General features: G+C 67.2%; 95 protein-coding genes, 5 tRNA genes, 1 pseudogene and 1 riboswitch (2 of these 102 cut by a window edge). Of the genes and pseudogenes, 56 read left to right on the forward strand and 45 right to left on the reverse strand.

Going from position 1 to position 115343, the window contains the following annotated elements; genetic code table 11:
• On the reverse strand, positions 1-1365 hold the 5' portion of the coding sequence (yczR, locus tag AC50X6_RS01630) for a MocR-like transcription factor YczR (protein ID WP_494964574.1). It extends 141 nt beyond the left edge of the window; the window shows 1365 of its 1506 coding nt (coding positions 1-1365); the start codon lies at positions 1363-1365; its stop codon lies beyond the left edge, outside the window.
• Between the two features lie 61 nt (positions 1366-1426).
• Here yczR and yczE point away from each other — a divergent pair, with 61 nt between their 5' ends.
• Entirely contained in the window at positions 1427-2065 is a 639-nt protein-coding gene (yczE, locus tag AC50X6_RS01635) for a membrane protein YczE (protein ID WP_494964575.1), read from the forward strand.
• A 128-nt stretch (positions 2066-2193) separates the two neighbouring features.
• Here yczE and AC50X6_RS01640 read toward each other — a convergent pair whose 3' ends face one another.
• The 6 genes from AC50X6_RS01640 to AC50X6_RS01665 all read right to left on the reverse strand — a co-directional run bounded on the left by AC50X6_RS01640 (position 2194) and on the right by AC50X6_RS01665 (position 11904).
• Entirely contained in the window at positions 2194-3123 is a 930-nt protein-coding gene (locus AC50X6_RS01640) for an Fpg/Nei family DNA glycosylase (protein ID WP_494964576.1), read from the reverse strand.
• Positions 3116-8311 (reverse strand): Lhr family helicase, encoded by a 5196-nt coding sequence (locus AC50X6_RS01645; RefSeq protein ID WP_494964577.1) that lies wholly within the window; start codon positions 8309-8311, stop codon positions 3116-3118. The genes AC50X6_RS01640 and AC50X6_RS01645 overlap by 8 nt, the downstream gene beginning before the upstream one ends.
• Before the next feature lie 195 nt (positions 8312-8506).
• Entirely contained in the window at positions 8507-9184 is a 678-nt protein-coding gene (locus AC50X6_RS01650; protein ID WP_494964578.1) for a DUF4232 domain-containing protein, read from the reverse strand.
• Between the two features lie 101 nt (positions 9185-9285).
• The gene (locus tag AC50X6_RS01655) at positions 9286-10029 is read right to left on the reverse strand and encodes a YcnI family copper-binding membrane protein (protein ID WP_494964677.1); all 744 of its coding nucleotides are present in this window, start codon (positions 10027-10029) and stop codon (positions 9286-9288) included.
• Positions 10030-10223: 194 nt separating this feature from the next.
• On the reverse strand, positions 10224-10838 hold the full coding sequence (locus tag AC50X6_RS01660; protein ID WP_494964579.1) for a hypothetical protein: 615 nt from the start codon (positions 10836-10838) through the stop codon (positions 10224-10226).
• A gap of 160 nt (positions 10839-10998) precedes the next feature.
• Positions 10999-11904: a MurR/RpiR family transcriptional regulator gene (locus AC50X6_RS01665; protein WP_494964580.1), complete on the reverse strand. Its 906-nt coding sequence runs from the start codon at positions 11902-11904 to the stop codon at positions 10999-11001.
• A gap of 186 nt (positions 11905-12090) precedes the next feature.
• Here AC50X6_RS01665 and AC50X6_RS01670 point away from each other — a divergent pair, with 186 nt between their 5' ends.
• The 6 genes from AC50X6_RS01670 (at position 12091) to AC50X6_RS01695 (ending at position 18053) form a co-directional block, all read left to right on the forward strand.
• Positions 12091-13023 (forward strand): N-acetylmuramic acid 6-phosphate etherase, encoded by a 933-nt coding sequence (locus tag AC50X6_RS01670; RefSeq protein ID WP_494964581.1) that lies wholly within the window; start codon positions 12091-12093, stop codon positions 13021-13023.
• A 94-nt stretch (positions 13024-13117) separates the two neighbouring features.
• On the forward strand, positions 13118-14425 hold the full coding sequence (locus AC50X6_RS01675) for an ABC transporter substrate-binding protein (protein WP_494964582.1): 1308 nt from the start codon (positions 13118-13120) through the stop codon (positions 14423-14425).
• Entirely contained in the window at positions 14404-15369 is a 966-nt protein-coding gene (locus AC50X6_RS01680) for a carbohydrate ABC transporter permease (RefSeq protein WP_494964583.1), read from the forward strand. Before AC50X6_RS01675 ends, AC50X6_RS01680 begins: the two co-directional genes overlap by 22 nt.
• Positions 15369-16265: a carbohydrate ABC transporter permease gene (locus AC50X6_RS01685; RefSeq protein ID WP_494964584.1), complete on the forward strand. Its 897-nt coding sequence runs from the start codon at positions 15369-15371 to the stop codon at positions 16263-16265. The genes AC50X6_RS01680 and AC50X6_RS01685 overlap by 1 nt, the downstream gene beginning before the upstream one ends.
• Before the next feature lie 5 nt (positions 16266-16270).
• Positions 16271-17263, forward strand: coding sequence for an N-acetylglucosamine kinase (locus AC50X6_RS01690; protein ID WP_494964585.1), 993 nt, complete (start codon positions 16271-16273; stop codon positions 17261-17263).
• Positions 17264-17324: 61 nt separating this feature from the next.
• On the forward strand, positions 17325-18053 hold the full coding sequence (locus tag AC50X6_RS01695; protein ID WP_494964586.1) for a glucosamine-6-phosphate deaminase: 729 nt from the start codon (positions 17325-17327) through the stop codon (positions 18051-18053).
• A gap of 28 nt (positions 18054-18081) precedes the next feature.
• On the opposite strand, the gene AC50X6_RS01700 is transcribed toward AC50X6_RS01695, so the two are convergent.
• From AC50X6_RS01700 to AC50X6_RS01710, 3 genes are all read right to left on the reverse strand, one after another.
• Positions 18082-18537, reverse strand: coding sequence for an SRPBCC family protein (locus AC50X6_RS01700; protein ID WP_326967831.1), 456 nt, complete (start codon positions 18535-18537; stop codon positions 18082-18084).
• Between the two features lie 56 nt (positions 18538-18593).
• Positions 18594-20993 carry a phosphoenolpyruvate synthase gene (gene ppsA, locus AC50X6_RS01705; RefSeq protein ID WP_494964587.1) on the reverse strand — a complete coding sequence of 800 codons (2400 nt, stop codon included), beginning with the start codon at positions 20991-20993 and terminating at the stop codon, positions 18594-18596.
• 150 nt (positions 20994-21143) lie between these two features.
• On the reverse strand, positions 21144-21962 hold the full coding sequence (locus AC50X6_RS01710; RefSeq protein ID WP_494964588.1) for a pyruvate, water dikinase regulatory protein: 819 nt from the start codon (positions 21960-21962) through the stop codon (positions 21144-21146).
• Between the two features lie 242 nt (positions 21963-22204).
• Here AC50X6_RS01710 and AC50X6_RS01715 point away from each other — a divergent pair, with 242 nt between their 5' ends.
• Positions 22205-23149 carry a hypothetical protein gene (locus tag AC50X6_RS01715; RefSeq protein ID WP_494964678.1) on the forward strand — a complete coding sequence of 315 codons (945 nt, stop codon included), beginning with the start codon at positions 22205-22207 and terminating at the stop codon, positions 23147-23149.
• Positions 23150-24176: 1027 nt separating this feature from the next.
• Here AC50X6_RS01715 and AC50X6_RS01720 read toward each other — a convergent pair.
• The 4 genes from AC50X6_RS01720 to AC50X6_RS01735 all read right to left on the reverse strand — a co-directional run bounded on the left by AC50X6_RS01720 (position 24177) and on the right by AC50X6_RS01735 (position 27501).
• Positions 24177-24350, reverse strand: a complete 174-nt coding sequence (locus tag AC50X6_RS01720; protein ID WP_494964589.1) for a hypothetical protein — start codon at positions 24348-24350, stop codon at positions 24177-24179.
• Between the two features lie 379 nt (positions 24351-24729).
• On the reverse strand, positions 24730-25905 hold the full coding sequence (locus tag AC50X6_RS01725; RefSeq protein WP_494964590.1) for a Fic family protein: 1176 nt from the start codon (positions 25903-25905) through the stop codon (positions 24730-24732).
• 381 nt (positions 25906-26286) lie between these two features.
• The gene (locus AC50X6_RS01730) at positions 26287-26904 is read right to left on the reverse strand and encodes a hypothetical protein (protein WP_494964591.1); all 618 of its coding nucleotides are present in this window, start codon (positions 26902-26904) and stop codon (positions 26287-26289) included.
• A gap of 509 nt (positions 26905-27413) precedes the next feature.
• Positions 27414-27501, reverse strand: a tRNA-Ser gene (locus tag AC50X6_RS01735).
• 118 nt (positions 27502-27619) lie between these two features.
• Between AC50X6_RS01735 and AC50X6_RS01740 the strand changes: the two genes are divergently transcribed.
• From AC50X6_RS01740 to AC50X6_RS01755, 4 genes are all read left to right on the forward strand, one after another.
• On the forward strand, positions 27620-28672 hold the full coding sequence (locus AC50X6_RS01740; RefSeq protein ID WP_494964592.1) for a zinc-dependent alcohol dehydrogenase: 1053 nt from the start codon (positions 27620-27622) through the stop codon (positions 28670-28672).
• A gap of 3 nt (positions 28673-28675) precedes the next feature.
• Positions 28676-29074 (forward strand): 6-pyruvoyl trahydropterin synthase family protein, encoded by a 399-nt coding sequence (locus tag AC50X6_RS01745; RefSeq protein ID WP_494964593.1) that lies wholly within the window; start codon positions 28676-28678, stop codon positions 29072-29074.
• Between the two features lie 8 nt (positions 29075-29082).
• Positions 29083-30195: a glycosyltransferase family 4 protein gene (locus tag AC50X6_RS01750; protein ID WP_494964594.1), complete on the forward strand. Its 1113-nt coding sequence runs from the start codon at positions 29083-29085 to the stop codon at positions 30193-30195.
• A 78-nt stretch (positions 30196-30273) separates the two neighbouring features.
• On the forward strand, positions 30274-31542 hold the full coding sequence (locus AC50X6_RS01755; RefSeq protein WP_494964595.1) for a DNA glycosylase AlkZ-like family protein: 1269 nt from the start codon (positions 30274-30276) through the stop codon (positions 31540-31542).
• A 51-nt stretch (positions 31543-31593) separates the two neighbouring features.
• Here AC50X6_RS01755 and AC50X6_RS01760 read toward each other — a convergent pair whose 3' ends face one another.
• Entirely contained in the window at positions 31594-32097 is a 504-nt protein-coding gene (locus AC50X6_RS01760; RefSeq protein WP_494964596.1) for a nucleoside deaminase, read from the reverse strand.
• A gap of 61 nt (positions 32098-32158) precedes the next feature.
• Between AC50X6_RS01760 and AC50X6_RS01765 the strand changes: the two genes are divergently transcribed.
• Together AC50X6_RS01765 and upp are read left to right on the forward strand one after the other, a co-directional pair.
• A complete protein-coding gene (locus tag AC50X6_RS01765; RefSeq protein ID WP_494964597.1) occupies positions 32159-33040 on the forward strand; it encodes a phosphatase PAP2 family protein in 882 nt (293 codons plus the stop codon).
• A gap of 73 nt (positions 33041-33113) precedes the next feature.
• A complete protein-coding gene (gene upp, locus AC50X6_RS01770; RefSeq protein WP_494964598.1) occupies positions 33114-33749 on the forward strand; it encodes a uracil phosphoribosyltransferase in 636 nt (211 codons plus the stop codon).
• 142 nt (positions 33750-33891) lie between these two features.
• Here the strand turns inward: upp and AC50X6_RS01775 are convergent, their stop codons facing one another.
• From AC50X6_RS01775 to AC50X6_RS01785, 3 genes are all read right to left on the reverse strand, one after another.
• Entirely contained in the window at positions 33892-34680 is a 789-nt protein-coding gene (locus tag AC50X6_RS01775; protein ID WP_494964599.1) for an aggregation-promoting factor C-terminal-like domain-containing protein, read from the reverse strand.
• Positions 34679-34848: riboswitch (cyclic di-AMP (ydaO/yuaA leader) on the reverse strand. It overlaps the preceding gene by 2 nt.
• A 182-nt stretch (positions 34849-35030) precedes the next feature.
• Positions 35031-36665 (reverse strand): HAMP domain-containing sensor histidine kinase, encoded by a 1635-nt coding sequence (locus tag AC50X6_RS01780; protein ID WP_494964600.1) that lies wholly within the window; start codon positions 36663-36665, stop codon positions 35031-35033.
• Positions 36662-37402: a response regulator transcription factor gene (locus AC50X6_RS01785; protein ID WP_494964601.1), complete on the reverse strand. Its 741-nt coding sequence runs from the start codon at positions 37400-37402 to the stop codon at positions 36662-36664. Before AC50X6_RS01785 ends, AC50X6_RS01780 begins: the two co-directional genes overlap by 4 nt.
• A gap of 679 nt (positions 37403-38081) precedes the next feature.
• Between AC50X6_RS01785 and AC50X6_RS01790 the strand changes: the two genes are divergently transcribed.
• The 5 genes from AC50X6_RS01790 to AC50X6_RS01810 all read left to right on the forward strand — a co-directional run bounded on the left by AC50X6_RS01790 (position 38082) and on the right by AC50X6_RS01810 (position 41851).
• Positions 38082-38942, forward strand: a complete 861-nt coding sequence (locus AC50X6_RS01790; RefSeq protein WP_494964602.1) for a winged helix-turn-helix domain-containing protein — start codon at positions 38082-38084, stop codon at positions 38940-38942.
• A gap of 350 nt (positions 38943-39292) precedes the next feature.
• Positions 39293-39496, forward strand: coding sequence for a dodecin family protein (locus AC50X6_RS01795; RefSeq protein WP_326967816.1), 204 nt, complete (start codon positions 39293-39295; stop codon positions 39494-39496).
• 55 nt (positions 39497-39551) lie between these two features.
• Entirely contained in the window at positions 39552-40079 is a 528-nt protein-coding gene (locus AC50X6_RS01800) for a SixA phosphatase family protein (protein WP_494964603.1), read from the forward strand.
• Positions 40080-40206: 127 nt separating this feature from the next.
• Positions 40207-40701, forward strand: a complete 495-nt coding sequence (locus AC50X6_RS01805; RefSeq protein WP_326967814.1) for a hypothetical protein — start codon at positions 40207-40209, stop codon at positions 40699-40701.
• 91 nt (positions 40702-40792) lie between these two features.
• On the forward strand, positions 40793-41851 hold the full coding sequence (locus tag AC50X6_RS01810) for an EamA family transporter (protein ID WP_494964604.1): 1059 nt from the start codon (positions 40793-40795) through the stop codon (positions 41849-41851).
• 718 nt (positions 41852-42569) lie between these two features.
• Here AC50X6_RS01810 and AC50X6_RS01815 read toward each other — a convergent pair.
• Together AC50X6_RS01815 and AC50X6_RS01820 are read right to left on the reverse strand one after the other, a co-directional pair.
• A complete protein-coding gene (locus tag AC50X6_RS01815) occupies positions 42570-44066 on the reverse strand; it encodes a dihydrolipoyl dehydrogenase family protein (protein ID WP_494964605.1) in 1497 nt (498 codons plus the stop codon).
• Between the two features lie 324 nt (positions 44067-44390).
• Positions 44391-44464, reverse strand: a tRNA-Arg gene (locus AC50X6_RS01820).
• Between the two features lie 284 nt (positions 44465-44748).
• On the opposite strand from AC50X6_RS01820, the gene AC50X6_RS01825 reads away from it, so the two are divergent.
• Positions 44749-46581, forward strand: a complete 1833-nt coding sequence (locus AC50X6_RS01825; protein ID WP_494964606.1) for a phosphoenolpyruvate carboxykinase (GTP) — start codon at positions 44749-44751, stop codon at positions 46579-46581.
• A 141-nt stretch (positions 46582-46722) separates the two neighbouring features.
• Here the strand turns inward: AC50X6_RS01825 and AC50X6_RS01830 are convergent, their stop codons facing one another.
• From AC50X6_RS01830 to AC50X6_RS01845, 4 genes are all read right to left on the reverse strand, one after another.
• The gene (locus AC50X6_RS01830; RefSeq protein ID WP_494964607.1) at positions 46723-47883 is read right to left on the reverse strand and encodes a globin domain-containing protein; all 1161 of its coding nucleotides are present in this window, start codon (positions 47881-47883) and stop codon (positions 46723-46725) included.
• A gap of 183 nt (positions 47884-48066) precedes the next feature.
• Positions 48067-48516 carry an RrF2 family transcriptional regulator gene (locus AC50X6_RS01835; protein ID WP_494964608.1) on the reverse strand — a complete coding sequence of 150 codons (450 nt, stop codon included), beginning with the start codon at positions 48514-48516 and terminating at the stop codon, positions 48067-48069.
• 20 nt (positions 48517-48536) lie between these two features.
• Positions 48537-49007, reverse strand: coding sequence for a hypothetical protein (locus tag AC50X6_RS01840; protein ID WP_494964609.1), 471 nt, complete (start codon positions 49005-49007; stop codon positions 48537-48539).
• Between the two features lie 50 nt (positions 49008-49057).
• The gene (locus tag AC50X6_RS01845) at positions 49058-50476 is read right to left on the reverse strand and encodes a phosphomannomutase/phosphoglucomutase (protein WP_494964610.1); all 1419 of its coding nucleotides are present in this window, start codon (positions 50474-50476) and stop codon (positions 49058-49060) included.
• Between the two features lie 138 nt (positions 50477-50614).
• Between AC50X6_RS01845 and AC50X6_RS01850 the strand changes: the two genes are divergently transcribed.
• The gene (locus AC50X6_RS01850) at positions 50615-52816 is read left to right on the forward strand and encodes a RecQ family ATP-dependent DNA helicase (RefSeq protein ID WP_494964611.1); all 2202 of its coding nucleotides are present in this window, start codon (positions 50615-50617) and stop codon (positions 52814-52816) included.
• Positions 52817-52903: 87 nt separating this feature from the next.
• Here AC50X6_RS01850 and AC50X6_RS01855 read toward each other — a convergent pair whose 3' ends face one another.
• From AC50X6_RS01855 to AC50X6_RS01865, 3 genes are all read right to left on the reverse strand, one after another.
• Positions 52904-54547, reverse strand: coding sequence for a phytoene desaturase family protein (locus AC50X6_RS01855; protein ID WP_494964612.1), 1644 nt, complete (start codon positions 54545-54547; stop codon positions 52904-52906).
• Positions 54548-54662: 115 nt separating this feature from the next.
• A tRNA-Ser gene (locus AC50X6_RS01860) sits at positions 54663-54750 on the reverse strand.
• Between the two features lie 144 nt (positions 54751-54894).
• On the reverse strand, positions 54895-57213 hold the full coding sequence (locus AC50X6_RS01865) for a prolyl oligopeptidase family serine peptidase (protein WP_494964613.1): 2319 nt from the start codon (positions 57211-57213) through the stop codon (positions 54895-54897).
• 86 nt (positions 57214-57299) lie between these two features.
• Here AC50X6_RS01865 and AC50X6_RS01870 point away from each other — a divergent pair, with 86 nt between their 5' ends.
• Positions 57300-59357: an FAD/NAD(P)-binding protein gene (locus AC50X6_RS01870; protein WP_494964614.1), complete on the forward strand. Its 2058-nt coding sequence runs from the start codon at positions 57300-57302 to the stop codon at positions 59355-59357.
• An 84-nt stretch (positions 59358-59441) separates the two neighbouring features.
• On the opposite strand, the gene AC50X6_RS01875 is transcribed toward AC50X6_RS01870, so the two are convergent.
• Together AC50X6_RS01875 and AC50X6_RS01880 are read right to left on the reverse strand one after the other, a co-directional pair.
• Positions 59442-64010: an ExeM/NucH family extracellular endonuclease gene (locus tag AC50X6_RS01875; protein ID WP_494964615.1), complete on the reverse strand. Its 4569-nt coding sequence runs from the start codon at positions 64008-64010 to the stop codon at positions 59442-59444.
• 505 nt (positions 64011-64515) lie between these two features.
• Positions 64516-64719 (reverse strand): annotated as a pseudogene (locus AC50X6_RS01880) (hypothetical protein); the annotation flags it as partial.
• Between the two features lie 149 nt (positions 64720-64868).
• Here AC50X6_RS01880 and AC50X6_RS01885 point away from each other — a divergent pair.
• The 6 genes from AC50X6_RS01885 (at position 64869) to AC50X6_RS01910 (ending at position 71228) form a co-directional block, all read left to right on the forward strand.
• Positions 64869-65411: a GNAT family N-acetyltransferase gene (locus tag AC50X6_RS01885; RefSeq protein WP_494964616.1), complete on the forward strand. Its 543-nt coding sequence runs from the start codon at positions 64869-64871 to the stop codon at positions 65409-65411.
• A 316-nt stretch (positions 65412-65727) separates the two neighbouring features.
• Positions 65728-66840, forward strand: coding sequence for a tyrosine-type recombinase/integrase (locus AC50X6_RS01890; protein ID WP_494964617.1), 1113 nt, complete (start codon positions 65728-65730; stop codon positions 66838-66840).
• 13 nt (positions 66841-66853) lie between these two features.
• On the forward strand, positions 66854-68500 hold the full coding sequence (locus AC50X6_RS01895; protein WP_494964679.1) for a tyrosine-type recombinase/integrase: 1647 nt from the start codon (positions 66854-66856) through the stop codon (positions 68498-68500).
• Positions 68497-69045 (forward strand): hypothetical protein, encoded by a 549-nt coding sequence (locus tag AC50X6_RS01900; protein ID WP_494964618.1) that lies wholly within the window; start codon positions 68497-68499, stop codon positions 69043-69045. The genes AC50X6_RS01895 and AC50X6_RS01900 overlap by 4 nt, the downstream gene beginning before the upstream one ends.
• 209 nt (positions 69046-69254) lie before the next feature.
• Complete coding sequence (locus tag AC50X6_RS01905; protein ID WP_494964619.1) at positions 69255-70379, forward strand: FAD-dependent monooxygenase; 1125 nt, start codon at positions 69255-69257, stop codon at positions 70377-70379.
• Positions 70380-70517: 138 nt separating this feature from the next.
• On the forward strand, positions 70518-71228 hold the full coding sequence (locus AC50X6_RS01910; protein ID WP_494964620.1) for an IS1634 family transposase N-terminal domain-related protein: 711 nt from the start codon (positions 70518-70520) through the stop codon (positions 71226-71228).
• A 288-nt stretch (positions 71229-71516) separates the two neighbouring features.
• Here the strand turns inward: AC50X6_RS01910 and AC50X6_RS01915 are convergent, their stop codons facing one another.
• The gene (locus AC50X6_RS01915) at positions 71517-71828 is read right to left on the reverse strand and encodes an immunity protein CdiI family protein (RefSeq protein WP_494964621.1); all 312 of its coding nucleotides are present in this window, start codon (positions 71826-71828) and stop codon (positions 71517-71519) included.
• Between the two features lie 1061 nt (positions 71829-72889).
• Here AC50X6_RS01915 and AC50X6_RS01920 point away from each other — a divergent pair.
• The 3 genes from AC50X6_RS01920 to AC50X6_RS01930 all read left to right on the forward strand — a co-directional run bounded on the left by AC50X6_RS01920 (position 72890) and on the right by AC50X6_RS01930 (position 74864).
• A complete protein-coding gene (locus tag AC50X6_RS01920; RefSeq protein WP_494964622.1) occupies positions 72890-73480 on the forward strand; it encodes a recombinase family protein in 591 nt (196 codons plus the stop codon).
• Positions 73481-73678: 198 nt separating this feature from the next.
• A complete protein-coding gene (locus AC50X6_RS01925; protein ID WP_494964623.1) occupies positions 73679-73816 on the forward strand; it encodes a hypothetical protein in 138 nt (45 codons plus the stop codon).
• 829 nt (positions 73817-74645) lie between these two features.
• Positions 74646-74864, forward strand: coding sequence for a putative endonuclease domain-containing protein (locus AC50X6_RS01930; protein ID WP_494964624.1), 219 nt, complete (start codon positions 74646-74648; stop codon positions 74862-74864).
• 206 nt (positions 74865-75070) lie between these two features.
• On the opposite strand, the gene AC50X6_RS01935 is transcribed toward AC50X6_RS01930, so the two are convergent.
• A tRNA-Ser gene (locus tag AC50X6_RS01935) sits at positions 75071-75158 on the reverse strand.
• 162 nt (positions 75159-75320) lie between these two features.
• Here AC50X6_RS01935 and AC50X6_RS01940 point away from each other — a divergent pair.
• The 7 genes from AC50X6_RS01940 to AC50X6_RS01970 all read left to right on the forward strand — a co-directional run bounded on the left by AC50X6_RS01940 (position 75321) and on the right by AC50X6_RS01970 (position 81916).
• A complete protein-coding gene (locus AC50X6_RS01940; protein WP_494964625.1) occupies positions 75321-76304 on the forward strand; it encodes an NAD(P)H-quinone oxidoreductase in 984 nt (327 codons plus the stop codon).
• 142 nt (positions 76305-76446) lie between these two features.
• The gene (locus AC50X6_RS01945; RefSeq protein WP_494964626.1) at positions 76447-76983 is read left to right on the forward strand and encodes a PadR family transcriptional regulator; all 537 of its coding nucleotides are present in this window, start codon (positions 76447-76449) and stop codon (positions 76981-76983) included.
• Positions 76984-77169: 186 nt separating this feature from the next.
• Positions 77170-79470 (forward strand): carbon starvation CstA family protein, encoded by a 2301-nt coding sequence (locus AC50X6_RS01950; protein ID WP_494964627.1) that lies wholly within the window; start codon positions 77170-77172, stop codon positions 79468-79470.
• A gap of 13 nt (positions 79471-79483) precedes the next feature.
• On the forward strand, positions 79484-79675 hold the full coding sequence (locus tag AC50X6_RS01955) for a YbdD/YjiX family protein (protein ID WP_494964628.1): 192 nt from the start codon (positions 79484-79486) through the stop codon (positions 79673-79675).
• A 193-nt stretch (positions 79676-79868) separates the two neighbouring features.
• A complete protein-coding gene (locus tag AC50X6_RS01960) occupies positions 79869-80507 on the forward strand; it encodes a bacterial proteasome activator family protein (protein ID WP_494964629.1) in 639 nt (212 codons plus the stop codon).
• A gap of 5 nt (positions 80508-80512) precedes the next feature.
• On the forward strand, positions 80513-80968 hold the full coding sequence (locus AC50X6_RS01965; protein WP_494964630.1) for a hypothetical protein: 456 nt from the start codon (positions 80513-80515) through the stop codon (positions 80966-80968).
• 102 nt (positions 80969-81070) lie between these two features.
• Positions 81071-81916 carry an aldo/keto reductase gene (locus AC50X6_RS01970; RefSeq protein ID WP_494964631.1) on the forward strand — a complete coding sequence of 282 codons (846 nt, stop codon included), beginning with the start codon at positions 81071-81073 and terminating at the stop codon, positions 81914-81916.
• 121 nt (positions 81917-82037) lie between these two features.
• Here the strand turns inward: AC50X6_RS01970 and AC50X6_RS01975 are convergent, their stop codons facing one another.
• The 3 genes from AC50X6_RS01975 to AC50X6_RS01985 form a co-directional block, all read right to left on the reverse strand.
• Positions 82038-82217 carry a hypothetical protein gene (locus tag AC50X6_RS01975; protein WP_494964632.1) on the reverse strand — a complete coding sequence of 60 codons (180 nt, stop codon included), beginning with the start codon at positions 82215-82217 and terminating at the stop codon, positions 82038-82040.
• A 39-nt stretch (positions 82218-82256) separates the two neighbouring features.
• Positions 82257-83306 carry a hypothetical protein gene (locus AC50X6_RS01980; RefSeq protein ID WP_494964633.1) on the reverse strand — a complete coding sequence of 350 codons (1050 nt, stop codon included), beginning with the start codon at positions 83304-83306 and terminating at the stop codon, positions 82257-82259.
• Positions 83307-83429: 123 nt separating this feature from the next.
• Entirely contained in the window at positions 83430-83807 is a 378-nt protein-coding gene (locus tag AC50X6_RS01985) for a hypothetical protein (protein WP_494964634.1), read from the reverse strand.
• A gap of 614 nt (positions 83808-84421) precedes the next feature.
• Here AC50X6_RS01985 and AC50X6_RS01990 point away from each other — a divergent pair.
• Positions 84422-86017 carry a cellulase family glycosylhydrolase gene (locus tag AC50X6_RS01990; protein ID WP_494964635.1) on the forward strand — a complete coding sequence of 532 codons (1596 nt, stop codon included), beginning with the start codon at positions 84422-84424 and terminating at the stop codon, positions 86015-86017.
• A 315-nt stretch (positions 86018-86332) separates the two neighbouring features.
• Here the strand turns inward: AC50X6_RS01990 and AC50X6_RS01995 are convergent, their stop codons facing one another.
• Together AC50X6_RS01995 and AC50X6_RS02000 are read right to left on the reverse strand one after the other, a co-directional pair.
• Positions 86333-87553, reverse strand: coding sequence for a diguanylate cyclase domain-containing protein (locus tag AC50X6_RS01995; protein ID WP_494964636.1), 1221 nt, complete (start codon positions 87551-87553; stop codon positions 86333-86335).
• A gap of 5 nt (positions 87554-87558) precedes the next feature.
• Complete coding sequence (locus tag AC50X6_RS02000) at positions 87559-88110, reverse strand: heme NO-binding domain-containing protein (protein WP_494964637.1); 552 nt, start codon at positions 88108-88110, stop codon at positions 87559-87561.
• 533 nt (positions 88111-88643) lie between these two features.
• On the opposite strand from AC50X6_RS02000, the gene AC50X6_RS02005 reads away from it, so the two are divergent.
• Entirely contained in the window at positions 88644-89375 is a 732-nt protein-coding gene (locus tag AC50X6_RS02005; RefSeq protein ID WP_494964638.1) for a hypothetical protein, read from the forward strand.
• 123 nt (positions 89376-89498) lie between these two features.
• Here the strand turns inward: AC50X6_RS02005 and AC50X6_RS02010 are convergent.
• From AC50X6_RS02010 to tmk, 4 genes are all read right to left on the reverse strand, one after another.
• A tRNA-Thr gene (locus tag AC50X6_RS02010) sits at positions 89499-89571 on the reverse strand.
• Between the two features lie 114 nt (positions 89572-89685).
• Positions 89686-91257 (reverse strand): alpha/beta hydrolase, encoded by a 1572-nt coding sequence (locus tag AC50X6_RS02015; RefSeq protein ID WP_494964639.1) that lies wholly within the window; start codon positions 91255-91257, stop codon positions 89686-89688.
• 65 nt (positions 91258-91322) lie between these two features.
• A complete protein-coding gene (locus tag AC50X6_RS02020; protein ID WP_494964640.1) occupies positions 91323-92465 on the reverse strand; it encodes a DNA polymerase III subunit delta' in 1143 nt (380 codons plus the stop codon).
• Positions 92462-93118 (reverse strand): dTMP kinase, encoded by a 657-nt coding sequence (tmk, locus tag AC50X6_RS02025; protein ID WP_494964641.1) that lies wholly within the window; start codon positions 93116-93118, stop codon positions 92462-92464. The genes AC50X6_RS02020 and tmk overlap by 4 nt, the downstream gene beginning before the upstream one ends.
• 87 nt (positions 93119-93205) lie before the next feature.
• On the opposite strand from tmk, the gene AC50X6_RS02030 reads away from it, so the two are divergent.
• Together AC50X6_RS02030 and AC50X6_RS02035 are read left to right on the forward strand one after the other, a co-directional pair.
• On the forward strand, positions 93206-94402 hold the full coding sequence (locus AC50X6_RS02030; RefSeq protein WP_494964642.1) for a trans-sulfuration enzyme family protein: 1197 nt from the start codon (positions 93206-93208) through the stop codon (positions 94400-94402).
• A 9-nt stretch (positions 94403-94411) separates the two neighbouring features.
• Positions 94412-94765 carry a DUF2516 family protein gene (locus AC50X6_RS02035; RefSeq protein WP_494964643.1) on the forward strand — a complete coding sequence of 118 codons (354 nt, stop codon included), beginning with the start codon at positions 94412-94414 and terminating at the stop codon, positions 94763-94765.
• Positions 94766-94781: 16 nt separating this feature from the next.
• On the opposite strand, the gene AC50X6_RS02040 is transcribed toward AC50X6_RS02035, so the two are convergent.
• A complete protein-coding gene (locus AC50X6_RS02040) occupies positions 94782-95645 on the reverse strand; it encodes a class I SAM-dependent methyltransferase (RefSeq protein WP_494964644.1) in 864 nt (287 codons plus the stop codon).
• A gap of 143 nt (positions 95646-95788) precedes the next feature.
• Between AC50X6_RS02040 and AC50X6_RS02045 the strand changes: the two genes are divergently transcribed.
• Complete coding sequence (locus AC50X6_RS02045; protein ID WP_494964645.1) at positions 95789-96535, forward strand: phosphoglyceromutase; 747 nt, start codon at positions 95789-95791, stop codon at positions 96533-96535.
• A gap of 84 nt (positions 96536-96619) precedes the next feature.
• Here the strand turns inward: AC50X6_RS02045 and phoU are convergent, their stop codons facing one another.
• Positions 96620-97282: a phosphate signaling complex protein PhoU gene (phoU, locus tag AC50X6_RS02050; protein ID WP_494964646.1), complete on the reverse strand. Its 663-nt coding sequence runs from the start codon at positions 97280-97282 to the stop codon at positions 96620-96622.
• 207 nt (positions 97283-97489) lie between these two features.
• On the opposite strand from phoU, the gene AC50X6_RS02055 reads away from it, so the two are divergent.
• Both AC50X6_RS02055 and AC50X6_RS02060 read left to right on the forward strand, forming a co-directional pair.
• The gene (locus AC50X6_RS02055) at positions 97490-98728 is read left to right on the forward strand and encodes a sensor histidine kinase (RefSeq protein WP_494964680.1); all 1239 of its coding nucleotides are present in this window, start codon (positions 97490-97492) and stop codon (positions 98726-98728) included.
• A complete protein-coding gene (locus AC50X6_RS02060) occupies positions 98725-99405 on the forward strand; it encodes a response regulator (protein WP_494964647.1) in 681 nt (226 codons plus the stop codon). Before AC50X6_RS02055 ends, AC50X6_RS02060 begins: the two co-directional genes overlap by 4 nt.
• 155 nt (positions 99406-99560) lie before the next feature.
• Here AC50X6_RS02060 and AC50X6_RS02065 read toward each other — a convergent pair whose 3' ends face one another.
• Positions 99561-100103 (reverse strand): hypothetical protein, encoded by a 543-nt coding sequence (locus tag AC50X6_RS02065; RefSeq protein ID WP_494964681.1) that lies wholly within the window; start codon positions 100101-100103, stop codon positions 99561-99563.
• 305 nt (positions 100104-100408) lie between these two features.
• On the opposite strand from AC50X6_RS02065, the gene AC50X6_RS02070 reads away from it, so the two are divergent.
• From AC50X6_RS02070 to rlmB, 6 genes are all read left to right on the forward strand, one after another.
• Positions 100409-100891, forward strand: coding sequence for a CarD family transcriptional regulator (locus AC50X6_RS02070; RefSeq protein ID WP_024367191.1), 483 nt, complete (start codon positions 100409-100411; stop codon positions 100889-100891).
• Between the two features lie 167 nt (positions 100892-101058).
• The gene (locus tag AC50X6_RS02075; RefSeq protein ID WP_494964648.1) at positions 101059-101877 is read left to right on the forward strand and encodes an IspD/TarI family cytidylyltransferase; all 819 of its coding nucleotides are present in this window, start codon (positions 101059-101061) and stop codon (positions 101875-101877) included.
• A 2-nt stretch (positions 101878-101879) separates the two neighbouring features.
• Positions 101880-102377 carry a 2-C-methyl-D-erythritol 2,4-cyclodiphosphate synthase gene (ispF, locus tag AC50X6_RS02080; RefSeq protein WP_326967432.1) on the forward strand — a complete coding sequence of 166 codons (498 nt, stop codon included), beginning with the start codon at positions 101880-101882 and terminating at the stop codon, positions 102375-102377.
• A gap of 64 nt (positions 102378-102441) precedes the next feature.
• Entirely contained in the window at positions 102442-102771 is a 330-nt protein-coding gene (locus tag AC50X6_RS02085) for a hypothetical protein (RefSeq protein WP_494964649.1), read from the forward strand.
• Positions 102772-102840: 69 nt separating this feature from the next.
• Positions 102841-104307, forward strand: coding sequence for a cysteine--tRNA ligase (cysS, locus tag AC50X6_RS02090; protein ID WP_494964650.1), 1467 nt, complete (start codon positions 102841-102843; stop codon positions 104305-104307).
• 133 nt (positions 104308-104440) lie between these two features.
• Positions 104441-105427, forward strand: a complete 987-nt coding sequence (gene rlmB, locus AC50X6_RS02095; protein ID WP_326967429.1) for a 23S rRNA (guanosine(2251)-2'-O)-methyltransferase RlmB — start codon at positions 104441-104443, stop codon at positions 105425-105427.
• Positions 105428-106221: 794 nt separating this feature from the next.
• Here the strand turns inward: rlmB and AC50X6_RS02100 are convergent.
• The gene (locus AC50X6_RS02100) at positions 106222-107052 is read right to left on the reverse strand and encodes a carbon-nitrogen hydrolase family protein (protein WP_494964651.1); all 831 of its coding nucleotides are present in this window, start codon (positions 107050-107052) and stop codon (positions 106222-106224) included.
• A 116-nt stretch (positions 107053-107168) separates the two neighbouring features.
• Here AC50X6_RS02100 and glgX point away from each other — a divergent pair, with 116 nt between their 5' ends.
• The 3 genes from glgX to AC50X6_RS02115 are packed head-to-tail and all read left to right on the forward strand — an operon-like array spanning position 107169 to position 110202.
• Positions 107169-109283, forward strand: coding sequence for a glycogen debranching protein GlgX (glgX, locus tag AC50X6_RS02105; protein WP_494964652.1), 2115 nt, complete (start codon positions 107169-107171; stop codon positions 109281-109283).
• Between the two features lie 50 nt (positions 109284-109333).
• Positions 109334-109837 carry a guanyl-specific ribonuclease gene (locus tag AC50X6_RS02110; protein WP_494964653.1) on the forward strand — a complete coding sequence of 168 codons (504 nt, stop codon included), beginning with the start codon at positions 109334-109336 and terminating at the stop codon, positions 109835-109837.
• An 8-nt stretch (positions 109838-109845) separates the two neighbouring features.
• Entirely contained in the window at positions 109846-110202 is a 357-nt protein-coding gene (locus tag AC50X6_RS02115; protein WP_494964654.1) for a barstar family protein, read from the forward strand.
• Between the two features lie 87 nt (positions 110203-110289).
• On the opposite strand, the gene glgP is transcribed toward AC50X6_RS02115, so the two are convergent.
• Complete coding sequence (gene glgP / locus AC50X6_RS02120; RefSeq protein ID WP_494964655.1) at positions 110290-112908, reverse strand: alpha-glucan family phosphorylase; 2619 nt, start codon at positions 112906-112908, stop codon at positions 110290-110292.
• A 142-nt stretch (positions 112909-113050) separates the two neighbouring features.
• Between glgP and AC50X6_RS02125 the strand changes: the two genes are divergently transcribed.
• Both AC50X6_RS02125 and treS read left to right on the forward strand, forming a co-directional pair.
• On the forward strand, positions 113051-115132 hold the full coding sequence (locus AC50X6_RS02125; protein ID WP_494964656.1) for an alpha-1,4-glucan--maltose-1-phosphate maltosyltransferase: 2082 nt from the start codon (positions 113051-113053) through the stop codon (positions 115130-115132).
• Positions 115129-115343 carry the beginning of a maltose alpha-D-glucosyltransferase gene (gene treS, locus AC50X6_RS02130; protein ID WP_494964657.1) on the forward strand. The gene runs 1582 nt beyond the window's last position, so the window shows 215 of its 1797 coding nt (coding positions 1-215); its start codon is at positions 115129-115131; the stop codon falls past the right edge of the window. The genes AC50X6_RS02125 and treS overlap by 4 nt, the downstream gene beginning before the upstream one ends.

The following is a 115343-nucleotide window of genomic DNA, read 5'->3' on the forward strand; positions in this document are numbered from 1 at the left end:
GTGCTCGAAGGCGCCCCCCACCCCAAAGCGGGGTCCGGCGGCGAGCCTGATGCCGAAGTCAGGGGCGACCACGGCCAGTGCGGTGCTGATCGGAGCCGGCAGCCGGCACCAGACTGACAGCCCGCCGTCGGGCCGTTCGCTCTGCCAGGTAGGCAAGTTCCCGGTGATGAGTTCCAGCAGCGCATCCCGGTTGTCGCGGAGCGAGGCGAGCCGCGCCGGGAGCGGTTCCGGGAGCGCTCTGACCAGGTGGGCGGCGGCGAGCTGTTCCACTACCGGGCCGCCGAGATCCATAGTGGTCCGGGCCGCGGCGAAGCGCTGGATGAGCGGCTCGCCGGCCCGGATCCAGCCGGTCCGCAGCCCGGCCCAGTGCGACTTGCTGAGTGAACCGATGGAGACTACGGCGGGGCTGAAGGCGGCCAGCGGCATGGATGCGACGCCGTCGAGGTTTAATTCCCGCAGCGTCTCATCCACTACGAGCACGGTGCCGGCCGCGGCGGCGGCACGGGCCAGCCTGCGCCGCTGAGAATCGGGCATCAGCCGCCCGGTCGGGTTGTGGAAGTCCGGAACCACATAGGCCAGCGCCGGCCGCTGCTGCATCAGTGCGGCCTCGAGTGCGTCCAGATCCCAGCCCGATCGGCCTGTCGGGCTGGCAGGGGGCATGGCAGCCGGAACGGGGCGGCAGCCCGCGGCGCGGATGGCGTCGAGGGCATTCGGGTAGCTGGGATGTTCCACGAGGACCTTGTCCAAGCGGCCGGTGAGGGTGCGCAGGATAATGTTCAGCGCGTGCTGGGCACCCGAGGTCACCAGGATCTGGTGCGCGCTGGTGGGCACCCCGGCCGCCGAATACCGAGCCGCGATGGCTTCCCGGAGCGCACCCACGCCGAGGGCGTCATAGCCGAAGCCGGGCAGCAGTGCCGGCAGCTCGGTGAGGGCCGAGGCGAAAGCCCGGTGCACCACCTCGCCGCTGGCAGGCAGCGAGGCATAGGCCAGATCGAGGATCCCGGCCGGAACAGCCAGGCCGGGGGCGCCGCTCAGGTTCAGAGCGGTGCCCGGGTTCAGGGCGCCGCCCCGATGGCTGCCCCGCGATCCCTGGTGCGGTACGCACGTCCGGCCCCGGCTGCCCTGGCCGGTGCTGAGAAATCCCTGCTCGCGCAGCCGTGCATAGGCGGCGGTCACCGTGGTGCGGCTGTTGCCCAGCGTCGTGGCCAAGGCCCGCTCGCTGGGCAGGGCAACATCGAGCGGGATGCGGCCGTCAAGGACGAGCAGACGCACGACGTCGGCCAGCTCACGGTAGGCGGGGGCGGCGCCGAGGTTCCAGTCGCCCAGCAAGCGGGCGAGGGAGCTCGGGTTCAGTGAGCCGGACATAGAGCCAGTATCTCAAACTGGCTATGGATTGAAAAGCCAGTTTCGGGAGAGAATGGGCGTCATGATGACCCGCAGGCTCCTCCAGCTCCTCCTTGGCCTCGCCATGTACGGCGTATCCCTCGCGATGTTTATCCGCGCCGGGCTCGGCCTGGATCCCTGGGACGTCTTCCATCAGGGGCTCGCGGTGAAGACCGGGCTGAGTATCGGCACCGTGGTGGTCATCGTCAGCTTCCTTGTGTTGCTTCTCTGGATTCCGCTCCGGCAATGGCCCGGCATCGGCACGCTCTGCAATGCCGTGCTGGTGGGGGTGTTCGCCGACGTCGGGCTGGCGCTGATTCCGGCGTTATCGCACCTCGGCGGGCAGATCGGCATGCTTGCCGGGGCCATCCTGCTCAACGGCATCGCCTCAGCCTGTTACATAGGCGCCCGACTGGGACCGGGTCCCCGGGACGGCCTGATGACCGGACTGGCCCGGCGCACCGGCTGGTCGGTGCGGACCTCCCGGACCGGAATCGAGGTCGTGGTGCTGGGTGCCGGCTGGCTGCTTGGCGGGTCCATCGGCGTCGGCACCGTACTCTATGCCCTGGCGATCGGGCCGCTCGTCCAGCTCCTGCTGCCGCGGTTCACGGTGCCGGAGCTCAAGAAGCTGCAGGTCCCGGTGGTGGCGGCCGATCCGGCCGCCGCACGTCCCGCGCCGTAGCCTGGCGGGCCCGCACGCCGGCGACGCGGGAAATCGCTGGCGACGCGCAGATTTCCGCTCGACACCGGAATTCGGGCGTCGTCAGGCAAAGAGCGCATCGCAGGCTCGTTTCCGCGTCATGAGCCCAGCTAGCCGGGACCGGGCAACGGCTGGCACCTCGGGCAGTAGTAGATGTCCCGCTCTTCCGTCCCGGTGGCCTTGGCCAGGACCCCGCGGCGCGCCGGGGTCCCGCATTTCAGGCACGGCTGGTGCTCCCGCCGGTAGACCCAGTAGCCGGGCAGCCCCGACGTCCGGCCAACAAGCCGGCCGCGCGGATTCATCACTGTGGTCCGGCGGCCCGGGCCCAGATTGGCTTCCAGCAGCGCCTTGGCAGTGGTGACGAGGCCGGCCAGATCGGGTACCGCGGACACAGGGAGGGCAGGGTGGACGCCGGACAGGAAACACGCCTCGCAGCGGTATATATTGCCGATCCCCGCGAGGTTCCGCTGGTCCAGCAGCGCGACCCCGATCGGCACGTCCGGGGCAGCGTGGATCCGCCGCTCCGCCTCGGCCAGATCCCAGTCCGGGCCCAGGAGGTCCGGACCAAGGTGTCCTACGATCGAGTCTTCTTCGGAGGTGCGGACCACGTCGAGGATGCCAAGCGAGAACCCGACGGCGTCCGCCGTGGCGGTGCGCAGGACGCACCGGGCGGTGAAACCGGGCTTTCGCCAGCGCCCGCCCGGCGGATAGACCTGCCAGGTTCCCTCCATCTTGAGGTGGGAATGAATGGTCAGCTGGTCCGGTTCCGCAGGATCCCGACCCGCAGGGCCCCGGCCCGCCGGCTCTTGGCCCGCAGGGCCCCGGCCCGCCGGCCCCAGACCCACCGGCCCTTGACCCGCAGGCCTCTGCAGCCGCATGAGCAGGTGCTTTCCGCGTGGCACCACCTCCTGCACGGTCCAGCCGCCGAGCTTGAGCGTGGCGAAACGCGGCACCCGGAAGTCGGAGGAGAGCAGCCGCTGGCCGGCCAGTGCGGCATGGAGCTCCGCGGCCGCACGGAAGACGGAGTCGCCCTCAGGCACGGATCCTCAATCCTTTCGGGGTGGAATACGCGCCGGCGTGGGCCAGGGCGGCGGCGACGGGCGTGTCCAGGATGCCGTGCCCGTTGACTTTCTCCATGATGAGTTTGTCCACCGCGCCGCGGGTGACCACTCCCACGAGGGCGGCGCCGGCCGCGGCCAGGATCTCGGTGTCACCGTTGAAGGCCAGCAGGGTTTTGCCGCCGCGTTCCACGTAGAGGATGAGGGCGCCGTCGACCAGGACCACCAGTGCACCGGCTTTCCGGCCCGGCCGGTGGCCCGTGCCGGCTTCGGTGTTCAGGGCGGGCCACGGCAGTGCCGCGCCGTAGGGGTTGGCGGGGTCCGTCGCGGCGAGGGCCAGTGCCACGGGCTCGGGTTTCGTGAGCTGGGTGTCCTCCGCGAACGACCGAAGCCGGTCCACCGTGGCCGGAACGGCAAACTGGGCCGCGCCGAGGTGCTCGATGAAGTAGCCGCGCCGGCACCGTCCGGCTTCCTCCAGCCGGGCCAGCACCTTGTACATCAGGCCGAAGCCGCCGAGGATGTTTTCCGCCATAACGGAGCCGCGGGTGACTATGCCGTAGCGGTCGAGAAGGAGCTCGGCGGTGGCCCGGGCATGGATGGTGGCGTCCAGTTCCGGTGCCGGCAGCGCGGACCAGCGGCCGGCGGCCATCGGGGGAGTCGACGCGGTGCCGGCTGCTGAACCGTAGCGCCCGCCGGTCAGTCCGGGGGATCCCAGCAGACCGGTGCCGTGGGCGCGTCCCAGCCGGCTCATCCGCGGCGCCCGGGCCCGCGGCGCCCGGCCCACCTGCCGGTGCGCGGTGTGGCCGCCGGCAATCAGCGCGCGCACCGGTGCGAAGGTGTCGCCGGTGATGCGGCCGGCCCACGCGAGGTCCCACAGCGCGGAGACCACATTCTGATCGCTCAGCACCGCGTCCAGGCCACCCGCAATGTCCGTCAGCTGGCGGAAGAAGTAGCCGCCGCCGTTGTTCCGCAGATGGTCCAGCAGCCGCTGCTGCGCGTCGCCCGGCTCGAAGTCCACGGACGGATTGAGGGTCAGCTCGGCCGAATCGGCCAGATGCAGGCTCACCCAACCGTCATTGCCCGGCAACGAACCCGCACCGGACCATAGGATCTCGCCGGCAGCCATCAGCTCATCCAGCATGGCGGGCTGGTAGCCGGCCACCCGGCCGGAAAGGATCAGGGGTTCCCAGGCCGAGGCCGGAATGGGCACCCCGGACAACTGGTCGACGGCGGTGATGATGCCGTCCAGCCCGCGCAGCGCCGACTGACTGCGTGTGCCGGCGGTTCTGACGTTCTGCCAGGCCGGCAGGAACCGGCCGTAGGCGGCGGCGTCCACCGGCTCGACCTCGGCGCGCAGCGCGGCAAGGGAGCGGCGGCGGAGCCTGCGCAGGACCTCGGCGTCGCACCATTCGCTGACGCCGGCCAGCGAGGGGGCGCCGGGGATGCTGTGCCCGGCCTTGTCCGTGCCGCCGGCCGAAGCAGGATCCCCGGTTCCCGGGGCTTTGGCCGCTGCCGGGACTACGGCCGTTTCCGGCGCTGTGGCGTGCGGGCGGAACTCGCCCTCTACCACGCGGCCGTCTGCGGCGAGCCGTTTCAGTGCGGTGCCGACGACGGCGACGCCCAGTCCCAGCCGAATGGCCGCCTCGGCGGAGGTGAAGGGCCCGTGCGTGCGGGCGTACCGCGAAACGAGGTCGCCCAGCGGATCCGCGACAGGCTCGATGAAGGCCAGCGGGACACCCATGGGCAGCGGCACGCCAAGGGCATCGCGCAGCCGTGCGGCATCTTCCACCGCCGCGTAGCGTTCGACGCCGCCGATGTTCACCTTGATCGCGCGGTTGACGCGCTGGAGCGCGGCCAGGTGCGCGGCGGCGTCGGCGACCGGCACGTCCGGAAGGGGGTCCGCGGGCGCGGCCACCGGAAGGGGTCCGGCCACCGGTGCGGGCCCGTCCTCCCGGGTCTCGGGTGGTACGGCACCGGCCACGGGCGCGGAAGCCGGTTCAGCACCGGGCGCGGACGCGGCCATCGGTTCCAGCCGGGCGGCGACTTCCGCCGGGGTCAGCGGACCCAGGAGGCGCAGCAGATCCGCGACGCCCTCCAGCCCGCGGACCAACCGGTCCGGGGCGAGGCGCTGCAGCTCCCGTTCGGTGGCGTCGATGACCTTGGCGTCGAGCAGTTCGCGCAGCTCTACCCGGCCCAGGAGTTCGTTGAGCAGGGTTGAATCCAGCGCCAGCGCGGCGGCCCGGCGCTCGGCCAGCGGGGAATCGCCCTCGTAGAGGAACTGTGCCACATAGCCGAAGAGCAGGGACTTAGCGAACGGGGAGGGCTGCTGCGTGGTGGTCTGCACGATCCGCAGTTCGCGCCGTTCCACGGAGGCCGCGATGTCTTTCAGAGCGGGAAGGTCATAGACATCCTGCAGACATTCGCGCACCGTCTCAAGCACGATAGGGAAGGTGGGGTATTTCCGGGCGACATCCAGCAATTGGGCGGAACGCTGCCGCTGCTGCCACAAAGGCTGCCGCTTGCCCGGGTTTTGCCGGGGCAGGAGGAGTGCGCGGGCGGCGCACTCGCGGAAGCGTGATGCGAACAGGGCGCTCCCGCCGACTTCCGCGGTCACGATCTGCTCCAGTTCCTCGGGGTCGAACAGGAACAGCTCGGCTCCGGGCGGCTCGTCCTCCATCATGGGTACGCGCAGCACAATGCCGTTGTCAGCAGCCATGGCGGAGCCGTCCATTCCGTAGCGCTGATGCAGGCGCTGCCCCACGGCGAGGGCCCACGGCGCGTGGACGGGCATCCCGAAGGGGCTGTGCAGCACCACGCGCCAATCCCCGAGTTCGTCGTGGAAGCGTTCCACTACGAGGGTCGTGTCGCTGGGCACCACCTCGGTGGCGAGCTTCTGTTCGGCGAGGTACTGGATCAGGTTGTTGGCGGCGAATTCGTCCAGTCCGCTGGCCTTGCACCGTTCAGTAGCGGGTCCGACGTCGGATGCGGCGAGTTCGCGCATGAACGCGCCGAGGGCGCGGCCAAGGTCCACAGGCCGGCCGAGGGAGTCCCCCTTCCAGAAAGGGAGTTTTCCGGGCTGCCCGAAGGCGGGCGAGACCAGGACCCGGTCATGGGTGATGTCCTCGATCTTCCAGCTCGTGGCGCCGAGGGCGAAGATATCACCCACCCGGGATTCGTAGACCATTTCCTCGTCGAGTTCGCCGACCCGCCGGCCTCCTTTGGCCGCGGCGGCGGCGGGGCTCGCGGCTCTGCCGTCGCCACTGGCGGAGCCGGCCGCGCCGGGGGAACCGGACCCCTCCACTTCGGTGCCGATGATGTAGACGCCGAACAAGCCGCGGTCCGGGATGGTCCCGCCGGAGGTTACGGCGAGCCGCTGCGCGCCGGGCCGGCCCTCAATGGTGCCGGCGTTCCGGTCCCAGATGATCCGGGGTCTTAGCTCCGCAAACTCGTCGGAGGGGTAGCGGCCCGCCAGCAGGTCCAGCGTGGCCTCGAACGCGGAGCGGGGGAGCGAGGCGAACGGAGCGGACCGCCGGACTGTGGAGAACCATTCCTCCACATCGATGGAACCAAGGGCAGTGGCCGCGACGGTCTGCTGGGCCAGGATGTCCAGCGGATTTTTCGGGACAGCGAGCCGCTCGATTTTTCCGGCGAGCATTCTTTCCACTGTGATGGCCGTGTGCACGAGGTCCGCGCGGTGTTTGGGGAACAGTACGCCCCGGGAGATCTCGCCGACCTGGTGCCCGGCACGGCCCACCCGCTGCAGCCCGCTGGCCACCGAGGGCGGGGACTCGACCTGCACCACGAGGTCCACGGCGCCCATATCGATGCCGAGTTCCAGGGAGGACGTGGCCACTACGCAGCGCAGCCGGCCGGATTTCAGGTCGTCCTCGATCAGGGCGCGCTGGTCCTTGGAAACCGAGCCGTGGTGGGCCCGGGCCAGCAGCGGATCCGCGCCGGCGGTGCTGCCGGCCTGCGCCATCATGTGCGCCGGCGTCGCGGTGGAGGCAGGCAGCGCTGCTGTGCCGGCGGCCGGCGCCGCAGCCGGCACCGCATTTTGCGCCGGCGCCGCTTTGGGCACCGGTTCGAAGTCCGGGGCCCCGGCGCCCGACTCGCCCCAGCCTCCGCCGGCGGCCATCAGCTGCCGCTCGGCGTGGATCTCATTGAGCCGGGCGGTCAGCCGCTCGGCGAGCCGGCGGGAATTAGCGAACACGATGGTGGACTGGTTGGCCAGCACCAGGTCCACGATCTTTTCCTCCACATGAGGCCAGATCGATGCCTGCGGCTGAAGCCCCGACGCCGGGCCGGAATCGAACGCCCCGGCCGCCCCGGGAAGATCGGACATGTCCTCCACCGGGACAGAGACCGTCAGATCCCAGTTCTTCCTGGACGGCGGGGCCACGATTTCCACCGGCGCGGAGCCGGCGAGGAACTGCGCCACGAGTTCCTTCGGCTCCACGGTGGCCGAGAGCCCGATCCGTTGGGCAGGCTTAGGCAGCAGTTCGTCGAGGCGTTCCAGCGATACGGCCAGGTGCGCGCCGCGTTTGGTGCCGGCGACGGCGTGGACCTCGTCGACGATGATGGTGTCCACCTCGGCCAGCGTTTCCCGCGCCTTGGAGGTCAGCATCAGGAAGAGCGATTCGGGCGTGGTGATGAGGATATCCGGCGGGTGGCTGAGCAGCGAGCGGCGGTCCGACGCCGGGGTGTCGCCGGAGCGGACACCGACAGTGATGAGCGGCGCGGGCAGGCCGAGGCGTTTGGCGGTCTGGGTGATGCCGATCAGCGGCGCGCGGAGGTTGCGTTCGACGTCGACCCCGAGGGCCTTGAGCGGGGAGATGTACAGCACCCGGGTTTTCCGCTTGGGAGCCTTCTGCCGGGAAACTTTTGCGGCGCCGGGCCCCGGCAGCACTGGCGGCTCGGCGGGGGCGGATGGCTCTGCCGGTGCGGAGACGAGCAGCCGGTCCAGCGCCCACAGGAAGGCCGCGAGCGTCTTGCCCGAGCCCGTGGGAGCGACCACGAGGGCGTGCGAGCCGGAGGAGATGGCGTTCCAGGCGCCGCCCTGGGCCGGGGTGGGCGCGGCAAAGGCACCCAGGAACCAGTCCCGGGTCGGACGGCTGAACCGGTCCATGGCATCGGCAGCGAGTACGCCGCCGGAGAGCTCCTGGCGCGTCATTCCTCCATCATGCCCTAAGGTGCCGACAGGAAATGGCGGGTGGTAATCCGGGCGGCATAAGCAAACTTGGCACCGCCGCCGCGGGAAGTTGCGGGACGGCGCCGCCGCGGACGGCCCAGACCCCCGCGAGGTGAGACTTCGCGCCCATGATTCAGGCGGGCATGGGCGGAAAACCTCACCTCGGCGACAGCGGAGCTACCTGGCCTTGAACGCGCTGATGGTCAACAGCTCGGGACCGGCGTTGCTGCAGGCGTCCCTGGGCTGGGCGAGGAACAGGGATGCGGTGTCCTCCGGCGGGTAGATCCGGAAGCCTGCCGCGGGAACGACGGTGCAGTCGGAGTAGTTCCGGGCCTGGGTGTATCGCAGGGTGGCGGTTCCGGCCTGGCCCGGCGCGAGCAGCACCTCGGCGGCCGGCATGGCCGTGTCACGGGACGCTGCGGCACCAATCGGGGCGCCGGCGGCATCGGCGGTGAGGGAGACGCCGGCGAAGCCCTTCAGCAGGCACGGCTCGGCGCCGGAGTTCGTCAGGATCAGCTGCATGTAGACGCTGCCGGCCGCGCCGCCGCCGGTGGAATCGGTGCCGGCGGTGAGGCCGGCAGCCTTGCAGAGGATGGGGCCGGCCTGGGTGGTCGCCTGCGCCGCGGGAGCCGACGAAGCGGGAGCCGACGAAGCGGGACCACTTGCCGCGCCCGTGCCAGTGGCCGGGGGCGGGCTGGCGGGCTGGCTAGCGGAGCTGGCCGGGGAGGACGCCGGGGTGCCGGACGTCTGGGACTGGGCTGTGCCGCCGCCGCCCCCGCAGCCGGCAAGGAAGAGCGCTGCCGCTGCTGCCGCCGTCGTAAATACCAGTCTGGTGTTGATTCGCTGAGCCGTCATGGCACTACCCTCATGCCCGTTGTAGCCTGAGTCAACGACGCCACGACGGCGGCGCCCGATTGATGTCCGGATTGTGATTTCCGGGCATCAACCGAGGTCAGCTACTCCCTGGGTGCGGAGCCGGGTGCCGAAGCGCGGACCGGCACGGGCCCGTCCCTCCGGCTCCGCAGCAATGCCACACCGCCCAGCGCCAGGCCGCCTGCTCCGGCGACGAGTCCGGCCCAGCTGCGGGCCTGGGCGCCGCCATCGCCCGCTGCGCCGCCGGGGACGCCGCCGGCGACGGTGCCGGACGCGGTGCCGGACGCAGCACCGGACACGGTGTCGGAGGCGGCGGCCGCCTGGGCGCTGTGCCCGGCAGGTGCGGCAGCCTCAGTGACCGCGACGGACGGAGCCGGTGCCTTCAGCGAGTGCGGGTCCTGGCCCTCCTGCGGAATCTGCGACCAGTCGGTCTGGCCCTGCTCGCAGTTCTGCAGGGTGGGAAAGTAGAGCGTCTTCCCGGCCACATCGGGCAGTTTCACGGACAGCACGACGGCGTCACGGAGGGCAGGTTCCAACGGCGCCTTTGCGGTGTAGACGATCTGGCTGGTCCGCTTGGTGATGGAAGTCCCGTCCGCCAGTTTCTTGGCCTCGGGCAGCTGCTCGGTCACCTTCTGGACCGTCCAGTTCGGGTTTACCGTGGGCTGGGCGTCGTTGAGTTCGGCGGGCAGCGTGATGGTCACCTTTGTGGTGCCGGCGGCATCGCAGCCGTGCGGGATGCCGAAGGTGAGCAGGGCGGAAGAGTTCGCGGCGGTCTTGTCCGGGGTGACCCCCACGTGGGCCGAGGCGCCGCTGATGCCGGCGAGCATGAGGGCGGCGGTTCCGCCGGCCACGGCCGTCGCGGTGAGGGTGCGTCGGCAGAGGGTTGGTTTCTGGGAGGTCTTCAAGAGTGGGTTCCTTTCGGGCGTGCGCGCGGCACTGCGGGCGGGCGCACAAAAAATGGGGTGGCACGGCAAAGCCCTGCCGTGTCGTCGGCAGGATCAGCCGCGGCCGATCAGGAAGGTCAGGAAAGCACGACGGCGGCGGGCGGGCCGCGGCGGCAGTCGCGCCGGAGGTTCCGCCAGGGGAGCGGGGCGGCATCCGCGGGCCAGCCGGCCGCGACGGGCGCCTCGACGGCGTCGGGCTTCACCGGTGCGGGGAGCCTCAGCAGCGGGCGGAGCCACGCGGCGAGCGACCACAGCGCGGCCTCACCCCTGGCAAGGAGCAGGGCGCAGGCGAGCGTTGCCAGCGCGTGGCCGGCAAACATCAGCAGCGAAAGCGTCGAGCCCAGTGCAGGGAGCTGGAGATGGATCTGGTCTGCGGAGACCGGTGCGAGGGTTGCGCCAGCGTGATGCGCGGACCCGATCGCGCCGGCCGGCACCTGCCCGCTGAGGGCGAAAGCCTCGTGCAGCATGAGCTGCCCGGCGCCAAGCAGGGCCGCCAGGGCGGGGAAGCTGAGCTTCAGCCGGGTGGCGGCGGTGGAGGCCAGCCCGGTCAGGGCCAGTAACGCCAGCAGGATTCCCGGGACGGGGAGTTCCCCGCCGGCCAGGGTATGGGCGCCGGCGGCGAGGGAAACAACCGTGAGTGCCACCATGGCCGAGCGTAAGGCGTGGAACGGTGCTCTTGCGGCTGTACGCACGGAGCACTCCCTTCACCAGCGGCGGCCTATGGTTGCGCCCGCTGGCGCTACCGTCCGCGGGCTGTCCCCTGATTCTAGCGGCGAATTCCTGCCGGTGCCGCGAACAGCCGGTGCCGCGAACAGCCGGTGCCGCGAAATGCCGGCGCCGCGAAAGGTAACGTCAGGGCCGGACGCCGGGTGCCACCTTCCGTCCTTGCACGGCCGTGTAGGTCTTCCGGAGCGCCGCGATCGAGGCGTCGTAGGACTGCTGGGCGACGCCGACAAACAGGCAGTCGGTGACCATCATTTGAGCCATCCGGCTGCCGAGTGCCCCGGAACGGAACGGGCTCTCGCGTGCGGCCGTGGTCAGCACGATCTCGGCGATATGGGCCAGCGGTGAGCCGGAATGGTTGGTGATGGCGACGGTCCGGGCGCCTGCCTCGCCGGCGATGCGCAGGGCCTCGATCGTGTCCAGGGTCGAACCGGAATGCGAGATGGCCACCGCCACACTCCCGGCGTCGAGCAGGGCCGCTGACGTCCAGGCTGAATGGGCGTCGGACCAGCTGTGCGCCGTCATCCCGATTCGGTGGAACTTCTGCTGCAGGTCCTGGCCCACCCAGGCGCTGGCACCGACGCCGAAGATGTCGATCCGTTTCGCGCCGGACAGCGCGGCGACGGCGTCCGCGAGCCTGGCGACGTCGAGGACCTGGGCGGTGTCGGCGATGGACATCGTCTCGTTGAAGGCAATTTTGGACACCACATCCTGCAGTGAGTCGGTTTTCGCAATGTCTTCGTACATCTCTGCGCCCACATTGGCGACAGCCTGTTCACGGGTGGTTTCCCGGGCCAGATCCAGCCGGAAGTCCGAGTAGCCCTGGTAGCCGATCTTCTTGTAGAAGCGGACCACCGACGTTGTCGATGTCCTGCATTTCTCGGCGAGTTCACCGATCGACAGGGTGGCCGCGAGGGCCGGCTCGGCGAGGACAGCGTTGCCGATGGATTGCTCGGACGGGCGCAGCGAGGGCAGTGCCGCCCGGATCCGGACCAGGACTGTCCGCGACGAAATGTTTCCTGTCACTGCGCTCACGGGAGGCCGTCCTTCAGCTGTGGGGCACTGCCGGCCCCGCGGCGCCAGCGGAAGATTCCGATCATGGCTTGTAACAAGATTACACAAACAAGCGCTGAGTTGTAAGCGATTGACATAAAGGCACCCAGCCCGTAAGTTCTCAGGTGACGCACATCACGGAACGCCTTTTGAGAGACGGGAAAATCGGTGAGTTCAGAGAACCACACCAGCGCACAGTTGAGCAGCGCTTGGCTCGATATCAGCACCGAGGGGAGAAATCCCCGGACACTGGACCTGGACCAGCGGACCACGCTCGGCATCCTGGAGGCGCTCAACGATGAGGACCGGATCGCGCCGGCGGCCGTCCGGCAGGTGCTGCCGGTAATGGCCCTGTTGGTTGAGGCCGCGGCGCAGGCGGTCGCCGACGGCGGACGGGTGCACTACTTCGGCGCCGGAACCTCGGGGCGGCTGGGGATCATCGACGCGGCAGAGCTGATGCCCACCTTCAACCTGGCCGAGGGTACCGTCATCGCCCACCATGCCGGGGGCTCCGCCGCACTGGTCCGCGCCGTCGAGAACCTTGAGGACTCCTGGGAAGCCGGCCTCGCGGACGCCGCAGACGTCAGGGCCGGCGACGTCGTCATCGGCATTGCCGCTTCGGGGCGCACGCCCTACGTGGGCGGGGCGCTGGACCGTGCCCGCCGGCTCGGCGTTCCCACCGCACTGATGACCTGCGCCGTGAACCCGGAGCTCGGACCGCTGGCCGACTTCGTGCTCGCGGCCGACACCGGCCCGGAAGCCCTGGCCGGTTCAACCAGGCTCAAGGCCGGGACCGCCCAGAAGATGATGCTCAACAGCTTCTCCACCGCGCTGATGATCCGGCTCGGCAAGACCTGGTCGAACCTGATGGTCTCGGTGCTGGCCACCAACGAAAAACTCCGGGCCCGGACGGTCCGGATCCTGATGGAAGCCACGGGGCAGGGCGAGGAGCCCTGCCGCGCCGCGCTCGCAGCGTCCGACGGCGACCTGAAGGTGGCGCTCGTGTCGATGCTCACCGAAACCGGCCCGGGCCGGTCACGGGACGCCATCGATGCCGTTGGCGGCGGCGTGCGCGACGCCGTCCACTCCCTCGCCGTCTGACCGGCGGCGGCTCGCAGCCACCGGCAGCCGCCGGCGTCAACCACACACCCCGAACACGCTCGCATCATGCCCCTCCAAGCAGAAGGATCAACCAATGAAGGTACGACCCAGGCACCTGATCGCGGCACTTGCGCTCGCCATGTTGCCGATCACCGCCTGCGCGCCCGGCTCACCGTCGACCGCAGCGGACAAAGCTGCCGGCACCAACGCCGCCGGGTGCGCGTCGCCGGAAACGCTGAAGATCTGGTCCTGGCGCCCCGAGGATGTGGACGCCTACAAGAAGATCTTCGCGGCCTATGAAGAGAAGAACTGCGTCAAAGTCGACTTCCAGGCCTTCAAGAACACCGAGTACAACCAGATCCTCTCTACCGGCCTGACCGGAAGCAACGGCCCCGACGTCGTCCAGGCCCGTGCTTACGGCGCCCTGCAGCCGCTGATCGTCGGCGGCAACCTCACCGACGTCACCGGGAAGGTGGACGGACTGAAGACCATGGACCCCACCATCCTGGCGGGCGCCCAGGCCAAGACCGACGGGAAGGTCTATGGCGTTCCGTTCGCCACCCAGACCATGCAGATCTTTTACAACAAGAAGATCTTCAAAGATGCAGGCGTCGAGGTTCCCCAGAGCTGGGACGACTTTGTGAAGGTCAACGAAAAGATCAAGGGCTCCGGCATGACCCCGCTGGCTGTCGGTGCCAAGGACGCCTGGATGATGCCGTTCATCCACGACGTCTTTGGTTCCGCCGAATACGGCGGCAAGGACTTCCGCGACGCCGTCCAGTCCGGTAAGAAGACCTTCACCGATGCCAAGTACGTCAGTTCCATCCAGAACCTAAAGGACCTGCAGGGCTTTATGCCCAAGGACGTCGTGGGCGTGAGCTACACTGACGCCCAGGTGCTGTTCAGCAACGAACAGGCCGCCATGTTCCCGGGCGGCTCCTTCGAACTCGCCTTCTTCCAGAAGCAGAACCCGGACCTTGACCTTGGTGCCTTCCAGGTCCCGGTCCGGGACGGATCGGCCTCGCCTAAGCCCGTATCGCCGGCCTATGCCGACGGCAACTGGGCCATCAACGCCAAGTCGCCCAAGCAGGAGGCGTCCCTGAAGCTGCTGCAGTGGATGGGCACCAGGGAGTTCGGACAGAAGGTGGTCGACGAACTCAAGCAGTTCTCGCCGGTCGAGGGCGTCTCGTTCAACGACCCGGTCATGAAGGAAATCTGGGACCTTTACCAGAAGAACCCCGCCCCCTACACCCTGCTGGTCGACTTCCGCTACGGCCAGCCCTCCGGCACCGATCTGATGGGCGCCGGGGTCCAGGAGCTGTTCCTGGGCAGCAAGGACGCCGCAGGTGTCGCCGCGAAGGTCCAGGACGGAGTCGCACAGTGGTTCAAGCCAAAGAGCTGACCCGGTCCGCGCCGCGCTGGCGCAGTCCCCGCCGGCCGGGGACTGTGCTTGGCTGGCCGGCCACGGTGATCTTTCTCGCCCCCGCGGCGGTCATTTTCTCGATATTTGTGCTCTACCCGATGCTCACGGCTTTCAGCTATTCCTTTTTTGACTGGCAGGGCACCGCCCGCGGTGCGTTCTCCGGCGTCGGGAACTTCTTTACGCTCTTAACCGCCGAGCCGTTCAAATCGGATCTGCCGCGGGCGCTGATGCACAACCTGCTGCTGTTTGCCGGGGCGATGGTCTTCCAGAACACGGTCGGGCTGGCCATTGCCTCGTTCCTGTACAAGCGCCGGCGCTTCAAGAGACTGTTCCAGACGCTCTACACGCTGCCGTACCTGGTCAGCCCGCTGGTGATCGGCTACCTGTGGACGCTGCTGCTCTCGCCGCTGTTCGGCCCGGTCAACGCGTTGCTCAGGGCGATGGGCCTGGGCGACCTGGCGCAACCCTGGCTGGGACAGCCCTCGACGGCGCTCTGGGTTATTGTGCTCGTCACGGCCTGGCAGTGGCTGGGGTTCCCGATCCTGCTTTACGGTGCCGCCCTCGGCGGTATTCCCGAGGAGTTGACCGAGGCGGCGTCGCTGGACGGCGCGACGGCGTGGCAGCGGTTCCGCTTGATCACGCTGCCGCTGCTGACCTCGGCCATCGGCACGGTGAGTATCCTGACCTTCATCGGATCCATGGAGGCGCTCGCGCTGCCGTACGCCATGGGAGGGTCCTCCGGTTCGCCGGCCGGAGCCACCGATGTCCTGTCACTGATGTTCTACCGGACCGCCTTCGAATCCGGGGCGTCGAACGCGATCGGGATCTCCTCGGCCCTGGCTACCATGCTGTTCCTCTTTATCTTCGGCGTGGCGCTGGTCTTCACATCAATCATCCGACGCAGGGAAAGGAAGCTCTCCTGATGAGTCTCCTGACAGCGAAGAAGCCCGACGCCGGCGCTGCCGCCCCGGCACCGAAACGCCGGCAGCCAGCCCCCAGGAAAGGGGCCGCCGGCAGATTCGCCGTGTCCGGCTTCCTCTGGGTCTATGCGGTGATCGCCGTCGCGCCCCTGCTGGTGATGGTGTTCAGCTCGCTGCGGACCACCCGCGAGATGGCGCGGAGCCCGCTGGCGCTGCCGCTGAACCCGAACTTCACCAGCTATACCAAAGCCTGGGTCCAGGCATCCTTCGGGACCTTCTTCGTCAACTCCCTGCTGGTCACGATCGGCTCCGTCCTCATCTCCACCGTGGTCTCGCTGCTGGCCGCCTACGCGCTGGCACGGAGCAAGTCCCGGGTGGCCAGCATCATCGAGGCCGTATTCCTGTCCGGGCTGATGCTGCCGGTCTACCTGGCCATCCTTCCGGTCTTCTACCTGCTGGACACGATGGGCCTGGTGGACAACAAGTTCGGCCTGATCATGGTCTACGCGGCACTGAGTATTCCATTCTCGGTCTTTGTGCTGACGTCGTTCTTCCGCCAGCTTCCGGTGGAACTGGAGGAAGCAGCCCGGATCGACGGCGCCGGCAGCTTCACGATGTTCTGGCACATCATGCTGCCGCTCGTGAAACCCGCGATCGCCACCGTGGTCGTTTTCCGCTTCGTGCCGATCTGGAACGACTTCTTCTACCCGCTGATCCTGATGCGCTCCAAGGAGAACTACACCCTGCCCGTCGGGCTGACCACGTTTTTCGGGGAGTACCAGACGGACTGGCCCACCCTGTTCGCGGGCCTGGTCATCGCGACCATCCCGCTGGTGGTGCTCTTCCTCGTCGCCACCAAGCAGATCGTCGCCGGGCTCACAGCCGGCATGAGCAAATAAGCGGTATGCAGACAGACTGGATCCTCGGCCTGGACATAGGCGGCAGCGGCAGCCGGGCGGGCGTGCAACGCCTCGACGCCCCGGCCGGCGAGCCGCTGCTGACGGTCGCCGGGGCCAGGATCGAGGTACGCTCCGGCGGGATACCGCTGGCAGCCATCCTCGAATCCCTGCTGCCGCCGGCCCTGCAGGCCGTCGCAGGCCAGGGCGGGCAGCTCCGCGCCGCCGCCGTCGGGATGAGCGGGCTGCTCAGCCTCACCGCGGGCACCGCTGAGGCGCACCGCACCCTCCGCGCCCAACTGGGACCCATCCCGGTGGCCCTGGCCTCGGACGCCGTCACCTCGCTGGTGGGCGGAATCGGCCTCGGCGGCGGTGCCGTGGTGTCCGCCGGCACCGGCGTCGTGGGCCTCGGCAGCGACTTCGCCGGCCGCTGGCACCGGGTGGACGGTTGGGGACATGTCCTCGGTGATCTTGGCAGCGGAAGCTGGATCGGGACCGCCGGGCTCCAGGCCGCACTGGCCGCCCACGACGGCCGGCCCGGCGGTTCGCCCGCGCTGCTGGCTCTGCTGCGCGAACGCTGGGGCGCCCCGGAGGAACTTCCCCGGAAGATCTACACCCGGGACGACCGCGCCGGTATTCTCGCCTCCTTCGCCAAAGACGTGGCCTGGGCCGCGCACGCCGGGGACCCCGTGTCCGCCGGCATCTGGACGCGTGCCGGGGTGCTGCTGGCCGACAACCTGGCCGCCTCGCTGGCCCCCGGGGTTCCGCCGCTGGCTACCTACACCGGCGGGCTGTTCGACGTCGGGCAGCTGCTGTTGGAGCCGCTGGCTGCCCGGTTCAGCGCCATCCGGCCCGACGCCGAGCTGCGGGCGCCGCTGGGAGGTTCCCTCGAAGGAGCCCTCACCCTGGCCCGTGAACTGCTCCGGGCGCCGTCGGGGTTCCCGGACCAGGAACCCTACCTGACCTCGCGGCGGAACACCGCGCAACAGGTCCGGCCGTGACGACGGCTCCTTCGCCGCCGGGCTGACCCGAGTCCGGCAGCCCACCTCCAAGGAACTGCATGTGAAGATCATCGAGACCGTTACCGGCGCGGAAGCCGGAGCACGCGCAGCGGAGCTCATAGCCGGGCTTGTCCGCAGGACTCCGACGGCGGTCCTCGGGCTGGCCACGGGTTCCTCGCCGTTGCCGCTCTATGCGGCGCTGGCCGGGATGGACCCGGTGCTGGGCCGTGTGCGCGGGTTCTCGCTCGACGAGTATCTGGGGCTCGGCCCCGCCGATGAAATGAGCTACGCCCGGGTCATCCGCCGCGAGGTGATTGAGCGGCTCGGCCTGGATCCGGCCCTGGTCCGCACCCCGGACGGGCTGGCGGAGGACCCGATCCGGGAGGCTGCGGACTTTGACCGCAGTATCCGCGACGCCGGCGGCGTCGATCTGCAGATCCTTGGCATCGGCTCCAACGGCCATCTGGCCTTCAACGAGCCGCCGTCCGCGTTTATCTCCCGGACCCGCGTTGTGGAACTCGCGGCCAGCACCAGGCTGGACAATGCCCGGTTCTTTGACTCAGCGGCGGACGTCCCCAGCCACGCCATCACCCAGGGACTGGGCACCATTTCCGAGGCTCGCCAGCTGCTGCTGCTCGCGCATGGCGAAGGCAAAGCCGGGGCCGTGGCGCGCGCCGTCGAAGGGCCCGTCACGGAAGACTTCCCGGCGTCGCTGATCCAGCGCCACCCGCACGTCACCCTCTTTCTGGACAGGGCCGCCGCCAGCCGGCTGCAGCGCGCCCGGGTTTAGCGGCGCGGCCCGGGTGAATCTGTTGGCGTTATCCGCCCTGGGAGTCCGCTGTGAGGTGCCGATTGCGTGCCTCGATGAGCTTCCGAAGATATACAGCCAGAACCAGTTTCTCGGCCAAACGCCCGATTAGGCCGAACGGGGCCGTGAACTCGATCCGATCAACCATGGTGGTTCCGTGGGAATCCTCGCTGAACTCGTGGACGTGCCGGAACCGCCGGAACGGGCCCCTGACCTGCTCATCGACGAAGTAGTCCGGCGCCTCCATCTGGGTGATCCGACTCGTCATCCGGATCGGGACCCCGAAGTGCCAGGCCCGCCAGGTCACCTCTTCCCCCAGGGAGATAAGGCCGGACCTGACGCCGGCGACTGCGTCCTCCCGTGACCGCGACATGGAGTCCTTGTGGGCGTCGATGCTGCGGGCGAGATCAAACAGCTCCGGTCTGGGCGTGCGTGTCCGCGTGGTGCATTCGAAGTAGACGGCCATCGTCAGAGTATGACACCCCGGTCCGAAGACCGGGGTGTTCCTTTAGCTCCGTGGTCTCAGCTGGCTGGAGCGCCCGTGGCGCCGGCTGCCGCGCCGGCGAGGCGCAGCCACGTGTCCACGACGGTGTCGGGGTTCAGCGAGACGGAATCGATGCCTTCTTCGACCAGCCATTCGGCGAAGTCCGCATGGTCGCTGGGACCCTGGCCGCAGATGCCCACGTACTTGCCGCGGGCCTTGCAGGCTTTGATGGCCATGCTCAGGAGCTTCTTGACGGCCGGGTCACGTTCGTCGAAGCTGCCGGCGACGATCGCGGAGTCCCGGTCCAGGCCCAGGGTCAGCTGGGTCATGTCGTTGGAGCCGATGGAGAAACCGTCGAAGTAGTCCAGGAACTCGTCGGCCAGCAGCGCGTTGGACGGCAGTTCGCACATCATGATGACCTCGAGGCCGTTTTCGCCGCGGCGCAGCCCGTTCTCGGCGAGCAGGTCGATGACGCCGCTGGCTTCGTCGAGGGTGCGGACGAAGGGGATCATCAGCTTGACGTTGGTCAGGCCCATCTCGTTGCGGACGAAGGACAGGGCCTCGCATTCCAGATCGAAGCAGTCCCGGAAGGACGGCTCGAGGTACCGGGAGGCGCCGCGGAAGCCGATCATCGGGTTCTCTTCGTGCGGCTCGTAGGCCGGTCCGCCAATCAGGTTGGCGTACTCGTTGGACTTGAAGTCGGACATGCGCACAATGACCGGCTCGGGCGCGAACGCCGCCGCGATGGTGGCCACGCCTTCGGCCAGGCGCTTGATGTAGTAGTCGCGCGGGCTGTCATAGGCGGCGATCCGCTCCCGGATCTGGGCGGCGACGTCCGCCGGCTGCTCGTCCGGGTTCAGCAGCGCCTTGGGGTGGATGCCGATCTGGCGGTTGATGATGAACTCCAGCCGGGCAAGGCCCACGCCGTGGTTGGGCAGCTGCGCGAAGGTGAACGCCTGCTCCGGGGTGCCGACGTTCATCATGACCTTGACCGGTGCCTCGGGCAGCTGGGTGATTTCGGTTTCCTCGATGCTGAAGTCCAGCAGACCTTCGTAGATGAAGCCGGTCTCGCCGTCCGCGCAGGACACGGTGACCTCGACGCCGTCGGACAGGACGTCCGTGACGTCTCCGGTGCCGACGACGGCGGGGATCCCCAGTTCGCGGGCGATGATCGCCGCGTGGCAGGTCCGGCCGCCGCGGTTGGTGACGATCGCGGAGGCACGCTTCATGATCGGTTCCCAGTCCGGGTCGGTCATGTCCGCGACGAGGACATCGCCGGTTTCGAAGGCGGCCATCTGGTCAATGGCGGTCAGGATGCGCACGCGGCCGGCGCCGATCCGCTGTCCGATGGCGCGCCCTTCGGAAAGGACCCGGCCGGACCCGTTCAGGCGGAAACGGCTCAGGCTGCCGGACGTCCTGCGGGACTGCACAGTCTCTGGGCGCGCCTGCAGAATGTACAGGCCGCCGTCGATCCCGTCCTTGCCCCATTCAATGTCCATCGGTCGCCCGTAATGGTTCTCGATGGCGACCGCGTGGCGGGCGAGCTGCTCGACGTCGTCGTCCGTGAGGCTGAAGCGGTTCCGCAGGGAAGCCTCAACCGGCACAAAGTCAATGGTGTGGCCGATTTCGCGGTTGCTCGTGTATGTCATCTGGAGCGCCTTCTCGCCCAGTCCGCGCTTCAGGATGGCGGGGCGGCCTGCCTGCAGCGCGGGCTTGTAGACGTAGAACTCGTCAGGGTTGACGGCACCCTGGACGACCGCCTCGCCGAGACCGTAGGAGGAGGTGACGAAGACGGCGTCATTGAAGCCGGATTCGGTGTCCATGGTGAACATCACGCCGGAGGCGCCGACGTCGGAACGCACCATGCGCTGGATGCCGGCCGAGAGCGCCACCTCGGCGTGCTCGAATTTGTGGTGCACGCGGTAGGCGATGGCCCGGTCGTTGTAGAGGGACGCGAACACATCCTTGATGGCCACCAGGATGTTATCGATGCCGCGCACGTTCAGGAAGGTTTCCTGCTGTCCCGCGAAGGAGGCATCGGGCAGATCTTCCGCCGTGGCACTGGAACGGACGGCCCAGGAAAGGTCACCGCCGCCGTGCTTGTCCACCAGCTTTTTGTAGGAGTCACGGATCTGCGCTTCAAAATCCGGCAGGAAGGGGGTCTCGCGCATCAGCGTCCGGATCTCCTTGCCCGCCGCGGCCAGGGCCGTCACATCGTCGGTATCCAGCCCCACCAGCCTGTCGGCAATCTTCTGATCCAGGCCCGAGTCAGCCAGGAAGCTGCGATAGGCGTCCGCCGTCGTGGCGAAGCCGTCCGGAACCTGGACGCCGGCGGATGTCAGGTTCTGCACCATCTCGCCGAGCGAGGCGTTCTTACCACCTACCCGGTCCAGATCCTTGAGTCCGAGTTCTGAGAACCACAGGATGTCTATCGTCATGGTTGCTGCTCCTTTGCAGATGGTGGCATGCGGGGGCGCCGCCCCGCGATCGGCAATGACCGGGTGTTGGGCGGAAGTTCTTCCACAGTGACAGGTCTCCGGCCGGGTTTCCACATGAGCTGCGCCACAGCGACTTTGTGAAACTTTTCCCTAATGCCTGAGTTTCATCTGCTGCAGGATGGTGGCAGCCATTTCCTCCACGGAAACGCTGGCCGAATTAAGGTAGGGAATCCCGTGCGACACATACAGCCGCTCAGCGCTGCGCAGTTCGAACCCGCACTGCCGTAGCGACGCGTAGGGTGAGCCGCGGCGGCGTTCGGTGCGGACCTGGCTCAGGCGCAGGGGGTTTGTGGTGAGGCCGAAGCACTTCGCCACGAACGGCCGCAGGGGCTTGGGGAGACCTTCCCTTTCGAAGTCCTCGTCCACCAGCGGGAAGTTCGCGGCGAAGATGCCGTGCTGCAGTGCCAGATACATCGTGGTGGGGGTCTTGCCGCAGCGGGACGGGGCCACCAGGATGACCTGGGCCTTTTCCAGTGCGCGCAGGCTCTGGCCGTCGTCGTGTTCCATGGCGTATTCGACGGCGGCCATCCGCGACTGGTAGCGCGCCGCATTGCCCAGGCCGTGGGCCCGGCCCGGTTCCCCGCTGGCGGGGGTGCCCAGGGCACGCTCCAACACGCCGACGTGAGTCCCGATCAGGTCCACGATAATTCCGTTGCACGTGGCCAGGGTCTGGCGGATATCGGTGGTCACCGCGGTGGAGAAGACGATGGGGCGAAGACCCGTGGCGGCCAGTCCGTCGATGACGTTGACCACCGCCCGGGCCTGGTCCACGGTGGTGATGAAGGGGACGGTAAGGCGGTCAAAGTCGTTCTCGGGAAACTGCGTCAGCAAGGTGTTGCCGAGCGTTTCCGCGGTGATGCCCGTACTGTCCGAGAGGAAGTAAACCGGGCGGGGAGCGTCGTTGGTCATAGACGCATTGTCCTCCAGGGGGAGCGGCGCATTCGCCAATGACGCGCTTGTTCCGGCGCGTGGCCGGCGGCGGCTGGAGGGCATGGCGTGTAGCTCACGTCGCCAAAGCCCGGTGCGGCGCGGCCCTTGACGCCGCACGAAGTAGCTGTTCGTCTGAGTCCTTTCCTTAGTGCAGGTAACGTGGGTGTGTGAGAACGAGTCAGGCAGTGGTCCGAATCGCGGCCCGGTGGCTGCTGTTGTTGATGCTGGCCGTCGTGGCGGCCATAGTGTCGGTCGCCCTTGTCAATAACTCGCTCGCAAGCCCCCAACAGCCCGTGCGCGAGTATCTGCAAGCCCTCCGAGATGGCGAGGGCGGGCGGGCGCTCGGGATACTGCGGGCTTCTGTCCCGCAGTCGAACGCTGCCATGCTCGACGGTTCCGCGCTGCAGACATCAGCCGCTCGGATTTCGAATGTAGAAATCGGCGATACGGAACCGCGCGGAGGCAACCGAGTCATGGTGCCAGTGGACTACACGATCGATGGACAGCAGCAGCGCAGTGAGTTTCTGCTGGAACGTTCGGGGACGGAATGGCTGGTCTTCAGTAAATGGGCATTTGTTCCTGCGCCCCTGCCCACTGTGGAAGTAACCGTCGTAAATTCGAGCGAGGCTACGGTCAACGGTGTACCCGTGAACATGCCGGGCGGAAGAAACAAGTTTGCCGTGTTCTACCCCGGAGAGTACGAGGCGTCCCTGAATGGCGACTACTTCTCCGCTCCTGCGACCCGTGCGATTGTGTCAGGGACCGACTCTCCCGTACCACCACTTATTCTTCTGACCCAAGCCACGGACGAACTGAACCAGACGGTAGCCTCCAAGGTCAAGGAGTATCTCGACACGTGTGCGGCGGAGGCCGTCAAAGAGCAGCGACTCCAGCCGGGCTGCCCGTTCTACCATTCCACGGGCAATTTGGTGAAAGACGGAACCATCAACTGGACAATCACCGAGTATCCGGCGGTAAGCATCGAAGCATTCGATGGACAGTGGACAATTGCCCCGCTCGCTGGGAAGGCTCGTGTCACGGCCAGGCAACAGGACAATTTTAGCGGTGGATTTTCGGATCTGGATGTGGTTGTCGACTTCAGTTTTAATGCACGCCTGGACGTCGGTGCGGACACAATTACCGTCACGCCGCAGCTGAGCTACTAGTCCGCGCGGGCTTCACGCGTTATAACGGTCCGGCGTGAACCCTCGAACCTCACGCCGGGCCATCCGTCCTATCCGGTCATCGTCAGCCTGACGCCGCCGACGACACTAAATCACGACCCCGCGGCAAAAACCTTTCTCGTCACGCCCAAAGACGCCCACACCGCCAAACACTGCGACGCATAACAAGAAGTACCAGAATGGATCTGTTGACTGAGCAAGGTCGGGGTTGATGCAGCGATCGGAGGTTTGGCCGGTGGTCTCGGTGCCGGCACCGGTCCCGGCCCGCACACGGTTAGAGGGCTCCTGCGGCCCGGTCCCCAAGGAACGGTACCCGGAGGTATCTTGGGCTCTGAGTGCTATCTCAAGCAGCCAGCTGCGCTGCCCAACACCAAACTCCACGACCTGGCGCCAAACCCCTACGCGGGGATGCTGGACGCGTCCGCGTGGCTGCAAAGTCTGAGAGTTCCACATCAGTTCAGACTGGAAGCTCTGCAGTCCTTCTCTCCTGAAACAATATCGCTCAGTGTGGCTGGATCTCACCAGTATGGCTGGAGATTCTAGGGAGGCGGATCTGAATCTCTCGGTCGCTATAATACGCCTAACCTCCCTGCGACGAGATGTGATTTGGCTTTACCCTCTGTGAACACGATGGAACACTTGGCGCAATTCAGGATTGCCGAACTCCAGACCCGCACAAACTCAGCGGAATCCGGGGTCAGGCTAACAGCGGCCGAGGCACGGGCAGAGACCCTGCAAAAGGCACACGATGCGCTCCTGCAGCGCATCGTGTCGTGTCGTGTCGTGTCGCAAGCATGGACACGGAAGAGCGGCTGGCCGAGTCGACGGCGTAGAGTAACCTCCCCTGAAGAACCTCTAACGACAGTCGTCGTGGTTAACGAGCACCGTACTACCGCCCGCCCATGTGCAACCGCACGTGGGGCATTTGATGTACCAGTCGTCTGAGCCGGGGGTCTCGACCATCCGCCCGACGTTCTTGCCGCTTGATGGGCATTGAAGGCTCGAGTCGTTACTGCTGCTGTTTTTCATCGGTCTGTCCTTTCTCGATCATTGATTCGGGCTGCTCCGCTGTCATGTTTACCCCGGCGAACCGGTATTCCAACATTTCGCCGGGGAGATCGGCAAACTCTGCGCGTAGTTCCGGGAGCGCATCGGCCGCGTCTCGGTTGAGGAGCTCGTCCACGCTCCAGACCGCAAAATACGGCGGCCGGGGGAGCAGGGTTCCGACTCTACGGATGCCCGACAAATCCTCAGGGTCGAGGAGCGTATAGCCCGGGAACCGGAGCGTGTTGATAGCAACCTGCGCGTTGTCCCTGGCATAGCTGAGCTGAAAGCGGCACCAAGAATTTTGTTACCGGTGCATCACTGCGCGGTCAAAAACGCCCGCTTCCCTTCTATCTAAAGAGAAGCGACGGTTTCGCTATTGGCCGTGGCACTGGGATTTGAAACTTCTCCCGCGCCGTGAATGGCATGCGGAGCCCCTAGATTCCGGGGATTTTCATCACCGAGATCACCTGTTCATACGTCGGATGTGTGGGCGTGGTGGGCCTTGTTGCCCTTCCCTAGAACGAGTGCATGATGCGCAATGCCCTCGTGCACATGAATAGGCGGCCGTAGCTTCTCTCTCCAATTTGATCCACAAGACCCAGCTTTACCAGCTTGTTGACGGCGTTGTTGGCGGATTGATGCGAAACCTCAAAGCGTCGCGCGACGCTACTCACGTCGAACACTGGAGTCCCAATGAGATCCGCGGCCAGAGCGGTCGCGATGCTCTTGTCCTTCGCGCCACGAAGTTGTTGCTGCATCGACTCTTTGAGGTGGAGTAGTTCGCGTATTGCTTTCGTCGTCGCAAGGGACTGCTGGGCAACGCCTTGCATGAAAAATCGAATCCAAGGATCAAAGTTCCCAGTTTGGCTGGTCGAGAGTAGATGACCAATGTATTCCTCCCGCCTTGGTTCCAGCCACGAGGCCATGTTCAGCACGGGGTAGTCGAGGACCTTGCTTTCGATCAGCTGCAGGGATATGACGAGACGCCCTATTCTGCCATTGCCGTCCGCGAACGGGTGCAGGGTTTCGAACTGATAGTGGCCCAAGGCGACACGGATCAGGAGTGGAACTCGATCGGCCAAATTGATCCACTTCTCCCAGTCGGAGAATCCCTCTTCGAGGATTTTTCCTGGTGGTGGCGGGACGAAGCGGGCCTCTGAGACTGGGCGGCCGTGATTGCCGATGAAGACCTGTCGTTTGCGCAGTTGGCCTGAATCATATGTTTCGCCTCTGGTTCCCTTGACCAGAATTCCCTGTAACTCCTCCAAGACACTTCGGCAGACTGGACGGGTCTTCAACGAATCGAGGGACCGTTCGGCTGCTCGAAGGTAGTTTCGCACTTCTCTTACTTGAGCTGTGGACTTCTTTTCGTCGATGTAGTCCGCTTCGAGCACTTCTTCTAGAGAGGCGAATGTCCCTTCCAAGGCCGAAGTGCTGACGGCTTCCTTCGAAAGAGCAGGTCTTACTAGTAGGTGGGGTTCAGGTATCAGCGTGAGGTACGCGTTTAATGCCCCCAGCGCCCGATCGGCTTCGCCAAGAGCAATCTGGGCCTCCGGCGAGAGCGAGATCACTGAGGGGAGCGGGTCTGGGATGTAAGCGTAGTGCGCCCACGGCTGGTCGTTCATTGTGTCGGTGCCCGAAACGGGAACGAGTCTTCCGTTCGGGGATCCTTCGAATGCTTTGATGTCCACTCTTCAAGGATACCGCCGGCAACCTTGAAGAGTTATCGAAGACTGTAAGGCCCAGCAGCGAGCCCGTCAGGGTTGGGGCCAGCAACCTTGAAGAGTTCGAGGAGATTGTAAGAACGCTTGAACAGTTCGAACAGATGTAACGGTTGAGGCCAGCAACCTTGAAGGGTTCGAGGTCAGCGTTCCTCGCCTACTCAGAGGACGCTGACGGCTTCTGGGGGAGGCGCCTTCGCTGGGAACAGTTCGAGCACCCAGGAGGAACGCGCGGCTTCCGCCCTCTGTATGTTCGGCTGCCCCGGAACGGGTAGGGCCTGGTCATACCCCTCCGCGCCCTCCTGCCTCCTTCGCCGCATCGGCACGCTCTGAAGCACCAGCTGGGTACTGCTACGCCAGTTGAATCTCCTGCCAGGGCTGGGCGTCCAGGGCTTCCAGCACGTCGCCAGGACACGTGAAGAGGGCGGCCAGGTTCATGAACCTGGTATGCCAAGCAAGGTACGACTCCTCGTCGTCCGCGGGGTGCGGCCTGCCAAGGGCGTTCAGGAAGTCGTGTCTCACGACCAGTGAAACTCCACCGAGATACTGATCTGCGACGAAGCATTCCATGGCCGACAGGACGAGGTAGACCTCGTTGGGTTCCGGAGGTGGTGGTCCTCCGGGCCGCCCGGAAGCCCGCATGCGCATCTTGTCCAGGGCGGTCAGAGGCTTGCCGACGTTCTCTGCCCGGATGTCCTGCACTTGCTGCCGGAAGGCGCGTATCCGCTCGACGATGGAACAGTGCGGTTCGTCGACGCGTTCCGGAACCGGCTGGAGCAGGATGTCCGGTTCCGGCTCAATGACCGCGGATTCCTGACTGGGATGGAGTTCATGGTGTACCGGAGCGTGCTTCGTCCCGGTGGCCCGTTCGGGGACACCAAGAGCATGTTCACCAGTGGCTTCGATGCCGAGGGGGGTCGGGCCCCCGCTGTTGAGGCGATGAACAGGATGTTTTGCGCTGGCCCTCATGAATTGCCGCAACGTCACTTTGAGGGAACGTGGCTCCAGCAAGGCGAATGGGCCCGGACCAACTGGGGACGCATTCCACGAGGTGGTGATTGATGGGACCGCCCGGAGTTCGGCAGGAGCAAGTAGTGGCGCCGGCGACGGTACTTGCAGACGCCATCTTGCCCGCGGTCACTTCAAGACCTTCACCGAAGATGCGACGCTGCTCGGGAAGCAGGTGGGGACGTATTGGTGGGGCTGGCAAGTTCGTGGCCAGGAAGGCTCCGGCGTCATTGAGAAGACCTACACGCTGAGGGCCGGCAGCCGTAAATGACAGCGTTCAGCTGAGCTTCTTTGAAGCGGCGATCGGGCCGGCCTTATGCGTGTCGTTCGCAGACGACACGTTGCCCCGGCGTGGCTGAACACAGAGCGCCGCGGGAAATTTGTTACTGCTACGTTACCGCTGGCCTCTGCCAGACAAAACAAAAGGCTCCGCTTCCCTTTGTTTGCAAGGGAAGCGGAGCCTTTCTCATTGGCGGTGACGGTGGGATTTGAACCCACGTTGGCTTTCACCAAACAACATTTCGAGTGTTGCACCTTCGGCCGCTCGGACACGTCACCAACCTGAATAGGCTACCGGAGCAAAGCGCTCATCCACAAAACGGGCAGTTCAACACGGCGCGCCCGGGCTGCGCGGCTCTTCCCCGCGCGTAGGCAGGGGACTAGATTCGTCAGCAAGATGAGCAACGCAGACCAGAAGACGGCTCGGCAGACCACGGCCACCGCATATTGGACCGTCGGCCCCGAGAAGGGGGAACTTCGGTGCGAGGCGCTGCCCGCCCCCGGCATCGGCGAAGCCCTCGTGCGGACGCTGTACTCGGGCATCAGCAAGGGCACCGAACTGGTGGTGCACAACGCCCACGTCCCTGACTGCGTGGCCGGGGAAATGGCCGCCCCCAACCAGGAAGGCTCCTTTCCGTCCCCGGTGAAATTCGGCTATCTCTCTGTCGGGATCGTCGAGGAAGGCCCCGCGGACTGGGTCGGGAAGACGGTCTTCTGCCTGTACCCGCACCAGAACCGCTACATCGTTCCGGTCGAGTCACTCACATTGGTTCCCGACGGCGTTCCGGCCCGCCGCGCCGTCCTCACAGGAACCGTCGAGACCGCCGTCAACGGACTATGGGAGGCCGGGCCCCGGCTGGGTGACCGCGTCGCCGTGATCGGCGCCGGCCTCGTCGGCGGCATGGTGGCCAAACTGCTCAGCACTTTCCCGCTCGGCCGGCTGCAGCTGATCGACGTCGATCCCGCCAAACGCGCGTTCGCCGAAACGCTCGGCGTCGTATTCACCCACCCCGACGACGCCCTGCCGGACTGCGACATCGTGATCCACTGCTCCGCCTCGCAGGAAGGCCTGGAACGGAGCCTGCAGCTCGTGGGTGACGAGGGCGACGTCATCGAAATGTCCTGGTACGCCGACCGGAGTATCACGCTGCCGCTGGGGGAGGACTTCCATGCCCGCCGGCTCTCCATCCGCGCCAGCCAGGTGGGCGTGGTGGCCCGCGCCCGCCGCCACCGCCGCACCAACGCGGACCGGCTCCGGCTCGCCGTCTCGCTGCTGAGCGATCCCGCCTTTGATGTGTTCCTTACCGGGTCCTCCGGCTTCGACGAGATTCCCGACGTCGTCCAGCGGCTCTCCGACGGCACCCTGGACGCGCTCTGCCACGTCATCGAATATCCAGTCATTGCATACCCCGCCCCTGATGCCCCCACAACAGAAGACCCGAGGTACTAGACCGTGTTCAGCCTGACTGTCCGCCGCAATTTCATGATCGCCCACAGCCTCCCGCGTGCTGCATTCGGCCCGGCCCAGGGCCTGCATGGTGCCACCTTCGTCACGGAGGTGACTTTTCGCCGTCGGGCCCTGAACGATGACTCGATTGTGCTGGACATCGGTGAGGCCGGCGGGGTGCTGGATTCGATCCTCGAGCGGCTGAACTACAAGAACCTGGATGAGCACCCCGATTTCGCCGGGAAGCTGAGCACCACCGAGGCTCTGGCCCGGTACATCGCAGACGCGGTGGCCGCCCGGATCCGCGGGGGCCAGGACGGGCACGGGCTCGCCGGGCTGGACGTCACCCTGCGCGAGACACCCGACGCCTGGGCCAGCTACTCGCTTGACTTCGACGCCCGCTAGGAAGCCCCGTGCAGCCGTCCGGCCTCCGCATCCGCCTGGTGGTGCCCGGCAACGTGCGCCACAATTCCGGCGGCAACGCCTACAACGCGGCCCTCGCCCGGGAGCTGTCCACCCTGGGAGCCGCCGTGGAGACGTGCCCGCTCGACGGCGACTGGCCGGTGGGCAGCGCGGCGGACCGGCGGCGGCTGGGTGCCCTGCTGACGGCCGGAGCCGGTGGCACAGTCACCCTGGTGGATGGGATGCTCGCGTGCGGGGCGCCGGAGGAACTGGCGGCCGCCGCGGCTGCAGGGCGCCCGGCCTGGATCCTGCTGCACATGCTGCTGGATGAAACAGGGGCTGATGAAACCGGGCTGGAACGCCGGGCGCTGCGGGCAGCGGCCGGGGCGATCTGCACCAGCGGCTCGGCCGCGGCCGGCATCCGGGCCAGGCACGGGGTGGAGGGTATCCGGGTGGCCCTCCCGGGCACCGAAGCGGCCCCGCTGGCCGCCGGATCGGAGCCGCCGCACCTGCTGGCCGTGGCCGCGCTGCTGCCGAACAAGGACCAGTCGCTCCTGATCGCCGCACTGTCCCGGCTCACGGACCTGCCGTGGACCGCCGCCCTCGTCGGCTCGGATTCCGCCGACCCTGCCTATGCGGCCCGGCTTCGGGACACGGTGCAGCGGCTGGGGCTGCAGGACCGGATCCGGATCCCGGGCGAACTGCGGGGCGAGGCGCTGGATGCCGAGCGGGCCGCGGCCAACCTCAGTCTGCTGATCTCCCGGGCCGAGACCTACGGGCTTGTGGTCACCGAGTCGATCGCCCGTGGTGTGCCGGTGGTGGTGCGGACCGGCACCGGTGCCGTCGAAGCGCTCGCGGCCGGGGCCAGGCCGGGGGAGACCACCCTGCCGGGCGCCGCCGTCGCCCTCGGCACGGACCCCGCTCCGCTGGCCGAAGTCCTGCGCCGCTGGCTCACCGAGCCGGCGCTCCGCACGGGCTGGCGCGCGGCCGCGATTACCGCGCGGGAGCGCCTGCCGGGCTGGGACGCCACCGCACTGACGGTGCTGGCGGCCCTCGACGGCGACCCGGACGGCGCCCAGTCGGCAGGCACCCGGACAGCGACCCGGGCGGCGCCCCGGCGGTAGGGCGCCCGGCAGCCAAGCCGCACGACCAGACCGCCGCAGACGATTCCCCTGCCGCACAAGCTGGTGGACAATGACCCCATGACGCCCGAGCCCCTCAGCACCCACACACTCGCCGCGAATGCGCCGCCAGCCCGGACCCTCACCCCCGCACGGCTCCGCGCCTGGGCCTGGCACCGACAGGGCCTCGACGGCTCGCTCGCCGGCTGCACCGCGGAACAGGTGTTTGCCCGGGCCGGCTGGGCGCGCTCCGTGGGCGGCGCCAACCCCTACCTCACGCTCTTCGCCCGCGCAGGCATCCGACGCGAACAGGTGGACGCCGACGTCCACGCGCACCGGATCCTCGAACTCCCCACCGCGCGCGGCTGCACGTACGTCCTTGGCCGGGACGACTTCGCCTGGGCGCTGCAGCTCGGGCGCGACGCAGCCGAGGCAACGTTCAAGGTGGTGGGCCGGCTCGGCGTGGACCGCGGCGAAATTACGCTGCTCGAGGAGCAGGTGCTGCACATCCTCGCCGAAGCCGGCGCGCCGCTGGATCCGCGCCAGCTCAAGGACGAACTCGGCGACTCCGTGCGGAACCTCGGCGAAGAAGGCAGGAAGAAGGGCGCCACCACCACCCTGCCCACCGCCCTCGGCATCCTGCAATCACAGGGACGGATCCGCCGCGTGCCGGCCACCGGACGCCTGGACCAGCAGCGCTACGCCTACGAGCTCTGGGGCCTGCCGCCCAGCCCGCTCGCCGACGACGCATCCCGGGCCGAGCTGATCCGCCGCTACCTCGGCTGGACCGGCGGAGCCACGTTCAAACAGTCCCAGTGGTTCACGGCCTTCACCGTGGCCCAGAGCAGGGCGGCGCTGGCCGCCGTCGGCGCCGTCGAGGTGACCACCGCCGGGGGCGGGGGGCTATGGATGCTGCCCGACGACGTCGAACTCCTCGCCGTGTTCGAGGAACCTGCCGAAGAGCAGATCCAGCTGCTCGCCGGGACGGATTCGCTGGTGCTGCTGCGCCGCAACGCCGCGGAGATGCTCGACGAGGACGGCGCTGAAAGGGGCGACACCGGCAGACAGGTGATGGCCCCGCTCGGGCTGCAGGCCGACCTCCCCGACCACCCCATCCTGGACCGCGGCCGGATCATCGGGCTATGGCAGTACGAGCCGGGCAAGGAACGGATCGTGCCCTGGCTGTTTCACACCACAACTCCGGCGGTGACCCGGCGGATCGCCCAAGTGGAGGCTTGGATCCGGGAGGACCTGGCCGACTTCCGCGCCTTCAGCCTCGATTCACCGGCCACCCGGCAGACACGGATCGACGCGCTGGCGGCATCCGCGGCAGCCTCCGCGGGAAAATAGCGCGCCGGCCAGGCGAATCAGGCACAGAGGGGGAGCAGTGATGACCGAGGTTCAGCTGCCGCGGTGCCCGGCGAAGAAGTCGTGCAGCAGGGCCGCGCATTCCTGTTCCCGGACCCCGGCATACACTTCCACCCAGTGGTTGAGCCGTCGTTCGCGGAGGATGTCGAACACGGAGCCGGCCGCCCCGGCCTTCTCGTCCCACGCGCCGAACACCACCCGCGGAATGCGGGCCAGGACCACCGCCCCGGCGCACATGGCACAGGGCTCCAGCGTCACCACCAGTGTGCAGTCCGCCAGCCGCCAGCCGTCACCGGGCCTGCCGGCCAGGACGCTTCGCTGCCGCAGCCGGGCTGCGGCCTCACGGATCGCCACCATCTCGGCGTGCGCCGTAGGGTCCCCCAGCGCTTCGCGTTCGTTGCGCCCGGAGCCGAGCACCGCGCCGTCGGGCCCGATGACGACGGCGCCAATCGGGACGTCCGCCGTGGCCAGCGCAGCCCGCGCCTCAGCGAGGGCAAGGCTCATCCACTCTGTATGGCGAGGCTCCGGAGAAGTCATTGCTCAATGATAGTTTCGACGAAAGGGCAGCTGTGAAAAGCAAAGGATTGAGGAGACGGCCGTGAAGACCTTTGCAGAGCGTTGGGGTAAATGGGTGGTCCCCTACGCTGCGCTGTGGCTCACCTTGCTGGCCGGCGGAGTTGTTGTGGTGGCGCTGGCATGGCTTGGCGCCGAAGTATACGACAACGTGGTGGACGAGGCGGGACTCGCGAATCTGGACAGACCTGCGCTGGCCCTCGCCGAAGACCTGCGCACCCCGGAGATCAACTCGGCCGCCACAGGTTTCACTAATGTTGGCGGAAGCATCGGCATGCCGATCCTGGCGAGCATCCTCACCGCCTGGCTCACCTGGCTGAACCGCACCTGGCGGCCGATCATCCTGGTCTGCGGTGCCGCGGCTGTGTCCATCACGGCCACCACGTTCGGGAAGAACCTGGTGGGCCGCGCCCGCCCGGATTTTGTCCATGCCGTGCCGCCCTACGAAACCTCCCCATCCTTCCCCAGCGGGCACGCACTCAACTCCACCGTGGTCATCGGTGTGCTGGTTTATCTGACCTGCCTCCAGCTCAAGAAGACCTCGGCCCGCGTCGCGGTGATCGCCGCCGGTGTGATCTTCGTCGCGGCGATGGGCCTGAGTAGGGTTTTCCTGGGGCATCACTGGATGACGGATGTGATCGCCGCGTGGCTCCTCGGCCTTGCCTGGCTGGGCATCGTGATCCTGGCCCACCGGCTGTTCCATGTGCTGCGGCACCGTGGGCATGCGGGCCCGGCGCCGACCTTCGACCACCCGGCGCACCTGATGGACGGACGCCCCGACGGCGCGGGCCCAGGCGGCGCTAATGGCGCGGGCCCCGGCCCCGATACGGGTGCTGCCGGGAGCGCGGCCGGGAACGAAGACACCACTGCGGACGGGCTCGGCGCCCGCGGCCCCACGGGCGGCTGACCCGCGGTTCGACGGGCGGCTGACCCGCGGTTCGACGGGCGGGTCAACTGCCGCCGGGTGATAGTTTTGACCCATGCGCATTCTCGTTGTGGACCACCCGCTGGTCGCCCATAAGCTCACCGTTCTGCGGGACAAGAACACCCCTTCCCCGGTCTTCCGCCAGCTCACCGAGGAACTCGTTACGCTCCTCGCCTACGAGGCGACCCGCGACGTCCGCACCGAGCCGGTGACCATCGAGACTCCGGTCAGCACCACGATCGGCACCGCCTTCACCAAGCCCACCCCGCTGGTGGTCCCTATCCTGCGCGCCGGGCTCGGCATGCTCGAGGGTATGACCAAGCTGGTCCCGACCGCCGAGGTTGGTTTCCTGGGCATGGCCCGGGATGAAGAAACCCTTGACATCATCACCTACGCCGAGCGACTCCCCGAGAACCTCACGGACCGGCAGATCTTCGTGCTGGACCCGATGCTTGCAACCGGCGGCACCTTGCGGGAGGCCATCAAGTTCCTCTTTAAGCGCGGCGCCTCCGACGTCACCTGCATCTGCCTGCTGGCCGCCCCGGAGGGCCTGGCCAAGCTGGAAGAGGAGCTTGCCGACGCCAATGTGACCATCGTCCTCGCCTCCATAGATGAGAAGCTCAACGAAAAGTCTTACATCGTTCCGGGTCTGGGCGATGCCGGCGACCGCCTCTACGGCGTGGCCGGCTAAGCTCGCCGTCGTCGATTCTGACGCCGGAGGCGGCTGGGGTTCCGGAAAACACCGGCGCGGCCTCACCTGACCCGCATGGACTGGATCCTGTGCATTCGGGGCTCCTCGCCTGGCCGTGCTTCAGACTGGCCGTGCCGGCGGTCTAGTACCAGTTGTTGGCGTAGTGGAAGTTCAGGGCGCCGCAGGGGGAGCCATAGCGCTCCTTGACGTAGTTCAGGCCCCAGTTGATCTGGGTCCGGTAGTTCGTCCGGTAGTCCGGGCCCGCGCTGGCCATCTTCTCGGCCGGCAGGGACTGGACCACGCCGTATGCCCCGCTGCTGGGGTTGGTGGCGGTGGTTTTCCAGTCGGATTCCTTGGTCCACAGCTTCTGCAGGCACTTCATCTCGTTGGCAGCCCAGCCATGCGTTCCCAGCTGCGCGGCGGCGTAGGCCTGCGCGCCGGCAGGGTCGTCGACGGCAACGGGCTTGGCCGGCTCAGGTGCCGGTACAGGCTCGGGTGCCAGATCCGGTGCGGGAGTCGCGGCGGCGGGTGGCGGGGGAGCCGCGGCGGCGGGAGCTTCGGCGGGATTCACCTCTTCGGCCCGGGGCCCGACGCCGGCGGTGCCGGGAAGGGCCGACTGCGAATCGACGCGGACACGTTCGAAGTCCAAGTGCGTCAGCGGGTCGGCGGTGGTGGCCGAAGCCCCGCTGGAACTGCCGGCGCTGGCGTTGCGGTTGGCAGTCTCGGCGGCCTGCCCGGCAGCCCCGATCCCGACGAGCACCGCGCAGGTGGTGGCAACGAGGGCGGCGCGACGGCCGGTGGATCCGAGGCCCGCGGTGAACCGGGACCGGGTTGACGCTGGATTGGTGTCCGCCGCGCGGTGGCGCGAAGCCGTCGAGCGGGTTGCCTGCTGGGCGCTCTTGTGGCGCGTTGGTACTTTGAATTCAGTCATGATCGCCTCTCAACGCCTGCGGAGTTAGCTGTCGGGTTCGGATGCGATATCCGGCCGCACGGAACCTCACGTGTCGGCTTCACCCCAAGGGTGCAAAGATGCAGAATGCCCGGGAACTCTGGGTTCCCCGCCTCTGCCTGGTCGATCGGAATCCGGGAAGCGGCAGAGTTTGGCGTCCGTCCGGATGCGCGGCCCTGTGGCGGCCGCACCCTAAAAACGGTACAGGAGCCGGAAACAAAAGTCACATTTCGGTAACAAGCAGGTCGACGGCGGTGCGTCGCCTTGTGCTTCCGCGGCCTGGCCTGCGCCCCGTTTCGATGGTTCCCGGCGGGTTCGACGCTAAGCAGCGTCTAGCCGGCAGGGAACCGTCGAAGCGGCGCGCCCGGCGGGCTCGCGGGAAGCCGGACGGTGAACTCCGTGCGGCCCGGCCGGGAGATGACCTCGACGGTCCCGCCGTGAGCCTCCACAATCGACTGCACAATGGAGAGGCCTAGCCCGCTGGTCCCCTCGGCCGTGGGTTCAGCCGCCTGCACCCCCGGCACTCCCGGAGCGGCCGGCACTCCCGGGCTGCCGGATGCCCCGGTGCCGGCATCTGCCGCCGTCGTGACTGCCTGGTTCTTGCGGGCGGCGTCGGCCCGGGTGAAGCGCGAGAAGATCCTGCCGACAAACTCTGGGGCGATCCCGCTGCCGTTGTCCGTCACCGTCACCACGGCGCTCCCGTCGGCGGACCGCGCCACTCCGGTGACCACCGCTGTACCTGGCCCGGTGTGCTTGCGCGCGTTGGACAGCAGATTGGCCAGCACCTGGTGCAACGCGGTCGCGTCGCCGCGGACCACCACCGGCTCTTCCGGGAGCTCCAGCTGCCAGAGGTGGTCCGGGGCCATGACCTTCCCGTCGCTGACCGTCTCGATCGCCAGCTGGGTAAGGTCGACGTCGCTGGACTTGAGCGGCCGGCCCTCGTCCAGGCGCGCCAGCAGCAGCAGGTCCTCCACCAGCGCGGTCATCCGCTGGGACTGGCTCTGCACCCGGGCCAGGGACTTCTCCCCGTCCGGCGTGAAGTGTTCGGTCATCCGCATCAGCTCGGTGTAGCCGCGGATGGCGGTCAGCGGGGTGCGCAGCTCATGCGAGGCATCGGACACAAACTGGCGCACCTTCATTTCGCTTTGCTGCCGCGATTCAAGGGCGTTGGAGACGTTGTCCAGCATCTGGTTCAGCGCGAAGCCCACGTTTCCCACTTCCGGGCCGGGATGCGCCGCCGACGCCGGAACCCGCACCGCGAGTGCCACCTCGCCGGCGTCGAGCGGGAGGCGGGAGACCTGGGTGGCCACTTCGGACAGCTGTTCGAGCGGCTTCATGGTCCGGCGGATCAGGGCCGTGCCGGCGAGGCCGATCAGTACGAGACCGCCGGCGGAGACCACCACCATGGTCCACACCAGCGAGGCCAGGGTGTTCTGTTTCTCGGCGAGCGGCAGCCCGGTTACTATTACGTCGCCGGAAGGGGCCCGGGCGGCAGTGAGCCGGTACGCACCCGCGGAGAGAACGCGGTCCACGGGGCCGCCGTTAGGTGTGAGCACCACCAGTATCTCGCTGTCCCCGGCGGAGAGGGATTTGCGGCTGGCATCATCGGCGAGGAAGCCGGCGCTGCTGACGGCGCCGTTGAGGATCCGCGCATTGAGGGTACCGACGCCCTGGCCCCGGGCTTCCAGCGGATCCCGGCGGACATCGCCGTTCCCTGGTCCGGGGCGGCCGAATTCCCGGGCCCGTCCGGACGCCTGCTCAAGCTGCGAGTCCAGTTGCCTCGTCAGGAACAGGTCCATCGAGGCATAGCTGAACACTCCGACGGCACCGCAGATCGCCACGAGCAGGCCCATGGCGACAAGGACCAGCCGGGTGCGCAGATGCCACGTGGACGGGTTGCGCCAGCTTCGCCCGGAGGCGCCTGGCTGATCGGCGCCTGGCCGACCCGCGCGGGCTGGCAGGATCACTCCGCCGGCTTCAGGACGTAGCCGGCGCCGCGCACGGTATGGATCATGGGCGGGTGGCTGGCGTCGACCTTCTTGCGGAGGTAAGAAATGTAGAGTTCGACGATGTTGGACTGGCCACCGAAATCATAGTCCCAGACCCGGTCCAGGATCTGGGCCTTGCTGATGACGCGTTTGGGGTTCTCCATGAGGTAGCGCAGGAGCTCGAACTGCGTCGCCGTGAGGTGCAGTTCCTCGCCTGCCCGTGTGACGTCCCGGGTGTCGATGTTGAGGACCAGATCCCCGACCACGAGTTCGGCGGTGTCCATTGCTGCCACACCGGAGCGCTGGACCAGCCGGTGCAGCCGCAGCAGCACCTCCTCCATGCTGAAGGGCTTGGTGACATAGTCGTCGCCTCCGGCGGCGAGGCCGGTGATCCGGTCCTGGACGTCGTCCTTGGCAGTAAGGAACAGGGCGGGGACCTCCGGGGCGAAGGAGCGGATCCGGCCGAGCAGCTCGACGCCGTCGAATCCGGGAAGCATCACGTCGAGCACCAGTACGTCGGGGCGGAACTCCCTGGCGAGTTTCACCGCTTCGGGTCCGTCGCTCGCGACCGCTACGGACCAGCCTGCCATCCGCAGCCCCATGCTCATGAGCTCGGAGAGGCTGGGTTCGTCGTCCACCACAAGGGCACGGATGGGGGAGCCGTCCGGATGCGCGAGAAGAGGGAGGTTATTGGTCATGGAGTGCGAGGTGGCCATGGGACAACTCTCCGTTCTGCCGGTTAGGCGCGGCTTTGGGGATCCTGTGCGTCACCTGTGAATCCCAGCCTAGCGAGCTGGATGCTGCCGGGGCACCGGAGCTAGCAACGAAAATCGACGGCCGCCGCAACCTGCCGGAGCCCGCAGGACCCGGCCGCGAGGCAATTTTCGGGGCCGGTCAGGGTGCCCACTCTGTGGAACGGTGGACATTGGATGATCAGTAGGCGAACGGTTTTGCCGAATCGCCCGAGTCTGAATAAATTCAAAAAAGTGCACCCTCTAGCCGAAGCATCTTCGACAGAATTGCCGAAGTGGGCATGCAATATGCACAACACCTGATATTTGATCGGCAGGGCAGAATTGTGATCTGCACTACATTTTGAGTTTTCGTCTCACAACGTGGACTGTGGGATGCATTGTTACTTGCAAGTTTTCATTGTTACGTTGCACACTTCAATTGTGAACAAGAACTCAACAGCACCTGCAGTCGCAGCTTCCTGGTTCAGCGCACCCGCTGATTCCGAGATGCGCTGTTGTCGAATGCACGCCTAACTTTTACACCCCAAGAGTTTCTAGGCATTCGCCCCAGCCCAGAGTCGGGCGCCCCTCCCCATTTTTCATTGCGGGGAAACTAGCATTCGAGCCGCGATGACGGCCATTCACATTGAGGTAGCAAGCCATGTCAGTTGCATCCGGATACGTCCATATCTCCGTCCGTAACGCCAGCAAAGCCGGCCAGGCCTCCGGCATCCGCCAGGGGTTCGGCGGCAGCCCGTCGTTCCCCACCGGATCCGGCATCAGCTTTCCGGCCCCGGGCTACGCGGCGCAGGGCTACAACCCGAGTTCCTACGGTCAACTCCGCGCCGTTCCGGCCGACCCCGCGACGGCGCCCACTCCCGTGGTTGCGCCGGGCAACGGCAGCCCGGTGCGGCCTGTCCCGGCCGACAATGTTGCCCGCGGCTTTGTGCTCTACATGGGTGTTGACGAAGAGACTGCGGCGGCTGCCGGCACATCTATTGCCAAGCTTGCCCAGGAGATCCGCACCTACGCCCAGTCCCTTGTCGCCGATGCTGAAAGCTACGCCGCCGTCGCCGTTGCGCCGGCCAGTGCCCCGGGTTCAGCGCTCGACGTCGTCCGGTCCACCTTCGGTGACCCAACCGGTGGCGCCCGCCAGCGCGCCGAGGCGGCCCGCCTGCAGCAGCCGCAGGATCCGCGTCCGTCCGGCGTCTTGATCGACCTGGCCCGCCGCGAGGTCCACCTCGACGGCGAATCCCTGAACCTCACGTTCAAGGAATTCGAGCTCCTGAACTACCTCGTGGAGAACGGCACCCGCACCGTGGGCCGTGACGAGCTGCTCGAGGGCCTGTGGCGCAACGCAGAAGAGGTGCCCAACGAGCGCACCATCGACGTCCACATCCGCCGCCTGCGCTCCAAGCTCGGACGCCTCGCCAACACGGTGCGGACGGTGCGCGGCCAGGGATACCGGTTTTATGAGCACCCCGAGGTTGTTGTCTGGGCCGCTCCGGAATACTCGATCTAGCTTCTGAACCTGCGAAAAGCGCCCGCTCCTCTTCTGGGGGCGGGCGCTTTTGCGGCAGCTCCAGCGGCTTTCCGCCGTGCCTTAGCGTTCGCTTGCTCCCTTGACCTCGCAAGCTCGGACAAGGAATCCGGCCAGCTCTCTTCCTCCTTCGTTCCTCAGTCGGCGATGCGGCACTACGCGGAAAGCCGCTTCGCTTCCGCCGGGCAGCTCCTCACGTCGGGCGGCGGGCGCATCGGTCAATTTGACCGGCGGGCATGTGCCTCCGCGGCTGTTGGGCGGCTGTTGGACTCTGTTGTGTTTCGGGGGTGCGGCGTAGGCTCGGAGCGTTGATCCGACTATTGGGAGGAACCATGTCTGTTGCACGTATTACTACCCTGAGCGCCAACTCCAAGACCTCGTTCGACGCTGCCGTTAAGGAGGGCATCGACCGGGCAAACATGACACTGCGCAATGTGACCGGCGCGTGGGTCAAGGAACAGAAAGTTGAAATTAAGGACGGCGCGGTGGTTGCCTGGCACGTCGTGCTAGAAGTGACCTTCATCCTCGACGACTGACAGAGCATCCGAGGGATGCGCGCTCGGGGATCAGCCCCAGCACTAGGATTGAACCATGAGCGCGCATCACATCAAACGGCTGGTGATCATGCGCCATGCCAAGGCGGACTGGCCAGGCGGCGTCGCGGATCATGACCGTCCGCTGGAAGAACGCGGTCACCGTGATGCGCCCTTGGCCGGAAAATGGTTGCTCAAGCATGGCGTGATTCCCGACTTCATCCTGTGCTCCAGTGCCCTGCGGACCCGCCAGACCTGCACCTGGGTGTGCAGCGAACTCGGCGACAAGGCACCCACGCCGAAACTTGAGGACGGGCTCTACGCCACCTCGGCCCTGCGGATGCTGGCTGTCATCAACCATGTCCCGGACACCGTCACCACTCTCATGGTGATCTCGCATATGCCCGGCGTGCAGGATCTCGCCATGCATCTGGCCTCGCGCGATTCCAACCACGATGCCTACATGGACGCAGCCACCAGGTACCCCACCAGCGGACTTACCGTTTTGGAGACCGAGAAGTCCTGGGCCGAGCTGGACGGCCAGGACGCCCGGCTCACGCAGTTCCAGATACCCCGGTCCAAGTAGCCGGCTTGACGGCGCCGCCTCGTGCCCGGATGAAGCCCCGAACGCATAGTCATTCCGGCGATTCCGCTGTTTACTGATCCTGTGTACTCATGGTTTTCAGTCGGGCCTAGAGAAGAGGTTGATCATCGTGGATTCAGGACAGCTCATAGGGATTATCGTCGGCGTCGTTGTGGTGCTCGCGATCGTGGCCGTGGCGGTCATGTTCGGCCGCAGACGCAAGATGGCCGAGGACCGCAACCGGGCTGTGGAGATGCGCGAGCACGCCCGTGCGGACGAGCTCGGCGCAAAGGAACGCGAGGCGAAGGCTGCCCGCGCCGAAGCGGACGCGAAGCAGGCGGAAGTCGACGCGGAACGCCTGCGCGAAGAAGCCCGTGCTCGCCAGGAAGAGGCGGACCGGGGCCATGCCGGCGCCCACGAGCAACTCCAGAAGGCCGATGAGCTGGATCCGGACGTTGTTACCGGCGAACACGGTGATACCCGGGCGCCGGAGGACGCGCCCCCGGAAGGAAGCGGCGGCGAGGAACTCCGGCGGGACCGCAGCACACGGAACCCCGTCACGGGCGACCCTGCCCCCAACTCCGGAGACAACCAGCCCCGGGGTGACCATCCCCGGAACCTCTGACCTCCAGGCCGGCCCTGGGCTCCGGCCCTGGACGTCGGGCTGAACCCGCGTCGCAGGGGCAGGCCGCGGCCGGAACCGGCATAGTGGCAGTGTGAACCCTCGCCATTCCGCCCTGGCCCTGCTCGTCGCCGTGCTGTGGGGCGTCAACTTCGTTGCGATCGACCTTGGCCTGCACCCGGACGGGGCAGAGATGCCCCCGCTGCTCTTCGTGGCCATGCGCTTCACGCTGGTGGTGATTCCGTGCATCTTCTTCATCCGGAAGCCGGACGTCAGCTGGCAGGCGGTCGTCGGCGTCGGACTCCTGATGAGCGCCGGACAGTTCGGCCTCCTCTACCTGGCCATGGCGCTGGGCATGCCCGCCGGCCTCGCCTCCCTGGTCCTGCAGGCGCAGGTGCTGCTGACGGTGCTCCTGGCGGCCGGCTTCCTCGGCGAACGGCCCAGCCGCCGGCAGTTTGCCGGCGTGGTGCTGGGCGTCGCCGGCCTGGCCGTCGTTGCGGTCGGACGAAGCCTGGTGGCCCCGGTGCTGCCGCTCATCATAGTGCTGGCCGCTGCTCTGTCCTGGGCCGCCGGGAACATCGTGGTCCGAAAGGCGAGGGCTGCCTCGGGGCTGAGCCTCGTGGTGTGGTCTGGCGCCGTGGTCCCGCTGCCCCTGCTGGGCCTGTCGCTGCTGGTCGACGGCCCGGCCGCGGTGTCGCAGGCTTTTGTGGAGGTGCAGCCGGTGACCATCCTGAGTGCCCTGTACACCGCGGTTTTCGGTTCGCTCGTGGGCTACGGCATCTGGAACCGGTTGCTGGGGCTCTACCCGTCCTCCGCCGTGGTGCCGTTCACGCTCCTGGTCCCCGTGGTGGGGATGACGACGGCGTGGCTGGTCCTGGGCGAGGTGCCGTCTCCGGCCGATGTGACCGGAGGGCTCCTGCTTCTCGCCGGGGTGGCGACGGCGGTACTGGGCTTTGGGGGCCGGGCCCCCCGCGCCGGCCCTGCGCCGGGACCGCGGGCTCAGCGCCGGGGCGAGGTCGTCGCCGAACGGCGTGCCGGGGACGTCGCGGGGGACTTGGCTGGAGACTTGGCTGCGGATGCGCCGCCGGCAGATGACGCCGGACGCTTGGCCGCGGAGGATGCCGCCCGCGGAGCAGGTACCCGGGCCGACTGAGCCCTGGCCGGGGATGCCGGGCGGGATGAGGACGCGCGGACTGTGGGTCTCCGGGGAGCGGCGCCCCTGGATGTCGACGCCGGGCGGCGCCGCGGGGCGGGGGCGGCGCCGCGCGGACGCCGTCCCGGGAGCACCGTTCCGGCAAAGAGCAGCAGCAGCGTGGCGGCGCCGGATGCCGCCGCCAGGTAGAAGTACAGGTCCGGCTGGTCGGAATCCACCCGGGCGGACATGGCATCCGGATCGGCGTTGAACGCCAGCCCCCATTGCCGCAGGAACGCGATGCCGAACGCAATGAAAAGGACGCTGCCGATCCCGCTGGCCACCAGGGTGGTGTGCCGCCGGCGGATGACCACCTCGGACACGCACGCCACGTACGCCGCAACGGAGGCAGCCAGGAACCACAGGCCCACGGTCCCGTGCAGCGTGATGCCGGCCAGCGCCAGCAGTGCCAGGGCAGCGAAAAACGCCCCGATGGCAATCCTGCCGCTGATACCCATGTGGCGCATGTGATCCATCATCCCCGAAAAGAGCTATTTCACGAGCCAGCCGCGCATGGACGCCACAATCGCGGTGACACTTTGTTGCCGGGTCCGCTCCGGGTTGTAGGTCTGCCGGTCCAGGCCGACCACCAAACAGCCCCTATGATGGCAATCTCCAAGCTGCCCCGGGACACGGCAGGATCCACCGGATAGACGGCAGCCGCCGCGTCAATGGCCGTTCAGAGACCGTACTCTTCGAGCAGCCGGAGCCAGACCTCGCTGATCGTCGGGTAGGACGGCACGGCATGCCACAGCCGCTCCAGCGGGACCTCGCCCACCACGGCGATGGTCGCGGCGTGAAGCAGTTCGGCCACGTCCGGGCCGACGAAGGTGGCACCGAGCAGGACCCTGCGGTCCTCGTCGATGACCAGCTGGGCCCAACCGGCGTAGTAATCGGCGTGCAGCGCGGACCCGGCCACCTGGATGGGCAGCTCCACAGAAGAGACGCGGAAGCCGTCCTTTTCCGCCTGCTGCGGGCTCCGGCCCACACTGGCCAGCTCCGGGTCGGTGAAGACGACGTTGGGCACGGCGTGGTCATCGGCGGTCTGTGCGTAGCGGCTCCAGGGTGCCGGCTCGCCGTCGAGTTCGCCCTTGGCCCTGGCGGCGATGGCGTCGCCGGTGGCGCGCGCCTCGTATTTTCCCTGGTGGGTCAGCATGACCTTCCCCGCGGCATCGCCGACGGCGTAGAGCCAGTGGCCGTCGTCTGTGGTTCCGGTGCCTTTAGGTCCGGAGGCTGGTGTCCCGTTGACCGCTGGTCCGGATACCAGGCCGGTGGAATCGGTGTCCAGCAACAGGTTCTTGCCGTCTGCGGCGGCGAGTCCTACGCTCTCCAGCCCGATCCCTTCCAGAGCGGGGTGCCGGCCGGTGGTGACGAGGAGCTTGTCCGCCGTGACGGTTCGGCCGCCGTCGAGGGTCAGGGTGAGGGAGCCGTCGTCGTTTTCGCCGACGCCCGTGGTGCCGGTGTGGAGATGGAGGTCGACGCCGTCCGCGCGCAGGCCCGCCGCAACCAGCTCCGCGGCCTCCGCCGGGAACATCCCCAGCAGCGCGCCGCGCGCCACGAGTGTTACCGCGGCGCCCAGCCGCGCGTAGGCCTGGGCCAGTTCGGTGCCGGCCACGCCGCCGCCGAGCACGGCCAGCCGTGCGGGAATCTCGCGGGCCGACGTCGCCTCCCGCGTGGTCCAGTACTCGACGTCAGCCAGCCCGTCGATGGGCGGCATGGTGGGGGTGGATCCGGTCGCCACGACGACGGCGTGCCGCGCGGAAAGCGCGTAGCTGTTGCCGTCCAGCCCGGCGACCTCCACCTTTCGCGGCCCCGTGATCCAGCCGTGGCCGCGGATCAGCTCGATCCCGGTCTCCTCGACCCATGTGACCTGGCTGTCGTCCTGCCAGTTTGAAGTGAAGGAATCGCGACGCTTGAGGACGGCGGCCACATTAAGGGTCCGGGTGACGGCCTCCTGAGCGCCCGGGACAGTCTGTGCGCCGTGGAGCGCGGTGCCAGGCCGCAGCAGGGCCTTGGAGGGCATGCAGGCCCAGTAGGAACATTCGCCGCCCACCAGCTCCGCCTCGATCAGCACCGCGGTGAGCCCGCCGCGGACCACCCGGGCCGCCACGTTCTCGCCCACGGCGCCGGCGCCGATCACAATGACATCGAATTCCCGCTCAAGCTGTGCCGTCATGGCAAAAGCCTACGCCCGGGCTGTGACCGTCCGAGGACCGGCCTCCGGGGTGTCGATCCCGCGGCAGCGGCGGCACGGACCCCGCGTGATCTACGTGGCGGAGGCGGGGGCCAGATATTGGCGGCCGCACTGTTCAATGCCCACTTCGACTCAACGCCCACTTCGACGGTATCCGGCGAATTCCCGCTATGTCGGGCAGCAGCTGCCGGCGGCTGTTTCGAAACTGACAGTTCCGATGGTATCCGCGAGCCTGCGTTGTCTGACACAAAAAATCCGCACCGGCGGACCGGTGCGGATCGTCCTACTGTGTCTCACTTCAATCTGTGCGCCCAGAGGGATTCGAACCCCCGGCCTCCTGTTCCGTAGACAGGCGCTCTATCCAGCTGAGCTATGGGCGCATTTTCGGTTCTTGGAGCTTCTCGCCCCCGAACCTCGAATTACTTTACGCGAGGTGGGGCCGCAGTTACAAATCGAAGGGGTGAAATCTGACAAACTAGACCGGTCTACGTGACCTTAGTCACAGATTTGACAGCGAATGACACAGAATGACAGGGCAGTTCGTTGATTTTCCGGTGTTTTTGAATCCGGCGGTCCGGGTCATCCCATGTCTGGGCCCGAAACTGGGCCCCGCACGGCACCTAGCATTTAGGACACACGACTGAACCCGAGGAAGGGAACCGTAATGGGAGATCTGGCGCGACTGCCGTTGCTTGAAAAGGCACCCACCACACATGCCGGCCTGCTGGCATGGGTTGAAGAGGTGGCTGAGCTGACCCAGCCGGACCGGATCCACTGGGTAGACGGTTCCGAAGCAGAGAACACGCGGCTCACGGACGAGCTCGTCGCCGCGGGCACACTGACCCGGCTGAACGAGGACCTGTTCCCTCAGTCCTTCGCGGCATTCTCCGATCCCGCTGATGTTGCCCGCGTCGAGGAGCAGACCTTTATCTGCTCCCAGCAGGAACGCGATGCGGGCTTCACCAACAACTGGATGGCACCGGCGGAGATGAAGGAGAAGCTTCGCGGCCTTTTCGCCGGCTCTATGCGCGGCCGCACCATGTATGTCATCCCGTTTGTCATGGGCCACCTCGACGCCGCGGATCCCAAGTTCGGCGTGGAGATCACGGACAGCGCCTATGTTGTCGCGTCCATGCGCATCATGGCCACGATCGGCACCGAGGTCCTGGACCGCATCACCGCCACTAACGCTTTCTTCGTTCCTGCGCTGCACTCCCTCGGCGCCCCGCTGCCCGCCGGACAGGCCGACGTCGCGTGGCCCTGCAACCCGGACAAGTGGATTGTGCACTTTCCCGAGGAGCGCTCCATCTGGTCCTACGGCTCCGGCTACGGCGGCAACGCCCTGCTGGGCAAGAAGTGCTACGCCCTGCGCATCGCCTCGGTCATGGCCCGCGATGAGGGCTGGCTCGCCGAGCACATGCTGATCCTCAAGCTCACCTCGCCCGAGAAGAAGTCCTACTACGTCTCCGCTGCCTTTCCGTCCGCCTGCGGCAAGACCAACCTGGCCCTGCTGGATCCGACGATCGAGGGGTGGAAGGTCGAAACCCTGGGAGACGACATCACCTGGATGCGGATCGGCAAGGAAGGCGAACTGCGCGCCACCAATCCGGAGGCCGGCCTGTTCGGCGTGGCCCCCGGCACCGGCTGGGGCACCAACCCCAACGCCATGCGCGCCATCGCCAAGGGCCACAGTATCTTCACCAACGTCGCGCTGACCGATGACGGCGGGGTCTGGTGGGAGGGGATGACCGAGGAAGTCCCGGCGCACCTGACCGACTGGCAGGGCAACTCCTGGACGCCCGATTCGGACCTGCCGGCAGCCCACCCGAACTCCCGTTTCTGCACGCCGATCTCCCAGGTCGACATGCTGGCCGAGGAATACTTCAGCCCGGACGGGGTGGAGCTGTCCGCGATCCTGTTCGGCGGCCGCCGCAAGACCACCATTCCGCTGGTGACGCAGGCCCGCACCTGGTCCAACGGCGTCTTCATGGGCTCTACGCTTTCCTCGGAGACGACGGCTGCCGCTGCCGGGCAGGTGGGCGTGGTCCGCCGCGACCCGATGGCCATGCTGCCGTTCATCGGCTACGACGCCGGTGACTACCTGAAGCACTGGGTGGATCTCTCCGCCAAGGCCAACCAGGATCGCCTGCCCACGATCTTCCTGGTGAACTGGTTCCGCCGTACAGCCGACGGCGGCTTCGCATGGCCAGGATTTGGTGACAACGCACGCGTCCTGAAGTGGGCCATCGAGCGCATCGAGGGCAAGGCGGACGCCGTCGAGACCCCCATCGGCTATGTCCCGGCCGGCCACTCGCTGGACCTCACCGGCCTGGACTTGACCCCCGCCCAGGTGGAAGATGCCGTCCGCGTCGACCGTGAGGAGTGGCGCACCGAGCTGGCTTCCATCGAAGAGTGGTACGCCAGGTTCGGTGACTCGCTGCCCGCGGCCCTGCGGTCCGAGTTCGACGGCCTGAAGGAACGGCTGGCGGCCCAGTAGCGGCCAGCATGTTCGGCTGACAACGACGGCGGCCCCGCACCTTGCGAATGGTGCGGGGCCGCCGTCATACTCTCGTCGATTGCTCCGCAACGGCCCTTTTGAGCCCTCATAAGGGCCGTTGCGGAGCAATCGATGAGTACCTTAGCTGGCGAGCCAGATGTCCGGGCCGAAGACCTCGTAATGGATCTTCGTGGCCGGGATGCCTGCATTGATGGCCTCATTGCGGATGCTCTTCATAAAGGGCAGCGGACCGCACAGGTAGAGCGAGGCGTTGGCAGGCAGATCGACCTCACGCAACGACATAAAGCCCTGTCTGGCGCCGGCTTCCGGGCGCTCAAGCCAGAGCTGGAGGTCGGCGCCGTCGAGGCGTTCGACGTCGTCCGTCATCTGGGAGCGCAGTGCCCAGGACTCCAGGTCGCTTTCCGCGTGCAGGACCAGGACCTGGCGGTCCGAGCCGGATTCGGCGAGGGAGCGCAGGATGGATGCGGTGGGCGTGCAGCCGATGCCGGCCGAGGCCAGGACCACGGGGCTGTCGCCTTCTTTGAGGGTGATCTCGCCATAAGGGTTGGAGATCTCGAGCAGGTCGCCAACCTCAACGCTGTTGTGCAGCACGGGGGAGACCTCGCCGCCGTCGTCGATCTTGGTGGTGAAGCTGCGGCTGGTGCCGGCGTTGCCGGAGAGGGAGTACTGCCGGACCTGGCGGAGTCCGTCCGGCAGGGCGACCTTGACGCTGACGTACTGGCCGGGGAGGGCGGGGGTGATGGGGGTGTCGTCGGCCGGTTCCAGGGTGAAGGTCAGTGAGCCCGTGCCGGCGGGAACCTTGGCGGCGACCTTCCAGGTTGTCCACATCACGTCGTTGGCCTGCGCGGCGTAGAGGCCCTTTTCGATTTTGATCAGGGCGTCGGCCATGAGCCAGTAGACCTCGGTCCAGGCCTCGGCGATCTCCGGGGTGATGACCTCGGCCAGGTCCTCGGCAATGGCGGCGAAGAGGTGCTCGTAGACCACCTGGTACTGCGGTTCGGTGATCCCGAGCGAGGTGTGGCGGTGGGCGATGCGGGCGAGCACGGTCTCCGGCAGGGTGCCGGGGTTGCTGACCAGGTGGCTGGCGAAAGCTGCGATGCTTCCGGCCAGGGCCTGCTGCTGGTTGCCGGAGCGCTGGTTGGAGCGGCTGAAGAGCCCGTCCATGAGTTCCGGGTGGGCGGCGAACATCCGGGCGTAAAAGTTCGGCGTGATGTGCCCGATCCGGGATCCGACCAGCGGCAGGGTGGCCTCGATGATGGGGAAGGATTTGTCCGAGAGCATGCTGACTCCTGAGATAGGGGCCCGGTGGGTCTGCTGCCGGACCGATGAAAATACCTGCATTTAAAATACGAGTATTTATACTTCAGTTCTACAGGGAGTAGAAAAGTTGTACAAATCGGCGGACTTCCCGGGCGTGGCGGGCTGGGCGAACGGGAGGCCCGGCTCCGGCGATCCGGGCCCGGCTCAGAGACCGGGGCGCAGCCCGATCGCTTCGAACACCGGCGTCATCTGCCGCGATGTCGGCAGGGATGCGACGACGATGTCGTCCAGTTCACTGTAAAAGGCCTCCCGGGCGCGGGACAGGGCGCCGCGGAGGCGGCATTCGTTGATCAGCGGACACGCCCCGGCGGCGCTGACGCAGTCCGCCGGGTCGGCCCGGGTGTCCAGTTGGCGCAGGAGCCGGCCCACTGTGGCATGCCGGCCGGCGCTGCTGAGCCGGGAGCCGCCGCGGCGGCCGCGTTCGACGTCGACCATGCCCAGTTCGCGCAGCTTTGCCATCGCCTTGCTGACGTGGTTGTACGGCGTTGCGACGGCGTCGGCGATGCTCTGGGTGGTGAGGAGGCTGCCGTCGGGAGCGGCCGCGAGCACCATCATGGCGCGCAGGCTGACATCCGCGAAGGCGTTGATCTTCATCTCACCAGTTTACGGCCGGTCTAGTCCACCCAGACGCCGGGCTCGTTCGAATCGGCTGAGAGCTCGCCGAACTCCAGACCGCGCGTCGCGGGGTTCGCCGCGTAGGGCAGCACGGCGGCGAACAGCGAACCGTCGCGGTGTTCGGCGGCCACGTGGATGGCGTCCGAGTCTTCCTCGAGCAGCGTGATGTCGCAGACTACGGCGGCGGCACGGAACTCGTCCCGGTGCTGGCGCAGCAGTTCGGTGAGGTCGCCGATCATCGAATCGGCATCAAAGTCAGCATCGCTACCCTCGGCCGCGTCAGCGGGGGTCACGGCCACCAGCCGGACCTCGCCGTCGTTCTCCACCACGAGGGCGAACGGCAGGAAACCGCCGTTGCGCTCCAGCTGTTCCTGGGCGGCGCCGACTCCGGTGCCGAGCAGGTTCTCCAGATCGGTGGCGCTGGACTCGGGGACCGAGCCGCGCCAGGAGCCAGCGGGAGGTTCGGTCATTTCCGAGGGCATCTCCGAGGGCATTTCAGACGGTGCTCCTGGCATCCCGCTTAGCCCCGGACCAGCGCCAGGACGCGGTCGCGGACGCGCTCCATGGTGGCGGTGTCGGTGGCTTCAACGTTGAGGCGGAGGAACGGCTCGGTGTTGGAGGGCCGCAGATTGAACCAGAAGCTGCCGTTGTTGGCGATGAAGGTGCTGCCGTCCAGATGGTCCACCTCGACGTCGTCGGTCTGAAAATCGCGCCGGACCCGCTCGACGGCCGCGGCCTTGTCCTCGATTTCGGAGTTAATCTCCCCCGAGGACCTGTAGGGTTCGTATTCGCGTCCGAGCTCGGAGAGCGGCCCGTCCTGCTCGCCGAGGGCCGCCAGAACGTGCATCGCCGCGAGCATGCCGGTGTCTGCGTTCCAGAAGTCACGGAAGTAGAAGTGGGCCGAGTGCTCGCCGCCGAAAATGGCGCCTTCAGCGGCCATCACGGCCTTGATGAAGGAGTGGCCCACGCGGGTGCGGACCGCCCGGCCGCCGTGGCGTTCCACAAGTTCGGGGACGGCGCGGGAGGTCAGCAGGTTGTGGATGACGGTGGGGTTTTCCTCGCCGATACCCTGGGCGCGGGCGATCTCGCGGCGGGCCACCATGCCGGTGATGGCCGAGGGGGAGACGGCGTCGCCCTTTTCGTCGATCACGAAGCAGCGGTCCGCGTCGCCGTCGAACGCCAGCCCGATGTCCGCGCCGTGCTTGACGACGGCGGCCTGCAGGTCGCGCAGGTTCTCCGGTTCGAGCGGGTTGGCGGGGTGGTTCGGGAACGAGCCGTCGAGCTCGAAGTACAGCGGGATGATCTCCAGCGGCAGCTTGGGCAGCAGGGTGTCGCCCAGCACTGCGGGCGTGGTGAGGCCGGCCATGCCGTTGCCGGCGTCCACCACCACCTTGAGCGGGCGGGTGCCGCGGAGGTCCACGAGGCTGCGCAGGTACTCGGCGTAGTCTTTCAGGACGTCGTGCACGCCGATGAGGCCTCGGCTGGCGGCGGCAGGGATGGACCCGGCATTGAGGTACTGCTCGGCGAGGGCCTGGATCTCCACGAGCCCGGTTTCGGAGGAGATCGGGACGGCGCCGGCCTTGGCCATCTTGATGCCGTTGTATTCGGCCGGGTTATGGCTGGCAGTGAAGGTGGCTCCGGCCGCGTTGAGGGCGCCGCAGGCGTAGTACAGCTCGTCGGTGGAGATCAGATCCAGGAGCTGGACGTTGGCGCCGCGGCGGGCGGCGCCGCTGGCAAAGGCCTTGCTGAACTCGGGGGAGGAGGGGCGCATGTCGCCGCCCACCAGCACCGTCTGTCCCTCGAGGTGCAGGACGTCGACGAACGCGGCCCCGACTGCCTCGACGATTTCGGCGGTGATGGATTCGCCCACAATGCCGCGCACGTCGTAGGCCTTGAAGGAGGCCGAGAGGTCAAAAGTTTTTGTCTTTTCCGTAGTCACGCCTCCTATCGTACGTTGAAGCCGTCCTGCCCTGTGGGGGAGCAGCGCCGGTGTGTGGGGGAGCAATGCCGGTGTGATTGTCCACATGTCCGGGCACCGGGCTTCGTTGCTGGCGAAGGGGGCTGGGATACTGGAGCAATGGCCAATAACCTGAATGCTGCCGTCCTTCCCGCCGCCAACCCAGCTCATGCCTCCGGTTCCGCCGGGGTTGCCGGGACACGGGAACAGGCCCAGGAGGTGCTGCGTGAGCTGGTGGGGCACCCCGGCGCGGAGTTCCACGACGGCCAGTTTGAGGCCATAGCGGCGCTGGTCGACGGCGGCCGGCGGGCCCTCGTTGTGCAGCGCACCGGCTGGGGAAAATCGGCCGTGTACTTTGTCTCCTCCCTGCTCCTGCGCCGCCGCGGAGCCGGCCCCACCCTGATCGTGTCCCCTTTGCTGGCCCTCATGCGCGACCAGGTGGCGGCCGCCGCCCGGGCCGGTGTCCGCGCCGTGGCCATCAATTCCGCCAACCAGCTGGACTGGGACACCGTCCGCGAACAGCTCGCGGCCGACGAAGTCGACGTCCTGCTCGTGTCACCGGAACGGCTCACCAACCCGTCCTTCCGCGAAAACCAGCTGCCCGAACTGATCCGCCGCACCGGGCTCCTGGTGATCGATGAGGCCCACTGCATCTCGGACTGGGGGCACGATTTCCGCCCGGACTACCGGCGCATCGCGGACCTGATCACGCAGTTGCCGGATTCCGTTCCGGTGCTGGCCACCACCGCCACCGCCAACTCCCGGGTGGTCCACGACATCGAGGAGCAGCTGGGCACGGGCGTGCTCACCATCCGCGGCGCCCTGGGCCGTGAGTCACTCCGCCTGGGCGTGTTGACCCTGCCCGACTCCCGCGACCGGCTGGGATGGCTGCTGACGCACCTTTCGGATCTGCCCGGCAGCGGCATCATCTACACCCTCACCGTGTCCGCGGCCGAGGACACCGCACGGCTGCTGGCCGAGGCAGGGCACGAGGTGCTCGCCTACACCGGCCGCACCGACCCGGCGGACCGCGAACGCGCCGAGCAGCTCCTCAAAGACAACCAGGTCAAGGCCCTCGTGGCCACGTCCGCCCTGGGCATGGGATTTGACAAGCCGGACCTCGGCTTCGTGGTGCACCTGGGCGCGCCGTCCTCGCCGGTGGCGTACTACCAGCAGGTCGGTCGTGCCGGCCGCGGCGCGGCCAACGCCGATGTGCTCCTGCTGCCCGGCTCCGAGGACCGCGACATCTGGCAGTACTTCGCCACGGCGTCCATGCCCTCCGAGGAGAAGGCCGCCGCCGTGCTGACGGCCCTCGCCGAAGCGGGCGCCGCTGTGTCCACGGTGGCGCTCGAAGCGCGGGTTGACCTGCGCCGGACACCGCTGGAGCTGCTGCTGAAGGTACTGGCCGTGGACGGGGCCGTGGAACGCGTCGGCGGCGGCTGGCGCTCCACCGGCCGGCCGTGGAGTTACGACGCCGAGCGGTACAGTCGGATCGCCGAGGCCCGGGTGGATGAGCAGGACTCCATGGTGATCTACCAGGACACCGCGGGCTGCCGGATGGAGTACATCACCTCGGTCCTGGATGACGAGACCGCGCACGCCTGCGGCCGCTGCGACAATTGCTCCGGCCAGTGGTTCCCGGCAGATATCTCCGCCTCCGCCACGCAGGCCGCCGGCAAGACGCTGAGCCGCGCCGGCGTGCCGCTGGAACCGCGGCTGCTGTGGCCCAGCGGCATGGACCGCCTGGGGGTCCCGGTGAAGGGCAAGATCAAGCCCGAGGAAAGCCTCGCCACCGGCCGGGCGCTGGCGCGGCTCACGGACCTCGGCTGGGGTGGTGCGCTGCGCGAATCCTTCGCCGCCGGAGCACCGGACCGCACAGTGGATCACGGCATGTTGCAGGCCTGCGTCCAGGTCCTGCGCGAGTGGGGCACCGGAGACGCACGCACACCGGGCTGGAGCGGGGCAGGCCGTCCCGCAGCGATTATCAGCATCCCGTCGCGCAGTAAACCTGCGCTCGTTGATTCGCTGGCGCGCGGCATCTCGGAGATCGGCCGGATCCCGTACCTGGGGCAGTTGCAGCTCGAACACGGCGGACCGACCGGCGGGCGCGGCGGAAACAGCGCCTACCGGCTTGCCGGGGTCTGGGACCGGCTCGTGGTGGGACCGGAACTGGAAGCGGCCCTGGCCGGAATCCAGGGACAGGCCGTGATGCTCATCGACGATTTGGTTGACAGCCGCTGGACCGTGACCGTCGCCGGACGGGCCCTTAGGCTCGCGGGCGCCGGGGCGGTGCTGCCGCTGGTGCTTGGCCAAGCCGGCTGAGCCCGGCACTGAGCCCGGCACTGAGCCAGGACGCGCCCGCGCTGGGCTGGGCCCCTGCAGCGGGAAGGGCGTGAACGGGCATGGTGCTCAGGAGCCTGGCGTCGGGTCTGATTCCAGCACCGCCATCGCCGCGTTGTGCCCGCCGATGGCACTGACGGCACCCCCGCGCCGCGCCCCGGAGCCGCAGAGCAGGATTCGCGGGTCATCGGTCGCCACGCCCCAGCGCAGTGCCGGGGTGTCCAGACGAGCATCGTCCTCCACGAAGGGCCAGTCGAGCCCGCCGTGGAAGATGTTGCCCCGGGGCATGCCGACGGCCCGCTCGATGTCGAGGGTGGTCTTGGTTTCGATGCAGGGCCGGCCGTCCGGGCCGGTCAGCAACAGCTCCTCGACGGGTTCGGCCAGCACCGAGTCCAGCGACTTCAGCACGGCGGACTGAAGCTCCGCGCGCCGTTCCTCGTTGTTGTCCGCCGTGATCAGCCGGTCCGGGACATGCAGTCCGAAGACCGTGAGGGTCTGGGCCCCGGAGGCCTGGAGTTCCGGGGAGAGGATGCTGGGGTCGGTGAGGGAATGGCAGTAGATTTCGCACGGCAGCGGATCGGGCACGGTTCCGGCGGCAGCACTGAGGTAGGCGGCGTCGAGCTGTGACCAGGCTTCATTGATGTGGAACGTCCCGCCGAAGGCCGCTTCCGGACTCACGGTTTCATCCAGCAGCCGGGGAAGCCTCCTGAGCAGCAGGTTCACCTTGACCTGGGCTCCCTCGCGCAGATGGTTGGGGTTCTGCGTGGTGCGCGGCGCGGGGGAGCCTGCCGGGGCGCCGGAGTTCCGGAGCCGGTCAAGCACCACCGGCGCCACGTTGGCGAGGACCCACTGCGCCGTGGCCGTGTGGTCCGCGCCGTCGTGGCGGAACTCGACCACCCCGCCCGGCCGGACCGCCGTGACATCCGCGGAGGTCCGGATGGTTGCGCCGGCCTCCCGGGCGGCGCGTTCAAGTTCCCCGGACACCGCGCCCATGCCGCCGATGGGAACGTCCCAGTCGCCTGTTCCGCCGCCGATCAGGTGGTAGAGGAAGCAGATGTTCTGCTGGAGGTCTTCATCGTCCGCCCGGGCGAAGGTGCCGATCAGACCATCGGTCAGGACCACGCCGCGGAGCAGATCGTGCTGCAACTCGTCGGCTATCACCTTGCCGATAGGCTGTTCGATCACGGCCTCCCAAGCGTCAGCCGCGCCGGCCCGGACTGCCAGGGCGCGGGCCTCGGACCGGGTCCGCAGCGGCGCCGTCATGGTGGGCCAGAGGGCCTCGGTGAGTTGGCGGCACCCGGCGTAAAACTCGGTGAAGGCGCGGAATTCGCCGTCGCGAGCGCCGACGGCGGCAAAGGACGCGGCGGTGGCGGCGGCATCCTCGTTGTCGATCAGCAGGGCCCGGCCACCGTTGTTCGGGTCCGGGGTATAGGACGAATAGCGGCGCCGTGCCAGCCGGATCTGCAGGCCGAGGTCGTCGACGATCTGCTGCGGCAGGAGGCTCACGAGGTAGGAGTAGCGCGAAAGGCGGGCGTCGACGCCGTCGAACGCCTGGGCTGACACTGCGGCACCGCCGGGGTGCCCGAGCTTTTCCAGCAGCAGGACCTTGCGGCCGGCCTTGGACAGGTACGCTGCTGCGGCCAGGCCGTTGTGGCCGCCGCCGACGATGATCGCGTCAAACGCGCTGGTGCTCGACTTGGGGTTGCTACGCATGGGCCTATCCTGCCAGCCGGCGACGGCCACGGCGACTGCCGCGCCGCGGAGGCAGATCAGGGCGAATGTGCGCCGGACATGCAGAAGGCCCCGGTCCAGGGACCGGGGCCAAACGCGGAGACGGGGGGATTTGAACCCCCGGTGGAGTTTTGCCCCACACTTCATTAGCAGTGAAGCCCATTCGGCCGCTCTGGCACGTCTCCATTTGCTGATAACCAGCCCACCAAGAATACGCAGAAGGGGGCATGCAGCGCAAAACGGCCAACGCGGGGTCACATCGCGCCCATGTCAGGCCGCCGGATGGGCCCGAAGTGACCCCGCGTTGCTTGGCCGCGGGGCGGTCGGCCTCAGGCTCCGCGGCCGGCCAGCGCACGCCACAGGAAGTGCTGGCTGCGGCTCTGCAGGGCCGCGGCCTGGCGGTTGTCCGAAGCCCCCGAATGGCCGCCCTCGAGTGCCTCATGGAACCAGACGTTGGGGATGCCCATCGCCTGCATCCGGGCGGCCATCTTCCGGGCCTGGACAGGACCCACCCGGTCGTCCGATGTTGCCGTCCAGATGAACGTCTCCGGGTAGTCCACGCCGTCCCGGAGCAGGTGGTAAGGCGAGAACGTCCTGATGAAATCCCACTGCCCGGGCACGTCCGGGTCGCCGTATTCGGCGATCCAGGAGTGCCCGGCGGACAGCTTTGTATACCTGCGCATGTCCAGCAGCGGCACCCCGCAGGACACGGCGCCGAAGAGCTCGGGGTACTGGGTTAGCATGTTGCCGACCAGCAGTCCGCCGTTGGAGCCCCCCACGCAACCTAGCCGCTCGCGGGAGGTGACGCCGCGGGAGATCAGGTCCCGGGCCACGGCAGCGAAGTCCTCGTAAGCCTTATGCCGTTTCTCCTGCAGCGCGGCGCGGTGCCAGGACGGCCCGTATTCGCCGCCGCCGCGGATGTTGGCGACCACGTAGACGCCGCCGCGGCTGTGCAGGGCATCCTCCTCCTGGCCGGCCGATTCCGCGGTGCGCCGTTCCAGCCAGGCGCGGCCGATCGCGCCGCTGTAGGCCGGGGTCCGCGAGATCTCGAAGCCGCCATAGCCGGAGAGCTGGGTGGGGTTCTGGCCGTCCAGCGCGACGTCGCAGGACGCTACCTGGAAGTACGGCACACGGGTGCCGTCCTTCGAGACCGCGAAGTGCTGCAGGACCTCGTAGTCCGCTTCGTTGAAGAACGACGGCGAGGTCCGGATCACCTCATGCGAGCTGGCCACGCCGCTGCCAGCCCCGCTGCCAGTTCCGGGGCCAGTTCCGGTGGGGTCGGCACGGGTGAGCGTGCCCCGGGTGAGCGTGCTTGGTGTGGTGAATCCGGTGGCCACGAGCCAGAAGTCGTTTCCCGCGCCGGAGGCCCCGGCCTCGGACACCGAAGCGGACCCACCGGTGCCGTCGTCACCGGAGTCCCCGGCGTCGTCTTCGTCGTCCACCGCGTAGGCATTGACATCGTGCAGCGGCGGGCAGGCGTCCAGCGCGGTGGAGGCCCAGGCGGTATCGGTGCCGGGGCGCTGCGGATCGAGAACCCGGATCTCCGAGGAGACGTCGCGGAGCAGGTTCAGCAGCAGGAAGTCCCGCGTCCAGCTCCAGGACTGCAGGGAGGTGTGGGCGTCCGGGGTGAACAGCACGGACAGCTCCCGGCTGCCGGCCAGGAAGGCCTCGAAATCGGCCGCGAGGAGCGAGCCCGCCGGGTACGTCGTGCCGTTGACGGTCCAGTCCTGCTGCGGCCGGAATAGCAGCCATTCGCGGTGCGAGCTCAGGTTCACGTCCGCGGGCACGTCGAACTGCACCCACTCCCCGTCGCGCAGCACCGAGGTGCTCTTCTCGAAGAAGCTGATCCAGTCCACGGCGAAGGTCCGCTCGAAACCGGGGGTGGAGTCGTGGGCCACGAGCGCCATCATGTGGTCTGCGGGGATTTCGAACAGCCGCTCAGCCGAGGCCAGGGAGCCGCCGCGCCGCAGCTTCACGGCGGTCCGGGCATAGGACGACGTGGTGCTGGGAAGCCCCTCTGCCGTGCTGGCCACCAGCAGGGTGTCTTCGTCCAGCCAGGAAGCGTTGCCCTTCGCCGTCGGGAGGTCAAAGCCGCCGGCGGCGGGGTCCACAAAGCTGCGGGACCCGACGTCGAACTCCCGGTAGCGGTTCGCGTCGCCGCCGTCGGGGGAGAGGGCCAGCAGCGCCAGCCGGTGCGGCCCGCCGTCGGCCGGGCGGAGGAAGCTGGCGCCGTGGAAGACCCATTCCTCGCCTTCTGCGGCGGCCAGTGCGTCCACATCCAGCAGCGTTTCCCATGCGGGGGATCCGCCCCGGTAGCTCTCCCAGCCCGTCCGGCGCCACAGTCCCTTGGGATTCTGCTGGTCCTTCCAGAAGTTGTAGTACCACTCCCCGTGCTTGCCCACCATGGCGATCCGGTCGGTGGAGTCGAGGACCTCCAGTATCCGGCCCTCAAGCCCGGCGTACTCCGCGTCCTCGAGCAGATCCTCTGTGCGGGCGTTCTGTTCACGGACCCAGGCCAGCTGCTGCCCGCCGTAGATGTCCTCCAGCCAGCTGTTCTCGTCGACGGGTACGGGGGCGGTTTCCTGATCCGCGGCGTTGCCGGAAGGGCGGCCGGACGCGGGCGGGTGAGCAGCTTCAGTGGTGGTCATTTTCCCATCCAAGCAACATCTGCATACCGGTAGCAAGTCAAGCCGCCCGTCCGGTGCGCGGGCCGCATGCGGATACTCTGGATGCCGTGGGTAAATCGCAGAGCATCCGGACGGCACTGATAGGCGCCGGCCCCCGGGGCACCAGCGTGCTGGAGCGGATGCTCGCCAACTGGGCCCCGGCCGGCCCCGGCGACACCCTGCACATCGACGTGGTGGATCCCTACCCCGCGGGTCCGGGACACGTCTGGCAGCCTGGCCAGTCCCGGCTGTACCTGATGAACACGCAGTCCTTCTATCCCACGGTGATCCCCGAGGACCCCGACCTTGCGCCGCCGCTGGCTGGCCACACCTTTGACCGCTGGCGCGAACTCCAGCAGCAGACCCCGCATCCTTCGCTGAACGCAGAGGAACGCGCCGAGCTCGCCGGGCTGGGCTCCGCGGACTTCCCCAGCCGAGCCCTGTACGGGCGCTACCTCAGCTCCACCGTCGAGGAGCTGATGGGCCGCCTGCCCGCCGGCGTCACTGTCGTCTTCCATCCGACGACGGCGGCGTCAGTCCGGCATGCTGCTGCCGCGGGGGAGGACGGACGAACGATCTTCGACGTCGAACTTGCGGACGGCGCGGTGCTCACCGTCAACGCTGTGGTGCTGGCCCTGGGACACCTTGAATCCCGGCTGAACCCGGAACAGCGGGAGCTGCGCTCCGCCGCGCAGGAGCTCGGCCTGCTGTACCTGCCCCCGGCGGCCCCGGCCGACGTCGACTGGTCCCGCGTGCCGGCGGTCAAACCCGTGCTGGTGCGCGGCATGGGCCTGAACTTCTTCGACGCCATGGGCCAGCTGACCGAGGGCCGCGGCGGGCGCTTCCTGGCCGGGGACGACGGCGGCCTCAGCTACCTCCCCTCCGGCCGCGAACCGCTCATCATCGCCGCCTCGCGCCGCGGCACCCCGTACCGGGCCAAGGCCACCCTCACCGGGTACTACCCCGCGGCCGTGACGCTGCGCTACTTCACCGGGAGTGCGCTGGCGAAGTTCGCTGCGGCAGGGATCCGGCCGGCCTTCGACCACGATCTGTGGCCGCTCCTGCACCGCGACGCCCTCTGGGCCTACTACTCAACACTGGTGCGCTCGCAGCCGGGCGCGATCCGCACGGACCCGCACGAATTCCTGTGGGCTCTGGAGGAGTCACTGCACCCGCACGCGCACACCACGGCGAAATGGGCGGACGGCGTGGATTCCGTGATCGAGGTGCACGTCCTTGCCGCGTACCGGCTGGACCTGCTGGGACTGGCGGCGCCCCTCGCCGGGCGGTCCTTCGCTTCCCGGGCCGAACTGGATGCCGCCGTCGTGGAGTATCTGCTCGATGACGCCCGGCGTTCCGCTCTCGGGGAGGACGACCCGGTGAAGATGGCCATCGGTGCCCTGCACCATGGCCGCGCGGTACTCAAGACGGCCGTGGCGGACGGCGGCATCACTGACGAGTCCTGGGTGGCCGGGCTCCGCGGCTGGTTCGAATCGTTTGTCGAAGGCCTCGCCAGCGGACCGCCCGCGCTTCGTGCCGAACAGCTCGCCGCCCTGGTGCGGGCCGGCGTCGTCCGCTTTGTGGGACCGGACCCCAGATTCGGTGTGGACCGCAAGGCCGGGACGTTCACAGCGGTGTCCCCGTGGGTCGGCGGCGGCGGGGCGGGCCGGTCCGGCGGCCCTGAAGTCGACCCCCACGACCATGCCGACCCCCACGACCATGCCGTGGCGGCCGTGGCCATGATCGAGGCGCTCGCCCCGGCCAACCGGCTGGCAGTCAACGAGTCACCACTGCTCGAACAACTGCTCGCCGAGGGGCTGGTGCGCGCGCGCCTCATGATGACCGCGGAAGGCACCCCGGTGCAGACCTCCGGCCTGGACGTCGCTCCCCACCCGTACCGGCCGCTGGGCGCGAACGGCTCGGTGACGGACGGCCTCTACGCCCTCGGTTTGCAGCTTTCCGCCACGCAATGGGGGACCGCCATCGCGGCCGAAGCCCGGCAGAAGGACGGACCCGTCTACCGCAGCGGCCAGCGGACCCTGCGTGACGCCGATGAGATTGCCCGCGCCATCCTTGGCCGCTACGCCCGCCCCGCGGAAAATGGGCATGCCCTCCGTCCGGGCTGAGCGACGGACATATGGGCTATATGTCCAGCGCTGCAGCCCGGGGGAGGGCATGCTCACCGGTGCGGGGCCGCAAGGGCTAAGACACTAGCCCCTGAGGCATTTCTGGTACTGGAACCAGGCGATCGTGTACTTGATCCAGCCCTTGAAGTCGTACCACTTCTTCGGCGGGACCGGCGCGGTGCACGTCGGCGGGACCGGGGTGCTGGCGGCGACCTTTACCTCTGCTTTCACCACGGTGCCGGATTCGACGGCGGTGAGCACCACGGTGCCCGTGCCGGCGGAGGCGCCGGCGGGAACTTTCACGTCCACTGCGGCCGCACCGGCGGAAACCGGTACCGTGCCCAGCGCTGTGACGGCGCCCTTGGCATCCGCGAATTCGGCGCGCAGCGAGGTGTTGGCCGGGCTGCCCAGCGACGTGAGGTCCAGCTTGGAGAGGGCCAGGGTGATGGACTCCCCGCGCTTGACCTCGGCGGCCGTGGTGTTGACGACGGCCACGGAGCGGCGCGCGAAGTCCGGCGAGACCGGGTTGTTGGCCTGCAGATACTTGATCCACGCGTCACGGTCCACCAGCCCCGAGTCCTTGGTTCCGGTGCCGGACTTGAAGATGCGGAAGTTATCGCCGCCTGTTGCCAGGAAGTTGAATGTACCGATCCGGTAGGACTTCGCGGGGTCAATCACCGCGCCGTTGATCCGGATCGAGGTGATCCGGTCACCGGCGGCGCGGGCGGCGTCGTAGGTGTAGTTGACGTTCTTGGACAGGCCCAGCTGCTGGTACGCGCGGCTGGGGACCGTGCCGTCCGGGTTGGTCTGCCACTGCTGCTCCAGGAGCGTCTTGAACTGCGCACCGGTCAGCGACGTGGTCCACAGATTGTTCACAAACGGCAGGACCGCGTTGGCCTCCGCGTAGCTGATGATCCCGTCCGGCGCGTAGTACAGCTCGTTGCGCAGGCCGCCCGGGTTGACGACGCCGACCTCGGCAGCACCGAGATCGGGAGCCTTGAGTGAATCCACAAGGGAATCCGCGACAAGGTTGCCCAGGGTGGATTCGCTGCCGCGGTCATCACGTGAGGCCGGGGTGGTGGCGGTGGCGGGCGTGAACGCGGTGGTGATATCCGCGGTCACCTTCCCGACCGGCTGGTTGCCGACCACTGCCGCGTCGGCCAGGGCCTTGTCCGCGATGGTCTTGACGGCGGCGACCCGCGGGTATTTCGCCACGAGGTCCGCTGCCGGCTGGTCCGCGGAGGTGGTGCGCTTGACGTTGCCGGCCTTGTAGCCGGTGACCGACATGGTCTTTGTGTCGATGGTCAGCTGGATCTGGCCGATGAACTCGCCGTAGTTGCCGGTCTGGACGATCGGGCGGGTCTTGCCTTCAACACCCGGGACCGGAGCGTCCCAGGAGTACTGCTTGTGGGTGTGACCGTTGAAGATGGCGGCGACATCCGGGGTGACCCCGGTGACCATCTTGGCGAAGGGGCCGCCGGCGGCGACTTCCTGCGCCAGGGTGGAGCCTTCGGGCGCGCCGGAACCGGCGCCGTCGTGGTTCGCCACAATGATCACGTCGGCGAGCTTGCCCGCCTTGATCTTCGCGGCAACGCGGTTGACGGCGTCGACGGCGTCGCCGAACTCGAGGTCGGCGATGCCTGCGGGGGTGACCAGCGAGGGTACTTCCTGGGTGACGGTGCCGATCACGGCGACCTTGACGCCGTTCATGTCGAGCACGGTATATTCCGGCAGGACCGGCTCGGTGGTGCCCTTCTTGTAGACGTTGGCGCCAAGGTACGGGAACTTGGCGTTGGCCCCGCCCGCGATGACGCGGTCACGCAGGTCCGCCCAGCCGCCGTCGAACTCATGGTTGCCCACGGCCGAGGTCCGCAGCTCGAGGGCGTTCAGCACATCGATGGTCGGCTGGTCCTTGGCAACGGCCGAGGCAAACAGCGAGGCGCCGATGTTGTCGCCGGCGGAGAGGAAGGCCGTGGCGCCGGGGGCAGCCGCGGCGCGCAACTTCTCGATGGTTCCCGCGAAGAACACGGTGTTGGAATCGATGCGGCCGTGGAAATCGTTGATGCCGAGGAGGTTCAGCTCAACGCTGGCGGGGGTGACTGGCAAGTTCAGTCCCACCACCACCGGATCGTGGTCACTTGCCCGGAACTGGTCCGGAGCGTAGTAGTTGGTCACGTTGTTGTTGAAGCGGCTGTACTCCAGGGCGACGGACTCCACGGAGTTGATGTTCCAGATGTCCGCGCCGGTGACGACGGCATTGGCGCCCGGTGAGGCGAGGATGTGGTCCAGCGAGCCCGCCATCCCGCCGAAGAGGTAGGAGTGCTTGGCGGACCCGTCGGCGTTCCTGGCCTTCTCGTCCTGGTTGATGTAGCCCGCGGACGTGAAGACATTGATCGGGTCTTCCTTGGCATAGGCGTTGAAGTCGCCGATCAGGAAGACCTTGTCGGTGCCCTTGGACGCCTGCAGTTCGTTGGAGAAGGCGAGCAGGGACTTCGCCTGCGCGGTGCGGGCCAGGTTGGAGTTGCCCTGCCCCTTGTCGGTGTCGTCCGGCGTTGCGGCCGAGCCCTTGGACTTGAAGTGGTTGGCGACCGCGATGAACGTCTTGTCATCGGCGGCGCCGACCGGCTTGAAAACCTGGGCCAGCGGCTTGCGGGCATTCGCGAAAGCGACGGTGTCGTTGTGGATGATGGACTCGCCCACCGGCTCCGCTGCGGACTTCTTGAAGATGAAGGCGGTACGGATCACGTCCTCGTCGGCCAGCGGGGGAGCGTTGGCGGGCGTGCGGACGTAGTCCCAGATCCCCGGTGTAGCGATGTTCAGGGAATCGACCAGCTTGGCCAGGGCATCGTCCCGGTTCTTGCCGAACTTTGCCGAGTTCTCGATCTCCATGAGGGATACGACGTCGGCGCCGGACTTGGAGATGGCGGCCACGATCTTGTCCTGCTGGCGCTGGAGATTTTCGGCGTTGGCGGCGCCGCGGGCGTCGCAGCCGCTACGGACGGTGACCGGGTTACCGGCGCGGTCCGTGTAGTAGCTGCAGCCCGTGAGCATGTCCCCGGTGGTGGGGAAGTAGTTGAGCACGTTGAACGAGGCGATCTTCAGATTGCCTCCCACGGCCGCCGGAGCCTCCGTGCGCGTGGTGGCGCCGAAGCCTGCCGGCTGGACCGCGTCCGCATTGGCGGCGGTCAGCTGGGTCAGCGGCTGGAATTTCCAGGACTTGTTCGCGTAGCTGAGCACAACGTTGGTCTTGAAGCTCACCGGCGCACCGACCCGGACGGGATCCGACGTCGTCAGGTAGGGGAGCACCTGGGCCTTGGTGTCCGCGTCCTTAAGGAAGTTGGTGGTGGCGCCGTCGTCGAGCTTGATGCCACGTGCGGCGTTAGCGGCGACGGTAGCGGTGTATTCGGCGGAGCCGAACGGTGCGACGGCGGTGGGCTGCTCCAGCGGGGTGGTTCCGCCGGCCAGGCCGATCTCGCCGTACTGGTTCAGCGAGTAGTTGTCGGAGACGGTCACGGGCCCCTGCGGGGTCAGCAGCATCCCTTCGAGGGACTCGCGGAAGGCTTCCTCGGCCGGGAGGGCGAAACCGGTGGGCTTGACCTCCGGGGCGGCCTCGGCGAGTTTCTTGAAGTCCGCCGCAGCGGCGACCGTCACTTGGGTCATGTCGAAGAATTCGCTGACGGCGCCGGTCACTTCAACGTAGTCGCCGATCTGGACGGAACCGGCCGTGGCAGCCGAGAAGACGAAGACAGCGTCCGACGCCGTGTGGTTGGCCGGCGTCAGATCGCCGCCGGTGCCCGGTGTCTGGATGTAGTAGCCCGAGAATCCGCCGGTGGGGAACGTGGCGGTGACCCTGCCGCGGGTGGTGACTGCGGATCCGACGAACGGGCTGGCGGTCCCGGTGCCCTGGATCTCGGCGATGGTCTTGACTGCAGGCGGGGTGACCGGGCCGGGATCGACGGGCGGGTCAACCGGGGCGGCTGCCCCGTTGGGGGCCTTGGGGGTGATCGTCGCGTTCAGCGCGAAGTCCGCGGAGTTGTTGTTGCCGTCCGGACCGTTGCTGCGGTTGATGCTCTTGACGTCGGTGGTGCTCGACGGCGCCTTTGCTGCCTGGGTTTCGAAGGTGTTGGAGCTGCCATAACCGAGCAGGTCAGCGACGCCGGCGGGCTCGATGACCGAGCCGGTGGCCAACGGGCTGACGGCGGTTGCCTGCTTGGCGAGCACGATGGTGCCGGTGGTGCCGCTGGGGGCGAACTTGGTTCCTGCGTCCAGGTCTGCCGCCGGCAGATCCGGGGCCGTGGATGCCGGGGAGTTGCCGGCGGCCTTGATGAGGTAGAACCCTTTGGCGGCAATACTGCCGGTCAGTGGAACCACGTTTCCGGGGGCGGCCGTGCCGGCGGCCGAACGGTACTGGAGGGACCAGCCGTCCAGCGACACCGCGGCGTCCGAGGAGTTGTACAGTTCCACAAACTTGCTCTTGAAGGCCGCTCCGGCGCTGCCGCCGCTGAGGTATGCCTCGTTGATGATGACCGGCGATGTGCCGGCCACTGCCGGGGAGACCTCCACGGCAAACGCCGGCACTGCTGCCAGCGGCGCCGCGACGAGCGCCGCGGACAGTGCTGTGCCCAGCGCTGTTTTCCAAGGTATGTGTTTCATCCGCTCTAACTCTCATTAGGGTGCCCGGGTAAGGGCTGGGTGGAATGTGTCCGGGTGGTACCCGCGGACCGGCCGGTCTTTGCTCCTGGTCAAGCAGTTTCCGGCACAGCAAAACAGAGTTGAATGAACGCGGTGTGTATTGCGCGTGCATTCGGCGAGACGTCCCCCAGCGGGACGTGTCACAGCCGGCACGGAGACCCCAACGGCGACCCCGGAGACGGTGTTGGCGGAGCTTCTGACGTGCGTCAGTAGAACTATGCGCGGCCGCTCAGGTTCCGGGCATTCCAACAGAATACCGGCCGGTATCCGACGCGGAACGGGCTGTCCGGTATTTCCTGCAGCAATTCTCTTGAAGTGTTTCCTCAGTTTTTGCTGAAGATTTTTCGGGTTTTCGGGTCTTACCGGGTCTTCCCGGGTCGGAACGCCGGGTTCGGCGACGACTTCGAAGCCGCAGCGCGCGGGCCACCCTCGCCGCAGCCGCAGCGCGCGGGCAGATCAGGGCGAATCAGCACCCGGCATCCGCCCTGATCTGCCCGAGCGACGACCGATACTCCCCGATGACGAGGATGTTCGCGGCAGCTTCGATGCCGTCGTCGATGATGGTTTCGAGCTGGTTGGTTTTCAGGACGCGGGTGATTTGAGGGAACAGCCGCTCGAGGAGCCGGAACTTACCGCGGGTGATGCATTCAATTGCGGCGATTGCCCGGGAGAAGCCGAGGCGGCCTGGGAAACGCGTATGTGCTCCCAACTTTTCGGAACTCAGGAATTGGGGGCAGGCTTATCAGACCTTGCCCAGCGGGGTCGCTGATCGGACGGCCGAGCGTGAATGGATTCGGCGATTCGGACTAATGTTGACCGATGATTGAATCGCATCCACTAAGCGAGACCGTCAGCATGCGCGTACTGCACCTGAGCGATGCGGGAGCGCTTGCCGCCGCATACGTGCGCAACCGGTCATACCTTGCACACTGGGAGCCAGTCCGGCCCGAGGAGTATTACACCGAGGCTTGGCAGGCTTCCGACATTGCCAACCGCCTCGCTGCGCATGAAGCCCGGGAGGGGTATCCGCTCGGACTGTTTGCCGGCGATACACTCGTCGGTCGATTCAACGTGGCCGGAGTCGTGCGCGGTCCGTTCCAGAACGCCGGGCTGGGGTACTGGGTGGACAGCGACTATGCAGGCCGCGGGCTGGCGTCTGCTGCGGTCCAGAGGATAGTCGACTTGGCCCGCGATGAACTCGGACTGCACCGCATCGAGGCGAGCACACTTCGGCACAACGTTGGCTCGCAGCGGGTGCTACAGAAGGCCGGATTCCAGCAAGTTGGTATGGCCCCGCGATACCTGCAGATTGCCGGAGAATGGCAAGACCACAACCTCTACCAGCTGGTCCTGCACGACTGAAGGGTCCAGCTCAGCCAAGCTGCCAGAGCTCCGCTTTGACCAGGATCCGCCAATTGGCGATTGCAGAACACCGCCGAATACCGCTGCAAGCTACAGACTCCTGAAAATAACGTTGTCGGACGTCCGGCCTGCGCGTCCCGCTTCTTTGGTTCTATAGGAGTCCGATCGCCTGTAGTGGACTGTGGCACAAGCTGGGTCGCTGGCTTGGTGGACGACGGGTTCTCTCCGTGTGTCGGTCAGGTGTTCATCTTCCTGGCGGCCATGATTGGCATAGGAGATGACTACGCGAAATTTTCCGGTCCAGATGCCTTCTGGAATGCGCTACTGGACAGTGATCGGCGAGGACCTGCTGGTCATGTCTGTGGCGGATGCATATCTGCGGTATTTACGGTTCGGGCGTGATGCTGCCGAGTCGACGACTAAGACCTACGCGGGCGCGGTCGCACTGTATCTGTCGTGGTGCGCGGCCACCGGGCAGGATTGGCGGGCCGCTGCGGGGAAGATGCCGGCGTTCGTATTGTGGCTCCGCCACTCCCCGTCGCAGCCGGGGACAACGACCGGCGGTCCGGTCGAGGCTGCGGTCCGAGGACCGCGGCGGATTAACTGCGTACTCGCAGGGGTGCGGGGCTTCCTGGCCTTTGCGGTGGATCACGGCGACGCTCCGAGAGGCGTGCTTGGCCATCTTTATGAGCTTGCCAATAGCCAGGATCTGCCGGCTGAGGCGCGCGGTGAGGACGGCGCCTGGAGGCTGCGGATGAAGGCCCGGCACCGGGTTCCGGCCATCAGACGACGGCCTGACCGGGCCAGCAACCAAGACGTCCTCGCACTGCTGAGGGCATGCCTCTCGGCGCGTGACCGGCTCCTGGTGACACTGCTCGCGCGGGCGGGTTTGCGCCGCGGCGAGCTGGTGGGGCTGCGGCGTGAGGATGTCCATTTCCTGGTCGACTCATCGTCCTTGGGCTGTGGCTTCCCCGGATCTCACCTGCACATGGTGCGGAGGCAGAACACGAATGGCGCGTGGGCAAAATCGCGGCACTCCCGGATCGTCCCGGTGGATTCTCTGGTCGTGTATGCCCACGACCAGTACTTCACCGAGAGAGCCATGAATCCCGCGGCAGGTGAGAGCGATTTCGTGTTCGTGAACCTGTTCCGGGCCCCCATCGGCGCGCCGATGACTCCCGCTGCGGTAAACGAATTCCTGGCCGCGGCCTCCCACCGCGCGGGTCTGGATCCGGCCGTGCACCCGCATGCGCTTCGACATGGATTTGCCAGCAACGTACTGGACGCCGGCGGGAGTATCGACGAGGTCCAGGAGCTACTCGGCCATACCTCGATCAGCTCGAGCCAGGTGTATCTCCATCCGGCACCGGAGAGGTTGCGCGCAGCGGTGGAGCGGGTAGCCCGGACCGCCACGTCACCGGGAACGTGACGAGGTGACCGCGATGCCAGCCCGTGCTCTGGTCACGCCGACGCGCGAGGACCAGCTGGAAGCAGAACAGGCCAAGGACATCTGGGCGATGTCCCTGTTTGGCCACAGCGGGCGGTTGGACTTCACTGCGATCAGCCAACCCTGGTTACGAGAGGGTGCGAAACGGTGGGCGATACACGACCTGATACGTCGTCGGGGCGAGGGCGCCACCACGGTGCTGAGGGCCCACGTGGCGGCAATGGCGGCGCTCTCAGAGAGCTTGCGGGCTCATCGAAACGACCGCGGCCTGATCATCCGTGACCTCGGCCGCCCCGACATTGAGTTGTTTCTGCAACGGCTCGCCTATCTGGAGCACTGTGGGAAGATCACCGCGTTGTCCCGATCCCTGAGCTGTCGAAAGGCCCATCATGCGCTGCGTCAGATGCGGCTGCTCGGCCTGACACGGGCCAGTGACCCTCTCAGCGGGCTGCCTGATGACTTCGCGTTCCGCCGCGAGGACGTTCCCCGGCGCCCCGACCGGCAAATTCCCAACCGGTCGCTGCCTCCCGAGATCCTTGCCCAGCTCTGCGATGCCCTGCCGCTGCTGCGCAGCCGCGTGCCCGACGAGCTGGCCGTTGCGATCGAGTTGCTCATTGACACAGGCCGCCGGCCCGGCGAGATCCTGAACCTGCCCTGGGGCTGCATAGACCGCGACCACGACGAGAACTATGTCCTGGTCTACGACGACCTCAAGAACAACAGGCCGGGCCTGCGGCTTCCGATCACCCAGGCGACCGCCGAGCTAATCACCACCCAACAGAAGGCAATCCGGGACCGGTTCCCCGACAGCAACCCGGCCTCGCTGGTTCTGCTGCCCTCAGACGAAGACCCGGACGGTCGGCGACCGATGGCCCGGCATCGCATCGGCCGGGCCCACCGCGGCTGGCTCGCTTCCCTGCCCTCTCCTCTCCGGCGCTCCGACGGCAGCAGCTACGACCTGACCACGATCACGCCCTACTCCTATCGGCACACCTACGCGCAACGGCATGCCGACGCCGACGCCGGCGTCGCGCTCGATGTACTCGCCGAGCTGATGGGCGACGAACTGTTGAGCTCGACCCAGGCCTACTACCAGGTCGGCGAGAAACGCCGACGTGACGCGGTCGACCGGCTGGCCGACCACCGGTTCGATCGGCATGGCAACCACCTCTGGCGAGACGCCCAGGCTCTACTCGACGACGAGCACGCACGCCACACACTCGGCCAGGTATCGGTGCCCTACGGCAACTGTCACGAACCCTCCAACGTCCAGGCAGGGGGTAGCGCCTGCCCATTCCGGTTTCGCTGCGTCGGCTGCGATCACTTCCACACCGATCCCTCGCACCTGCCAGAGTTGAAGGCATACCTGCACGACCTGCTCCGCGATCGCGAACGCGTGTTGGCCACCACCGATCTCGAAAACTGGGCCAGAACAGAAGCTCTACCCTCAGAGGAAGAAATCCGCCGCGTGAAAGAACTCGTGCACCGGGTCGGGGAACACCTTGAACAGCTCGCCCCCGCCGAACAAGCCGACATCGCCGCCGCCATTTCGGCCGTTCGCCGCACCCGCCAAGTGACCAGCCTGGGCATGCCCGCGATCAGGGGCAAGCTCGACACCAGCGCGGGACCGGAGAAACTGTGAACAGCAACACCAACGGCATCGCCGCGGCCCGGCAAGCCCACAGCACACGATGCCGCCAGCGTGTCCTCGACGCGCTCGAGCAAGCTGACCATCTGGGCACCGAAATCAGTATCTCGGCGATCGCCCGCCGCGCCGGCGTCGACCGCAGCTTCCTCTACCGCCACCGCGACCTTCACGCCGCGGTGCTTCTCAGGGCTGCCGAACCGACCACCACCAAGGCCGGAGGACCGGGCGTCAGCCGGCCATCCCTCGTAGCCGACCTGGCCAACGCTCATGACCGCATCGCACGGCTATCCCACGAAAACGCCCAGTTCCGCCAGCGCCTGTCCGAGCATCTCGGTGAACAAGCGTGGCGAGAGTCCGGCCTCGGGGCTCCCGACGATGTCGACCGTCTGCACCGCCGCGTCACCGAGCTGGAACAACAGACCACAGAACAACGCCGGCAACTCTCAGAACGCGACGACGAGCTCGACGCGGCACGGGCAGCCAACCGCGAGCTCATGACCCGGCTTAACCGGCCACACCCCGACGGGAGCAACCACTAGGCCCTCACCTGTGGGTGTCAGTTTCCGAAGTCGTCTGCACGGCGCACTACATGTTCGCAGGAGGAACCCTCACCAGGACAGGTGCTGCTTGGGGCGGCGCACAGCGCCGCTGCGAACCGCGGGGCCGCACAGTCGCGGCACCGGGCAGGGGCGCGGTCGCGGCGTCGACGAGGGCGCCGACTATGCTTACATTCGTGCAGAGAGTTTCGATGCTCATCTCAGGCAGCGGCATCGCGGGCTCGGCCCTCGCCGTACTGGCGTCGCGTGCCGGTTTAGACGTCACCGTCGTCGAGCGGGCCGCGGGCGAACGCTCGAGCGGCAGCCCGGTCGACGTGCACGGTCGCGCGTACGCGGTCGCCGAGTCGCTCGGCGTCATCGACCGCCTTCAGTCGGCGGCGACCGACGCCCGCGAGTTGACGATCGTCGATACCGTCGGCAATCCCGTCGCGCGCATGCGGATCAACGCCGCACGAGACCGGCGCCACATCGAACTCCCGCGTGCCGATCTCGCCGCGATCCTCGCGGGCGCAGGTGCCGACTACTACCAGCTGCTCCATTCCGACGAACTCACGGCGGTGATGAACGGCGCCCACGGCGTCGACGTCGAATTCGCCAAGGCGGCACCCCGCCGCTTCGACCTCGTCGTCGGCGCCGACGGGCTCCTCTCGGGGGTGCGCCGGCTCGCATTCGGCCCCGAGGGGGACTACGTCCGGTTCCTCGGTATGTACCTGGCAGGGATACGGACAGACGAGTCGCCCGCGGATCCGACCCAGGTCCTGCTCTACAACGAACCCGGCATCTCGACAACGGTGCACCCCGCCACGGGGCATCCGATGGCCGGATTCATCTTCCGCAGCACCGAGAAGGTGCACCACCGTGACCGGGACGGGCAGCTCGCCCTCCTGCGCGACCGGTACGGCGGGGCGGGCTGGCGCTCGCAGGAACTCCTCGAGCGGTACGCCGAGAGCGACGACACCTACTTCGACGCGGTGAGCCAGGTACGGATGCCGGCGTGGTCGACCGGTCGCGTCGGCCTCGTCGGCGACGCCGCGTCGAGCCTGTCGCTGTTCGGCGACGGCTCGAGCTCCGCGATCGTCGGCGCCGCCACCCTCGCAGAGGAGTTCGCCGCGGCGCGTGGGACCGGCGGCGACTGGGCCGCGGCCTTCGCGCGGTACGAGCGACGCCATCGGCGCGTCGTCGCGCCCAACGTGCGCGGGTTCGGGGTGGCATCACGCTTCATCGTCCCCGCGACCTCCCGCGGCATCGCAGCGCGCAACCTGCTGATCCGCGTCGGAGCCGTATTCAGCCGATCAGGCGGGAGCGCGCAGGCCTGACCGCGGGAATCCCGGTTCATCCCGCGTGCCGTGCGGCGGCCATGAGTGCGGCCTGACCCCCATCGCGGATGCCTCGACAACACCCGCCACCGGGCTGCAACGTCGCAGCGACACGGCGACGAGCCACGCGGTGTAGGCGTGAACACGTCTCGCCGGACGAATAAGTCCGGCCGGGACGTCGAGTACCGTTCCGTGCTGTTGCGCCGCACCTACCGGGAGGAAGGCAAAGTCAAGCACGAAACCCTGGCCAACCTCTCCGCGCTGCCTGATCCCGCGATTGAGACGTTGCGGGCCTCCCTGGCCGGCAAGACGATGGTGGAAGCCGGCGCTCACCTGCAGGTCACCCGCTCCCTGCCCCACGGGCATATCGAGGCCGTCTACGCCATGGCCAAAGGGCCGGGCTTCGAATCGACGCTGGGGCCGGCCTGCCTGGAACGGGACCTGGTCATGGCCTTGCTCGCCGCGCGGATCTGCGCGCCGTCCTCGAAGCTGGGCACCCTGTCCTGGTTCGCCGACACCACCCTCGGACACGATCTGGGCCCGGTGAGCTGCGACGATCTCTACCGGGCCATGGACTGGCTCGGTGCGCGCCAGACCCGGATCGAACGCTCTTCGCGCCACGTACGTGCCTTGGCGCGGAACCGTCCCGGAACGAGTTCCCCGGCCGGGCACCCGCGGGCCGGGTTGAGCGCGCCGGGGTCCAGGAAGTGCGCCTCCAGCGCCACCGCCCCGGCCGGGTCCAGGCCGGTGGTTTCGTCCACCATGATCCGGGCGTGGGCCCTGGAGATCGTCCCGGTCTGCAAGGCTCCCAGGGTCAGCGGCAGCTGCGTTGTCAGGGCCTGGCTCTGACCCAGCAGGGCCCCGGCGGCGTGTTCGCTGACGGTCAGGACGCAGGCGAGCTCGGCGACCAGTGCCATCTCCTGGACGGTGTGGTCCCCTGATCGAGCCGGCCGGGTAGGTGAGCTTCGCACCCACCGAGCGAAGGCCTCCCACTCAGCCGACGGGTCGTTAGAACGCAGGAGAAGAGGGCGTCGAGCTAGTCGGCGCCCTCTTCTGCGTTGCCCTTGGCAGCCCCGGCCACTCCTAGTCCTTGCTCGAGCGGAGTGCGCAAGAAAGGTTGTATCCTTTGACTGTTATCTAGAACCACAGCCGGAGACGGAAGCGAAATCTATCTCCGAGAACTTTTTCGAGTTCATCTCGGAGGCGGACCCCTTCCAGGTCAAAGTGTTTGCGGCGTTCCTCAGTCCCAAACATCCCTGTCTCTTCATTCGCATGTTCGTTGAAGAATTTCGCCCAGGCCACAAGATCCTCGTACAGAGCCTCTGGAAGTTCGCTCTTCCAATCAGGCACATCTTCTAGCGCCCAGAATATGGTGGACATCGGCCAGGTGTACCCGTAATCGACGTCGATAAGGATCTCGGGTCGAGGATCTTGTGAAGGCGTGGCCACAATACGACTCTATCCTCAGCAGCCGGGGCTGGTCGACGGGTATGAGGTTATGATTTTTCGGTTGGTTTCGGAGACTATGACCGTCGGATTGAACTGGATCGAGCCGTATGGGCCGGACATGAGTATCGGCGTTGTGTAGCAAAGCTTTCCGCCGCCCACACTCCGCGGATATCCGCCCGCGGGATACTCTACGGCCTGTCGCGTCGCCCAGACCATCAGATCGTCCCACAGGCCCCCGGTACCCACCTGATTGATTCGATTCTGCCACTGGCCTTGGTGATTAGCCCGAATGTGGACGTACCCCGAGGCGGAATCCCCGCAGCGAAGATCAACTGTGCCGAGATACGCTGCGTTGAAGTTCGCTACGCTGACATCTCCGTAGCCCCAGTTACAGAGCGCGATCGTACCCGGGTCCAAGTCAGGAGTGGCCTGGTCCCCGCCGACGGACACAACATCCGGCACAGGCGGTGCCGCCTGTACCGGGCTCATGGAGCCCATCGTTACGGACAGGGCCACCGCAATTGATGCAATAAGACGCTAAATAGACATGTTTCCCCCCCCAAAGGAATTTATGACAGTTAATTCACGTTTGTTGACAAACGTGTAAGCAGCATGACCTGCTGTGTCGGTTTTCGCAATGGGTTGGGGGAAACTTCGCGCGATTCGAGTGGAATCTGGGTGTCGATCTTGGGATGCAACAGCACCAGATTGGTTTATTGGCCTGCCGCTGGACTGGCAGCGGGACGTGTTGACGTGGGACGAGTTGTGGTTGCCTTGGTTGGTTCGGGCATACATAGGGGCAACGTTTCACCGGTGTGTCTTAGTAACCGTTGGAAGAGCCCGGCGTATACCGACGTCTCAAAGTCCGGGACAGCCCAAGGTGTCGCAGTCAGCGATCCCTTTCTGGGCATGTAGCGGGGTCTGTGCAGATGACTTTGGACATTTGTGCAGACAACTTCGGAAAATGACAGATTCGCCGCGTTTCCGTGGCCGCCCGATTCCCGTAAGACCCGCCCGAGAAAATGCCCGGTGACGGGGGGATAAACGGTACGTTCAGGACCATGACCGGACTGCTGATCGGATATGCGCGCGTATCCACCAACGACCAAGACCTCACCGCGCAGAAGAATGCCTTGGCCGCTCTGGGGGTGTCGTCGGAGAAGACCTTCACCGACCAGGGCCTGACCGGCGCCAACCGGGCACGGCCGGGACTACGGGAAGCGCTGGCCGCCTGCCGGGCGGGGGACACCTTGGTCGTGACCAAACTCGACCGCCTGGCCCGGTCACTGCGCGATGCAAAGGACATCGTCGACGAACTCACCCGGCGCGAGGTCAAGCTGAGCATCGGCGGCTCCGTCCACGACCCGACCGATCCCGTGGGCCGGCTCCTCTTCAACGTCCTCGCCATGGTCGCTGAATTCGAAGCCGACCTGATCCGGGCCCGAACCCGTGAAGGAATGGCGGTCGCCAAGACAAAGGGCCGCCTGCGGGGCAAGCAGCCCAAGCAGCCCAAGCTCTCGAAAAAACAGGAAGCACACCTGGTCTCCGTTCACCGGGCAGGAACACACACGACGGTGGAACTTGCCGAACTCTTCTCGGTAGCGCGTTCAACCGTCTACCGGGCCATTCAACGAGCCGGCGACAGCAAGTAACCCCCTTGTCAGACCCGGAGTAACCACTAGGCCCACACCTGTGGCTCACGCTAGAGCAACGCCCTACGGCGCCTGACATGCACAAACGACGCCGTTCCGCGCCGGAGTCTCGTCGGACCCCAATAGAACCAAGGAACCGGGACGGCTGAGCAGCGGAGGACCGGATGGCATCCGCCCGTGAGCTTTTGGGTTAGCCGCATGGGCACTGAGGCAATGATCATCCGCGAGGAGCACGATCCGTGCACGGAGAACGTCACGCAACGGGGCCCGGGCAAACACCGCGCGGGCGGACAGCACGGCTTCGTCGGCGCCGGACAGGCTGATCACGAACGGTGAAGAGATCACCATGTCATCCATTTATCCGCCGCCTATAGCGTCCCATCGCGGTGCCTCGCCGCATCGCCTCCCCGCCCCGGGAGTTGGGGCCGGCCCACCGGAGACTCGCGCCACAAAGCGGTAACAGAATGCCGCCACCAAGCGCCGAAGTCCGCAGGCTGTGGATAACCCGGCCCGTCCCGGCCCGTCCTGTGGCCTAATGGGCGGATGGCGACTGCGAAACCAAGGCCGGCGGACCTCGCCGCAGGCTCCTTCACTATCGGCGAAGCCAGGCTGGGCGGCATCTCTCCCTGGCGGGCCAAGGCCAAGGATCTCCACGTTCCCATCCGCGGCATCCGCGTGCCTATCGCCCGGGAGCAGACCCTCCTCGCCAGGGCCCGGCCGTACACCCGGCTCGGAACGCCGGACACCGTCAGCTTCTTCTCCGCCGCCGAAGTCCACTCCTTCAAGCTTCCCAGTCGGCTGGCGTCCGGGCGGCTGCCGCCGTCGGCCAGGCTGCTCGACCTGAGCCGCAGCGGTACCGCCGCGCCCCGCCGGAAAGGGGCCATCGGCCACCGCTCCCCGCTCACGCCGGACGACGTCGTCATCCTCGACGGGGTCCCGGTCACTTCCATGCTGCGGACGCTGCTGGGCCTGGCCGGGACCGGGGTCATGAGCCTGGAGGACCTCGTGGTCAGGCCTTCGGCTGCTCCGGAAGGCACTCGGCCTGGTTCGCGTCGGCGTCGACTCCCCGCCGGAAACCCGCCTCCGTTTACTCTTAGGGCGCTCCGCCCTGCCGGCCTTCGAGCCGAATTTCATCCTGCTGGACCGCCACGGTGCGCCGCTGCGGGTGGACCTCGCCTGCCCGGAGTACCGCCTGGCGGTGGAGTACGACGGCGGCCACCACCTGACACCGGCCCAGCAGCGGTCCAATGCGCTGCGGAACACACGAACCTTCGGTGCAGGGTGGGGGCAGCTGGTAGTCAACAAGCTCGACCTCAGGAACGGCGAGGGCTGGGTGCTGATGCGGGTCCGGCAGGCCTTGCGGGCGCAGGGCTGGCCCGGATGAACAGGCGACGGCGGTCGCTGCCTCGGGACAGCGCCGCGGGGGCAGTTCAGGGCGAATAGTCGGACCGTATCCGCCCTGAACTGCCCGCGCGGCGAAGGTGCGTGCCCGCTACAATACCCGGCCGCGCGGGGACGGCATCAACGCAGCCACGGAACGCAAAATGCCCCCGGCACTGCGGCAGGCGCAGGAGCCGGGGGCATTCGTCGCGGAAGGTAAGAGATTCGAACTCTTGGTACGGGGTTACCGCACACTGGTTTTCAAGACCAGCTCCATCGGCCGCTCGGACAACCTTCCCTAACGAGTAGTGTTCCATAGCCGGTGGGCAGCCACAAAAAACGCGGCGGCGCTCGCGGAAGGGCGCGGCTACTCCACTTACGCTGGGATGAGGTGCCGCCGGACGTGGTGTGCCGCAGGAGCATCCCTGCACCAAGTACGTTAGAAAATCGGGAGTTCTCCATGAAGGCTGTTTACATCTCCAAGCCCGGCGGGCCCGAGGCCCTGGAGATCCGCGAGGTTCCGGCCCCGGTGCCCGGCCCCGGCGAAGTGCTGATCGACGTCGTCGCCGCGGGGCTCAACCGCGCGGACGTCCAACAACGCCGGGGCTTCTACCCTCCACCGCCCGGGGCTTCCGAGATTCCCGGGCTGGAGGTTTCCGGCAGGATCGCGGGCTTCGGTCCCGGCGTCACCAGGCCGTTCACGGTTGGGGAGAAGGTCGTTGCCCTGCTGGCCGGCGGCGGCTACGCCGAGCAGGTGGTTGTCCCGGCAGGGCAGGTTCTGCGGATTCCCGACGGCGTCGATCTGGTCACCGCCGCCTCCCTGCCGGAGGTCTCCGCCACGGTCTATTCGAACCTGATCATGACCGCGCAGCTGCAGCCGGGCGAGACTGTACTCATCCACGGCGCCACGGGCGGCATCGGCACCATGGCCATCCAGCTCGCGAAGGCCATCGGCGCCCGCGTGGCCACGACGGCGGGTACGGCGGAGAAGGTCGGCACCGCCATAGCCTTCCTCGGCGCGGACATCGCGATCAACTATGCCGAGGAAGCCTTCCCGGAGAGCCTGCGCGCGCAGAACGGCGGCAAGGGCGCGGACGTCATCCTCGACGTCGTCGGAGCCAAATACCTCACCCAGAACGTGGATGCCCTGGCCGACTACGGGCGGCTCGTGGTGATCGGGCTCCTGGGCGGCGCCAGGGGCGAGCTGGACCTGGGCAGACTGCTCAGCAAAAGGGCCGCGATTATCGCCACGGCCCTGCGACCCCGGCCGGTGGAGGAAAAGACGGTCATCATGGACGCGGTCCGTGACGCGGTGTGGCCGCTGCTGGCCGACGGGCGGATCCGCCCTCTCGTGGCCAAGACCTTCCCGCTGGACCAAGTCCGCGCCGCGCACCGGTATTTCGACGGCGGCGACCACGTCGGCAAGATCCTGCTGGTCATGTAGCCCCGGCGCACGGGCACATATACCCAATAGGGCATACGCCGATTGCTTCGGGAGCCCGAATGCCGGTAATGTAATTCCATACGCGGTATACACGCGTCTTGGGGCGCGTGTATGCTGTCGTGCCGCTAGCGCCGGGAGCCCCATGTCCATCCGCCAGAGCATCCTCGCACTGCTGCAGGACCGGCCCCGCTACGGCTATCAGCTCAGGGGTGAATTCCAGGACCGCACAGGGTCGGCCTGGCCGCTCAACATCGGGCAGGTCTACACCACCCTTGACCGCCTGGAACGTGATGGCCTGGTCCGCAAGGATGAGGCCGACGGCGAGGGCCACGTCATCTACAGCATCACCGAGGCGGGCCAGGCCGAAGTCCGGGACTGGTTTACGTCGCCGGTTCCCCGCAGCAACCCGCCGCGCAACGAGCTGGCCATCAAGCTCGCGCTCGGCCTGACGCTTCCCGGGGTGGACGTCGGCGCCGCCATCCAGGCCCAGCGCGCTGTCTCCATCCGTGCGCTTCAGGACTACACAAAGGCCCGTCGCGACACCGCCGCCCAGCAGCGGCCGGCCGACACCGCGCGGCTCCTGGTGCTGGATTCGCTGATCTTCCAGACCGAAGCCGAGGTCCGCTGGCTGGATCTCTGCGAGGCCCGGCTGATGCAGCTCGCCAATCCGCCGGTCTAACCGGCGAAACCGGCACTCCTCCCGGGTGGCCCGCGGCACCGTTCCCGCCGTTCGTTGCAGCCGTTCGTCGCTGCTCCCGTACCGTCTGGCGCAAAGCCATACCCATCTGGATGCCGCGTTGGTAGGGTGCCTTGGGGCAGATCTGTCGAGTGGATTTGTCCAGCTGGGGTTTCTCAAGGAGGAGACATGGGCACAATGCCAGATGGCACGCCAAAAGACTTACAGGTTGAGGACGGCCTCACGCCGGATCCGGCACTGCCGCCGGCAGCTGTTGACGATGCCGTCCGCGGAGCCGAAGAGCGCAAATGGACGCCCGGCAAGATCGCGCTCTGGGTAGCGATTTCCCTGCTGGGCGCCGTTGCCTGGTTCATGCTCGCGATTGTCCGCGGCGAAACCGTCAACGCCATCTGGTTCGTGTTTGCCGCAGTGTGCACCTACCTGATCGGCTACCGCTTCTACTCCAAGGTCATTGAGCGTTACCTGCTCAAGCCCAATGACCGCCGGGCCACCCCCGCCGAGTACAAGGCCGATGGCAAGGACTACGTTCGCACGGACCGCAATGTCCTGTTTGGTCACCATTTCGCCGCCATCGCCGGCGCCGGTCCGCTGGTGGGCCCCATCCTGGCTGCCCAGATGGGCTACCTGCCTGGCACTATCTGGATCATCATCGGCGTCGTTTTTGCCGGCGCAGTCCAGGACTACGTCGTGTTGTTCTTCTCCATGCGGCGCGGCGGCCGTTCCCTCGGCCAGATGGCCCGCGAGGAACTCGGCGTCATCGGCGGCACCGCTGCCCTGATTGCCACCCTGCTGATCATGGTGATCATCGTCGCCATCCTGGCCCTCGTCGTCGTGAACGCGCTGGCCGAGAGCCCCTGGGGTGTCTTCTCCGTCGGCATGACCATCCCGATCGCCCTCTTTATGGGCATCTACCTGCGCTTCCTCCGTCCCGGCAAGATCATGGAAGTCTCCCTGATCGGCTTTGTCCTGCTGATGGCCGCCATCATCGGCGGCGGCGCCGTCGCCGCCACCGAATGGGGCGACGCGTTCTTCACCCTGGACAAGGTCACCATCGCCTGGGCCCTCATCGTCTACGGCTTCATCGCCGCAATCCTGCCGGTCTGGCTGCTGCTGGCCCCGCGTGACTACCTCTCCACCTTCATGAAGATCGGCGTTATCGTGATGCTGGCCGTCGCCGTCATCGTGGTCCGCCCGGAAATCTCCGTCCCGGCCTTCAGCGAATTCGCCAGCCGCGACAATGGTCCCGTCTTCCCGGGAGCGCTGTTCCCGTTCCTGTTCGTCACCATCGCGTGCGGTGCGCTGTCGGGCTTCCACGCCCTGATCGCGTCCGGCACCACGCCGAAGCTGATCGAGAAGGAACGCCAGACCCGCTACATCGGCTACGGCGGCATGCTGATGGAGTCCTTTGTAGCCATCATGGCCCTGGTCGCGGCGATCTCCATCGACCGCGGGCTCTACTTCGCCATGAACGCCCCGGCCGCCCTCACCGGCGGCACGGTGGAAACCGCGGCCGCCTGGGTCAACGGCCTGGGTCTCTCCGGCGTGAACATCAGCCCGAACATGCTCGCGGAAACGGCCGCCAACGTCGGTGAAGCCAGCATCGTTTCCCGCACCGGCGGCGCGCCCACACTGGCCGTGGGACTTGCCCACATCATGCAGCAGTTCATCGGCGGCACGGCCCTGATGGGCTTCTGGTACCACTTCGCCATCATGTTCGAGGCCCTTTTCATTCTCACAGCCGTCGACGCCGGCACCCGGGTGGCGCGTTTTATGCTGCAGGACTCCATCGGCAACTTCGTGCCCAAGTTCAAGGAGCACTCCTGGCGTCCCGGCGCCTGGCTTGCCACCGCCGTCATGGTGGGTGCCTGGGGTGCTGTGCTGTTGATGGGCGTTACCGATCCGCTGGGCGGCATCAACACGCTGTTCCCGCTGTTCGGCATCGCCAACCAGCTGCTGGCAGCCATTGCGCTGTCCGTCTGCCTGGCCATCGCGGCCAAGAAGGGCTCGTTCAAGTACCTCTGGATCGTGGCGCTGCCGCTGGCCTTCGCGGCCGTCGTGACCATAACGGCCAGCTACCAGAAGATTTTCTCCTCCACCCCGGCGGTGGGCTACTTCGCCAACAACGCAGCCTTCTCCGAGGCCCTTGCCGACGGCAAGACCTCCTTCGGCACGGCCAAGACCGTCCCGGCCATGGAAGCCGTGGTCCGCAACACCGCAATCCAGGGCTGGCTCTCGGTCATCTTCGTGGTGCTCAGCATCATTGTCATCACGGCGGCGCTGATCGCCACCTACAAGGCGTTCCGCAATGCCAGGGCGGGTGTGGTTAACACCGACAACGAGGACCCGGCCCTGCCGTCCCGCGTGTACGCCCCGGCGGGTGCGGTCCCATCGGCCGCCGAGCGCGAACTCGGGGCTGAGTGGGACAGACTGCCGGCTGGGAATCGGCTTGAAAAGGCCGCTCACCACTGATGCGGAGCCGGGAATGAACGTGGTAGTTGCAGGTTTCCGGGGTCTTGCCCGGTACCTGGGCGGGGTGATGGGCGCGGATGCCTACACGAAGTACCTGGAGCACCACGCAGCCTCGGGTCACGACGGGCCGCCGATGACCGCGCGGGAGTTCTGGCGGGACCACACGGACCGCCAGGACCGCAATCCGCAGAGCCGGTGCTGCTGATCAGCCGCCGCTGAGCTGAGGCCGCTGATCTGCGGCTGTGCCGTGGAATGCGGCTTTCGGGCGGCGTCGTTGGGCACCTGGGTGCCCGACGGCGTCGCCCGCCTTTTGTGCCCGCAACGGCTATGCTGCCGTGGCTTTCCCGGCTGTGCTACGTGTCCGGTGGGCCGCTCCCGGCTCGTGAGAGTATGAAGCCATGAGCGATCCAAGCGCTGTAAAGCCTGCCGAAGACGTTTCCGCCGGGGGGACTGCGCCCTACCGCAACCCCGTTCACGACGGCGGGCCGTCGCAGGAGCGCGGACCCGCCGCGGGCCGGCCTAAAGGCGGCCAGCTCCAGGACATGGTGGACGAACCCGCGAAGGTCATGCGGATCGGCACCATGATGAAGCAACTGCTGGACGAGGTGAAGTCCGCCCCGCTGGACGACGCCGCCCGGCTGCGACTGGCCGCAATCCACGAACGCTCCATCAGGGAACTTGAGGACGGCCTTGCGCCGGAGCTCGTCGCGGAACTTGAGCGCATCAACCTGCCTTTCTCCGAGGACACCACCCCCTCCGATGCGGAGCTGCGCATTGCCCAGGCCCAGTTGGTCGGCTGGCTCGAGGGCCTTTTTCATGGCATCCAGATGGCCCTCTCTGCCCAGCACGCCGCCCGGGACCAGGCCATGGCCCAACTGCAGCTCCGGCAGTTGCCGCCAGGAACGGTGATTGCGCCCGGCGTCATCATCGGGGATACCGGCGAGCCTCAGCGGGCGGCGGCGCCGAAGCCCGGCGCGGAGCCCGCGCAGCCGCCGGGTCCCGCCGATCCTGACCACGGCCCCGGCCAATACCTGTAGGGCACTTGGGATTCTTTACTGACGCCCGGCAGGGCCGCAAAGACGACGCCGAGCTCGGCAGGGGACTCTGGCGGCGTGCCCATGACCGTTTCACCCGCGGGCTGGACCGCTATCACCAGATCCTTGAGGGGGTGGAGGATGAAGCGCTCTACGCCGGTCTCCTGGAGATCGCCGATGAACTGTCCGCGCTCTCGGCGCGGGTCCGGCGGGTCTGCGTGGAAGCCCAGCGGCGCTCACCCAGCGACGGACTCGACGTCCCCGGCGTGCTGGGCGGCGTCCACCGGGCGCTGTCCACGGCGGGTAACTCCCTTGCGACGACGGCGGAGGCCGCCGCAATGCTGCGGCTCGCCGTCGGGCCCGTGTCCGCAGGCACAGAATCGGTGCGGCGGCGCGCCGACTCGGTGCTGGCGCAAGTCAGCGACGCCGAGCGGCGGCTGGCCGAGGCCTCGGACGCGGACTGAAAACCACGGTAAGCCGCCGGTGACGGAAATTCCCCGTTACGCGCGTAGCTTAGCCGTGCGCCTGCGCTGGCCGGACGGCCGGGACGTGGGCAGGATAGAGGGATGACTCTTTCACCGGTACTGGCTTTCAACGACGGAAACACCATTCCCCAGCTCGGTTACGGGGTGTGGCAGGTTGAAGACGACGTGGCCGAAAAGGTGGTGGGCCAGGCGTTAGAGGCCGGCTTCCGCCACATCGACACGGCGAAGATCTACGGCAACGAGGCGGGCGTGGGCCGCGCCATCGAGCGCTCGGGCCTCGGACCGGAGGAAACCTTCATCACCACCAAGCTGTGGAATTCGGACCAGGGCTACGAGTCCACGCTGAAGGCGTTCGAGGCGTCCATGGAACGGCTTGGCGTCAGGACGCTGGACCTGTACCTGATCCACTGGATGCAGCCCAAGCAGGACAAGTACGTGGACACCTGGAAGGCTCTTATCGAGCTCCAGAAGCAGGGCCGGGTCAAGACCATCGGCGTCTCGAACTTCAGCAAGGAAGGCCTGCAACGCCTGATCGACGAGACCGGCGTTGTTCCGGCCATCAACCAGGTTGAACTTCACCCCTTCTTCAACCAGGCCGGGCTGCGTGAGTTCAACGCCTCCAAGGGCATCCTCACCCAGGCCTGGTCGCCGCTGGGCCAGGGCGGCGAACTGCTGGCGAGCCCGATCATCGCGGCCATCGCCGACAAGCACAACGCCACTCCCGCGCAGGTAGTTATCGCCTGGCACCTCGCCATCGGCAACGTGGTCATCCCCAAGTCCGTGACCGAGTCCCGCATCCGGGAGAACTTCGCGGCACTGGACGTCAGCCTCGACGAAACCGATGTGCAGGCCATCAACGGCCTGGACAACTCGGCAGAGGATGCCGGACGCATCGGCCCGGACCCGGCAGTCTCCGACTTCGCCTAAGCTCCGCTTCTGCAGGACTGCGCTGCTTTAGCCGGACTGCTTCCGGCGGAAGACTGCAGCAGGGGCCGCTACCCGGCTCGGGTGGAGGCCCTTTCTGCTGCGTGGTTTTCCCCGGGGCGGGCTAGGCAGCTTCCCGTCCCTGCCGCAGCGGCACGGCGTCGATGATGGCCCACCCGTCCTCAGCCACGATGCGGCGGCTGGCGAATCGTTCCGCGTCCGCAGCATCACTGAAGCTTTCGGTGCGGACGCGGCCGCAGTCCGTGTCCAGATACGTCACTTCAAAGTACTGATTCGTTTCCATGGCTTAAGTGTGCAGCCGGCCTCCGACAGCAATGGTCGATCAGTCCGGTGTGTTGCCAAGCCGCAGCACCCGTTCCCGGGCGAAGTCTTCTTTGCGCAGTGCCTTGGCCGCTGCCCGGGCGGCCTGCTGCGCTTGGGCGGCGGACAGCTCCTGCTGTCTGCGCGCGGCTTTGAGGTCAAGTTCAGACTGCGTCAGCTGTTCCCTGAGGGTGCGCACGGCTCCCGCCAGCCGGGCTGCCAGCCTGGCGGACTCAACGAGCTCCACTTCATAGTGGCCGGCCTTCTCAGCGGCTTCGCGTGCCGATTGTTCGGCTTCCTGCAGCGCGGCCGCGGCGCGTTCCAGCGCCGACGGCGCCGGCGTCCGGTGCTCCTGCCGCACCGCCCGCAGCCGGGGCTGTTTCGGTCTTGCCGTCCGGGCGGCTGTGGAAAAAGTCCCGGCGGAAGTGCTGCCGGGAGTGCTGGTGGGGAGCTTTGAGGGTGTCGGAGCCGTTTCGGCCGGAGCCGATGGTGTCGGTGGTGCCGCCGGTGTCGATGGTGCCGAAAGAATCGGCAGGGCCACGGCACCTGCCAGATCCACGGCGTCGACTCCGTCGGCGGAGAGCCCGCGGAGCAGGCGCCCGCTCCGCACAGCGACCGACGCACCTTCATCGGCGGCTGCAGCGCGCAGTGTCTCTTCAACCTCCGCCGCAATCGTGCCGCTGATCTTCCGGCCCCATTGCTCCGCGAGAAGCCGCGCCGCCTGGACGGCACCGGAAACCAACTGCCGCCGCTCCCGTCCCAGCCGGCGAAGCTCGGCAGCGTCGAGGGCCGATTGCGCGGCACGCATCGACTGCCCCAGGACGGCGAGCTCCCGCAGGGTTCCCGGCTGCTGTGCCGCCAGGATGTTCACCGTCCATGCCGCCATGGACGGTTTGGGAAGGGAACGGACCTCCGCTGCCAAGGACCGCTGCTGCTTCGTGCCGGCGGTGTCCGTGCCGGCAGTGTTCGTGCCGGCGGCGGCCTTGGCGGCGGCCGTCCGGGCGGCCACAAATTCGTCGAATGGCAGGGCATAGAGGCGTGCCGCAATGTCCGCCAGCTCCAGCTCTCCCATGCAAGAATCATAGAAGCTGCGGCCCCTTCCACCGCGGAGTGCCGCCCCGATGCGGATGTGCGCGTTCGGGAGGAGGAGAGCACACTTGTCCACGTCGGCGTCGTCGGGCATCCCGGCCGGAGGCTAGGGCCGGCGGGATTTCCGCAGGATCACCAGGATCACCACGAAGGCGGAGAGCTGCAGGATGGCCACTGCCGCAACCAGCAGCGGCCGGGAGTCAAAAAGCGCGCCGTACAGCGCCCCGGGGCCAGCGCCAGCACCGGTGCGGCGGCGATCAGCAGGGGAAGCGCGAGGAGCGCGGCAGCGCCGGCCCGGTCGTACAGCACGCCGGTGGCGAGGGCGCCGAGGGCCGCCGCCGCCCCCCGCGTACATCAGCGGGACCACGGCGACGGGGACGGCCACCGTCGTCGTCAGGTGGAAGGAGATGACGCCGAAGGCCACCAGCCCCGCACTCCAGAAGAAGCCAGCAACGGCGAAGTGGGCGAAACTTCCGGTAAGCAACGGTGGCGGGTGGCCGGCAATGTCCGCGCCGCCGCCGGTGGCCAATACCGCGAAAGCCGCCGAGATCAGACCAGTGGCGGCTAGCAGCGCCGAGACCAGGAGCGGCCCGAGCAGTGCCCCGGTGAGGTCGAGGGACTTGTGGACCGCGAACCCGCGGCCGCGCCCGACGGGCTTGGCGGCGGCTGCCAGCAGGACGGTCTCGGCCGGGCTCCGGACGGCTCTGCCGAGCCGGGGTCTCCGAGCTGGGCCAGCAGGGGCCCGCCAGCGGATGGGCGCCGTCGGACACGACGTCGGCGGCCAGGCTGACGAGGCCGAACCCGATCACCGGGCCCCAGACGATCCGCCGCGTCATGCCCGGCGACCCGGAAGGTCCCGCCGGGGTCCGCTCTGGCAGTTCCATGTCCCAAGACTTGCTGACGGGTGCGTGCAAAGGCAACAGTCACAAAGCCCTCCCATCGCGGCACGGCAGGAAATATTCGTAAAAGGACATATTTCCCGCCTGGGCTTGATACTTTTTGTTTGCCGTTCCGCACTGTGCCGGCACACCCGACTCGGAGGAAAATGTGAAGCTGTTTGCGCACACGCCACGCCATGCCGGCGGAAGTCAAAAGGCGATGGCGGTCGGACTGTTCAGTGGCGCGGTGGCCGTGGCGCTCGCCCTGTCAGCCTTCGCCGTCTCGGCCCAGGCTGCTGGCCCGCGTGGAACCGCCATGACGGCGGAGACCGGATCCACCACACCGGCGACTGGCTGGCTGCACACCGACGGCGGGACGATCCGCGACTCGAACAACGGCGCGTACACGATCAAGGCGACGTCCTGGTTTGGCATGGAAACCTCCGACTGCATGCCGCACGGCCTGTGGGGGACCCTCACCATCGACGATGCCCTGGCCAATATCAAGTCGATGGGCTTCAACACCGTCCGGCTGCCGTTCTCCAACGAGTGCCTCGCAGCGGCGTCCATCAAGGGCAACCTGAACTACTGGGCCAACCGGGCATACGCCCTTGAGGGCAAGACGCCGCTGGTCCTGATGGACACCGTCATTGCCCGGGCCAAGGCCAACGGCCTGCAGATCATCCTGGACCGGCACCGCCCGTCCAGCGCCGACCAGTCCCCGCTCTGGTACACCACCGCCTACCCGGAGTCGACGTGGATCTCGGACTGGAAGATGCTCGCCGAGCGCTACAAGAATTATCCGACCGTCATCGGCGCGGACCTCCACAACGAGCCGGCCGGGGCCGCAAGCTGGGGCGGGCCCGCAGCGACCGACTGGCACGCGGCAGCCACCCGCGGCGGCAACGCCGTCCTGGCCTCCAACCCGAAGCTGCTGATCCTGGTCGAGGGCATCGAGAATCAGGGCGACGGCGCCGCTACCTGGTGGGGAGGCGGGCTCGCCGACGCCGGAGCAATGCCCGTCCTCCTGGACACCCCCAACCGCGTTGTCTACTCGCCGCACGACTACCCGGCCTCCCTTTACGCGCAGAAGTGGTTCAGCGACGTGAACTACCCGAACAACCTGCCCGCGGTCTGGGACAAGAACTGGGGTTACCTCCAGAAACAGGGCATCGCCCCGGTCCTGCTCGGCGAGTTCGGCAGCGCCCTGCAGACCACGTCGGATCAGCAGTGGATGGAGCGGATTGTCTCCTATCTGGGCACCAACGGCATGAGCTTTGCCTACTGGTCGTTCAACCCGAACAGCGGCGTCACCGGCGGCCTCGTCCAGGCGGACTGGCGCACACCCGAGGCCGCCAAGCTGGCCGCGCTGGCCCCGATCCTGGGCGGCACGCCCGTGGTCCCGACGGCGACGGCAACCCCGGCTCCTAACCCGACTGCTACGGCGGCCCCGGCTCCGACCCCGACGGCGGCCCCGGCTCCGACCCCGACGGCGGCCCCGGCTCCGACCCCGACGGCGGTCCCCGCGATCAGCGCGGCCTGGCGGCTCGCCAGCTCCTGGAACGGCGGCTACGTCGCCAACATTGACGTCACCGGGCTGCGGAGCGCCCTCACCTGGTCCGTGACCTGGCCGGACCCGAACGTAACGAGGATCGTCAACTCCTGGGGTGTGAAGTGCACGTTCATCGCCAATGTTTCGGTCACCTGCACCGGCTCCGAGTGGGCCACGGCGATCACTGCCGGGCAGAAGCGCACCGTGGGCCTGCAGGTGGATGCCGTGAAAGCTCCGGTCAACCCGGTGCTGACCGCCAGGTAGCGCCTCGTAGTGCTGACGGAGGCCGACGACTCCGAAACAATGGGCATCTTCTTGAGGTCTTTGAGGCCTGGGTCCAGAGGTTGGGATGGCTGGGCTCAGGGACATGCCCCGCGCGGGGGCCAGCGGATGGGCACAGTGCCATTATGCCCAGTCCCGGGTGCGAAGAATGGGCATGCCCCCCCGTCACCCGTGGTGCGGCCTGGCTACCCGCAGCCGGACCCACCCGGCGCGCGAAGGGACATGCCCCCGCGCCGGGGCCAGCGGATGGACGTAGTGCTGGTGATGGTCGCCTGGTCATGACGGACCAACTCATCGTCAGGTCGTGCGTGGCGCCAGCAATTTCCCTGACGGGACGCCGCCGGCGGCCCGTTTATGCGTGGCAGAATCGTAGATTTCGTAGCGGCCCTTGCCCAGGGCTTTAGCCCGGTACATGGCAAGGTCCGCATGCTGCAGCAGTTCATCGGCGGATTCACGGCCCGCTGTTCCGGCGGCGATGCCAATGCTGGCGCTGGCGAAAACTTCCTCGTTGTCAATGGTGAAGGGCCGTTTGAGGGCTGCCATCAGGCGTTCGGCCGCGCACTTTGCGTCATGGACGTCCGCAGCGCCCTCCAGCAGCACCGTGAACTCGTCTCCGCCTATCCGTGCCAGCGTGTCTTCTTCCCGCAGGCACGCCTTCAATCGCTGCGCCAACTGGACGATCAGGTCGTCGCCGGCGCGATGGCCCAGGCTGTCATTGACCCGTTTGAAATCGTCAAGGTCTATGAACAGCACCGCAAAGGTGTCATCACCCTGCCGGCGATGGTGCGCGACCGCATGAGCCAGCCGGTCGGCAAACAAGGAACGGTTGGGAAGGCCCGTCAGCCGGTCATGGAAGGCGTCATGAAGCAACCGGGTTTCGGCGCGGTTGCGTTCGGCTACGCGGCCGAGCTGGGTACCGATTCTTGCCATCAAGCGAAGCAGCGTCTCGTCCGGTTCCAGCACGCGGTCAGCGAAAAACTCCAGGACCGCCGTCACCTCATCGCCCATTAGGACCGGGAAAGCGGCGGCGGCCTTGAGCCCGATCCGTTCGGCCGCGGCCGCCCGCGGAAAATCCGGGTCGAGGGCGATGTCCGCGATCCAGGCAGGCGCCGCCCCTGCCAGGACCCGGCCTGGCAGGCCGACGCCGGAGTCGAAATCCGCGGACTCAGTGGTCTGATGAAAATCCCGGAACTGCCCCTCCTGGACGCCGTGCCAGATGGGAGTAGAGAGCAGCCGCGCCTCGGAACCGTCGCCGGCTACCAGATAGGCATGGCCCACCTGCCAGACGGTGAACTTGCAGACCGAGCGCACAGCGGACTGAAGCGCGTCGGCAACCGTCACAGCCTGGTTGGCGGCGTCCGCGATGGCTTCCAGGAGCAGTAGTTGCTGATTCTTCGCGAAAAGCCGGCGGAGCCCTTCCTCCGCAATCGATTCGGCTTCAAGGCGGGCGGCGCGTTCACGGTGGAGCCGCCGTCGAAGCTTGCCGTTCTCCGCCTCGGCCTCTTGCAGGCTATCCATGGTGCTCAGGCCTGCTTCGCGCCGTGGAAGGTTACGCGGCACACGCAGCTTGAGGCGCCCAGGTTCATGCACTGGAGTTGGTCAAAATCGAGGGTTTCGCCATAGTGGGCGGCGGCACCTTCAAGGAAACCGTGGGCCAGCGCACAAAGCCGGCGGGCGGAGCTGTAGGTCAGCTCCAGCGAACCGTCCGGCTCGTCACGGAACCCGAAGGTGGGGACATCAGCGCCGGGATAAATCATTCGGACCTCAGGATGGATGATGCTGTTGACGCTGAGCACAAACGGCCGGGTGGTGGAGTGTCCGCGGAAATAGCCCGGATACCGGACGGCGAGCAGCGGCATTGCTTCCCGTCCGAACCACCGCAGTATGTCAAAGGGCGTCGAATTCAACGAATCGGCGGCAAGGCTGAGCAACCGGAGGGCTTCCTCATCCGGATAGCTGCCCAAGGATGTGTACGAGCCGCTGAATCCGGCTCCGTCCAGCAGATCGTCCCAAGCGTCCTCGCCATGGTGCTGGATGATCACCTCTTCGAGCAAATTGAAAATGATGCCCTTCATTTGTCCTCCCCCATTGCGTGCCGATGACGCGCCCATTCCGTATAGGTGTCGCGCACGGGCGTCGCGAGTGCCGGTTCGCACGCGGCACGCCGCCGGTCCCGTTGCAGCGCGACGTCTAACGAGAATACGATACCGGCAGCAACTCCTGTGCGGGTGACGCGGCGGTCGAACGCGGCGACCGCAGGTCCGCCCCGGATTCCGCCGGCTCAGCGCTCCTGACGCGCGCCGGCCGGATTCCCGGCACATCAATGGAAAGGTGAAAAACGGCTGAAAACAGGTAGCATCCCCTCTGTTGCCATGTGGGCTGCTTGCTATATGTTGGCGACATCGTGTTAGACAGGGGTGTCGGAGAGGGCCGTTCCACCGGGGTTCCGGATTGCCGGACGTCCGCAGCAGCGCCCCCTCCCACCTCTTTCCGGCGTGCCGCAACACGCCACACCTGCCGGGAGCCTCCCTAAAGATGCGACGGCTGGTCGGTTCCGGAACGCGCCCCCGATAACCGGGAGCGGACCGGTCAACGATTGGGGACACTCATGCATCCACGCACCACACCGGCGGCCCTCCTCCTGGCAGCACTCCTGGCGCTGGCCGGCTGCGGGACCGGGACCGGGACCGGTACCGCACCAGCAACGACGACGGCGACTCCGCCGCCGACTGCCACCCCCACCCCCACGCCTGCGAAGACTTACAGCAACGCGGACCTGACAGGCCTGCTTTCCACACTCAAGGACTCCCAGGGCCGGCCTCTCACCGTGATCCCGGCCGCACAAATTGATGAGGGCATCATCAAGGCCAGGGAATTACTCAAGAGCGCCGTCGTCACGCCGGAAGCCTGTAAGCTCTTCGTCGACAGCAGTTCCCAGGTCCCGGAGGACAGCACGTATGCCGGAGCCACCACGGCCAATGCCGCCGATAAAACGGCAATCATCGTAACCGTCATCGCCCTCAAGGACGCCAAGACCCTGTCCGGCACCCTGAAGGCTTCCCGGGCCGCGGCCGAGCAGTGCAAGAGCTTCACTATTGACGTCGGCGGCCAGAAAGTCACGTCTGAGACCACGCCCGTGGACGCTGTGACTTCCGGGGACGATTCCTATGCGGCCCTGACCAAACAAACCCTGCCAACCGGCGCCACGCAGACAGCTCTGACGGTGACGGGTATCAAGGGAAACCTTGCCGCCACCGTGGTGAAAGGCGGCGCCACCGTCACGCCCGAGGCAAGTGCCGAGCTTACCCAGATGGTCAACTCAATTCTGGCCCTCGGCTGACATCCTGCCCGTTGGTTGCAGCTTCCGGGACCGGCGGTAACCGGGTTGGCAGGCAGCACCGCAGGAATGGCGGGCAACGCAAGAAACCCCGGAAATCTTTGATTTCCGGGGTTTCCCTGTCCGAGCTTCCTGCCAGAATCGAACTGGCGACCTTCTCATTACGAGTGAGACGCTCTACCAACTGAGCTAAGGAAGCAACCGCATGAATTCCGGCGAACCGGGCGGATCATGCAAGAGATAACTGTAATGGAGTCCCGGCGCCCGGGTCAAAATGGGCTGTTCCGGGTCTCGCAACAGCCTCCGGCGGGCCTCAACAGACGGTGTTGTCCGCCGGTGACTTACCGTCCACGAGATAGCCGTCCACAGCCTTGGCGATGCAATCGTTGGAGCGTCCGTAGGCGGTGTGCCCCTCGCCTTTCCAGGTCAGGAGTGAGGCGTTACCGAGCTGCTTGCGCAGCGAGCCAGCCCATTCCACCGGCGTCGCCGGATCGCCGGTGGTCCCCACCACCAGAATTTCAGTTGACCCCTTGTACTCCGCCGGGGCCGGCGTCCGGACGTTCTTGTACGGCCAGTCCTTGCAGTTCGTGCCGCCATAGGCGAAGGCGGAGCCCAGCGTGGGGGAGTCCAGGCGCAACTGCTGCTCATCCGCCCGCATGCCGGCGGTATCCGTCACCGTGGGGTAGTCCAGGCAGTTGACGGCGGTGAAGGCGAAGGTCGAATTCGCGGAGTAACTGCCGTTCGGCTCCCGGTCCGCGCCGAGGTCGGCGAGCCGGAGCATCGGCGTCACGTCGCCCTTCAACGCGCTGTCCAGGGCCTGGGTGAGCACGGGCCAGTTGTCATCGTTATAGAACGGCAGGATAAAGCCGCTGACGAACGTGGCGGCGGAGACCACCCGGCCGTCCTTCGCGGACTTCGGGTCCGCCTCCACGGCTTTGATGATGGCCTGGATCTGGCCGACGGCTTCCTCCGGGGTGCCGCTGAGCGGGCAGCCGTTGCCACCGAGGCAATGCTTCACGTACGCCAGGATGGCCTTCTCGAAGGCCCTGGCCTGCCCGCTGGTAAGTTCTTCGTAGCTGAGTGACGGATCCAGCGCGCCGTCGAGGACCATCCGGCCGACGTTGTCCGGGAACAGCGAGGCATAGGTGGAGCCAAGGAAAGTGCCGTAGGAGTAGCCGAGGTAGTTCAGCTTGCTGTCGTTGAGCACGCCGCGCAGGATGTCGAGATCCTTGGCGGCGCTGGCTGTGTCGACGTGGCCGAGCACGGGGCCGGTCTTTTCGGCACACTTGGCGGCGATTACCTTGTTGTCCGCAATCGCCTCCGCCAGACCGGCTTCCGTGTCAAGTTTATAGATCTTCGCCCGGGAGGCGTCGCGCTCCTGGTCCGTGAGGCACGTAACCGGGGACGAGCGCTTCACCCCGCGCGGATCGAAACCGACGATGTCGTAGTTGGAGCGAACGTTCTCCGAGATGGTGGTGGCGCCGGCATCCCGGACGAAGTCGTAGCCTGAGCCGCCGGGGCCGCCCGGGTTGACCAGCAGGCTGCCCTTCCTGCTGTTGCCCTTGGTGGACAGCTTGAGCGCGGCGATTTCGATGCTTTCGCCGTCCGGCTTGCTGTAGTCCAGCGGGACTTTGATCTTGGCGCACGTGAAGTCGTTCTCGCAGCCGGTCCAGTTCACTTGTTGGGTGTAGAAGCTCCGGAGCTCGGCGGGGGCCGCGGCCGCGATCGCCGGATCGGGGTTGGCGGAGTCTTTGGCCCCACTGTCGCCGCCGCCGAAGACGCTGCACGAGGCAAGCACCAGGGCCAGGGCCACGGCGCCGGCAGCGGCCAATACGCCGATCGCTGCGGATCGGAATCGGGCGGGCACGTCTCGTGCAGACTTCATGCGGTTCTCCCTGGGGATTGGAACGGGGCGAAGGGCCGGCGGGCAAGGACCGGGGCGGCCGGGGATCAGATGAGGCTGCTGGCCATGGACTCGATGGCCAGCAACGGAGCCACGTTGGTGGTGGTGATCCGTTTACGGGCCTTGTTGATGGCGTCCATGCGGGCCAGGGTGGTTTCGGCGGTGGAGTGGCGGGCGAATTCGTCGAGTTCGCTCCTGAAGTCAACGTTGACGAGTTCGACGGCGTTCCCCATCTGGATGATCAGGACATCACGGTAGAAGGACAGCAGATCGGTCAAGGTGCGGTCGAGGGAATCCGTGACGGATCTCTTGGCGCGGCGCTTCTGGTCATCCTCCAGCTGCTTGACCTGGCCCCGCATGGCCGCCGGCAGCGCGCCGCTTTCGGGCGCCCCGAGGGTGGCGAGCAGCGCGACCTTCTCGGCGGCGTCGCGCTCATCGTTGGAGCTGTTGGCTTCCGCGGTGGCGATCTTGACCAGCTTTTCCGCCATCAGGACAGCGGCCGTGACGCCTCGGAGGCCAAGCGGGAACCGCACTGTCTCGAGCCGGCGCGCCCGGGCATCCGGATCCCGGGCGAGACGGCGGGCGATCCCGACATGGCTCTGCGCAGCGCGGGCCGCACGTTCCGCGACGGCCGGGTCCACGCCGTCGCGCTTGACCAGCAGGGCCGCGACGTCGGCGGGCGGCGGAAGCCGCAGCGCCACCGGCCGGCAGCGGGAACGGATCGTAACGAGCACATCGGCGGGGGACGGGGCACACAACATCCAGATGGTGCGAGGGGTGGGCTCCTCGATGGCCTTAAGCAGCACGTTGGTGGTGCGTTCGGCCATCCGGTCCGCGTCCTCCACCACGATGATGCGCCAGCGGGCAGAGGAGGGCCGGTTCCCCGCCGTCGAGACGAGCTCGCGTGCCTCATCGATGGTGATAGTGACTTTTTCGGTCCGCACGAAGGCCACATCGGAGTGCGTCTCGCCGAGGATTGTCAGGCATGCCGCGCAGTTCCCGCAGCCGCGCCGGCCAAGGTCTTCCTGGTCGCAGTTCAAGGCGGCGGCAAAGGCTTTGGCAGCGTTGGACCGGCCGGAACCGGGCGGGCCGGTGAAGAGCCAGGCGTGGGTGGGTCCCTCGCCCTGGGCGGCCTGGCGAAGTTGTGCGACGACGGCGGGCTGGCCCTGCAGGTCGTCCCAGACGGTCATGCTCTCACACTGCGCGGGAGACACAGCAAGGACCCGACGCGCTCGAGGATCCGTGCGGCGAGTTCGTCAACCGGGAGATGGGCGGGGAGTACGAGGTATTTTTCCGGCCGGGCCGCGGCGAGGTCGAGGAAGGCCGTCCGGATCCTGGCATGGAATTCATCGGCCTCGGATTCGAGGCGGTCTTCGGCGGCGTCCCCCGCGGTGCGGCGGCGGCGGCCCACCGCCGGATCGACGTCGAGCAGTACCGTCAGGTCCGGCTGCAGTCCTGAGGTGGCCCATTCGTTGATATCGCGGACAGCCTCGGTGCCCAGATCGCGGCCGGCACCCTGGTAGGCCACCGAGGAATCGATGTAGCGGTCGGTGAGGACGATCTCGCCGCGGGCCAGGGCGGGACGGATGACCTGGCCGGCGTGCGCGGCTCGGGAAGCCGCGAAGATGAGGGCCTCGGTGTGGGCATCGATGTGGCCGTGGCCGTGGTCCAGCACGAGCGAGCGCAGCTTTTCGCCGATCGGGGTGCCGCCCGGTTCGCGGGTCCGCAGCACGGTGAGGCCGCGCGACTCAAGGGCCTCGGCCAGTTCTGCCAACTGCGTGGACTTTCCTGCGCCGTCGCCGCCTTCGAAGGCGATAAACAGTCCGGGGTTCTGGGTGGTCACTGTTCTAGAGTACCGACAACCACCGACATCATGGTGCCCGGCGTAACGCCGTCGCGGCCCTCCGCGGTGCCGAAGTACTCTGTGACCATGAGTCTTTCCGAAGAACAGGCAGCCTCGCTTTCTGCCGAAACGGTTGTGGTGGCCGCCGGCCGTCCGCCGCGCGAACGCGATCAGCCGGTCAACCCTCCGCTGGTGCTGTCCTCCACCTATTTCGGCACCGGGCCCCTCGGCGACGGCGACCGTGGTTACGGCCGGTATTCCAACCCCACCTGGGATCCGTTCGAGGAGGCCCTCGCCCAGCTTGAGGGTGCCGGCCTGCCCGGCCTGCTCTATGCCTCGGGGCTGGCCGCCGTGAGCTCTGTCCTGTCCCTGGTTCCCCTGCAGGGAGTGCTTGTTATGCCCTCGCACAGCTACGCCGGTTCGCTGGTGATGGCTACGGAGCTGGCGGAGAAGGGCTTCCTGGAGCTGCGGACAGTCGACATCGCGGACACCGACGCCGTCCTGGACCAGCTCGCGCCGGCGGACGGGAAACCGGCGAGCATGCTCTGGCTGGAGAGTCCCACCAACCCGATGCTCGGCGTCGCGGACATCCGCGCGCTGGCCGCTGCGGCGCACGCCGCGGGCGCCGTCGTCGTCACCGATAACACTTTCTCCACCCCTCTCGTGCAGCAGCCGCTCTCGCTGGGGTCCGACGTCGTGCTGCATTCGGTGACGAAGTACCTCTCCGGCCACTCCGACGTGGTGCTGGGCGCGCTCGTGACGTCCGACGCCGGTCTCCGCGCCACGCTGCTGCACCACCGCACCATCCATGGCGGGATCGCCGGGCCCTTTGAAGCGTGGCTGGCGCTGCGCGGCCTGCGCACGCTTGCGGTGCGGGTGGAACGCTCGCAGGCCTCGGCGGCCGTGCTGGCCGGGCGGCTGAGCACGCACCCCAGAATCGGCAGCGTCCGGTTCCCGGGTCTCGCCACGGACCCCGGCCACCAGCGGGCCAGGTCTCAGATGAAGGGCTTCGGCTCCGTGCTTTGCGTTGAGATGGCACCGGTTGGCGCTGCGGACGGGGGACTGAGCGGTGCCGACGCGGCAGACCGGATGATCCGGGCGCTGCGGCTGTGGCTGCCGGCCACCTCGCTGGGCGGAGTGGAATCCTTGATCGAACGGCGCCGCCGGCACGCGGCGGAGCCGGCCAGTGTTCCCGAGAACCTCGTCCGGTTGAGCGTGGGAATCGAAAACGTCGAGGACTTGTGGGCCGATTTGGAACAGGCTTTGGCCACATTGGGCGGATAGGCTGGGGGCATGGACGGAAGAGCGATTATCTACTATGCCGAAACAGGGATCTATTTTCTCCTGGCCCTCGTAGCCCTTGCCATCGAGGTGTGGGCCTTCTTCGACTGCGTCCGCCAGAAGGGGCCGGTTTTTGAAGCCGTGTCCAAGCGGACGAAGACCTTCTGGCTGGCCCTGACCGGCGGTGCCCTGGCCATCGGCCTGCTCTCCCTGCTGGGCGGTGGCGGCGGGTTCCTTGGCCCGCTGGGCCTGTTCGGGCTCGCGGCCGTAACCGCGGCGTCCGTGTACCTCGCCGACGTCCGCCCCGCCGTCACGGATGCGGGCCGCGGCGGAAGCCGGAACCAGGGCCCCTACGGCCCTTGGTGACCTGGCTCCCACCCTTCTAAAGGGTCGGAGCGACGGCGTCCCAGCCCACGGTCAGTTCGCCTAAGCGCCAGCGCGAGGGTCCGTCCCGGACCGGCCAGCCGGCGTCGAGCAGTGACCGGCACATGGCCGACCAGCGCTGCCGGTTCCCGAACGATGCCAGCGGCGCGGCCTCCAGCCAGGCTTTGTCCATCGCCTGCAGGTAGGCATGGATCTTCTCTCCCGGCACGTTCCGGTGGATGAGGGCCTTCGGCAGCCGTTCCGCCGCCTCCGAGGGCAAGGTGAAACTGCCGAACCGCAGGGACAGGCTCAGGCTCAGCGGCTTCTCGGCGTCGAGCGCCACCCAGGTGACGCGGCGGCCGATCTCGTCGCACGTGCCGTCAATGAACAGGCCGTCCGCGGCCAGCCGGCCCTGCACCAGCCGCCAGAGGTCCGCGACGTCGCCCTCCTCGTACTGCCGCAGCACGTTGAACGCGCGCACCAGCACCGGACGGCCGGGCACCGGCAATTCGAAGCCGCCCAGCCGGAAGCTGAGTCCCGGGCGTTCCAGTTCCTTGGCCAGCCGGACGCGCTCGGGTTCGATCTCGATGCCGACCACACGCACGTCCGGTCTGATCACGGACAGGCGGTCAAAGAGTTCGACGGCGGTGGCCGGGGAGGCGCCGTAACCAAGGTCCACCACGAGGGGATCGGCCGCCGCGCGCAGCCGCCAGGCCTGGGGCCCGGTCAGCCAGCGGTCCAGGCGGCGCATCCGGTTCGGGTTGGTGGTGCCGCGGGTGATGTTGCCCACCGGTCTGCCGGCCCGGGTAGCACCGGCCCGGGGACCACCAGTCGCCCCGCCCTCGTTCCGGGGGGACTGCACCCGTTCAGCCTTCTGCACCACAGCCCCACCCTATCCTCCAACGCGGGGTCACTTCCGGCCCATGCGGAGCCCCGGGATGGGCCGGAAGTGACCCCGCGTTGGAGTGGAGGCGGCGGAATGTAACGCTGGGCGCCGTCCGTGACCGCTCAGCTAGGATAAAAACCATGACTTACAAGCTGATTCTGCTGCGCCACGGCCACAGCGAATGGAACGCCAAGAACCTGTTCACCGGCTGGGTGGACGTTGACCTGAACGACCAGGGCCGTGTCGAGGCGGTTCGCGGCGGCGAGCTTCTGGTGGAGAACAACATCCTCCCGGACATCGTCTACACCTCCTTGCTGAAGCGGGCCATCAACACGGCGAACCTGACTCTGGAGAAGGCGGACCGCGGCTGGATCCCGGTCAAGCGCGACTGGCGGCTCAACGAGCGCCACTACGGCGCACTGCAGGGCAAGGACAAGGCGCAGACCCTCGCCGAATACGGAGAAGAGCAGTTCATGACCTGGCGCCGCTCCTACGACACGGCGCCGCCGCCGCTGGCCGACGATTCCGAGTTCTCCCAGGTGGGGGACCCGCGCTACGAGGGCCTCGGCGACGCGTTGCCCCGCACCGAGTGCCTCCAGGACGTCCTGATCCGTCTGCTGCCGTACTGGGAATCGGACATCAAGGCAGACCTCAAGGCCGGCAAGACCGTGCTGGTCACAGCGCACGGCAACTCGCTGCGCGCCCTGGTCAAGCACCTTGACGGCATCAGCGACGAGGCCATTGCCAGCCTGAACATCCCCACCGGCATCCCGCTCGTGTATGAACTGGACGAGAACTTCCAGCCGCTCAACCCGGGCGGCACCTACCTCGACCCCGAGGCCGCCGCCGTGGCCGTCCAGGCGGTCGCCAACCAGGGCAAGAAGTAGGTTCACCGGCCTAACGACGACGGCCGGTCACCCCCAAGGTGACCGGCCGTCGTCGTGCGTAGTTCAATGCTGCCAGGAGCAGGGCTAGCTGTGTTCGATGCTGTTCGGCTGCCAGGCGCCGGTGACCAGATAGGTGACCTTCTGCGCGACCGAGACGCCGTGGTCCGCGAAGCGCTCGAAATAGCGGCTGGCCAGGGCGACATCGACGGTGGTGGCCGGGGACTCGTGCCAGTCGCTGCGGGCGATCTCCTTGAAGACGCTGAGGTGCAGATCGTTGACGGCGCTGTTGGCCTTCATAATGTCCCGGGCAACTTCGAGGTCGCGGGTTTCCAGCAGAACGGTGAGCTTGCCGGCGATTAGGGCGTCCTGTACGGCGAAGCTCTTGAACGTCTCCTGCAGCCGGGCGGGCACCACTGCGGCCGGGTAGCGCAGACGTGCGAGCTGGGCGAGGTGGCGGGCGAGGTCGCCCATGCGCTCAAGGGAGGCGCTCATCCGGAGCGCGCCGACCAGCATCCGCAGGTCGCTGGCCACCGGGCCTTGCAGCGCCAGGATGTCGATGGCGCGCTCGTCGAGGCTGTTCTGCAGGAAGTCGATCCGGGCATCGGCCGCGATGACGTCCTCGGCGAGATCGATGTCGGCGCCTTCGAAGGCAGTCGAGGCCTTCTCGATGGCCTCACTGACCAGCTTGGAGATTTCGACGAGCTGCTCCCCAACCTGGGCGAGCTCTTCCTGAAAAACCTTACGCACGTGTGCGTCCTTTCCTCGGAAATATTGCCGGCCACCACAGTGGCGGGCCCATTTCGGTTCACCTGGCGGCGCTTCAACTGTCAACTCTTGCAGTGTCCGGTGAACTGTTGTGCCCCAATAGGTGAACGTTAGCTGAACCGGAACCGGAATAGCAGGAGATTACAGTTTCCGCCGCGGGCCAGAGCATAAGCTGGAGCCGTGGATCCAATGCTCATCGGCGTGATCGCCGGCCTGATCGGCCTGTCTCTTGGCATGTTTGGCGCGCTCGCGTTCCGGGTCAGCGAACAGCAGCGCCAGCTGGTGGACAGCGGGTTGGAGGACCCGTCAATCCCCGAGGGCGCCGCGCAGGTGCTTGCCGTCATCGGCCGGGCCTTCGTGGTGGTGGACGCGATCGACGGCGTCGTCCGGGCGAGTCCCGCCGCGTACGCCTACGGCCTGGTGCGCGGCCACACGGTGGTGCACCAGCAGTTGCTGGAAATGACAGCCAAGGTCCGGCGCGACGGCGTCATCGTCGAAAAACAGCTCGAACTGCCTCGTGGTCCGCTGGGCCAGGGCACCATCGTGGTCCAGATCCGTGCGGCCATGGTCGCCGAGGACTACATCCTCCTGCTGGCCGATGACCGGACCGAATTCACCCGCACCGAGGAAGTCCGGAACGACTTCGTTGCCAACGTCTCGCACGAGCTGAAGACGCCGGTAGGTGCCATCTCGCTGCTGGCGGAGGCCCTCGAGTCCTCCGCGGACGATCCGGAGGCAGTACGGCGTTTTGCCAAGCGAATGCACAAGGAATCCGCCCGGCTGGCCGCCCTGGTGCAGGACATCATCGAACTCTCCCGGCTGCAGGGCGCCAATGTTGCGCAGCAGGGACGGCCCGTGGATATCAACACGGTGGTGTCCGAGGCCGTGGACCGGTCCCAGCTTCCAGCCGAAAGCAAGAACATCGAACTGGTCGTCGGCGGCTACCCGGACGCGATGATCTACGGCGACCAGGACCTGCTCGTGACCGCGCTCCGGAACCTGATCGACAACGCCATCCGCTACTCGCCGGAAAACACCAGGGTGGGCGTGGGGGTGCGGGCCAAGGACGGACTGGTGTCGGTGTCGGTGACGGACCAGGGCGAAGGGCTCAGCCCCGAGGACCAGGAGCGCGTCTTTGAGCGCTTCTACCGCGTGGACGCGGCCCGTTCGCGCCACACCGGCGGCACCGGCCTGGGCTTGAGCATCGTTAAACACGTTATCTCCAACCACGGCGGCGAAGTGACCCTCTGGTCACAGCCTGGGCACGGATCCACCTTCACCATCCGGCTTCCGGAGATGGAAGGTCCGGACGACGCCGTGGCCCCCGCGGCTCGCAAACCCGCGGCGAAGTCCATCAAGGCGGCGAAGGCCGCCACTCCACCACTTAGCGACGCCGCCGGCGTTCATGAACAAGGAGCTAGCGCTTGAGTAGGATTTTGATAGTCGAGGACGAAGAATCGTTCAGCGACCCGCTGTCATACCTGTTGGGCAAGGAAGGGTTCGAGGTTGCGGTGGTCGATAACGGGCTGGACGCCATCACCGAATTCGACCGTAACGGCGCCGACCTGGTCCTCCTGGACCTGCAGCTGCCCGGACAATCCGGTACCGAAGTCTGCCGCCAGCTGCGGCAGCGGTCCTCTGTTCCGGTGATCATGCTGACCGCCAAGGACTCGGAAATCGATAAGGTGGTGGGGCTCGAGCTGGGCGCCGACGACTATGTCACCAAGCCCTACTCGTCCCGCGAGCTCGTCGCCCGCGTCCGGGCCGTGCTGCGCCGCCAGAGCGAACCTGAGGAGCTGGTCTCCAGCACCGTTCAAGCCGGTCCCGTCCGGATGGACATCGAACGGCACGTGGTCAGCGTCGCCGGCGAGCAGGTCTCGCTGCCGCTGAAGGAGTTCGAACTACTGGAGATGCTGCTGCGGAACTCCGGGCGGGTGCTCACCCGTGGGCAGCTGATCGACCGGGTCTGGGGCTCAGACTACGTAGGGGACACCAAAACCCTCGACGTCCACGTCAAACGGCTGCGCGGCAAGGTGGAGCCGGACCCATCGGCGCCGCGGTTCCTCATCACCGTCCGCGGGCTGGGCTACAAGTTCGAACCCTAAGGGCAGATGCCCCGCTGGCCGCCGCGCGGCCATGGGGCCACCGGGGCATGGAGTCCGGCATCGAGGCCGACACAAAGTAGCGACAGAAGAGGAGGGGCACCCGGACCGGGTGCCCCTCCTCTTGTGTTCGTTGGGTGATCTTCTGCTGGTGCAGGCTAGTGGCCACCCGCGGCGCTCTGCGAGGGGGTCGACGTCGGCGTGGCCGAGCCGGTGGGCTCGCTGCCGGCCGGCAGGTACTGCTTGTAGTCGGCGATTGTGCCGTCCAGGACAGGAACCTTGAACTTGGCAGTCTGGTTCGTGCCGTCTTCCAGGATACTGACCTCGAACATGGAGCCCGGGATGCCGCCGGTACTGCTGAGAATGGCCTCGTCCGCAGAATCATTGAGCAGCGTGTAGGAGTTCGGCTTGACCGGAACCTGGGTTTGCGAGCCGCCGGAGCCGGTGATGGTGAGCTTCACGGCGCTGGAGGAGGAGTTGTAGACGGCGCCGATCACTCGGCCCGGCTTGTCCTCACCGGCGGAGATGATCATCATGTTCCGGAGCTGTAGGGGGCCGAGCTCAGTATTCGTGCCGTCCGACGCCGAGTACTGCGCGGAGGTCTGCTGGGGGTTGGTGTAGCCGCAGCCGGTGACCGACAGCAGGCCGATGCCAAGTGCAGCCGTTGCCATTGCCAGCTTGCCGCGCCGGCCCCGATTCATCGCAGTGAAACGCACGTCACGCACTCCTTGAGAGTCTTGAAACAGTATTCAGCCATAGCCTATCCGCAATCGTCGGCAAATATGGATTCGGCCAGGACGCAGTGGCGCAGGTTCGGCGCTCCGGCCGGGACAACGCGGCCCCTTGGCAAGGGCGGGCGGATGCACTAATATCCGCATCCGTCAAGAGGGTTTCCGGGGTCGATTACGGCCATTTGCCCCGGATTCATGCGGTTCGCGGGCGCGATCCGTGGCAGTCATATGCCTTAAACGTGATAAACTGGTCTGCGGGAAAGGGGAATGTCCACATGGTTTTTGAGGTCGGCGAAACAGTAGTTTATCCTCACCACGGTGCAGCCAAAATTGAAGAAATCAAGATGCGCACTGTCAAGGGCGAAGAGAAGATGTATCTCAAGCTCAAGGTGGCCCAGGGTGATCTGACCATTGAAGTTCCAGCAGAAAACGTTGATCTAGTTGGGGTCCGGGACGTAGTGGGCAAGGAAGGTCTGGAGCACGTTTTTGAAGTGCTGCGGGCCGAGTTCACTGAAGAACCCACCAACTGGTCGCGTCGATACAAGGCAAACCTGGAAAAGCTTGCTTCCGGTGACGTCATCAAGGTGGCAGAGGTCGTCCGCGACCTGTGGCGCCGCGATCACGATCGGGGTCTCTCCGCAGGGGAGAAGCGCATGCTGGCCAAGGCCCGCCAGATTCTGATTTCAGAACTGGCTCTGGCCGAAAAGACGGATGAAGAGAAGGCTGCAAGCGTTCTCGACGAAGTCTTGGCTTCCTAACAAGAATTGAACCCCGGCAGCTGACGGCTGCCGGGGTTTCTTTTTGGCCCTTTTCAGCCCGGCCGCCGGGTTGAGCTATCAGTCCGGGTCGTTCCGGGCGCCCGTTAGGGACCAGAACTGATAGCGCAGTGGGATGACCGGGGCAGCCGGGACGTAGTCTTGAGCCCATGGACTCTGCATCGACCATCCCCGCCACCGCGGTCATCGTCGTGGCCGCCGGCTCCGGCCAGCGACTGGGCTACGGAATGCCAAAAGCCAAAGTTCCGCTCGGCGGGGACAGCATCCTCACCCATGCCCTGCGCGGAGTCGCCGCAGCCGGGATTGCGCGGCAGGTATGCATTGCGATCCCGCCCGGAGATCCCGAGCTGCAGGCACTGTGCCAGACGTTCGCACAGGAGCTCAAAGCCGAACATCAGCTCAACGCAGGCACCGAAAACGGTGTACAGCTTCCCGTGGTGACCATCGTCGATGGCGGGGTCACCCGGGCCGATTCGGTGCGGGCCGCGATGGCCGCGCTCCTGCCGGCTACGGAAGCCGTCCTGGTCCACGACGCAGCCCGCGCCCTGACGCCCGAGTCCGTCTTCCACCGGGTGGCACAGGCCCTCGCCGCCGGCGCCCTGGCTGTCATCCCGGTGATCCCCGTCGTGGACACAGTCAAGACCGTGGCACGCACCACCGGCCAGGACGCCGCAATCGCCCCGGAGCTGGTCACCGGCACCGCACCGCGGGAGAGCCTCCGCGCAGTCCAGACGCCGCAGGGCTTCGAGTTCGCCACCCTCCAACGCGCCCATGACTCCGCGGCCCGGTTCGATGCCGGCCAGGCGGCCGCCGTCACGGACGACGCCATGCTGGTGGAGCTCCTCGGCGTCCCCGTCCACGCCGTGCGTGGGGCCAGCCAGTCGCTGAAAATCACGACGCCGCTGGACCTGATAATCGCCGAGGGGCTGCTTGAGGGTCCGCTGGGCGCGCGCTGGGTGGAAGGCTGAGCATGTCCAGTGGTCCCATCATCCCGAGGACCGGGATCGGCATAGACGTCCACGCCTACGCCCCGGACGACGCACCCCAGCCACTCTGGCTCGGCGGGCTGTTCTGGGAAGGAGAGCGGGGGCTGTCCGGCCATTCCGACGGCGACCCCGTCGCCCATGCGGCCGCCGACGCCCTCTTCTCCGCCTGCGGCATAGGAGACCTCGGCACGCATTTCGGCACCGACCGGCCCGAGTATGCCGGGGCCTCGGGTGTGACCCTGCTGGCCGAGGCCGCCCGGATAGTCCGCGCCGCGGGCTTCGAGATCGGAAACATCGCCGTGCAGTTCGTCGCCAACCGGCCACGGTTCGGTCCGCGCCGGGAGGAATCCCAGCGCGTCCTCGGCGAGGCGGCCGGGGCCCCGGTCAGCGTCTCCGCCACCACCAGCGACGGCCTCGGTTTCACCGGCCGCGGCGAAGGAATCTCGGCGACGGCAACGGCACTCGTCTATCCGTCGAACTAAGCACGCACGGGGTCCGTCGCCTAGGCTTGGGGGACCCCGTCCCGCAATCGCAAGGAGACCGCCCGTGAAAAAGCTGCTGCCCGCCGTCGTCCTCTCGATGGGACTGCTGCTGACCGGTTGCGCCGGGTCGCCGAAGATGAGCGTCCCGGACAGCTGTGCCTTCCTGAACAAGGACACCTTCGTACCCACCGGAAACCAGCAACAAAAAGCGGACCAGATCGCCAAGCACTACCAGGAAGTCGCGGACAAGGTTGCCCCCGAGGTGGCGGCCCCGATCCAGAAGATGGCCGACACCATGAAGCAGGTGGCCGGTACCTCGCTCGGGGCCGAGAGCGCCGAGCAGACCAAGAAGCTCACCGAACAACACAACAAGATCGGCGAGTACTGCAAGTAAGGCCGACGGCCCGGCCCGCCGTCGCAGGCCACCGCCCGCCGCCGGACCCCCATCGGCTAATCTGGAGCGGTGACCCTGCGCTTCTATGACACTGCATCCGCCAAAGTCCGCGACTTCGTCCCCCTGGTTCCGGGCAAAGTGAGCCTCTACTACTGCGGCGCCACGGTGCAGGGCATGCCGCACGTGGGGCACATCCGCTCCGCCATTGCCTTCGACCAGCTCACCCGCTGGCTGCAGTACCGGGGATTCCGCGTCACCGCCGTCCGCAACGTCACCGACATCGACGACAAGATCCTGGCGAAGTCGGCAGCGTCCTTCGCCCCTGACTTCGAGGACGAGCCGGGTGCGGTCCGCGAGGAGGAATGGTGGGCGCTGGCCTACCGCTACGAGCAGGAATTCCTGGCGGCCTACGACACCTTGGGCGTCTCCCGCCCCACCTACGAGCCGCGCGCCACCGGCCACATCCCTGAAATGCACGCCCTGATCCGGCAGTTGATCGACCGCGGCCACGCCTACCCCGCCCTTGATGATTCCGGCGACGTGTACTTCGACGTGCGCTCCTGGGCCAAGTACGGCTCACTGACCCGGCAGAAAATCGATGACATGCAGGGAGCCCCCGACGTCGAGGCCCAATTCAGCAACAGGAAGCGTGATCCCCGCGACTTCGCGCTCTGGAAGGGCCACAAGGAAGGGGAGCCGACGACGGCGGGCTGGACCTCGCCGTGGGGCACCGGCCGTCCGGGCTGGCACCTCGAGTGCTCCGCGATGGTCACCAAGTACCTCGGCACCGAATTCGACATCCACGGCGGCGGGCTGGACCTGCGCTTCCCGCACCACGAAAACGAGATGGCGCAGTCCCAGGCCGCGGGCCACGGCTTCGCCAATTTCTGGATGCACAACGGCATGGTCACCTACGCCGGCGAAAAGATGTCCAAGTCCATCGGCAACACCGTCAGCCCGGCCGAAATGCTGGAACTCGCCCCGCCGCGGGTGGTCCGCTACTACCTGGGCCAGGCCCAGTACCGCTCCGTGCTCGACTACCAGCCCACCTCACTGCAGGAAGCCGCCGCCGCCGTCGAACGCATCGACGGGTTCATCAGCCGCGCCCTTCGGGGCTCCATGACGCATGACGGCGCTGTTGGCTTCGCCAGCTACGGCATTGTCCCGGACGCCTTTGCGGCCGCGATGGACGATGACCTCAACGTACCGCAGGCCCTGGCGGTCCTGCACGACACCGTCCGCGCCGGCAACACCGCCCTCATCGCCGGCGAGCCCGACGCCGCCTGGCAGGCACTGGCCAGCGTCATCGACATGCTGCGTGTCCTTGGTCTCAACGACACCGCGACTCCGGCCGCGGACGAGCACAGCAACAATGCTCTCGGCGTCCTCGTGGAAGCGCAGCTCGCGGCCAGGGCGCAGGCCCGGGCGAGCAAGGACTGGGCCGCCTCAGACTCCATCCGCGACACTCTTGCCGCTGCCGGCGTCGTGATCGAGGACGGCCCGGACGGCGCGAGCTGGAGCCTCACGCGCGGCTGACAGGCCGAGCCGCGGGGGTATGGAACGTTCGGCGGGCACGGCCCTGCCCGGCCTCCGGTCGGGGATTTAGCTCGAGTCAGTAGACTGGGTGTCAGACTTGTCAACGAATCGCGTATTTAAAAGGGTGGAACTCATGGCCAACAACGGTCGCCGGTCGGTCAAACTAAAGAAGGGCCCCAGCGTCGGAACCGGCGGTCACGGCCGCAAGGCTCTTGAAGGCAAGGGCCCCACCCCCAAGGCGGAGGACCGCCCGTACCACAAGGCCCACAAGAACAAGCAGCTCGCGGAACGCTCCGCGGCCAAGCACCCGGGAGCCGCGCGCAACGCCGGCGCCCGCTCCGGTCCCAAGGGCCGTGCCACCGAGGAAGTCGTCACCGGACGCAACTCGGTCGTCGAGGCCCTCCGCGCCGGCATCCCGGCCAAGGCCCTGCATATTGCCATCCGCATCGAGATGGACGACCGCGTCAAGGAGTCCCTCAAGCTGGCCGCTGAGCGCGGTATCCCGCTGCTTGAGACCGGCAAGCCCGAGCTGGACCGGATGACGGACGACGCCATCCACCAGGGTCTTGTGCTGCAGATCCCGCCGTACGAATACCAGGACGCCTACGAGCTGGCCGAGCAGACCCTCGAGAGCTGGAAGCGCGGCCACGTAGCCAACGCCCCGCTCTTCGTCGCGCTCGACGGCATCACCGATCCGCGCAACCTTGGCGCCATCATCCGCTCGGTTTCGGCCTTCAGCGGCCACGGCGTCATCGTCCCGGAGCGCCGCTCCGTCGGCGTCACCGCCTCGGCCTGGAAAACCAGCGCCGGAGCCGCTGTCCGCGTCCCCGTGGCGCGCGCCGCGAACCTGAACAACACGCTCAAGGCGTTCAAGAACATGGGCATCTATGTACTGGGACTCGACGGCGACGGCGACGTTTCGCTGCCCGAGCTGGCCCTCGCCACCGAGCCGGTCTGCATCGTCGTGGGTTCCGAAGGCAAGGGCCTGAGCCGCATGGTGCGCGAAAACTGCGACCAGATCGTTTCAATCCCGATCGACTCTGCCATGGAGTCGCTCAACGCCTCCATGGCAGTCGGCATCTCCCTTTACGAGATCTCCCGCCAGCGCGCCGCCAAGTAGTCCTTCGGTTTGGGCTGGGTCCGCCGCTGGTTGGGCCCGCCTCACCAGAGTTTTGCCGTCGCGTAGCGTTCAGCCTCTTCCCAACCTTCGCAAGCTCAGTTCGGGTCCCTCGGGGCTTCTCTTCCCCCCGACGCTCCGCTCGGCCGCGGGCGGCCTCGTTCCGCTCTGGTCGGCGATGCGCTCCTGCGCAAAACCCCGGCTCCGGCTAGCCACCCCGGGCGCCATTCGCTTTGGACAGTAGCGCTCCTTCACGTCTCGTGGGGGAGCGTTTGCCTTTAATACTCAGAGTCAGGGCACCCCTAGTCCAGACGCGCGACGCACAATCCTTTCTGCGACGCGCAAATTGCCCGGCGCTACGGGGATGTCAGTAGCGCCAGGAATTTTGCGCGTCGCCAGGCCATATCCGCCGCGTCAGAGCAGTAAGGCACCAGCCCGGCGCCGTCAGTCCGGCCGGGCCGCCCAACGATCCCCTCAGGCGACGACGGGCACGAGCGACGGCCAGCTCAGCGACGCACAATCCTTTCTGCGACGCGCAATTTTCCCGGCGCTACGGCAATGTCAGTAGCGCCAGGAATTTTGCGCGTCGCCAGGCTTTATCCGCCGCGTCAGAGGAGTAAGGCACCAGCCCGGCGCCGTCAGTCCGGCCGGGCCGCCCAACGATCCCCTCAGGCGACGACGGGCACGAGCGACGGCCAGCTCAGCGACGGCCAGGCGCCGGAACGGGCGGGTGACTATGGCGAAACTAGCCACCGCGCCGGTCCGGGCGGGTGGCTGCAGTGAACCCGGCAGTAAGCCTAGAACTTGTGGCGGTTGGCGAGGACCGGGAGTTTGGCGCGGGCTTCCCTGACGACGGCGGGGTCCAGGTCGGCGAACAGCAGACCGGGGGCGCCGTCCAGCTCTTCGAGGACTTCTCCGAAGGGGGAGACGACGACGGAGTGCCCGATGCCGGTGGGCGCCGCTCCCCTGGGGACGATGCCCAGGCTCGCCGGGTCGCCCTGGCCGCAGGCGAGGACCAGGGTGGTGGAATCAGCAGCGCGGGCCCGGGCCAGGAGCTTCCATTGTTCGGCTTTGCCGGGACCGGAGCCCCAGGAAGCGCAGACAATGTTCACCTCGGCACCGCGGCCGGCGTTCTCGGTGAACAGGTCCGGGAAGCGGAGGTCGTAGCAGGTGGCAAGGCCGAAAGTCACGCCGTCGAGCTCGAAGACAACGGGCTTATTGCCGGCGTCGACGGTGTCCGACTCTGCGAAGCCGAACGCATCGAAGAGGTGGATCTTGTCGTAGCTCGTGTCCACGCCGCGGCCGGTAACCAGCAGGGTGTTGCGCACCTTACGGTGCGCCCCGCCGCCGGGAGCCCCGCCGCCGTCGTCCGCGGTTCCCGGCGTGAACATCCCGGCGACGATCATGATGTCCTGCTCCGACGCAATGGCACGCACGCGCGAGGCCCAGGGGCCATCCAGCGGCTCCGCGACGTCGAGCAGGGAATTGCCGAAGGCGCGCATGGTCGCTTCGGGGAATACCACGAGCTGCGCGCCGCCGGCCCTGGCCCGGCCGGTGTACTCCGCCACGAGGGCTAGATTCCCGGCAGGATCGCGGCCGGTGATGATTTGAGCCAGTGCAACCCGCACAATTACCTCCAAAGTGGGCGATTAAATCCAGTATGCGGCGCCACGGCTACGTACACCGCACGTGACCAGAGTTTCGGGATCACGGCCATTTGTTCGGCCCCGCTAAGCTTTAAGCGATGGTTATGACCTATGTAGACACAGCTTCCACCGTAGACGACTCACGCGCGTTTCCGCTGGGAATCAGCGTTCCGTGCACCGGCTCGCCGGCAATTGACGATCCCCGGGGTGCCGTCGCCAATGTGGCTGTCTACGCACCCGGGGTGGCCACTCTCGAGATCGCCTACCAGGCGCCCGGCGGCACCTGGCAGCTCAAGACGCTGCCCAACATCACCGACGGCGTCCACCACGGCATGGTGGAGGGCATTCCCGCCGGGTCGCGCTACGGCTTCCGGACCTCACCGGGCCATGAAGCGCTCCCGCTGCCCATGCCGACGGTGGATTTCGACGTCGAGGACGGGCAGCCGCTCCTGCTGGACCCCTACGGCCGGGCCGTGGACGAGCGCCACGAATTCCTCACCAGTGTCCGGATGGCCAGCGGCTTCGACTGGGGCAGTGACTCCGGCCCCCGGATTCCGTGGCGGAACAGCATCATCTACGAGGCCCACGTCCGCGGCCAGACCCAACTCCACCCGGACATCCCGGAGAACCTTCAGGGCACCTACGCCGGCATGGCGCATCCGGCCATGATTGAGCACCTGATCGCGCTCGGGATCACCGCGGTCCAGCTCCTGCCGGTCCACTTCCATGTGGACGAACCGCACCTGCAGAACCTTGGGATGACGAACTACTGGGGCTACAACACGGCGGCGTTTTTTGCCCTGCACCCCGGCTACGCCACCCAGTCGGCGCAGGACGCCGGCCCGCAGGCAGTCCAGGACGAGTTCAAAGGCATGGTCAAGCTGTTGCATGCCGCGGGCCTGGAGGTCATCCTCGACGTCGTCTACAACCACACGGCCGAGGGCGGCACCGACGGCCCTACCTTCAGCTTCCGTGGCCTTGGCGAGATGCAGTATTACCGCAATGACGGGCACGGCAAGTATGTGGACACAACCGGTTGCGGCAATAGCCTCGACTTCAGCGAACCGCGCGTGGTCCAGCTGGTGCTGGACTCCCTGCGCTACTGGGTGACCGAGTTCCACATCGACGGTTTCCGCTTCGACCTGGCGGTGACCCTGGCCCGCAATGCGGCCAACGAGTTCGATCCTCGGCACCCCTTCCTCGTCGCGGTCGCCGGCGACCCCGTCCTCTCCGCCACGAAGCTGATCGCCGAACCGTGGGACATCGGCTACGGCGGCTGGCAGACGGGCCGGTTCCCGGCAGGCTGGGTGGACTGGAACGACCACTTCCGCGACGCCGTCCGCAGCTTCTGGCTCGCTGACCGCGCCGCGATCGACGCCGGCGGTCACGGCGGCTCGGTGGCCCGCCTCGCGGACGCGCTGTCCGGCTCGGCCAGCCTGTTTGAGCCCTCGGGCCGGTCCAGGCTCGCCTCGGTCAACCTCATCACGGCCCACGACGGCTTCACCCTGGCGGACCTCGTCTCCTATGACCGCAAGCATAACGAGGCCAACGGTGAGCAGAACCGTGACGGACACGGCGACAACCGCAGCCACAACCACGGCTTTGAGGGTCCCACCGAGGACGAGGACGTTCTGGCCCGGCGCGCCCAGACCAGCCGCAACCTCATGGCGTCCCTCATGATCTCCCTCGGAGTGCCCATGATGACCGCCGGGGACGAGATCGGCCGGACCCAGCAGGGCAATAACAACGCCTACTGCCAGGACAATTCCATCACCTGGATCGACTGGACCAGCACCCCGGAATCCCACGCCATGCTGCGGACCACCAAGCGTGTGATCCGGCTGCGCAGGGAATTCCTGGCCGGCCAGCCGCACGACTACCCGGCGCGCGACAAGCAGTCCTACTTCCACTGGTTCGATGCGCACGGCGGGACGATGTCCGGAGCCAGCTGGAACGATCCCGGCCAACGGGTAGTCCAGCTCCTGCTCGGTTCCGACGACGGCCACGTGGACGGCCTCGTAGTGGTCAACGGCAGCGCCCTCGACGTCAAGGTCACCCTGCCCCTGCTCAGCAATGAAGAGGGCACCGGCAACCGCCTCTTCGAACTGCGCCTGACCACCTCCGAACTCCACGACCGGCGCCAGGGCGTCCGGGTCTCTGCCGGAGAGCGGGACATTATCCAGGCGAATTCCATCAACATCTACCGCACGTAGTTCAGGCCGAACGGAATGGGGCAGGCAATGAGACTTTGGGGAGAGTCACAGTGAAGGTTCAACGGCTCGTGGCCCTGTTCGCCCTGCTGGCGGCACTGGTGGTGCTGGCGGTGTTGACGGGCGGAGGCCCGCAGGCCGGGACTGCCCGGCCAAATGTCACAATGTCCGACGGCGGTGCAACAGCGGCTCCCGGGCCCCCGGGTCCCGCTGCCTCGAGATCCCCGGCTCCGGGTCCTGCCCCGGGCCCGGCCAGCGCCGCGAACCCTTCCCGGCTTACCGAGGTGAAAGCCTCGGAGCTGCCCGCCGAGGCCCGCCAGACCCTCGCCCTGATCGCAACGGGCGGCCCGTATCCCTACTCCCGGGATGACGTGTCCTTCGGGAATTTCGAGGGGATCCTGCCCCGTAAATCGCCGGGCTACTACAAGGAATACACGGTCCGCACCCCCGGCGAATCAGACCGCGGTGCCCGCCGGATCGTGGCCGGCAAAACCGGCGAGAAATACTATACGGCGGACCATTACAACTCGTTCGCCTTCATCATCGAAGGCAAGTGAAGGAACCCATGAAGATTTACTCCGCAGACACCTGGACCATCGAGGAGTTGCAGGCCATGGTGGACGACGCCGGCCGCCGCGCCCTGCTGATTCCCGCAGCGGACACGAAGCGGGCCGTCCTGGCGATCTTCGCAGAAACACTCGACTTCCCGGCGGATTACGGCATCAACCTTGACGCCCTCAATGACTCGCTGCATGACTTCGCCGACGCGGTCTCCGACGGCGGACAGGCCCCGATTACGTTCATCTGGGAGGTCCCGGCGGTTTTCCGTGCGGACCGTTCTTTCGGCGTCATCTGCGAGATCCTGCAGGACGCCGAAGGCTATGCCGGCACGAATCTGTCCGTTATCGCCGTCTGTCTCTAGGCCTTGATCCGCCTCTGCTGGCCGGCCGGGACGACAGAAGCGCCGCGGACCGGATGACCGGTCTGCGGCGCCCCATGCGGATCAGGACTAGGCGTTGACGATCAAACCCAGCTCGGCCTTTGACGCCAGGGCCTCATGCTTGGGGAGCACCCGGACGGTGTAGCCGAAGGACCCGGAACGGTCGATGACGAGGGTTCCGCTGAAGAGGTGGCGGCCCTTGCCGAGGTCCTCCACGGCTGTCAGCTCGGCCACGGTGACGTCCGCCAGCTCGTCGCTGTCCTCGGCCTTGCCGTAGGCCACCTCAACGGACACATCCTCCGGCGTGAGCTCGTGCAGGGCCACATAAGCGTTGACCTGAAGCAGGTCACCGATCTGCGGGTCCTCGGAGACGCCCACGGAGTCCACATGCTCCACCTGGATCCGGGGCCAGGCCGCCCGGACCCGGGAGGTCCAGGACGCGAGGTTCTTTGCCTGGGCGAAGTTCTCCGCCACGGCGCGGCGGCCCGCGACAGCGGCCGGACGGTACAGGACGTTGACGTAGTCCTTGAGCATCCGGTCGGCGGAGACGGCCGGGCCCAGGTGGGACATCGTGTGCTTGATCATCGACACCCAGTGCGTCGGGACCTTTTGCGGTCCCGGCTGTGAGGGACCGGCCGCGCCGGCGCCGTCGGACACCGTCAGGCCGTAGAACCGGGGCGCCACCTGGGTCTCAAGCAGCTCGTAGAGCGCCGCGGCCTCGATGTCGTCGCGCTCCTCAGGTGAGGCGTCGTTGTTGGCGGTGGGGATTGCCCAGCCGTTCTCGCCGTCGTACATCTCATCCCACCAGCCGTCCAGGACCGAAAGGTTCAGCGAACCGTTCAGGGCGGCTTTCATGCCGGAGGTGCCGCAGGCCTCGAGCGGACGCAGCGGGTTGTTCAGCCACACATCGCAGCCGGGGAACAGGGTCCGGGCCATGGCGATGTCGTAGTTGGGCAGGAACGCTATCCGGTGCCGCACGGCGGGGTCGTCGGTGAACCGGACCAGGTCCTGGATCATCTTCTTGCCCGCGTCATCGGCCGGGTGGGACTTGCCGGCGATGACCAGCTGGATGGGGTGCGTCTTGTGCAGCAGCAGTGCCTTGAGCCGTTCGGGCTCGCGCAGCATCAGGGTGAGGCGCTTGTAGGTCGGCACGCGCCGGGCGAAGCCGATCGTCAGGATATCCGGGTCCAGCACGGAGTCCGTCCAGGCGAGTTCGGCGTCCGCCGCGCCGCGCTTCTTCCACGCCGACCGGAGCCGGCGCCGCACGTCGTCGACCAGGGACACCCGCATTTCGCGGCGGAGGGCCCAGACGTCCTCGTCGCTGACGTTGTAGGCGAGGTCCCAGCGGCCGTGCGCTTCCGCTTCCGCGCCAAACTGGTCGCGGGCCAGCTTGGAGACGCGCGGGTCCACCCAGGTGGGCACGTGGACGCCGTTGGTGACCGAGGTGATGGGCACCTCCGAGTGATCGAATCCCGGCCACAGGGCCGAGAACATGCCGCGGGACACCACACCGTGCAGCTTGGCCACACCGTTGGCGCGCTGGGCCAGGCGCAGGCCCATGACGGCCATGTTGAAGACGAAAGGGTTGCCATCCGTGAAGTCCTCGCGGCCGAGGTTCAGGATCTTTCCCACCGGGACGTCGGGGGCCAGCCCGGCGTCGAAGAACTGCTGGATCTGCGAGGTCTCGAAGCGGTCGATCCCGGCCGGGACCGGGGTGTGGGTGGTGAACACGGTGGAGGCGCGTCCGGCGGCAAGGGCTTCCTCCCAGCTCAGCGGTGCCGGTCCGGACATCAGTTCCTGGATCCGCTCGATGCCCAGGAAACCGGCGTGGCCTTCGTTGGTGTGGAAGACCTCCGGCGTCGGGCTGCCGGTGAGCTTCTGGTAGGCGCGCAAGGCCTTGACTCCGCCCATGCCGAGCAGGAGTTCCTGCTGGAGCCGGTGGTCACCGCCGCCGCCGTAGAGGCGGTCGGTGATGCCGCGGGCGGCGTCGTCGTTGCCCGGAACGTTCGAGTCCAGCAGCAGCAACGGGACACGCCCGACGTCGGCGCGCCAGATGTGCGCCAGCAGCCGGCGCCCGTTGGGGAGCGGCAGCGAAATCTGGACGGGGCGGCCGTTGCCGTCCGCGGACGCCTCACGCAGCAGCGTCAGTGGCAGTCCGTCCGGGTCCAGGACCGGGTAGGTTTCCTGCTGCCAGGCGTCGCGGGACAGCGACTGCTTGAAGTAGCCGGCCTGATAGAGCAGGCCGACGCCGATCAGCGGCACGCCGAGGTCGGAGGCAGCCTTCAAGTGGTCGCCGGCCAGAATGCCGAGGCCGCCGGAATACTGGGGAAGGACCTCGGTGATGCCGAATTCGGGCGAGAAGTACGCGATGCAGGACGGCGCGTCGTCGCCAAGGCTCTGGTACCAGCGCGGGTGTTCGAGATACCGGTCGAGGTCGTCAGCGCCCGCGTGGACGCGGCGCACCACGTCCTGGTCAGCGGCGAGCCGCTGCAGTTCCTCGCGGCTGACCAGCCCCAGGAACGTCACGGGATCGTGGGCGCTCTCGGCCCAGATCTTCGGGTTCAGCCCCTCGAAAAGCTCCCGGGTTGGCCGGTGCCAGGACCACCGAAGGTTGGTGGCCAGCCGGGCCAGCGGCCGGATTGACTCGGGGAGAACGGTTCGGACGGTAAATCTGCGGATAGCCTTCACCTGCGAAAGACTAACGGACAAGATGGAGCCCCGGAACCGCTGGGGGATACTTTTGCTTAAATGACGGATTGCGGTCCGAAAAACGTCCGGAAAAGCCGAGCAGACTTAGCAATCTGGCCGATTTGTCGATAACGTCGAGCCTGTGACGACTAACTCTCGAACCAGCGCCGTGTCCAAGCAAAAGCCAAAGGCCCCGATCACGGATGGCCTTCGATTTGGCCGTTTTCCGATCACCGCCGTGCAGCCCGCGGTGGAAGGCGGGATGTTCCCTGCCAAAGCCGTGGCGGGCGAAAGTATCGTGGTGGGGGCCACTGCCTTCCGCGAAGGTCACGACATGCTCGGCGTCAGCGCTGTTCTCCTGGACCCCCGGGGGAAGGAGCGCCAGCGCGTCCGCCTCGCCCCGCCGAGGGGAGACCGGGGCAAGGGCACCGACCGCTGGGAAGGGCTCCTGACTCCTTCCACCACCGGCAACTGGTCCTTCGTCATTGAGGCCTGGCATGACCGCTACGGCACCTGGCACCACAACGCCGAGGTCAAGGTGGAGGCCGGGATCGACGTCGAACTGATGCTGGCCGAGGGCGCCGCCCTGCTCTCCGAAGCGTCCGAGGACTCCGTGCGCCCGTCCGCTGACCGGCGCACGCTGCGGATGGCCGTCGTTGTCCTGTCCGACGTCACCCGGACCCCGGAGGAGCGTCTCGCTGCCGGGTTCAGCGCCGGGGTGGCCGCCGTCGTCGATCGCCAGCCGATCCGCGAACTGGTGACGGTCTCCGCGCCGTACCCGCTGCTGGTGGAGCGCGAGCTGGCCGGCCGGGGTGCCTGGTACGAATTCTTCCCCCGTTCCGAAGGGGCCGTCCGCAACCACCAGACCGGCGAATGGATGTCCGGGACCTTCCGCACCGCCGCGACGCGCCTCGACGCGGTCGCCGGTATGGGCTTCGACATCATATACCTGCCGCCGGTCCACCCGATTGGCAGCCAGCACCGCAAGGGTCCGAACAACACCCTGCTGGCCGGTCCGCACGATCCCGGTTCGCCGTGGGCCATCGGCGCGAAGGAAGGCGGCCACGACGCCATCCACCCGGACCTCGGCACCTTCGAGGACTTCGACGCCTTCGTGGCACGCGCCGGGGAGCTGGGGCTGGAAGTTGCCCTGGACCTCGCGCTGCAGGCTGCCCCGGACCATCCCTGGGTGGAGAGCCACCCGGAGTGGTTCACCACCCGGGTGGACGGCAGCATCGCCTATGCCGAGAACCCGCCGAAAAAGTACCAGGACATCTTCCCGCTCAACTTCGACAATGATCCTGCCGGCCTGTCCAACGAGATCCTGCGCATCGTGCTGCTCTGGGTGGGTCACGGCGTGAAGATTTTCCGCGTGGACAACCCGCACACCAAACCCGTGTGGTTCTGGGAATGGCTGATCGCCAAGGTCAACGAGAAACACCCCGACGTCGTCTTCCTTGCCGAGGCGTTCACCCGTCCTGCCATGATGCATGCACTGGGCCGCGCCGGCTTCCAGCAGTCGTACAGCTACTTCACCTGGCGCAATACCAAAGAGGAGCTGGAAGAGTACTTCCAGGAGATCAGCCACGAGTCGCCGGCCTACTTCCGGCCGAACTTCTTCGTCAACACCCCCGACATCCTGACCGGGTACCTGCAGTTCGGCGGGCCGCCCGCGTTCAGGATCCGCGCCGCGCTGGCCGCCACGGCGAGCCCGATCTGGGGCGTGTACGCCGGGTTCGAACTCTACGAACACGTCGCCCGGCCGGGTGCCGAGGAGTACATCGACAACGAGAAGTTCGAGTTCAAGGCGCGGGACTGGGACGCGGCGGCGGAATCCGGCCGGACGCTGGCCCCGTACCTGACCCGGCTCAACGAAATCCGGCACACCCACCCGGCGCTCGGGGACCTGCAAAACCTCACGCTGCACACGAGCACAGACGATGCCACGGTGGTGTACTCCAAGCACAAGACCCTCCCTGACGGCACGAAAGACACCCTGATCATCGTGGTCAACGTGGATCCGCACGGGATCCGGGAGAGCACGGTGTCGTTGGACCTGGCGGCATTGGAACTGGATCCGGAGAACCTGACGCCCAACGGCGGCTTCATGGTGGATGATCTGTTGACCGGCGAGAGCTGGGAATGGGGGGAGTACAACTACGTCCGCCTGGACGCCCACGTTGAGCCCGCCCACATTCTGAGCATCCGGAGGGATCACCCGTGAGTTTCAGCCCGACGAACCCCAACCAGCACTTCCGCCCGAAGGGGACTTTCGAACTGAACGCGCCCGGCCTCCAGCATGACCCGCTGTGGTACCGCAAAGCGGTTTTCTACGAGGTGCTGGTCCGCGGGTTTGCCGACGGAAACGGTGACGGCTCCGGCGACTTCCACGGCCTGATCGAGAAGCTGGACTACCTGCAGTGGCTCGGCGTCGA

The organism is Pseudarthrobacter sp. HLT1-7, from assembly GCF_059383435.1.

Bases quoted from the DNA above. Each gene is read 5' to 3' on its own strand.
- AC50X6_RS01755 (WP_494964595.1), top strand. From the start codon at position 30,274: ATGACGCCCGAGCCCCTCAGCACCCACACACTCGCCGCGAATGCGCCG.
- AC50X6_RS01825 (WP_494964606.1), top strand. From the start codon at position 44,749: ATGGGAGATCTGGCGCGACTGCCGTTGCTTGAAAAGGCACCCACCACA.
- AC50X6_RS01815 (WP_494964605.1), bottom strand. From the start codon at position 44,066: ATGACGGCACAGCTTGAGCGGGAATTCGATGTCATTGTGATCGGCGCC.
- AC50X6_RS01710 (WP_494964588.1), bottom strand. From the start codon at position 21,962: ATGACCAACGACGCTCCCCGCCCGGTTTACTTCCTCTCGGACAGTACG.
- AC50X6_RS02005 (WP_494964638.1), top strand. From the start codon at position 88,644: ATGCATCCACGCACCACACCGGCGGCCCTCCTCCTGGCAGCACTCCTG.
- rlmB (WP_326967429.1), top strand. From the start codon at position 104,441: ATGGCCAACAACGGTCGCCGGTCGGTCAAACTAAAGAAGGGCCCCAGC.
- upp (WP_494964598.1), top strand. From the start codon at position 33,114: ATGCGCATTCTCGTTGTGGACCACCCGCTGGTCGCCCATAAGCTCACC.
- AC50X6_RS01975 (WP_494964632.1), bottom strand. From the start codon at position 82,217: ATGGAAACGAATCAGTACTTTGAAGTGACGTATCTGGACACGGACTGC.
- AC50X6_RS02055 (WP_494964680.1), top strand. From the start codon at position 97,490: ATGCTCATCGGCGTGATCGCCGGCCTGATCGGCCTGTCTCTTGGCATG.
- AC50X6_RS01715 (WP_494964678.1), top strand. From the start codon at position 22,205: ATGCTGGCCGTCGTGGCGGCCATAGTGTCGGTCGCCCTTGTCAATAAC.
- AC50X6_RS01940 (WP_494964625.1), top strand. From the start codon at position 75,321: ATGAAGGCTGTTTACATCTCCAAGCCCGGCGGGCCCGAGGCCCTGGAG.
- AC50X6_RS02030 (WP_494964642.1), top strand. From the start codon at position 93,206: ATGAGTCTTTCCGAAGAACAGGCAGCCTCGCTTTCTGCCGAAACGGTT.
- AC50X6_RS02115 (WP_494964654.1), top strand. From the start codon at position 109,846: ATGAAGATTTACTCCGCAGACACCTGGACCATCGAGGAGTTGCAGGCC.
- AC50X6_RS01675 (WP_494964582.1), top strand. From the start codon at position 13,118: ATGAAGGTACGACCCAGGCACCTGATCGCGGCACTTGCGCTCGCCATG.
- AC50X6_RS01925 (WP_494964623.1), top strand. From the start codon at position 73,679: ATGGGCACTGAGGCAATGATCATCCGCGAGGAGCACGATCCGTGCACG.
- AC50X6_RS01885 (WP_494964616.1), top strand. From the start codon at position 64,869: ATGATTGAATCGCATCCACTAAGCGAGACCGTCAGCATGCGCGTACTG.
- AC50X6_RS01890 (WP_494964617.1), top strand. From the start codon at position 65,728: ATGCGCTACTGGACAGTGATCGGCGAGGACCTGCTGGTCATGTCTGTG.
- AC50X6_RS01990 (WP_494964635.1), top strand. From the start codon at position 84,422: ATGGCGGTCGGACTGTTCAGTGGCGCGGTGGCCGTGGCGCTCGCCCTG.
- AC50X6_RS01945 (WP_494964626.1), top strand. From the start codon at position 76,447: ATGTCCATCCGCCAGAGCATCCTCGCACTGCTGCAGGACCGGCCCCGC.
- AC50X6_RS01950 (WP_494964627.1), top strand. From the start codon at position 77,170: ATGGGCACAATGCCAGATGGCACGCCAAAAGACTTACAGGTTGAGGAC.
- AC50X6_RS01850 (WP_494964611.1), top strand. From the start codon at position 50,615: ATGGCCAATAACCTGAATGCTGCCGTCCTTCCCGCCGCCAACCCAGCT.
- ppsA (WP_494964587.1), bottom strand. From the start codon at position 20,993: ATGACGATAGACATCCTGTGGTTCTCAGAACTCGGACTCAAGGATCTG.
- AC50X6_RS01650 (WP_494964578.1), bottom strand. From the start codon at position 9,184: ATGACGGCTCAGCGAATCAACACCAGACTGGTATTTACGACGGCGGCA.
- AC50X6_RS02020 (WP_494964640.1), bottom strand. From the start codon at position 92,465: ATGACCGTCTGGGACGACCTGCAGGGCCAGCCCGCCGTCGTCGCACAA.
- AC50X6_RS01795 (WP_326967816.1), top strand. From the start codon at position 39,293: ATGTCTGTTGCACGTATTACTACCCTGAGCGCCAACTCCAAGACCTCG.
- AC50X6_RS01645 (WP_494964577.1), bottom strand. From the start codon at position 8,311: ATGACGCGCCAGGAGCTCTCCGGCGGCGTACTCGCTGCCGATGCCATG.
- AC50X6_RS01905 (WP_494964619.1), top strand. From the start codon at position 69,255: ATGCTCATCTCAGGCAGCGGCATCGCGGGCTCGGCCCTCGCCGTACTG.
- AC50X6_RS01790 (WP_494964602.1), top strand. From the start codon at position 38,082: ATGTCAGTTGCATCCGGATACGTCCATATCTCCGTCCGTAACGCCAGC.
- AC50X6_RS01840 (WP_494964609.1), bottom strand. From the start codon at position 49,007: ATGACCGAACCTCCCGCTGGCTCCTGGCGCGGCTCGGTCCCCGAGTCC.
- AC50X6_RS01830 (WP_494964607.1), bottom strand. From the start codon at position 47,883: ATGCTCTCGGACAAATCCTTCCCCATCATCGAGGCCACCCTGCCGCTG.
- AC50X6_RS02035 (WP_494964643.1), top strand. From the start codon at position 94,412: ATGGACGGAAGAGCGATTATCTACTATGCCGAAACAGGGATCTATTTT.
- AC50X6_RS01800 (WP_494964603.1), top strand. From the start codon at position 39,552: ATGAGCGCGCATCACATCAAACGGCTGGTGATCATGCGCCATGCCAAG.
- AC50X6_RS01740 (WP_494964592.1), top strand. From the start codon at position 27,620: ATGAGCAACGCAGACCAGAAGACGGCTCGGCAGACCACGGCCACCGCA.
- AC50X6_RS02045 (WP_494964645.1), top strand. From the start codon at position 95,789: ATGACTTACAAGCTGATTCTGCTGCGCCACGGCCACAGCGAATGGAAC.
- AC50X6_RS01970 (WP_494964631.1), top strand. From the start codon at position 81,071: ATGACTCTTTCACCGGTACTGGCTTTCAACGACGGAAACACCATTCCC.
- ispF (WP_326967432.1), top strand. From the start codon at position 101,880: ATGTCCAGTGGTCCCATCATCCCGAGGACCGGGATCGGCATAGACGTC.
- AC50X6_RS01730 (WP_494964591.1), bottom strand. From the start codon at position 26,904: ATGAGGGCCAGCGCAAAACATCCTGTTCATCGCCTCAACAGCGGGGGC.
- AC50X6_RS01995 (WP_494964636.1), bottom strand. From the start codon at position 87,553: ATGGATAGCCTGCAAGAGGCCGAGGCGGAGAACGGCAAGCTTCGACGG.
- AC50X6_RS01785 (WP_494964601.1), bottom strand. From the start codon at position 37,402: ATGGCCACCTCGCACTCCATGACCAATAACCTCCCTCTTCTCGCGCAT.
- AC50X6_RS01760 (WP_494964596.1), bottom strand. From the start codon at position 32,097: ATGACTTCTCCGGAGCCTCGCCATACAGAGTGGATGAGCCTTGCCCTC.
- AC50X6_RS01955 (WP_494964628.1), top strand. From the start codon at position 79,484: ATGAACGTGGTAGTTGCAGGTTTCCGGGGTCTTGCCCGGTACCTGGGC.
- AC50X6_RS01895 (WP_494964679.1), top strand. From the start codon at position 66,854: ATGCCAGCCCGTGCTCTGGTCACGCCGACGCGCGAGGACCAGCTGGAA.
- AC50X6_RS01875 (WP_494964615.1), bottom strand. From the start codon at position 64,010: ATGAAACACATACCTTGGAAAACAGCGCTGGGCACAGCACTGTCCGCG.
- glgX (WP_494964652.1), top strand. From the start codon at position 107,169: ATGGTTATGACCTATGTAGACACAGCTTCCACCGTAGACGACTCACGC.
- AC50X6_RS01655 (WP_494964677.1), bottom strand. From the start codon at position 10,029: ATGCTCGCCGGCATCAGCGGCGCCTCGGCCCACGTGGGGGTCACCCCG.
- AC50X6_RS01920 (WP_494964622.1), top strand. From the start codon at position 72,890: ATGACCGGACTGCTGATCGGATATGCGCGCGTATCCACCAACGACCAA.
- AC50X6_RS01690 (WP_494964585.1), top strand. From the start codon at position 16,271: ATGCAGACAGACTGGATCCTCGGCCTGGACATAGGCGGCAGCGGCAGC.
- AC50X6_RS01700 (WP_326967831.1), bottom strand. From the start codon at position 18,537: ATGGCCGTCTACTTCGAATGCACCACGCGGACACGCACGCCCAGACCG.
- AC50X6_RS02070 (WP_024367191.1), top strand. From the start codon at position 100,409: ATGGTTTTTGAGGTCGGCGAAACAGTAGTTTATCCTCACCACGGTGCA.
- AC50X6_RS01855 (WP_494964612.1), bottom strand. From the start codon at position 54,547: ATGCGTAGCAACCCCAAGTCGAGCACCAGCGCGTTTGACGCGATCATC.
- AC50X6_RS01960 (WP_494964629.1), top strand. From the start codon at position 79,869: ATGAGCGATCCAAGCGCTGTAAAGCCTGCCGAAGACGTTTCCGCCGGG.
- AC50X6_RS01835 (WP_494964608.1), bottom strand. From the start codon at position 48,516: ATGAAGATCAACGCCTTCGCGGATGTCAGCCTGCGCGCCATGATGGTG.
- AC50X6_RS01865 (WP_494964613.1), bottom strand. From the start codon at position 57,213: ATGACCACCACTGAAGCTGCTCACCCGCCCGCGTCCGGCCGCCCTTCC.
- AC50X6_RS02000 (WP_494964637.1), bottom strand. From the start codon at position 88,110: ATGAAGGGCATCATTTTCAATTTGCTCGAAGAGGTGATCATCCAGCAC.
- AC50X6_RS02065 (WP_494964681.1), bottom strand. From the start codon at position 100,103: ATGAATCGGGGCCGGCGCGGCAAGCTGGCAATGGCAACGGCTGCACTT.
- AC50X6_RS02015 (WP_494964639.1), bottom strand. From the start codon at position 91,257: ATGAAGTCTGCACGAGACGTGCCCGCCCGATTCCGATCCGCAGCGATC.
- yczE (WP_494964575.1), top strand. From the start codon at position 1,427: ATGATGACCCGCAGGCTCCTCCAGCTCCTCCTTGGCCTCGCCATGTAC.
- AC50X6_RS01775 (WP_494964599.1), bottom strand. From the start codon at position 34,680: ATGACTGAATTCAAAGTACCAACGCGCCACAAGAGCGCCCAGCAGGCA.
- AC50X6_RS02075 (WP_494964648.1), top strand. From the start codon at position 101,059: ATGGACTCTGCATCGACCATCCCCGCCACCGCGGTCATCGTCGTGGCC.
- AC50X6_RS01685 (WP_494964584.1), top strand. From the start codon at position 15,369: ATGAGTCTCCTGACAGCGAAGAAGCCCGACGCCGGCGCTGCCGCCCCG.
- AC50X6_RS01980 (WP_494964633.1), bottom strand. From the start codon at position 83,306: ATGGGAGAGCTGGAGCTGGCGGACATTGCGGCACGCCTCTATGCCCTG.